The organism is Microbacterium sp. Yaish 1 (genome assembly GCF_002245215.1).
Lineage (GTDB): Bacteria > Actinomycetota > Actinomycetes > Actinomycetales > Microbacteriaceae > Microbacterium.
On the sequence record NZ_NPMR01000001.1, the window covers coordinates 55174 to 168315 of the forward strand.

Genomic DNA, 113142 nt, shown 5'->3' on the forward strand with positions numbered 1-113142 from the left:
GTGGATCCGGGCGGCCCAGGAGCTGCGCGAAGAGGGAGTGGAGGACATCCCCGTGCCGTCGAACTTCCCGCTTTCGAACGAGGCGCGCGAGCACGCCTACAAGTACATCAACTTCTCGGACGGAGCCGCAGCCGCCGAGGGTTCGTGGGCCTCGGGACCCACCCCCGACGGCAAGGGCGAGTTCACGTACCTCGACGGACCCGACACCTCGGTTCCCATGCCGCCGCCCACGCAGCCGGACCCCCGGTTCTACGGCACCGACGCGAAGCCGAACATCATCGACAAGGCCGAGGGCGTCATCCGCGACAAGCTCTGACCCGCGGGCCACGGTCGCGCGCGCCGCGGCCGTGCCCCGATGCGAGGGATCTCACCCGACACCCCGACCGGATGCCGTTCCGGGCGGGGTGTCGGTGTTGATCCCTTGCATCGGCGCGCAAGCACCGGCGGGCGCGCGCCTCAGTCGGCGGTGAAGCCGGCGAGCTTGTGGGTGCCGTCGCAGAACGGTTTGATCGCGCTCACCCCACAGCGGCAGAGCGCCACCGTGCGGCGGTTGCGCGGGATGGGGTTGCCCGCGTCGTCGAGCAGCTCGACGTCGCCCCGCACGAGCAGCGGCCCGTCGGGGCACGCGGTGATGGTCACGGATGCACCGTGGTGCTCGCTCATCGTCTCTCCTTCTTCCGTAGCGTTCTCATGCTGTTCGCCGCTTTCCGCAGTCGCGAGCCCCGGTAGGGCACCCCGCCGCGCAGCCGGAGCGACAGCGCCACCCAGCTCGCCAGCCCCCGCTCGATGACCCAGGGGACCGCCCACAGGGCATCCGTCCGTCCGAACACCCCGCCTCCGCCGTCGCGGCGACGCCCGGCCTCGCCGGCGAGGATGACCGCTGCCCCGGCGAGCCCCAGCGCAGCCGGCCGGTGGCGCAGCGCGAGGATGAGGGGAACGACCGCCAGCTCGAGTGCGAGCCGAGCGGGCTGCGCGAGGCTGTCGTACGCCTGGCGCACGCGCTGCTCTCCGAAGCGGCCGGCAGTCGCGGGCCGGCGGGCGACGAAGATGTCGCGCGCGATGCGACGGCGGCCGCCTCGGGCGATGATCGTGCGCTCGAGCTCGAGATTCTCGAAGAGGACGTCGGTGTCGTAGCCGGGGCGGGCGCGGTCGGTCCGCACCGCGACGGTTCCCGAGAAGTCGCCGCCGAATGCCCGGTTGATCAGGGTGCGGCCGGTGTCCCAGCGGGCGTGCCAGGGCCGGGGGCGCAGCCAGACGTTCTGCGGCCGCACGATGTCGGCATCCGCCAGTGCCGCCACGACCCGCTGCAGGGCGCCGTCGTCGTACCGGACGTCGTCGTCGGCGATGACGGTGAGCGGATGCCGGGCGAGCAGGAGCCCCGTCATCGCTCCGCGCGCCTTCCCGTTTCGGCCGGGGACCGACGGCGGCACGACCCGTGCGGTGGTCCACTCCCGGCGGTGGACGGCGAACAGGTGCGCGGGCGAGCCGTCGACGACGGTGACGTCGACGCGGCAGGCGAGCCAGGCGAGGTACTCCCCCAGCTCGGCCGCGTCGGACCGTTGGGTCTCGTCATCCCAGCGCAGCGGCAGGACGTACTCGACGTCCTCGCGCATCACGCCGTGAGGTCGGGAAGAACGCCGCCGCGAAGCGCGCTGCGGCCCGCTTCCCAGCTCCCGAGGACCTCGTCGCCGACCAGGTCGTCGAGGACGAGGCAGGCGCGAGCTCCGAAGAGGATGTCGGGCAGGAGTTCCGGCTCGTCCTCGGCGAGCGATCCGGCGAGGTCACGACCCGCGATCTGCTCGTGCACGGCGTCGGCCTCGACGTGTTCGTCGAAGTACCACGTGACGTCGGAGCCGAACCCGAGCCGCCGGAAGCCGTCGCCGTACGAGCGGTTGGGGATCGACGAGGTCATCTCGAACGCCGCGAGGTGCCCCACGATCGCCCCGAGGAGGCGCCGATGCAGTCCGAACAGCGACATCGCGTTGTGGCTGGCCAGGACGACGGCGGGCACGGCGTCGACGTAGGCGCCATAGGTGTCGTCGAGGCCGGCGCCGCGGACGGTCTGGGCGAAGATCGTCGCGTGCACGCGGGCCGGGTCACCGCCGCCGTACTCGTCCGACTGGATCTCGACGAGAGCGGCCTTCGACCGGCCCCGCAGCCGCGGGATCGCCCACGAGTGCGGGTCCGCCTCGCGCAACGTGTAGACGGTACGGAGGATGAGGAACTCACGCAGCTGCTCGAGAGAGGCCTTCTTCGCGACGAAACGCGCCATACCCGGTCCCGCGGTCGGGGCGGTCAGGTCGAACAGCCAGCGCGCGACGGCATCTCGTTCCGCCTCGGGCGGATCGGCGATCTCGGCCGCGACGCGCAGAGCCCCCTCGAAAGCGCGCTCGATGCGGCCCCGCGCGGCGATGAGCGACGGCTCCCACTCCCACGAGGCGTCGAGCCCCGGCAGCGAGCCGTAGTGGACGGCGTACATGAGGAACAGGGCGAGCTGCAGGTCGTCGTCGCGCAGGATGTCGGGCGTCTCGGCGAGCGCGCGTCCCACCAGCTCGGGCGCGTCGACCGGAAGACCGCTGGTCACCGGGGCGACGAGCACCCGCTGGAGCATCGCGCTCACGGGCCCCCGGGGACCGAACGGCAGAGGGTCGGCGACGCCGAGGTCGATGGGAACGGTCTCGATGGTGGTGCTCATGGGGCTCCTCGGGGGTGACAGCCGTGACGCTACGGGCCGGCCGCGGCATCCTTCGAGCGGGTTGACCGGCGTCATCCGCGTGTGCAAGCCGTCCCCCACCGTCTCCGCGCGACGCGCGCGGACGATAGCGCGCGAGTGTCAGCTCGTCCAGCCCGTGGGAGTCGGCGCGGAGGGATCGCAGGGTGGGGCACGAAAACCGGCAGAGAGGCGATCGATGAAGGCCATGACCTACCGCGGGCCGTACAAGGTCCGCGTGGAAGAGAAGCCCGATCCGCGGATCGAGCACCCGCACGACGCGATCGTGCGCGTGACGCTCGCGGCCATCTGCGGGTCGGACCTGCACCTCTACCACGGCATGATGCCCGACACCCGGATCGGGCACACCTTCGGACACGAGTTCATCGGGGTGGTCGAGCAGCTCGGCGGTGCCGTGACGAACCTCGCCGTCGGCGACCGGGTGATGGTGCCGTTCAACATCTTCTGCGGCTCGTGCTACTTCTGCGCGCGCGCACTGTACTCGAACTGCCACAACGTCAACGCGAATGCGACGGCGGTCGGCGGCATCTACGGCTACTCGCACACGGCGGGCGGCTACGACGGCGGTCAGGCCGAGCGCGTGCGCGTTCCTTTCGCGGATGTCGGACCCACCGTCATCCCGGATTGGATGTCGGACGAGGACGCGCTCATGCTCACGGACGCCTACTCGACGGGCTACTTCGGGGCTCAGCTGGGAAGCATCGTCGAGGGCGACACCGTCATGGTGCTCGGCGCCGGGCCGGTCGGCCTCGCCGCGGCGCAGTCGGCCTGGCTGATGGGAGCTGGACGGGTCATCTCGTTCGACCATCTCGACTACCGGCTGGCGAAGGCTCGTGAGTTCGCGCACGCCGAGACGGTGAACATCTCCGAGCACCGCGACGTCGTCGTCGAGATGAAGCGGATGACCGACTATCTGGGCGCCGACGTCGTGATCGACGCCGTGGGGGCCGAGGCGGACGGCAACGTCACCCAGCACGTCACCTCAGCCAAGCTCAAGCTGCAGGGCGGCTCGCCGGTCGCGCTCAACTGGGCGATCGACGGAGCGCGAAAGGGCGGGCGGGTGTCGGTGATCGGCGCCTATGGTCCGCTGTTCAGTGCCGTGAAGTTCGGCGACGCCCTCAACAAGGGACTCACGCTGCGGATGAACCAGGCACCGGTCAAACGACAGTGGCCGCGGTTGTTCGAGCACATCCGCGCGGGATACATCTCACCGAGCGACATGATCACCCACCGCATCCCTCTCGATCACATCGCCGAGGGGTACCACATGTTCTCGTCCAAGCTCGACGACTGTGTGAAGACCGTCGTCGTCCCCTCGGAAGGCTGACCCATGAGCGCGAACTCCTCGGACATCCCCACCCCGTACACCCCGAGCGTGCCCCGGCCGGCACCCGATCGCGCGGCGCTGCGCGCCCGCATCCCCGGTTGGGGCGTCGACCTCGACCCGGCACACCGTCCGTCCGGCACCGTCGAGACGATCGACGAGGCTGCGGCCGGCCGCGGGATGCCGCCGCGACAGGCCGATGACCCGGGCCGCGAACGCTCGATCGAGCACGCGTTCCTCACGCCCGTCTACGGCACGGCGCAACCGCTGCACGGTCTGTCGGGACGGATCCGTCGGCTGGCCTACGCGCGCTTCAGCGAGGGCCGGGCCGCCCACTGGCTGCTGCTCATCGCCGGCGATCGCGTCGAGGCCGTCGGCGCACATGTGCGCTCGTTGGCGACGGCGCGGCCCGACAACCCCATCACCGAGACCGGGATTCTGAGCGAAGCCCGGCGGCATCCGATCCGGTCGCGGTTCGGCCGAGGACGGGTCGACCAGCGTCATACCTGGCTCGATCCCCTCCTCGTCGCCGGGCCCTGGGTCCTCGCCGGATGGGTCGTCATCCGTATCGTCGGACGCGCACTCGGGCGTCGCTAGGCCGACCTAGTCGCACGCGGGGTCTCGGCAGCGGTCGCGGGGTCGTCGAGGCTGTCGAGGACCGCTCCCGAGCTCGGCGCCGTCTCGGCCCCGCGCCGGAGACAGGCCTGCACGAGATCGGCGGCGAGCCGGGTCGTCAGGCCCGGAGCGATGCGGTGGCCGAGAAGAGCGGCGCGCGCCTTCCATCCGACGGCGACCCGCTCGCGACGGGAGACCGCCGCTCGCAGGATCGCGTCGGCCACGACCTCGGGGTCGTCCATCAGCGGCAGTCGCAGCGCACGGCCCGCGTGATTGCCCGCGTGGCGCCAGAACGGCGTGCGAACGGCCCACGGCAGCACCGCCGTCACCGCCACCCCCGTCGCACCGGCGAGCCGCAGCTCCTGGCGGAGGGCGCGGGTGAGCGAGAGCACGCCGGCCTTCGTCGCCGCGTACGACGCCTGGTAGGCCAGCGGGACGACGCTCTCGACCGACGCGGTGTTCACGATGACGCCGCTCCCCCGCGGCACGAATCGGCGGAGAGCGACGTGCGCCCCGCGCATGGCACCGGCGAGGTTGGTGTCGACGACGCGCAGGTGCTCGTCGAGGGGAGCCTCCCAGAACGGGGCGATCGTGGCGACGCCCGCGTTGGCGACCCAGACATCGATCGGTCCGAACATCCGCTCCGCTTCGGCGGCGAGCCGTTCGAGGTCCTCGGTGCTGCCGGCGTCGCCCGGCACGACGTGAGCCTGACCGCCGCGATCACGGATGCGTCGAGCGAGCTCGTCCAGCGCCTCACCGCGCCGCGAGAACACGACGACCCGCGCGCCGGCCTGGCCCGCGCGTAAGGCGGCCGCGCGACCGATGCCGCTGGACGCGCCCACGACCACGATCGTCCGGCCGGTGAGATGGGGATGCGGAGTGGTCGCGCTCATCGACGCAGGATCATCCCGGCGGCGCGGATGCCGAACCCCGTTGCGTTCGCCGCGCGCACACGCTATTCCGCGTCGCGTCCTCCGGAGCCGTCGCGGAAACGACGACGTCGGCGGTGCTCATGCTCCTCAGTGTTCCAGGAGCAGAGCACCGCCGACGCGGATGGCGACCGCAGCCGTCAGCGGTCGGTTCGGGCGTCCTCGGCAGCCTCTTCGGCTTCGGCGCCCTCTTCGGGGGACTCGGAACCGGCCGATGCCGCGTCGTCTCCGTCGTGCTGATGCTCGTCGTCTCGTCCGTGGTGGTCGGGGCTCATGTCACTTCTCCGATCGGCTCGCGTGGCGTCCCGCGATCGCAGGACACCTCCACTGTGCACGCCGAGCGGATACCGCGAACCGGGCTTGCCCCGGAAGCGGATGCGTGCGAGTCGGTCTCCGCTCCCGGGTGAGGCCGGACTGTCAGTCGCTCGGCTCCGAGCGGTGGCGGGGCTTGCGCGCAGGACGGTCGTCGCGGTCGCGCGGACGGTCGTCGCGGTCGTACCGGCCCCGCGAGCTGCGGCTCGGCCCGCCGGTGTCGACGCGGATCTCGATCGCCTTGCCCGAGATGCGGGTGTCGGCCAGGCGGTCGAGCGTCGACTGCGGCATGTCGGACGGCAGCTCGACGAGCGAGAAGTCGGGCCGGATCTGGATGGCACCGAAGTCGCCGCGGCTGAGACCGCCCTCGTTCGCGAGCGCGCCGACGATCTGACGAGGCTCGACGCGGTGACGCTTGCCCACCGCGATGCGGTAGGTGGTCATGTTCGGGTTGCTCGCGCGCGGGCGGCGTTCCGGACGCCCGTCGCGGTCGTCGCGGTCGAACGAGCGCGGGGCGCGGTCCTCGCGCGGCGCGCGTGCGCGCGGCTCGGGGTCGGGCTCGAGCAGAAGCGGGGTCTCGCCCTGCGCGACCACGGCGAGCGCGGCGGCGACGTCCACTTCGGGCACATCGTGGTGACGGACGTAGTGGGCGACGATGTCGCGGAACCGCTCGATGCGGTCGGTGTCTTCCAGCGCCGCGGTGATGCGGTCGTCGAAGCGCGACAGGCGCGTCACGTTGACCTCGTCGACGCTCGGCAGCTGCATCTGCGTCAGCGGCTGGCGCGTCGCGCGCTCGATCGCGTTCACGAGCCCGCGCTCGCGCGGCGTGACGAAGCTGATCGCGTCACCCGTGCGGCCGGCACGCCCGGTGCGGCCGATGCGGTGCACGTACGACTCGGTGTCGGTCGAGATGTCGAAGTTCACCACGTGGGAGATGCGCTCGACGTCGAGGCCGCGGGCAGCGACATCCGTGGCGACCAGGATGTCGAGCTTGCCCGACTTCAGCTGGTTGACGGTGCGCTCGCGCTGCACCTGGGCGACGTCGCCGTTGATGGCGGCGGCGGAGTAACCGCGGGCGCGCAGCTTCTCGGCGACCTCCTCGGTCGCGCTCTTCGTGCGGGCGAACACGATCATCGCCTCGAAGTTCTCGACCTCGAGGATGCGGGTGAGGGCGTCGATCTTCTGCTGGTACGACACGATCAGGTACCGCTGGGTGATCGTCGAGGAGGTCGTCGTCTTCGACGCGACGGTGATCTCTTCGGGGTCGTTGAGGTACTGCTTCGACATCCGACGGATGGCCGCGGGCATCGTCGCCGAGAACAGCGCGACCTGCTTGGTGTCGGGGGTGTCGGCGAGGATCGTCTCGACGTCCTCGGCGAAGCCCATCTTCAGCATCTCGTCGGCCTCGTCGAGCACGAGGTACTTCAGCTCGGACAGGTCGAGCGTGCCCTTGTCGAGGTGGTCCATGATGCGGCCGGGCGTACCGACGATCACGTGGACCCCGCGGCGCAGTGCGGAGAGCTGCACGCCGTATCCCTGGCCGCCGTAGACCGGCAGCACGTGAACGCCGCGGGTGCGCGACGCGTACTTCTCGAACGCTTCGCAGACCTGCAGCGCGAGCTCGCGCGTCGGGGCCAGCACGAGGGCCTGCGGCGTCTTCTGCGTCAGGTCGAGCCGGTCGAGGATCGGCAGGGCGAAGGCCGCGGTCTTGCCGGTACCGGTCTGCGCGAGCCCGACGACGTCGCGTCCCTCGAGGAGTGTCGGGATGGTCGCTGCCTGGATCGCCGACGGCGTCTCGTAGCCCACGTCGGAGAGCGCCTTGAGCACCTGCTCCCCCAGCCCGAGGTCGCGGAAAGTGATGACGGGCGGTTCGTCGACGGACTCGGGTACAGGCTGTTCAGCAGAAGTGGACACGCTTCAGGGTAGTCCGACGTGCCTGAGAACGCGCGATCGGCCCGGCGCGCTTCGGCCCGGTGCCCTAGCCTCGAAGCAGGTCGACGGACTCGAGGGGGTACCGATGCCGGAGTGGCTGCTCTTCACCATCGCGGCGGTGGTCTTCTCGATCGCGGCCACCTGGCTCGCCAAGCGGGCGCTCGAGGCGCGGGTCGGCTGGGTGCGCGGGCCGCTCGTCTCGCTCATCGTCTTCGTCGTGTTCGGACCGCTCGGCATCTGGGTGCTGCGCGGAGCGGGTGTGCTTCAGGAGGAGGGCGGGCTGCTCACCGACCAGCCCGTCGCCTTCGGCTTCGTGCTGCTCGTGCTCGCGTGGCTGTTCGCCATCGTCCTGATCGCCCTCATCACGCTCGAGCTCATGTGGCCGGCGCGGCCGCCGATGGGCCCCGTCACCTACGTTCGCGAGGCGCTGCACCGGCGCCGCCGAGCGGTGCGGTACGCGCGCATCGTCGCGATCGCCTCGCGGCATGGCCTCGGTGGCATGCGCAGCGAATCGGCGCGGGCCGAACTGCCCCGGGCGCTCGCGGCCACCCTCGACGACGCGGGCGTCACCTTCGTCAAGCTCGGCCAGATCCTCTCCACCCGCAACGACCTCCTCCCCGCCGAGATCACGAGTGCGCTCGCCTCCCTGCAGATGGACACGACGCCCATCCCGTGGCACGAGGCGAAGGCTGCGATCGAGAAGCAGCTGGGCCGACCGCTCGAACTGGTCTTCGCCAGCATCGACGAGACCCCGCTGGCAGCGGCATCCGTCGGCCAGGTTCACAGCGCACGGCTGAAGGACGGTCGTGCGGTCGTGGTGAAGATTCAGCGGCCGAAGGCGCGTGCGCAGGTGGCCACCGACCTCGACATCATCGAGCGGGCGGCCGCAGACCTCGAGCGGCGCACGACGTGGGCGAAGGATGTCGGCGCCTCGGCCCTCGCCGCGCAGTTCGCCGTCGCACTGCGCGAAGAGCTCGACTACCGCGTCGAGGTCTCGAACATGGAGATGCTGCGCGACTCGATGACCGCCGCCGACGCTCGCGCGGTGCGGATCCCCGATGTCTACCCCGAGCTCTGCACGGAACAGCTCATCGTCATGGAGCACGTGCAGGGCATCCCGTTCAGCCGTCTGCCCGAGCCCGGCAGCGAGGCGCCGGGCGCGGTCGCTCCCGAAGAGGCGACGCGCATCGCCGACGCCGTGCTCGACGTCATCGTCGGGCAGATCGCGTTGCGCGGCGTGTTCCACGCCGATCTGCATCCCGGCAACCTCATCCTGCAACCCGACGGCATCGTCGCCCTCATCGACTTCGGGTCGGTCGGAATCATCGAGCGCAGCATGCGGCGCCTGCTGCTGCCGATGCTCGTCGCGCTCCACAACGAGGACGACTCGGGGGCGACGGATGCCGTGCTGATGCTCGTGAAGCCGCGCGGCGACGCCGAGCTCGACGTCGGAGCACTTCAGCACGACATCGGCGTCATCCTCACACGACTGCACAACTCCACCTCCGACCAGCACCTCTTCACCGCACTGATCGAGGTGCTCCGGCGCCACCGACTCGCACTCCCGCCCGGTCTGCTGCTGGGATTCCGGACGCTCGGCGCGATCGAGGGGACGCTGCGGCGACTCGATCCCGACTACGACATGATCAAGCGCGCACTGTCGCGGGCCCCGCAGTACGCCCTGCACATGAACGACCCGCGCTCGGTGGCGATGACCGCTCAGGTGCAGCTGCAGCTCGGGATCGAGCGGGCGCGTGAGCTGCCCCGCCGCGTGGACGGCATCCTCGGCGATCTCGAGGCGGGCCGTCTCACCCTCCGTCTCCGCGCGCTGGAGTCCCCCGACGACCGCTCCTGGGTCGAGTCGCTCACCGGACGTCTCACCACGACCCTCGTCGGGGCCACCCTGGTCATCGTCGGCGTCATGATGGGGGTCGTGCAGCACGGACCGCTGCTGACCGACTCGGTGTCGGTGTTCCCGTTCCTGGGTAGTGTGGTCGGGCTCGGCGGCTTGTTGCTGCTGCTGCGTTCGCTGCGAACGGCGCTCGTCCGTCGCGTCAACTCGAACAGCTGAAACCCCGCGGTTGCGGGCTCACCGGCGCAGCACCTCCTGACGCAGACGTGCGAGGCGCCACGACGCGACCGGCTGGAACGCTCGCCTCATGATGGCGAGGACGGCCCCGGTGTGAGCGAACTCGTGGGCGACGATCGTCCCGCGCCCGGGGGCCGGAATCGGGCGAAGAGCACGCTCGCCGGCCGAGATGCCCGTCGTCACGCCGCGTGCTGGCGTGCCGTCGATCGACACGGTGAACGCGGTGCCCATGTGGTCCTCGTTGTGCGGAACCATGGGAGGAAGCTCGAGCTCCGCGGCGCGCGAGGCCGGGAGCGCGAGGCACACCAGCCCTCGTCCGTGCGTGATCATGAAGTTGATGACGCCCGCGTCGGCGTGGTCGGCGGCCGCGACGAGATCGCCCTCGTTCTCGCGGTCCTCGTCGTCGACGATCACCACGATCTCGCCCCGCGCGATGGCGTCGATGGCTTCCGAAGCGGGATCGAGAACGGTCTCAGCGGCAGTGTGATCGAGCTGAATGGTCATGATGTTCCCCCTGGTGTGCGGCCGCCCTCCGGGCGGCTTTTATTAGATGACAACGCATATATTGCCCCAGCATGCGTGTTGTGCAGATTGACGTTATCGACGCCTGGCCCGAGCGCGCAAGCGCCTCGCATCTCGGATCAACAATGTTCACCTGGCGCAACATGCTGTATACATGACACAACACGCATGCTGTGCCACTTAGATCGGAGACACCATGAAAGCCATGACCACCCTCGCGATCCGACGACCACGAACCGTCCTCATCGCCTGGGCACTGCTGTTCGTGGTGGGCGCACTGTTCGCTCTCCGCCTGGACGGCGTACTGAGCGGCGGCGGGTTCACCAACCCGCGGGCCGAGGCACTGCTGGCCCAAGAGACGGTCGAGGAAACGTTCGACGAGGCCCCGAATCAGCTGGTCATCGTTCTCGATGCCGCTGCCCCGCTCACGCGAAGCGACGTGAAACATGCGGCCGATCTGGCGACTGAGGCGGGCGCGAAGACCATCACCACCGCGTTCGATCAGCCCGACCTCGGGTCGGAGGACGGTCGCACCATGGCGGTCATCGCGGGCTTCACCCAGGACAGTACGGCGGTGCAGAACATCGCGCCGCGGTTGCAGGCCGCGCTCGACGACGCCAGCATCGCCGGCGAGGCCTTCGTCACGGGGCAGCCGGCACTCGATTATCAGCTGAACGCGCATTCCAAGGCGGACGCGCTGCGCGCGGAGATCATCGTGTTCCCCGTGCTGATCGTGGTCCTCCTGTTCGTCTTCGGATCGATCGTGGCGACCCTTCTGCCGCTCTTGGTCGCCGGCTCGGCGCTGATGATCTCGCTCGGTTTCGGCACCCTCGCCACGGGCGTCACGGAGATCTCGAACCTCTACTCCAACATCGTGTCGATGATCGGCCTCGCCGTCGCCGTCGACTACTCGCTGTTCATCATCAAACGCTTCCGCGAGGAACTCGCGGCGGGGCGCAGCACGCCCGAGGCGATCACCGTGACCATGTCCACCGCGGGCCATTCCGTGCTCTTCAGCGGTATCGCCGTCGCCCTGGCCCTATCAGCCCTCTTCGTGCCGCGCGTGATGGCTCTGACGAGCATCGCCCTCGGCGGCGTCGTGGTCTCTCTCGTCGCCCTCGGGGTCACGATGCTGGTGCTGCCAGCTGGGCTCGCGCTGCTCGGCGCACGCATCGACGCCGGCCGCATCCCGGTTCGCCTGCGCCGGCGAACAGACGACGCAGGTCGGGGCAGCGTGCGCTCGCGCATCCGCCGCCCCGGTCTCGTCGGCGCCGCCGGCGTCGCTGCGCTCGCTCTCGCGGCGATTCCGGTTCTCGGGCTGTCGCTGCAATCTCCCGTCGCGAGCGCGACGGTGCTGCCGGCTGACGACCCCGCCCGGCAGGGCCTCGAACTCCTCGAGCGGAACGTCGGGCAGGAGGGGCTGTTCCCCGTCGACGTCATCGTGACCTTCCCCGCGGGCACCCAGCCGGTCGATGCGCTCGATGCGACGGCCACCGCGAGCGCGTGGATCGCCGGTCGCTCCGGTGCCGGCACCGTTCTCGACGCTGCCTCGTTCGCGCCGGTCGGCGGTTCGGCGGCGATCGCGCTCGAAGCGGGCGAGACTCCCCCGCAGCTGCAGCGCTTGTGGCACGCCGAAGATGCGAAGATCACGGTGCGACTGCTGGCGACGACAGCCGAGGGACCCGACTCCGTCAGTGCGCACGCCCTCGTCAGCGACATCCGTGCCGGCCTCGCCGATCAGCTTCCCGACGGCACCCACGTCGCGGTCACCGGCGCGACCGCGCAGGGACTCGACTTCGACGAGACGATCATCCAGAGCATCCCGCTGATCACCGCGATCGTCCTCACGTTGACGTTCCTGATGCTCGCCTTCGCGTGGCGATCGGCGATCCTGCCGGCGCTCGCCCTCGTCTTCAACCTCCTCGTCGTCGGCGCGAGCCTGGGTGTGTTGACCCTGCTGCAGGGGTGGATGAGCGACGATCCGCTCAACTCGGTGACGCCGGTCCTGCTTTTCGCCGTGATGTTCGGCCTGAGCATGGACTACATGGTCATCATCATGTCGCGCATGCGCGAGCTCTACCGGGCGGGCATGCCGTTCGAGCAGTCGGTGCTGCAGGGCGCTGCTCGAACGCGCACGATGATCAACAGCGCCGCACTGATCATGATCGCGGTGTTCCTGTCGTTCACGACGGCTCAGATCAGCATCGTCCGCGAGATCGGCATCGGCCTGGCGATCGCGGTCGCACTGGATGCCGTGGTCATCCGGATGCTGGTGATGCCGAGCATCCTGCGAGCCCTGGGGCCGCGTTCGTTCGGCCGCCGCACCGAGGAGACCGCACCGCCGACGGCCGCCGACACCGGAACCCCGGCGCCGCTCCCCGCGCTCACCTGACCCGGGGCACTTCCTGACACAATGGGGCGGGGCCCTCCACCCCACCGCCCACGAACGGCTGGAACCCGCAATGACCGATATGGCCACCTCGCCGACGATCCACCCGCGCGAATCGGGACTGGCGCCGTTCGAGCTGCGCTACCTCGTGCTGGCGGCGCAGCGCGAGGGCAACCGAGCTCTCAGCCGGCAGCTCGCACCCCTCGGCCTGACGTCGTCGCAATTCGAGATCGTGCTCGTGCTCGACTCCTACGGGCCGATCTCACTCAAGGAGCTGGGCGGCCTCATCGTCTGCGAGACGGGCAGTCCCAGTCGCATCGTCGACACACTGGTGCGTCGTGGGTTCGTCGAACGTGCAACGCATCCGGCCGACCGCCGAGCGGTGGCGCTGCAGTTGACCGCGGCGGGAAAGGCGCTGGTCCCTCAGCTTCGTGAGATCGACCGCGCCGTCGACGAGGGAGCCCACGCCCAGCTCGCTCCGGAAGACCTCGCGGGCCTCGCCCGTGCGCTCCGTCACTACCTGGCGGGCAGCGAGTACGGCGAGGTGCTCGAGCGCCGCTTCGGCGATGATCGCCGCCCCCTGGCCGACGGTGACTCATGAAGATCCGCGATCTCGTCCACTTCGTCGCCGCGGCCGACACGCTGCACTTTCCGCGTGCCGCCGAGAAGCTCGGGGTGTCGCTCCCGGTGCTCTACTCGTCGATCGATCGCCTGGAAGAAGAAGTCGGACATCCGCTGTTCACGAAGGACGGCGGCAAGCCGCGCCTGACCCCGGCGGGCACCCTGCTGCTCGCCGACGCCCGAGCCGAGGTCGCCGCGGCTCCCGCGCCGGCCGTCGCGCCGAAGCAGAAGGCGTCGGGCGGCGGAAAGGCCAAGGCGTCGAAGGGCTCGGGCCGTGCCCCCATCGTCAAGGGACAGCCCAAGCCGTACAAGAAGCGTCAGGGACGCTGACCCCTCAGGCGCGGGAGGCGACCGTCTCGCGGTCTCGCTCCTCCGCATTCCCCCGGGGGTACCAGCGGAACCGGTCGATCAAGCGTGCCAGCACGGGAACGCGCGCGAGCAGGAGCAGCAGACCGTAGCCCAGCGCACCGCCCGCGACGTTCGAGAGGAAGTCGTTGATATCGGCGATGTGTCCGCCGGCGAAGTACGCCTGCGCCGCGAGCTGCAGTGACTCCACGGTCAGGCTCGTGACCGCCGCGGCGCCGATGACCTTCAGCCAGGTCGGCCGGGCGAGCATGAGCGGGATCAGGATGCCGAGCGGCACGAAGACGAGCATGTTCATCAGCGCGTCGTCGAGCTCGTAGTCGGCGAAGGGGATGAGCGCCAGCCCCGGAGTCCACGGCACCCCCGAGTCGGGCTTGTCGAGGAAGATCGGGAAGATCGTGTTGCCCACGATGCCCGCGGCGTAGACGGCGACCGCCGCGGCCACGGCCGCGCGGGCCGGCGAGAAGACGCGTCGAGCCCACAGCACGGCCAGCAGCACGGCGAAGACGACGATGCCGAAGGGGATGACGACGGGAAGGACCGGTACTTCGGCGAAGGGGTTGCTCATCACTGTCGACGCTATCGGTAGGTGAGCCGCAGGCCTCGCGCGCTCGAACGCCGCTTAAGCGACTCTCATACGGTGGGAGGAACGAAGGGAGCAGGGATGCCGGAGGAAGTCGTGTCGGACGAAGCGCGGGTCAGCATCGGCGGCGGTGAACTGCGAGGCTCGCGCCTGAACGGGGTCGACCGCTACCTCGGCATCCCGTACGCGAAACCGCCCGTCGGCGAGCGCCGCTTCCGGGTAGCCGAGCCGGTCGACCCCTGGGACGGCGAGCGCGACGCGACACGGTTCGGCCCCACGGCCCCGCAGACCCCGTATCCGGGCGACCTCGGCGAGCTGCTCACGGTGCCGACGATCGAGGGCGACGACATCCTCACCGTCAACGTGTGGGCACCGGTCGGCGCGGCGGACGCCCCCGTCGTGCTGTGGCTGCACGGCGGTGCACTCGAACGCGGCGCCGCCGCGCAGACGATCTATGACGGCACCACGTTCGCCCGAGACGGCATCGTCTTCGTCTCGGCGAACTATCGGCTCGGCGTGGAGGGCTTCAGCGTGCTCGACGGCGTTCCCCTCAACCTCGGGCTGCGGGATGCCGCGGCGGCCTTGCGCTGGGTCAGCGACGAGATCCGCGCCTTCGGCGGCGACCCGGCGCGCATCACACTCATGGGCGAGTCGGCCGGTGGCGCCCTCGTCGCCGCGCTGGTGAGCGAACCGCGGTCGCGCGCCCTCGTTGCGGGGGCGATCATCCAGTCGGGTCCGCTCGAAGCTGCGGAGCCCGACAAGGCGCGCCGGGCGTCGGACGCGATCGCCCGCGAGCTCGGCATCGCGACCACCCGTGAGGCCTTCGCTGCAACGCCCACCTCCGACCTCCTGAGCGCGCGGTCACGGGCCTCGGCCGGGTCGAGTCCGCTGCGCGGCGCGCCCGGATTCGTCCTCGCCCTCGACGACGAGTCGCTGCCCGAGGTGCCCGAAGTCGCGCTGACGTCGGCGGAGCTGCCGATCATGATCGGCACCAACACCGACGAGTACCGCCTGTGGCTGACTCCCGACGCGATCGCCCGGATCGGGCGGCTGGAGGCATGGGTGGCGCGGCGCGCGATGGGGGTGTCCGAGCGGGCGGCCCGGGCCGCCGCACGCTCATTCCCCGGCGCATCGCCCGGTGAGGTTCTGGGGCAGCTCCTCACCGACCGGATGCTGCGCGCCCCCGCGACCCGCGTCGCCCGCGCGCGCACCGCACCGACGTTCGTCTACGAGTTCGCCTGGCGCAGCCCGGTTCGGGGTCTCGATGCCGCACACGCGCTCGAGATCGGCTTCGCCTTCGACCGGCTCGGCGACCCCGAGGCGCTGCTGCTGGCGGGCCCGGACGCCCCCGCCGACCTGGCGCGCGACATGCACGCGGCCTGGGTCGCCTTCATCCGCGCGGGCGACCCCGGCTGGCCGCAGTTCTCACCGTCGCACACGACCCGCATCTGGGATGCCGCGAGCCGCGACCTGCCCCAGCGACGGGTCGAGGTCATCGACGCCCTGAGCTGATCGGGCATACGCGAAATCCCCCGCGTCGGCTAGGGCCTCTCTCCAATTCGTCGTCGGTGCGAGAGTTTTCCTCCGGACCTCTCGCACCGACGAACGGAGCCGTCATGACGGACGCCAACACCACACCTGCCACGGGCGACGACGCCGCCATCGACGATGCCGACGCGCAGACGTCTGCCCCCGAGGCATCCGAGCGCACATCGGGCGTCACGCGCGCCGCGTCGCGGGTCGTGCACGGGGTCGCTGATGCCGGCAAGGGCGCCATCCACAAGGTGCAGGACGCCGCGAAGGATGCACTGCCCGACGCCGTTCCGGACGTCGCTGACAAGATCGTCGACGCGGCTGCCGGTTTCGCCACCGCCCGAATCGATCAGAACGTCAGAATCGTCGACGGCGCGCTGACGCTCACCCGCCGCACCGGCAAGGCTGCGCGCATCGCCGCGGTCATCGGTGTCGTCGCCGTCATCGCGTTGCTCATCGCCCGCCGGTCGTAACGGGATCGAACCGCGCTCCCCCGCGCTCACCGCGGATCGAGAGCATGATCGCCAGGGCGATCCAGCCGATCAGCGGCAGGACGATCAGAAAGAACCACACGCCGCTGCGGTTCGTGTCATGCAAGCGACGCCAGGTGACGGCGAGCATCGGCAGCAGGGTCACCAGCGAGAAGACGAGCACGATGACGTCGGGGACATCTTGAACCACGCGAGTGTCGATGGGACGCCAGTCGCCTGTGGTGAAACCGTTGACGATCTGCACCATGACCGGGAACAGGACGATCACAAGCATCGGCCACCAGAACTCCGACCGGCTCGCGCGTCCGCGGAAGGTCGCATAGTTCTGCATCCACCGCCGCAGTGCCGCGAGCGGAGGTGCGCCGACGTAGGGCCGGTTCAGCGGCGGCTCGGTGAGACGGTTCGGCTGGGGTGTCGCGTCGCTCGTCATCTCCCGAGCCTACGGGGCGCCCTCACGCGGAGGCGCGTGCCACCGGCCTCGGGTTCCGGCTCGATCCGCATCGGGCGCTTGTTCGACCTCGGCGAGGCCGGCCAGGTCGTGATCCACTGGCGCACTGTACTCTCAGGCCTCGGTGACGCGGCCGCCCTCGACGTGCCAGCGACGGTTGGTGCTCACGGCATCCAGCATCCGCCGGTCGTGGGTGACGAGCAGCAGCGTGCCGTCGTGCGACTCGATCGCCTGTTCGAGCTGCTCGATCGCGGGCAGGTCGAGGTGGTTGGTCGGCTCGTCGAGCACCAGGACGTTCACGCCGCGCGCCTGCAGCAGCGCGAGACCGGCGCGGGTGCGCTCCCCCGGCGACAGCTCGTCGACCGGGCGCAGCACGTGATCGGCCTTGAGACCGAACTTCGCGAGCAGCGTCCGGACCTCCCCCGACGCCATCTCGGGCACGAGAGCTTCGAACGCGTCGGCCAGTGGACGTGAGCCCACGAGCAGCGAGCGCGCCTGGTCGATCTCGCCGATGCTGACGCTCGACCCGAGTCCGGCCGATCCCTCGTCGGGAGCCTGCCGACCGAGGATCGTGCGCAGCAGCGTCGACTTGCCGGCGCCATTCGGCCCGGTGATGCCGATGCGGTCGCCGGCGTTGACCTGCAGCGAGACCGGTCCGAGCGTGAACGCCCCCTGCCGGACGACCGCGCCGTTGAGCGTCGAGACGACGGAGCTCGACCGCGGCGCAGCACCGATCGTGAATTCGAGCTGCCACTCCTTGCGGGGCTCGTCGACCTCTTCGAGCCGGGCGATGCGGCTCTCCATCTGGCGCACCTTCTGCGCCTGCTTCTCGCTCGACTCCGTCGCGGCCTTGCGCCGGATCGTGTCGTTGTCGGGATTCTTCTTCATCGCGTTGCGGACGCCCTGACTCGACCATTCGCGCTGCACCCGAGCACGAGCGACGAGATCGGCCTTCTTGCCCGCGAACTCGTCGTACTTCTCGCGCGCGTGACGGCGCACGGTCGCCCGCTCTTCGAGGTAGGCGTCGTAGCCGCCGCCGTAGATGCGGTGCGAGTTCTGCGCGAGGTCGAGCTCGAGCACGCGGGTGACGCTGCGCGCGAGGAACTCACGGTCGTGGCTGACCAGCACGACTCCCCCGCGCAGGCCGCGCACGAACGCTTCGAGTCGCTCGAGCCCGTCGAGGTCGAGGTCGTTCGTCGGCTCGTCGAGCAGCACGATGTCGAAGCGCGACAGCAGCAGGGCCGCGAGCCCGACGCGCGCCGCCTGACCGCCCGAGAGGGATGTCATGAGGATGCCGTCGGCGTCGAGCTCGAGCCCGAGGTCGGCGAGCACGATCGGCAGGCGCTCGTCGAGGTCGGCCGCACCGCTCGTGAGCCAGCGCTCGAGGGCCGTGGCGTACCGGTCGTCCGCGCCGGGGATCGAGGGATCGCCGAGGTCGGATGCCGCGGCATCCATCTCCGCCGTCGCTTCCGCACACCCGGTGCGACGGGCGATGTACGCGGCGACGGTCTCGCCCTCGACGCGCTCGTGCTCCTGCGGGAGCCAGCCGACGAACGCGTCGGCGGGAGCAAGACTCACGGTACCCGCCTGAGGTGCGTCACGCCCGGCGAGGATGCGCAGCAGCGTGGACTTGCCGGCGCCGTTGGCCCCGACGACCCCGACGACGTCACCCGGACTGACGGTGAGATCGACGCCGTCGAAGAGTGTGCGGTGGCCGTATCCGCCGGCGAGGCCCTGAGCGACGAGAGTTGCGGTCACCGGACGATTCTTCCATCTGGTGGGGTGGGCTATCGCCTCACACTTCGCTAGCGAGGTCGAGCGGAAGCGTCTCGACTACGGCTCGCCTGCGGCTAACGGGACTTGAACCCGTTAACCGGCTAGCGGCCGGGATGGACGCTCGCTGCTGCAGTTGATCTCACGGCCGACGTTGACGACGCACTGGACGATGGTTCCCTTCACACTACGAGGACCTACGGTCGTGCTAACGGCTGGGGCTGGCGTCGCCCCGATGCACCCGCTCACTCAAGCACAGCAGTGACGGCATCTGCGGCGACGTTAACTGAAGTTTCGGGACCGACCATCGTGCCTTGAACGATCGCCCACGCGCCGCCAGCGAATGCGTACCCGAGGTGCGTTCCTATCCCTTCTGGGACGTCTTTGGAGAACATCTCGACCTCGCCGCGCGTAGTGTGCGCGTACTCGTCAGAAACGGCGAGCGCAGCCACCACCTCCGACGCCGCCGGTGACTCGACGGCGACCACGATGACGTAGAAGCCCCCATCGGTCTGGGGAATGCCGTAGGTGCAACCCACCAGCTCTGTTGCGGACCGGAAGAGCTCTTGTGCTGCAGGTCCCAAAACGTTGGGCGCCTCAATGACATCAAGAGGATCCGGCCCTTGAACGCGGTCGTCGTTCACAGCAACGCGCACCTGCTCGATACTCATGAGGCCGGAACAGTCGGGAATCACGATCCGTTCCGAAGATGAGGGTGGGCTCGGCGTCGGCGTCGGGCTCGTGATCCTGGTGGATGGAGTTTCTTGGGAGCCCGCCTGTGACTGCGACGGGCCATCGTCACTGCCATGACTAGAACAGCCGCCTACGGTCACCATCACGACCGCAAGAACAGCAACGCAGAGAAGGCGCGACGACATGTATCGACCTTATCGATCAACGGCTGAGCGGCGACGGGGGTGGCGCCGTCCCCTCGAGCAGTAGCGGCAGAGTATGCGGGGCAGTTCAGGTGACTCGCCGCAGAAGACGTTCAGCAGAAGCCGCGTTACGGGCGAGGGGCGGGAGAGCGTCAACGCCCGACCATGCGGGGTGTTGAGCGTATCGTCCCAGAAAGCCCGCAATACCCAGGCTTTCATCATCTGTGATGAGGACGTCGGGGCTAACCCTCATCGATGCATCGAGTCACACCCGCCCGGGTTGGTAGAGCATGGCAGGCCTGATGGGACGGGAGCGTGCAGGAATATGAGCGCGTTTCTTTTTGCGCGTATTTCGGGGAGGATGTGCTCATGACGCTGGCAGACGCAATCCGCACGATGGGCACCACAGTACGAGTCGAGGGCCAAAGCGGGCCGGAATTGGCAGCCGAAGTAGCGACTCTGCAAGGTGACCTTGTCCTGGCCAAACCAGGGCTTCCGTACAAGGGATCAGTCATCGCGGCTCAAGGGCTGGACCGTGACCTTTTCTTGAGACCGATCGCGGCGATGTTGGAACTCGCCCGTGGAACGGCTCTGAACGACGATCCTGAGATATCGGCGGTGACGCGACGCTGGTCGGTGTTGCGGCACCTCGGAGTTTTCGCGATCAAACCGACCACAAGAGCGTTGCTACTCGATGGGGCGGCACTCCAGTTCATCGGCCCGAACCAGCGGCGCGTGCTCTCCGAGGAGCTTGGTATCGGGTTCGGCATCGTGGCCGCGAAGGAATGGTGCCGATCACGGAACCCTGCAGTTGGACCCATCACCGCCATAGACGTCGATCGAGCCCTCTACCGCGGTCAGGTCCCGAACCTTCAGCGCAACGGCGAGCGTCAACCGGACTACCTCTTATCCTATCCGAATCCGACAAACCCCAGCGCGAAAGTCTTTGAGCTCCTGGAGACGAAGGGGACCGTTAACCACTCGAACGCCAAAGCGCAACTTGCTCGAGCAGTCACACAGCTGGCGGGTCTGACTGTGAATGGCCGCGCGCTAACGGGGCTGGCGGTTTCGACGGTATCGAACTCGTCTGGCATCACAGTCTTGGCCGTGGACCCGGAAGAAGATCCGATGACCTGGGAGCCCTCTGCGGAAGAACTGACCTACTGGCGCGGCCGCGAGGGACGTAAAAGGGAGGACGTCCTGAAGGTTGACGTCGACCCCAACGAACTCTTTGCGAGCGCCACCAACGTGGACCGAGCCGCGCAGGCTGAGTTCAGTGGGCAGTATGACGCGTCGTCGAGATGGCTTCCGAAGCATGAACGACGGGGGTCAGATCGACAGCCAGCAATCGCACAGCGCGTAACCGACTTGGGCAAATTCGTCGGTATAGAGGTGGTGATTGAGGCGACCGGCAGCGATCAGCGCTTGCGACTCTTCCAGGGCGTTGAGATACATGTCGCCGAGGAGCTGAGGGGCTTCGACGAGGTTGGGGTGACCCAAGCTCAGGAGTCGTTCGCGCGGACCAAGCTCGAGCCCTCTCAGCGCGCCACGGTGGCCGCAGGCGTCGACGACGCGGCCCAGGCCGTCGCCTACTCCTCAGACGGGTCGATCCTCGAACTATCTGTCGACTAGCGGGACTGGGGTCTCTGTGTCAGCCACTGAGCTTTCGCGCATCTGAAAGCCGACTCACGAGCAGCCGTCCACAAAGCCCACTACGACTCAGCTGTGGCGAGTCGGCGCTGTTGAATCAGTAATGTTCGCAACGCGTCAACGACGACCCCAGGCGCCCCCGAGCGCCGCGTCGCGCGCGGCACGCCAGGTGACGAGGTACGGATAGGCGGTGTTCACATCGTGGGCGCGGCGAGCGGCGCCGACTGCGGGGGCGAGGAGGGCCGCGTCGCTGCACTCGTACGAGTGGCCGAAGGGCAGGGGGAACCGCGACCGGAAGTGGTCCATCCACAGCAGCACGAGGTCGCCGTCGTGGGCGAGGACTCCGTTCGAGAACGATCCGCGCTCGTGGCGGACGATGTCCCAGCCGCCGCCCGCGCGCGGAACGGCGGAGAAGTCCGGGTCACCCATCCACCGCCACGCATCGCGGTGGCGGTTGGGCGCGCCGATGCGACCGGCGAGGGCTGCGGCGAGGGCGTCAGGGGTCCAGGGCGCGGGGAAGAACGACGAGAGGCTCGCGATCAGCGCGAGGGGGCTGAGAGGCCCGGCATCCGCGCTCTGACGCTCGGCGGCGAGAGCTTCGTTCAGGATGACCGTGTTCGTAGCGGGCGCGCCGGGATCGAGCATGGCGAGGTAGAGCTGCAACATGTCGAGGTACCGCCGGTGGTCGGCGGCCGTCGCGAACGGCGGAAGCGGGATGTCGGCGACGGGCCCGCGCCCTGCGGGCACGTCAGCGTCGAGGAACTGTTCCATGCCGACAGTTCGGCGCAGCTCAGGGCGGGTGCTGGCGAGGTGGGATGCGGGTGGCTTTTCATCTGTTAGCAAGGGAGTGAATGGCTAGCATCGACATCAATCGCCTCCCGTCGCGGCTCGCCCGCCGAGGCGCGTGAGAAAGGCCGCCACCGAATCTGATGTCCGTACGCCGTAGGTCCGTCAGCCCTGGCTTCGTCGTCGGAGCCGTCGTGTACGTTGCGATCGTCGTGACGTTCGTGATCCTCGGGGCCACCAATTTCGGTCGGGGGAACGACGATGCACCGCCTGTCCTGCCGTCGGACTTCCCGCGCCCGACCGTTACCGGGACCGTAGGCCCCTGAGAAGGGCGGCGCTGGCCCCTCGCGAGGGAATCTCGGTGCTACGGACGAACCCGAGCCCCGCGTCCGTCGAAGACGACGACGTCGTCGTGCTGCAGCTGGCGTCCGCGGCGGCGGTCGACCTCGCCATTGACCGTGACGAAGCCGTCGATGATGGCTTCCTTCACGTCACCGCCCGAGTCGAGCAGGCCCGCGAACTTCATAAACTGGCCGAGGCGGATGCCGTCGCTCCCGATCGAGACGTCGATGATCCGGGGAGTTTCAGCCATGCCAAAATGCTAGCCGAGCGCTACGGGCGGAGGATCAGGATGTCGCCGGGCTGGATCTCCACCGGGGGCATGAACTTGCCGTTATACGACATCACAGTGACGTAGTCGATGCACAGGCGATCGCTGATGCCCCACGCCGTGTCGCCGGACGCCACCGTGTAAGTCGAGATCTCGCCCTCATCGTTCAGCCCGACCTCGCCAGATGCGTAGGGGGCCGGGCCGAGGTCTGTGATGGTTCCACCGAGCCTCGCCGCGGGATTGCCCGCATCGTAGGGATGGATCGCGGCCCACGTCGGGCAGTCGCCTGGCCCTATGGTCGGGATGGCGATTCCACCACCGATGTCCTGATACCCGGGGAGCTCGTCGTCGGTGCCGACAGGAGACGTCGTCTCGATGGCAGCATCTGTCGGCGGGCTAGCCGGCCCCTGATCCGTTGCCGTGTGCTCAACAGACGCCCCGGAGTCGGAGGCGGTGGAGCTCGAGAAAGATGCGAAAGCCGGCACGGCCATCGCGACGAGGCCGGCGACCGCCAGAGCGGAGACACCGAGCAACACACCTTCGCCCTTGTTCATTGCTGGGGAGGCTATCCGACACTCGTGTCGGCGCGCCAGAGCGTCCGAGCATCCAATCCGGCGAGACGGTTACGGTCGAGGGTTACGGTCGAGACCGTCACGCCCGTAGCGTTGTCGGCACGATGGCGAGCCAGCGCCGCAGACATCGACACGGCGTCAGTCGGGTCGCATTCATCCGTTGCCATCGATCTGCCTATCCCCACAACAGCGCCGTCATACCTCAAAACAACACGTTCGCCATCGTCGCCTACTTCACCAATCACCCCGCAAATCAGTCCACGTCCCACACATACGCACGAGCTCCGGCGCGATTCCCGGCGGCGATCTGATCGACGTTTTCCCCCGTCATCAGAAACACCGACACCATCTTCGACGAGTTCCAGTGGAAGCGAGTTTCTTCCGGCAGCTGCGAGACGTTCAAGCTGAACCGCGCGTTCACAACCGACCGCGCCGGGGAACTCTTCCGGGTCGTTGCACGAATCAACCGGGTCAACGAGGTCGTCGCCGGATACCTGCGTCAAGCAGGTCCTCGCGGTCAGCACCGGAACAGATCATCGTCACGGTGCTGACCGCTTCGCCGGCAAAGAGCACGGGACGGTCCTTCCCCGGCGAAGCGCGCTGACCGTCAGCACGAGCCCGATAACCCCCTGCACTCCCCCGATCGCGAGCCACGAGCTGACGGCATCCACTTCCGGCATCGCCGCCACGGCGATGTAGTTGCCGACGTGGAAGCCTCCGTGCACGCCGACGGCGGCCCACAGCGACCCGGTCCACAGCAGCAGCCCGACGGCGAGCAGGGAGAACCCGAGCGGAAGCGCGAGGTACAGCACGTGCTCCGAGACCGATTGCTGTCCGCCCTGCGACACCAGGTGGATGGCGGTGAAGACGAGCGTGGTGACTGTGATCGCCAAGACGGGGCGGTCGCGCAGTCGCCAGAGCAGCCATCCGCGGAACAGCAGTTCCTCGGGCAGTGACTGCTGCACGAAGGCGAGCCCGAGGTAGTAGATGATCAGCAGCGCGCTGACGAGCACGACATCCTGTTCTCCGCCGGGAAGTTCGTCGTCTCGGACGGGGCCGATCGCCGGAAGCGCTGCATAGACGATGACCACGGTGAGCGCGGAGACTCCGATGCCGAGCGCAAGCCACAGACCCGAGCTGCGTCGCCAGCTCCACCCTGCGGCTCGCAGGGGTGCGCGCTCGACTGTGGTCATCCAGATGCGCAGCACGAGTAGGACGAATCCGAGCACCGACAGTTGCACGACTGCGGCCAGCGCGACCCCCCACGGCGACGAACCGCCGAAGACCTCCGCCGCCCCCGGAATCAGAACCACAACGGCGGGAATCACCCCCGCCACGAGGTTCGCCGCCATCAGAATCGCGACCGCGACGACCGCTCTCACGACGATGCCGACCGGACCAACACCGAGTCGGGGCTGGCCCGGTGGATGAATGAAATCGCCCGAAGGTGCGGCGCTGGATGCCGGTGAGGAGGTCATGTCGCAAAGCTAGAAGCCGGCCTTTGGCTGAGTATCGTCCTCGGGTCAGTCCCGCTCGTTCCGGCAGTTACTCCTCGCCGGGCGAAAGTCGTGACTCGGGTCACCGCCACGACCCGCGTCGCCTGCATACGCTGAAGCCATGGCGCGCATTCCGACTCTTCGTACCGGTCTGCTCGACATCGCTGTGAGCCTGGGGCTGGCCGGTCCGGTTCTGATGGTGCTCTACTCCTACGACATCCGCCCGCTCTGGCTCACCGCGACGGTTACGGTTCTGACGGCTGTCGCCATTGCCGTCTGGGTGCTGTGGCGCAGGTCGGGCCAGCGTTCGCGTGTTGCGGCCGCCCTGTTCGCCGTCATCGCCGTCGTCGTGATGTCGTTCGGCAACGGCGCCCTCTATTACGGCATCATCTGGGCGGCTTTGCTGATGCTCGGCGTCACGTTCTCCGCGACGAGAGTGCTGTGGGGCTATGCGACCACGCTCGTCGTCATCGTTCTGTCCCTGCATCTCGCCAGCGGAAGCCCGGCAGAGTTCATGCTCGCGGAGGCCATCGGCACGGCAGTTCTCGCGGGGATCGCTGCGGCGGTCGCGGTCGTGCTGCGAGACAGTCTGCGTGTGAACGACGATCTGCAGGATGCTCTCGCGCGGCTCGACGCGGCGCACGCCGAGCTGCAGCGACGGTACGCCGCCGATCGCGATCTGGTCCTCGCGCAGGAACGGGAGCGTACGGCTCGCGAACTGCACGATGACCTCGGCCATCGCCTCACGGCGGTCGGGCTCTCGCTGGACTACGCGAGCCGCGTCGCCGATCCGGCTGCAGCGCGCGACGAGGTCGTCCACGCCCGAGCGGTCGTCGGCGAGAGCCTGGAAGCGATGCGGCGACTCGTCCGTGCGATGCATCCGATCGAGCTCGGCGAGCTCGGCGACCTCGACGCGTTCCGGACGCTGGCAGAGAGCTTCCGTGGCACGGGGCTCACCGTCATGGTCGAGATCGTGGACGAGCGCTCTCTGCCACGCGAGCACGCACTGCTCCTCCTCCGCTTCGTTCAGGAAGGTTTGACGAACGTCATCCGACACGCGGATGCTGCAACCGCCGGCCTGCGCATCGAGGTCGGCGCCACGTCGATTCAGGCGACACTCGACGACGATGGCGTCGGGTCCCAGGGTGGGACACCGCAGGCGGCGGGTTTCGGCCTGCGCTCGCTGCGTGCACGGGCCGAGGAGCTCGGCGGCTCGCTGGCGGTTGAGGGAGGAGCGTCGGGTTTCCGACTCTCGATGCTGCTGCCCGTCCGGGCTGGCGGCGAGACTGCGGATACCCCGGAAGCCGTGAACGTGCCGGCGGGAGTCGTGTGAGCGTCATCCGGGTGCTCGTCGTCGACGATCAGGAGCTTCTTCGTCGCGGCCTGCGAATGATCCTCGAGACCGACAGCGGCGTCGAGGTGGTCGGCGAAGCGGAGGACGGTTCGCGGGCGCTCGCGCTCATCCCGACCGTCCGCCCCGACATCGTGCTCGCGGATGCGCGCATGCCCGTCCTCGATGGGCTCGGGCTCGTCCGAGAGTGCGCGGTGCATCATCCGGGTCTGCCCGTTCTCGCCCTCACGACGTTCGACGATGCGGAACTCGTTCGATCGCTGCTCGAAGCGGGCGCCGCGGGGTTTCTTCTGAAGGATGTCTCAGCCGAACGCCTGCTCGACTCGATCAGGCAGGTCGTAAATGGCGGCTTGGTCATCGACCCGCGCGTCGCTCGCGTCGCGCTCAGCCGTGACAGCGCTGCCGCTCCCCCGCTCTCCCCCGACCTGACGCAGACGGAGCAGGCCGTCGCCAACCTGCTCGCGCTCGGGCTACCGAACGCGGAGATCGCGGCGCGCCTGCACCTGGCTCACGGCACCGTTAAGAACGCGGTCTCGGCGCTGCTCAGGAAGCTGGGACACAGTGACAGGACGTCGCTGGCGTTGGAGTTGGCGCGCGGGAGGTGACGCGGCCCGAGTGGGTCCGCGGCGAAGTTCTGCAGGCTCGAAAACCACTCGCGCGCGCTCGCACCGGGGCGCCCGACGTCCGCGGTGTGGCCTAAGTTCACAGTAGAGCCGCGGCGCCGCGGCCGATGGTGCGCTCGGCGACGAGCCCGGTGCGAGAAAGCGCGCGGATCGCGCCCGCGCGGAGGTCGACCGCGCTGAAGCGTCCGCCGGTCGAAGTGGACCGCTCATCCGCGTCGATGACCGCTTGCGCCGCGAGCAGCTCGAGGTCGACGGCCTGCAGATCTGCGGCCTCGACAGGGCCGGCCGCGCGCGGGAGGACCAGGCGCGGATGGATCGTTGCGATCTCGTCGCGGACCGTCGTCTCCCACGAGGTCTCGTCGAGATCGGTCGGCTTGTTCGGACGCGTCACCGGCCAGGCGCGTCTATCGATCTGGTTCAGAGTGTCGATGATCGGTGCCGAACCGCTGTACGCCGCCGACCACTCCGCGATCAGCCGCGTACGATCTGCGCTGACCGCCGAGAGAGAGGCCGAACCGCGCCGGCGAGTTGGGCGATCTCTCCCGCGTCGTCGAGTGTGTATCCGTGGCGCGCGAGCGCTCCGATCCACGCCGGGTCGGTGCTGGCGACGAGCTCGTCCTGCGCGTTGATGACGGTGTGCAGCTGTTGGCACCCGTGCGCATCGATCAAGGCGACCGCAATGCGCTAGACATATCTAGTGAGCGAATCATTCTCCGCCGCGCCATCCGGAGGCGCGCTAGCCCCATCGAAGCTCGAAGAGGGCGCCTCTGCTGCAGTACCGAATGTGGACGACGTTGAGTCAAGCCGACCATCCGCTGACATACCCGTGGTGTCCGAAGGGCAAAACATCGATGATGACGAGACCGCTAACGATGCTCCTCTCGCCCCGCTCGAGGAGATCCGGCAGCTTCTCTACGAAGACCAGTCACGACTTGGCGACGTGTACCGCCTGTACATCGATGGGGGACTCAGCCCGCAAGAAGTCGCTGACCGACTGAACATTGAGACGCCCAACTTCGTTTACAGCTACCGCGCTTACATCGAAGCAATCCTCAACGGAAAAGTCTCGACTGGGGTGCAGCTCCGACGCCAGACCGCCAGCGCCCTCAGATCGTTGATCAAACGGAACAAGACCGCACTCAGCGTTGAAGCTCTGAACATACTAAACACGCATCTTGCGCTGGCCGAGCAAGCAGTAACGTCCGATGACGCCGCAGATGAATCGCTATCCGAAGCGGAACAGGACGAGGAAAATCGTGCGGTAACTGGCGCGCTCGTAGGAAAGATTGGCATCTACGCCTTCTCATACGGCTGGTATCTCGAGAACCCGGTCGACGCGAAAGCGAACACGCTCATAAAGATCGGAAAGTCCGAGAACGTCGGTGTGCGCATCCGCCAGCATCGTCTCGGCGCACGAGCGCACATTCCTGAGCCTCTGGTTGTCGTACGGGTGTATGGCGTCGGAGACCGCGACCTCGACCAGACGGAGCGGGACTTCCATCGACTCCTGAGCACGGCGGGTCACGACAATCCTCGGAGAGTGGTGGCGCAACGGAGTGAGGTAGGCAAAGAATGGTTCCTCACCAACGAGGCTTTCCTCGATGCCATCGCCAGTGCGCTCGGCCTGCGGACCGAGTACATCGGGCGCTCCGAGTTCGTTGAATGACTGCACAACTGAGATCGGCCACGGACCGCGTCCAAGCACTACTTCAACGGGCTGGCCGACCACAGCTTGATACCGCTGAAACTATGCCCCCACGAGTTGCAGCAGCTGGTCGTAGCTCGTCACGCCGTGATACTTGATGCCCGGAGTCCCAGCGACCTGATCTAGCTTCTCGAAGAGCTTGTTCGCACAGTCGATCTTCGCCTTCTCGGCGCCGCGCAGCTCCAACGACGACAGCGAGTGCTTAGTTTCGGCGACGAAGTAGACGTGCTTGACAGACCCTTCCTGAAAGGCGATCGCCCAGTCGGGGTTGTAATAGTCGATAGGTGTGGGGATCTTGAAGCCTCGTGGAAGCTTGGTGAAGACCGCCACTTCTTCACTGATATCGAGCGCGGCGCCGAATTCGCGCTCGACCTGGGAATCGTCAAGGACATACTCGTAGACGTTCCGATTCGGCGTGTGGATCGCTTTCGAAAGGTCCTGAGCTGTCTGATTCTCCGTGAAGATGGACGCGTCATAGCGGTCTTCAAGGATGTCGTACTCGATGTGTTCGACCATCGTCGCTGCGGCTTGTTCACGGATGAGCCGCGCCGCTTCCGTGATGAACTGCTCTGGGTTCTGCTTGAACTTCGCGAACGTGTCAGGTCGGATGCCTCGGAGGATGGTCGCAACGGTGAGGCGGGTCAGGTTGGTCTTCTCCGCTATCTCGCCGACCAGGTCGTATGGGACTGTCGAGCTGGCGCTCAGAGTCGACTCCGACGACTTAGTTCGGGTTGTCTTGAAGCTCTCCCCAGACTCCAGGTCCTCTGCCTGGATGATGTCTCGCTGGATACCCTCGGTCACCACATACTGGAGCCGAGCAACTTCAAGCGACGTGTCGAGAACTCGGGTGCAGTTGTCGATGAGCTCCTGCGAGTCGAACTCAACCTGGTAGACGACCCGGCGATTGATGCGCGCCCAGAGCTCTTGAAACTCCTTCTTGTGGAAGTTCGCCTTGTTCATCGGCACGACCTTCGCCTTGCGCCCGTCGTCGACCTTCGGCGCCTGGACGTGGAGCGAGTCGATCAGCTCGGCGACCTGGTAGAAGTAGGGCTGCAGCTCAGGTGGCATGGACGGAATCTCGGGGAGGTCGCCGCGTCCGAGCCACTTGTCAGTGAGTTGCTGGTCGTAATCGATGAAGTCGTGCTTGATGAGCCAGTGCTGGAGCTGCTTCGCCTCGTCGAGCGTGAGCTTGTGCTCAGCTCCAGCGATCACGTCACGCAGGACAGCCCCGACGAAGAACTCGGGCGTAGCCTTCCGCGGCCGCGCGGTGAGCAGGCCAAGCGTCTCCGTCTGGAACCCTCGAACGAAGTCAGCATAGGACTCCTCAGTGACGACAGTGAGCACGTTGATGTCGTGGACCGTTACGGGGTTGTCCGCCCGGTCGCCGTTATGGTCGACGGCGAGGCGAAGACCGCGACCGACCTCCTGGCGACGAGAATCGCCTGCGGTCGCCTTCTTGAGGAACCCGAGCGTGAACACATTCGGGTTGTCCCAGCCCTCTCGCAGTGCCGAGTGGCTGAAGATGAACCGCAGTGGGTAGTCGCTGTCGAGGAGCTTCTCCTTGTCACGCAGGATTGCGTCGTACGCCTCGGCGTCCTTGGAAAGGCCCTTGCCCTTTTCGTCGGACGCGTCGGACGCATCGCTATTGATCCAGTGCCCGGTCTTCTTGTCGACGGAGAAATAGCCGTTGTGGATATCACGAACCGCGTCGCGCTCGAGGAATGCCCGATACGCCTCACCTGATTCGTCGAGGTCGAGTTCGCTGAGCCGCTCGATCTTGAGCGCCTCGTACTCCTGCTCGAAGACGCGGGCGTACTCGCCGAGCCGATCGGGCTGGTCGTAATCGCGGTACTTCAGCACCTCGTCGATGAAGAAGAGCGATAGCACCTTGATGCCGTGCCCGAAGAGCTGCCGCTCCTTGTCGAGGTGCGCCCGGATGACTTCCCGAATCTGGAGACGTCGTTTCTGCTCGTCGGTCACATCTTTCGTGACCTGTCCACCGTGGAGCACTTGCCCATCCATGAGCGTGACGGTGTTCGCGATCGCGTCGATGTCGTCGATGACGAGACCGTTGTACGCTTCAATGCCGCCTGAGAGGTCATGGAGCCGATCGCGCTTCTTGACTTTGATGGTCTTTAGGGTGATGCTCCCGTTCTTCGGCTGGTGTTGGATCTCGATGCGTGCTTTGGGAAAGTCAGGTCCCTTCCCGAGTTCGATACCGTCGACGTAGAGGTATGCACTGCTGCCGGCGAGGCCCTTCACGCTGATGCCGCGTGCGGCGATCTTCTTGACGAGTTTCTTGTTGTACGCATCGAGCGCATCCAGTCGGTGGACCTTGTTGTGTGGAATGGCATGCGTCGCCGAGTAGCGCAAGGCGAAGAGGGCGTTGAACCGCCCGAGCGCCTTCAGCGTCTCGCTGGGCTTCGATGGGTTGCTACCGAGGCGCTGCGGCTCGTCGATGATGAGGATCGGGCGGTTCGCGGCGATCACGTCGATGGGGCGACGGGACTTGAAACCGTCGAGCTCCTTGAACATCTTCAGGCCCGACGCCTTACCAGTCTTGGCTGCATCTTGGTCGGCCTTCTTGGCGTCACGATTGAAGTTCTGTGCATTGATGATCATCACCTGGATGCCGGTGTCAGACGAGAATGTCTCAACGTCTTCGAGATGCTCCGAGTCATAGACGAACGCTCTGGCCTGAGTCTCGTACTCCGCGAGGAAGTGGTCGGCCGTGATCTCGAAGGACTTCTTCACGCCCTCGCGGATCGCAATGCTGGGAACGACGACGACGAACTTTGACCAGCCGAATTGCCGGTGGAGTTCCATGATCGTCTTGATGTAGACGTAGGTCTTTCCAGTGCCGGTCTCCATCTCGACGTCCAGGTTCAGCGCCGCCGCTGGGCTGGAAATCAGCTCCCCCGACAGCGGAAGTCCGCTCGTGCGTCGCTGGACGGCCTGGACATTGTCGAGGAGCTGGCTTGGGTTCAGCAGAACGGCGCTGTTGCCATAACCCGTCTGTGCGGCGGCCTCATCGACGCCGTGCGCCAACTCGGGCTGGCCACGTCGACCAGCCGTCCGACCGGGGTCGATCTTGTAGGTGATGTTGTCGGCGAACGGCTGCCTATGCACAGCACGGAAGCAGTCCACCACCGCGTCGACGGCGGCGGTTTGATAGTCCTGGACCTTGAAGTGCAGCTTCATCAGATCACCTTCACCGTGGTGTCGGGAGAGAGCTGCTCGAAGACCTGGTGTGCGTTGATCGCGGCCGCGTCCGAGGCGAAGCCCGCGTCTTTGAACACGACCTTCTGCGTGGTGTTGGCGGCAGCGCGCAGTGCGAGCTCATGGATCAACGCCTCGTCGAGCTGATCGTCAAAACAGGCAAGAAGTGCCCCGTCTTCGACGTCGTACACCTGATGCCCCGCGACCGTCTCGAGACTGATCGGGGCCGCGAGGTCGAGCCCCCATGCGAGGAGCACCTCAAACAAGACATCCAGGCCGCCGCGGTCGCCCTTGACGCTCTCGACGAGGTCGAGCAATGTGTCTTGATTGACGGTATCCGGAGTCGTGGTGATATCGGCGAAATTGCTCGTGTCGACGGTGAACGTGCGGAAGCCGACGTCGCCGTTCCAACCGGACGAGTTGTGGCTAGCAAGAATCTGCTCACCGGCCTTCTGGATGCGGATCTTGGTCAGCTCGGCGATGGTCAGGGGCTTCTCGAGCTGGTTGAGGAGCTTGATCGCGTTCTGGATGGTCGTCTTCGCCGAGCCGGTCGCCGACTTTAGGTTGTCCTCGAGCAACTCGGGCAGTTGCACCAGGATCACCGGGCAGTTGAGCCCCGAGCGGGCGCAGAGATCGAACACAGCCTCGGCAGTCGTGCCGGACCCCGCGAAGAAGTCCATGACGATGCCATCCTTGCCGCCCAGGACGTACTCGAACAGTCGTGACAAGACCTCGTGGTCCTTGGGGTTGTTGAACACTTTCGCGCCCATGAGGTCACGCAGGTGGCGAACAGACACCTGCGATTGCTTGTAGAAGTAGGAGCCACGTACCTGGGTCGCAAGTTCCGCGTCCTGTGCTCTCGTGTCGGCCTCGTCATCGCCATCAGCGACCGCCTCATAGTCGAGCGGCTTCAGGTGAGCCTTACGGAACGGCGGCTCGGACTCGTCATCTCGGAATACAACGACACCAAGATCGATCATCTGTTGCATCTTCTCTGGGTCGCTATAGATCCAGCCGCGTTCCGGAATCCTGCACGCCTTCTTCGTGACCGGATGAAGAATCTCGTACCTTGGCCCGTTTCCACCAGGCCACGAGATGTCCTGATCACGCCACGGACCGTTAGCATCGACGCGCTTATATCGTGCCCACTTCTTCGATGGATCGGAAGTCGGAAGGGCACGGAACCACGCCGAAAGATCAGTCTCGATCGCGGCATCGTTGTTGCCGTGCTTTTCACGCAAGCGCAAGTACTCATCCCAGATCTCACGTGCTCCGGGCTTCTCCTCGCGCCAAGCGGTCTTGCGCTCACGAAGCGTCGACTGGGACTTCGCATAAGCCATGACGTACTCATGCCCGACTGAGAAGAATTTCGCATCGTTCTTGCGTCCCTTCTCCCAGACGAGCTGCGCGATGAAATTCTGCTCTCCGAAGACTTCGTCCATGAGACGGCGAAGGGATGCCTGCTCGGCGTCGTCGATGCTCACGAGGATCACCCCGTCTTGGGCGAGGAAGCGCTTGGCGAGTCGAAGCCGGGGGTAGATCATGCTCAGCCAGTCGGAATGGAACCGCCCGTTCGCCTCGGTGTTCGACACGAGTTTCTCGCCGGCCTCGTTCACCTGGTGCGACTTCCAGAGGAACTCTTGTGTCGAGGACGAAAAATCATCCCGGTAGACGAGGTCGCCGCCCGTGTTGTAAGGCGGGTCGATGTAGATCAGACGGACCTTGCCAAGGTAGGACTCCTGGAGCAGCTTCATCGCTTCGAGATTGTCGCCTTCGATGAAGAGGTTCTTCGTGGTGTCGAAGTCAATGGAGTCGCCTATGTTGGGTCGCAGCGTCTTGGTGATGGGGGCATTGGAAGCGAACTCAGCGGCGAGCTTGCCCGGCCAGTCGATCTGATAGACCTCCTTGCCCTCGATGACGTAATCGCTGAGTTCCTGCCGGAGCGCCTCAAAGTCGACCTGATGAATGAGCTTGCCGTCGTCATCAAGCCCCTCAGTGACGACTTGCGGGAATAGCGCGGCCAGTGCCTCGACGTTCCTGCGCGTCACGTCGACTGATTGCAGCTCCAGCTTGTCCAGCTTTGTCATCTCTCCCTCTCACACCAGCGCCGCAAGTGCGGCCTGGCGATCCTTCAGTTCTCGGCGCAACTCGACCTTGCGGTTGAGTTGCGGTTCGTTGCGGAGCTTGCGCTCCAAAGTGGATATCTCGCGTTCGAGCTTGCGCACTGCGGCCAGTCTCTCAGCGGTCACCGACACGTCTTCTCCGGCGTACGCGGAGATCGGGGTGAGCGGCGCGATGAGGGCGGAATACAGCGTCGGGAGCGAGATGGCGGTGGGCATTGCTTCGCGAGCTGTGGCCGCTGACATCCACCCCGTTGAGTAGTACGTCGACGGTCGGGGCGCGCCCGCGCGAACGATCTTGTGCGCGGCCGCCAGCCGCACCAACGGGCTTCGGGTGTCGTCGCGGTGGATCTCAAAGAGGGTGGGGTTCGGGATCGCTTGATCGATTGCCGCCAGGACAGACTCGCTGACATCACTCGTCTTCGCGTGCAACCACAACACCTCGATTTCTGGGACTTCGGTGGATGCGGGGAGGTTGATGGTGTCGGGTGCGAGCTTGTACATCCAGGTGATGCGTTGCACGTCGGAGACGAACTTCTCTCGAAGCGCGGAGCTGCCCGCGGTCCGTTCGTAGAACCGCTCTTTCGGGATTCGTGCGCCGAACTGGGCAGCTACAGGCCACTCGTACAGGATGTCGGTCACGGCGTGCTTGCCCGATCCACGACGGCGATGAAGGCGATCAGTTCAAAGTCGTCGAGCCCCGCGATCTGTTGCGTGAGGGCCGTGGTGGGCCCGCCGCTGAACAGGCTGTCGATGTCGCGTTCTTCAGTGGCGTCGATCATCGAGTGAATGGCATCCGTCAGAAGGGTGGAGTACTTGCTCATGTCGGCGCCCTCGCGGGTGGCTTCATTGAAGACACGGGTGACGTCGGCTACGGGTTCGTCATGAGGCCGCGAGCCAGCGCGAACGAGATCGAGGAGCCGCTTCACTTCGGTGTGGTCAGCGATGACTCCCCCGTTGTCATCGACGTAGACGAGGTAGTGGGGGTGAAGCCGGTTGCCCCGATCGACGGAGGGGTCAGCGTTGACGTTCTTCAGGGCAAAGATCACGCCGGGAAGGAGGCCGATGGCGGGGTCTGCGGGGATGACCGCATGCAAGCCGCGCGGGGCACCAGCGATGTCGCCGTACTCGTTCATGTAGGCGAGCAGGTCCATCCGGAAGTCGTTGAGACCGAGATCCGTGATCGATACACCTGCGCGAACATCCTCGAGTTCGATGTTCTCGTTCTGCAGCTTGCGCAGCTGCTCCTTGCGGAACGCGGCATCCGAATCCTCCGGGTTCAGCACGTTATCGTCCGCTGATCCAGCGAGGTCGGCGATCACCATCCTGTTCTCGACGCGCTCCTTGAGGTTGATGTACTCGTCGAGTGAGATGTCGGGCCAGAAGTTGACGAGCTGGATGACCTCGTTCGTCGACCCGATGCGGTCGATACGACCGAACCTCTGGATGATCCGGACCGGGTTCCAGTGGATGTCGTAGTTGATGAGGTAGTCGCAGTCCTGCAGGTTCTGACCCTCGCTGATGACGTCGGTGCCAATCAGAACATCGATGTCGCGGGTCTCCTTCGGCATCGTCAGGTGCCGCTGCTTGGATCGCGGCGAAAACATCGACATGATCTGCTGGAAGTCGAAGCCCGTGCCGATGGTCGACTTCGCGCCGTGGCTACCGCCCGTGATCACCGCGCTTTCCAATCCGGACTGTTGAAGAGCCGGTGCGAGCTCACGGTAGAGGTAGTTCGCCGTGTCGGCGAAGGCAGAGAAGATCAGCACCTTGCGGTTCTCAGGGTTGAGCGGGTGCTCCGCCTTCTGCTGGACCAGGCGCCGCAGCTTGCACAGCTTGAGGTCGTGTGCCGGGGTTACCTTGCGCATCTCGTCCAAGAGCTCGCGCAGCGTCTCGCGGTCGTGCCAGAGGTCTCGTTGCCACGATTCGACGTCGATGTCGTCGATGTCGATGCGGATCTTCTCGCCAAAAGACAGCGCTTCGGCGTTGGAGTCGTCCTCATAGTCGAGGTCGAAGTCGAGATCGTCCATGCCGCGGATCTCTGGGAGGGAGCCGAAGTGGTTGCTTAGCCGCGTGAGCGTGCTGTCAACGGCGGACTCGATCTTCGCCAGCGTCAAGCGAAAGGCCTCGACCGAACTCTCGAGGCGCTTTAGCAGGTTGACGGTCATGAGCTTCCTGAGGCCCTCTTCACGTCCTTGCTGACCGAGGTTCGAGCGCGCGCTGCCGGTCGTGACGTTGTAGAGGTCTTGGTACTTGCTGATGCGGCTCGGGAACACGTAGGCAAGTGGTGTGTAGACGCCCAGCGTCAGCACCTGCAGCTGCTCGAAAATGTCATTGAAGGAGGGAACGTCGGCGAGGTCGGTGAGCGGTTCGCGGATGGAGGCGGGAGGCAGGCGCCGCGGGAAGGCACCGATCTCTCTCGTGTCGTAGAACGCCTGGATGTGCTTGCGGGATCGTGCGATGGTGACAGCGTCCAGCAGCTCGAAGAAGTCGAAGTCGAGCATCTGCAGGATGCGGTCGGCGGTGCGCTCCTCAGCGGGGAGCTTCGACCACTCGTTGAATACCGTCTGTGCGTCCGTGAATACCCGCTCCACCGATGTAGAGAGCGTGAGCTTCGCGGCGAGGGTGTCACTGTCGCCCTCGTACGCCAACTGCAGCTGGTTCTTGAGGTCGTTGAAGCGGTTGTTGACCGGTGTCGCCGAGAGCATCAGCACCTTGGTCTTCACGCCTTCGCGGATGACCTGCCGCATGAGACGCTGGTAGCGCGATTCCTTCTCTTCGGCGTAGTCAGCGTTGCGGAAGTTGTGGGACTCGTCGATGACGACGAGATCGTAGTTACCCCAGTTGATGCGGTCAAGTCGGAGGCCGAGGGACTCGCCCCGCGTTCGGGAGAGGTCGGTGTGGGCGAGGACGTCGTAGTTGAAACGGTCGCTTGCGAAGATGTTGGTGATGAGGTTTGCGTTGTAGTTCGTCCAGTTCTCGGCGAGCTTCTTCGGCGCGAGTACCAGGACGGACTTGTTGCGGAGCTCGTAGTACTTGATGACAGCCAGGGCGGTGAACGTCTTTCCGAGACCGACGCTGTCCGCGAGGATGCAGCCGTTGTACGTCTCGAGCTTGTTGATGATGCCGGTCGCAGCATCCCGCTGGAAGTCGTACAGGCTCTGCCAGACCTTGGTGTCCTGATAGCCGGTGCGGTCGTTCGGGAGCACGTCCTCACTGATGTCATCGAGGAACTCGGCGAAGAGGTTGTAGAGGATGAGGAAATAGATGCGAGCCGGGGAGTTCTCGGCGTACACACTTGCGATGTGGTCGTACACCGCTTCTGTGACGTCGTTCAGCTGAGCGGGGTTGGCCCAAATCTGGTCGAACACGGTGAGGAATGCCCGAGTCTCCGTCGCCCCTTCGAGCTTGGTGATCAGGTTGGATACGGAGTTGCCTCGCTCGTAGCCGAGGTCGGCAGTCGTCAGCCCCTGGAGCTGCAGGTATGCCGCGCGATCATCTACGACGGCGAATTGCTGCATCTGGCCGCCACTGGCGTTCGCTCTGAAGGTCACCTTCTCACGGACCCACGCGGCGCACTCCCGAGCGATCGCACGCTGCGTGAGCTTATTGCGGAGCCGGATCTCGAACTCAGACCCGTAGAGCGATGATTCGGCGGGTGGAATGAAGAACTCGCGACGGCCCTTACGAAGCTTATCCGTATCCTGACCGTTGCTGAACGACGGCGATGTGAAGATGAACTCGAGTTCCTCAACGTGTTCAAGCTCCTCGCGCAAGGCTTCGAACGCGAAGATCGAGAAGGTCGACGCGGCGATGCGCACCTTAGAGCCCCGACCAATCTCGGACTTGAGGTCGTCACCGAGCAGGTCGGACACATTGTCGATGATCCGCATGTTCTACTCCACACCCCAGACACTCGTACCCCCAGTGCAAACTGGAGCACCGAACTGGGTCAACTGCCAAGTGCAAAGACGCTCGCCCCGACCCGCCGCCATTCCCATGCCAAAGCCGGAGACGGCGTGCGTACTCGTTGTCACGGCCACGCCGGCAGCAGAGAGCCACGACCCAATCATCACGCCCCCAACGGGTCGAACACGGATGTTGCACAAGTTGGGATGAGTCTAATCGGCGCTTCTCATGTCGCAGAACTTCGGCAACCCGGCGCCCAGCTCAATCGCGGTCGAGGCCGTGAGCCTCCGATCTCGCAGGTCTGAGCGAAGAGAAGCAGGCCGGCTCCGTGAACGGCCTTCTGTCTCCGGCAGTGCGCCACAACAGGCACGTTTCGAACGGTCCGATAGAGAGTCGGATAGAGGTGCCCCTGGAGGGATTCGAACCCCCGACCCGCTCCTTAGGACGGAGTGGCTCTTCCACTGAGCTACAGAGGCAAGGCACCCCAAGTCTAGACGGCCGCGGGCCGCGGTATCCCGCCTCTCCTCAACCCCAGCGCGCCCCCGCCCTAAGCTGACCATCGTGACCCGAGATGCCCCAGCCGCCGCGCCAGCGCGCAGGCCGCTGCGGACGGCACTCGGGATCCTGGCCACGTTCGTCCTCTTCTTCGCCACCATGGCGACCTGGATCGGCGGACTCATTGCGTTCAACGCGCTAGGCATCCCGATGCAGGGCGACGAGTGGCTCGGCTGGGTGCTCGCGGGACTCATCGCGGTCGCGGTGTGGCCACTCGCGGGACGGCGAGCGCACCGCGAGTTCTGGGCTCACCAGCACGATGGTGCCACGCCCCCGGAAGCCTCCGTGACGGCACCGGATCGCGCTCTGCGCATCCTCGTCATGGTCGTCGGCGCGGCGGGGCTCGTCGCGCTGTGCGGGCCGCGCAACATCACCCTTGCGCTGGCCGAGGCATGGCAGATCATCGCTCCGGGCGGACGGTCATCTAGTGCGCTCCTGCAGCTGATCGGTCTGCTGCTGTGCTTCGTGCTGATGGTTCCGCCGATGCTCATCACACAGCGGAGCCTCCGCCGCGCCCCGCGCGATCACCCGGATCGGCTGGGCCTCGAGCTCCGCCAGAACTGGTATGTGTCGGCGGCGACCGCGTGGGTCTGTTGCCTGCTGCTCGGGCTGATCGTGAGCTTCGTTCTCGCCAAAACCCTCTGACGCGGTAATCGCCCGCCGACCTTCAGAATTCCCTGGGAGTCGGCGCTTACGTTTGCGTTCGACTCGGATTCTCGGAATCGTGGCGGGCTCCGCAGCAATCCACGGAAGGAGAGCTTCATGCTCACGCTCACCGAGAACGCCGCCACCGCGGTGAAGAACCTCACCGCCCAGATCCCCGCCGAGACCGGCGGTATCCGTATCAGCGACTCCGGCTCGCCCGAGACGGGCTTCGCCCTCTCCCTCGCCGAGGCCCCGCACAGCGAGGATGCCGTCGTTGAAGCCGACGGTGCCCGCATCTTCGTCGACCCGGCCGCAGCCGTTGCGCTGGATGACCGCGTGCTCGACGCACAGGTCGACGGCGAGGGCGCGATCAGCTTCGCGCTCGGCGTCCGGGGCTGACACCCCGACAGACTTCGAGAGCCCCGGCATCCGCATCCTCAGTGCGGACGCCGGGGCTCTCGTCTGTCCGGGCCCGGCACCCTGAAGTGCCCCATCGATAGGGTCGAAGGGATGGAAGCCGAGATCATCCCCCGCATCGTCCTGTTCGTCACGATGGCCGGCTCGGGTGCTCTGCTGATCTGGATGGCGCGGGCCGCGGCATCCGGAAAGCTGAGGCGGAACTCCCTCGCCGGCATCCGCACACCCAGCACCATGGCCAGCGACGAAGCCTGGCTCGCCGCTCACGAGCGTTCGAAAGGTGCGACTCTGCTCACCGGCTACCTGGCGGTCGCGATCGGCGTGGTGTCTCTCGTGCCGATGCCGCCGGCAGCGCTCGGGATCATGGTGCTCGCGGGCGCGATACTCATGGTCATCGTGATGATGTGGGGAACCCGCGTCGGCACCAAAGCGGCGCTGGCGGCAACCGAGGCAGCGCGATGACACCAACGCCCGTCGAGATCAACCTGCACGACGACGTCGTCTTGCGGTCGCTCCGCCCAGAGGATGCGGCGGCCCTCGCCGAGGCGTACCGCGTGAATAGCGAACATCTCGCACCTTTCGAGCCCCTCCGCCCGGCGAACTTCACCACCGAATCCGGGCAACGGACGGAGATCGCCGCGCTTCTCGCGAGCTGCGCGGCCGGTACGGCACTCCCCCTCGTGCTTGCCCACGGATCGCGGATCATCGGGCGGATCACTCTCTCGGGCATCACACGCGGAGCCTTTCAGAGCGGCAACCTCGGCTACTGGATCGACCGGAGCTACGCAGGTCGCGGCCTCATGACCGCGGCGGTCAACGAGATCTCACGCCTCGCAGCGGACGAGCTTCAACTGCACCGCATCCAGGCCGGCACGCTCGTCGACAACGTCGGCTCGCAAACCGTGCTCAGAAAGTGCGGCTTCATCGAATTCGGCCTCGCGCCTCAATACCTGCTCATCGCCGGGCGCTGGCAGGACCACCGGCTGTTCCAGAAGATCCTCGCGAGATAACCCGCGGGCGAGCGCGCGGATACGGGAGGATAGGCCCGCACCATTCTCGTGAGTCGAACCACCCACTGGAGGATCCTGTGACCTACGCCGCCGCGCCCCAAGCTCCCGCTTCCGGGCCCACTCCCCTGTCGCAGCCTCTTTACGGCGCCTCGTTCGGCCAGGCGTTCGCCCGCTTCTGGCGAAAGTACGTGACCTTCTCGGGTCGCGCGAGCCGCAGCGAGTTCTGGTTCTGGTACCTCGCGCACTTTCTCGTCGTGACGGCCATCACCGTGTTCATGATCATCGGCGCGTTCGCCGGGATGACGACCGACCCGCTCACCGGCCGGAACGAACCCGGACCGCTCCTCGGCGTGGGCGCACTTCTCTTCGTGCTGTGGCAGCTCGCAACCCTCATCCCGATGATCGCGCTGTCGTGGCGCCGATTGCACGATACGAACCTGGCCGGCCCGTTCTGGTTCCTCGGCCTCGTGTTCCCGATCGGCGGCGTCGCAGTTCTCATCCTCTGCGCACTGCCGAGCAACCCCGCCGGAGCACGCTTCGACAGGTGACCGCGCTCGCCCCGTAACCCGAGGCCCTGACAACACTGCCCGCTGTCACTCCCCGCGATCGGCCAGCCAGTACAGCGCCCCGTCGGCCGTGCGCTCGAGCACCCCGGTGTCGACGGCGTGGCGGCGGAAGAACGCGGCATCCGTCACGAACATGCTCAGCCGCTCGTTGAGCGCAGGCTCGCTCACCCGTTCGCCCGCGCCGACGACCCGGCGCGCTACCGCCGCCACGGCGGGGTCGAGCTCGTCGGGCGCGAGGTCGCCGGCTGAGATCCGCGACCCCTGCAGAACGGCGAGACCGCCGAGCTGAGCGTCGAGCGCGGCGAGCGCATCATCCAGAAAGCTCTCGCTCAGGCGCACGCCGTCATCCGTCCGCTCGGCGATGCCGCTCCGGACGAACGCCTCCGACTCTCCATCGACGGATGCCGAGGGCGCCGGCCCGATCAGGTCGGCGAAGGCGACCCGCAGCCGCGGGCTCCGAAGCATCATGACGAGGGAACGAACCGGACGCAGCGACGAGTCGGACATCCCTCGATCCTCACCGAGCCACGCGCGCGCAGCAAGACGAGGCCGACGCTCACACCCATGTAGACCCAGGTACTGGTACGCGGGCTAAGTCCGAACCGCAGTCCGATGTGGCATTTTGTGCCCCTTCGTAGCGTCGATGGGGACGAAAGGTGACACATGATTCGCGTTGAATCGCTATCGAAACGGTACGGACAGAAAGTCGCGGTCGACGGCCTCGACTTCGCCGTCGAGCCCGGCCGGGTGACGGGATTCCTCGGCCCGAACGGCGCCGGCAAATCGACCACCATGCGCATGATCGTGGGGCTCGACAAGCCGACATCCGGCACGGCCGAGGTCAACGGTCGCGCGTACCGCGACCTGCCCGCGCCGCTGCGCGAGGTCGGGGTGCTGCTCGACGCGAGCGCCGCGCACAAGCGCCGCACCGCGTACAAGCACCTCCTCGCGGTCGCGGCGACCCACCGGATTCGCGCCCCACGCGTGCGCGAGGTCATGGAGCGCACCGGCATCGACTCCGTGGCGAACAAGCGCGTCGGCGGCTTCTCGCTCGGCATGGGCCAGCGGCTCGGCATCGCCGCAGCGCTCCTCGGCGACCCGCAGACGGTCATCCTCGACGAGCCCATCAACGGACTCGACCCCGACGGCATCCTGTGGATCCGCCGCCTGCTGCGCGAGCTCGCCGCCGAGGGCCGCACGGTGCTGCTCTCCTCGCACGTCATGAGCGAGATGGCCCAGACCGCCGACCACCTGATCGTCATCGGTCGCGGCGCGATCATCGCCGACGGACCGATGCGCGATGTCATCGCGGGAGCGACGCAGCCGGTCGTCCGGGTGCGCACGCACGACACCGAGCGGCTCGTGGCGGCGGTCGCACGCCCCGGAGTGACGGTCATCACGCGCGAAGACGGCGCACTCGACATCACCGGCCTCACCGCCGAAGAGGTCGCGCGCATCGCCGGGGCCGCGGGAGTCGTGCTCTACGAGGTGACGTCGGTGTCGGGCTCGCTCGAAGACGCCTACCTCGCCCTCACCGCGCAGGCCACCGAATACCCGTCGGCACCGAGCCAGAACGAGAAGGACGACTGATGGCCCTCACCACCAATCCCCACCGCCTCGACGCCCGCACGCAGCGCCCGCCCTTCGCCGCCGTGGTGCACTCCGAATGGATCAAGGCCCTGAGCCTGCCGTCATCCGTTCTCGCGCTCGTCAGCATCCTGTCGGTCGGAGTCGGCGGCAGCCTGTTCCTGGGTCTGACCCTCGAATCATCCGGCGTGCCCTCGGTTCCATCCATCGAGCGCACGATGGCCGACGTCACGGTGCCGACGGTCGTGCTCGGGCAGATCATCGCCGGTATCTTCGGCGTCATGACGATCGGCGCCGAATACTCCTCCGGCGCCATGCAGACGACGCTCGTGGCCGTGCCCCATCGGATGCGAATGCTGGCGGCCAAGACGCTCGTCACCTTCACGACCGTCACCGCCGTGGCCCTCGCCGCGGTGTTCGGCGCGTGGGCGGTCACGAACCCGATCTACGACGGCTTCGGTCTCGGTGCGCCGCTTACCTCACCGGGCGTGATGCTCGCGCTCGTGGGCTCGGCCGTCTACCTGGGGCTCTGCGCGGTGTTCGGACTCGGCGCGACGGCCCTCGTCCGCTCGACCACGGCGGGATCGATCATCGTCTTCGCCGCGACCCTGCTGCTGCCCGTGCTGAGCTCGGTGCTGCCGTTCGGACTCCTCTCCCGCGTCATCCGTCTGGGCCTGCTCGGAAACGCCGGCGACGCCATGGGCCGGGTGGGAATCGAGGGCGGGCCGTTCCTCGACCTCTGGAGCGGACACACGAGCGTCGGAGCCGGCTGGCTGATCGCCGCGATCTGGGCCGCGGCGGCGCTCGCGATCGGCGCGGTCGCACTGCGGACGAGGGACGCGTGAGCCCGTCCCAGCGACGACGGAACGTGGCGGATGCCGTCATCCTCGTCTCGTATCTGATCGTCGCGCTGTTCCTCGGGTACCTCTCCCTCGAGTCGACGATCGCCACTCCCCTGTGGCCGATGCTGCTGCTGGCGCTTGCCGGTGTAGCGGATGTCGTGGCCTCACGGCGGCATCCGGCGATCGGCTTCGGCGCCGCCGTCGCCCTGATGCTCGTCTCTTTCGCGGTCGGCACGGGGGCCGAGGCCCTCCTCGTCGTGGTCGCGCTCTACCGCGCCGCACTCGACGAGGCACGCCGCGCGTGGCTCTGGTTCGGGTGGGCGACCGCCGGAGCGCTCGTGGCGTCGCTCGCGCTCGCCGTGCGGGTGCGCGTCGGTCCGCCACTGCTCGGCCTGTCACCACGAGAGGATGCCGCCGCCTGGGCCACCGACTGGGCGAGCATCGCCGTCGTGGTGATCGCAGCGAGCCTCATCGCGACCCTGCTCGGCATCAACGCGGGGCACGGCCGGCGACAGGCCGCAGCGCTCGCCGAGCGGGCGGAGCACCTGCGGCGCGAGCGCGATCAGGAGGCGAGCATCGCCGCCGCGGCCGAGCGCGAACGCATCGCCCGCGAGATGCACGACGTCATCGCGCACAGCCTCGCGGTGATGGTCGCGCTCGCCGACGGCGCGCAGGCCTCGGTCGACCAGCGGCCCGACGAGGCGCACCGCGCCATCGGTCGGGTGAGCGAGACCGGGCGGCGGACGCTCGGTGAGGTGCGGCGGCTGCTGACCGCGGTGCGCGACGAGCGCGATGCGCCGCTGGCGACGGAGGTGCCCCGGGTGGAACGGATCCCGGCGCTCGTCGATGAGTTCCGGGCTGCCGGAATCCCGGTGCGGCTGGAACAGACCGGAACCGTGACCGAGGGCGCGGCGGTGAGCCTGACGATCTACCGCATCGTGCAGGAGGCGCTGACGAACGTCCTGCGGCATGGGCGTGACGTGCTCGACGTGCTCGTGCGGCTGGTGTTCGAGCGCTCCGAGGTGACGATCCTGGTGAAGGACGTGTCGGCGCCGGCTGCCACGCCCGCATCTCCGGGGCGCGGGCTCGTCGGCATCCGGGAACGGGCCGCCTTCTACGATGGCTCGGTGGAGGCGGGACCGGTCGCCGGCGGCGGCTGGCGGGTTCTCGTCCGCCTCTCGACGGAGGAACGATGACCCAGCCCGGCGCATCCGAGGCCCGTACGGCGGTGCTGCTCGTCGACGATCAGGAGCTCATCCGCTACGGCTTGCGGCTCGTGCTCGAGGCTCAGCCCGACCTGGTCGTGGTGGGTGAGGCATCCGATGGCGCCGAAGCCGTGCAGGCAGCGCAGCGACTGCGCCCCGACGTCGTGCTGATGGACGTCCGGATGCCGGGACTCGACGGCATCGAGGCCACCCGCCGGCTGACCGCGGCTCTGCCCGAGACGCGGATCATCGTGCTCACGACGTACGACCTCGACGAGTTCGCATTCGGCGCGCTGCGGGCGGGCGCGGCCGGCTTCCTGCTGAAGAACACCCGCCCCGACGAGCTCGTCGCCGCGGTGCGAGCCGTGACGGCAGGTGATGCCGTTGTATCGCCCCGGATCACGGCGAAGCTCATCGACGCGGCGATGCCGCATCTCTCGCGCACGGGCCGACCGGTATCCCCCGATGCGCTCTCGGCGCTGTCGCCGCGCGAGCGCGACGTGTTCCGCCTCGTCGGGCAGGGCTTGACCAACGCCGAGATCGCGGCGGCGCTGCACCTGAGCGAATCGACCGTGAAGGCCCACTTCGGCCGCATCCTGGTGAAGCTCGATCTCGCGAACCGTGTACAGGCTGTGATCCTCGCCTACGAGCTCGGAGTGGTCAGCGTCGACCGCTGAGCCTGTTTGCGGCACGGCGCCGCGGTGTGGCTCGCCCGGGCGGGAGCTTCACCTGGCGCCTCGCGCCCCCTCGCGAGGTAGGTAGCGGCAACAGGTGACAGGTGAACCGCGTGGGACGGGGCCGCACGCGTGCCAACCTCGCGCAGCTCGAGTCGCCCCACGGCGGTCGACGTTTCGCTTGGCACCTCGCACCCCCTCGCGGCGCCAACACCGGCCCAAAGTGACAGGTAAAGCGCCCAGGTCAGGAGCGAACCGACAGGTGAAGCCCCAGGTCAGGCGGTGAGCTGATCCAGCAGTGACGTCAGGTGCCCGCGGGTCAGCGCCGCCGCGCGCTCGCCATCGCGGTCGGCGATCGCGTCGGCGATGCGCTCGTGCACCTCGTGGTCCGCGTCGCCACCACGAAAGTCACCCACACCAGCACCCCCGCGCCCGCCCCGCGCTCGCAGCATCGCGACCATGGCCTCGCGACTGCGCGGGGTGAAACCGTCGAACATCTCGAGCAGCAGCGGATTGTGCGACGCGGCGACGATGATGCGGTGGAACGCGGCATCCGTGTCGACATGTTCCTCGACGTCCGACCGGTGCGCCGCACGCCGGTCGAGGGCAGCACGGAGCGCCCGCAGCTCGGCGGGGGTCCGGCGCACGGCGGCGAGCGCTGACGCTTCGACCTCGATCGCGAGACGGGCTTCGAGCACGGCGCGGATGTCGGCCCGTCCGACGACGCGCGACCAGTCCTCGGGGGCGTCGAGCGCGGCGACGAACACACCCGCTCCCTGGCGTGAGGTCAGCACCCCGCGTCCGGCGAGCTGCCGGATCGCCTCGCGAACGGTCGAGCGACCGACGCCGAGCTGCGGCGCGAGGGTCGTCTCCCCCGGCAGCTTCGCACCCAGCGCCCACTCCCCCGCACGTATCCGCGAGAGCAGCAGCTCGGCGGCCTGGTCGGCGAGGGGTTCCCGTCGGACGGTGGTCATACCCACATCCTCTCACCGATCAGGCAACACCTCAGCTTGTCTGAGGGGTTGTGCTAGCGTCTGGGTCATGCTCGATCGTCGCGACCTCCTTCTTCGCCGCCACGGCGGGGCCTAGCCAGACCGGCTCCCCACCGTGGAGCCTCCCCGCGCCGGTCTCCCCTCTGAGCAATGCGAGAAGACCCATGACGATCCACGCCTCCGCCCGCCTCTCCACGCCCGCGGGCCCCGTCCCCGCCGATGCGCCCTCCTGGAACCGGCAGCGCCGGTCGCAGATGCCGTCGCACCGGTACCGCGACGCGTTCGCGCGCGTCGACATCCCGGCGGCGGATCAGACAACCCAGCGCAGCTGGCCCGCCAACCGCCTCACGTCCGCACCGCTGTGGGTGCCCGTCGACCTCCGCGACGGCAACCAGGCCCTCGCCGAACCCATGGATCCCGAGCGCAAGCGTCGCTTCTTCGAGCTGCTCGTCACGATGGGATACAAGGAGATCGAGGTCGGCTACCCCTCCGCCTCCCAGACCGACTACGACTTCGTGCGGCTGATCGCCGAGACCGATCTCGCCCCCGACGACGTCACGATCGTCGTGTTCACGCCCGCACGGCGCGACCTGATCGAGCGGACGGTCGCGTCGATCCGCGGCATCCGCAACGAGGTCGTCATCCACATGTACACCGCGACCGCGCCGGTGTGGCGGGATGTCGTGCTGGGGCGCGACCGTACCGAGCTGGCAGAGCTCATCCTCGCGGGCGGCGAGGACGTGCTGCGCCTCGCGGGCGACGCGGCGAACGTCCGCTTCGAGTTCTCGCCCGAGGTCTTCAACCTCACCGAGCCCGACTACGTGCTCGAGGTCTGCGACGCGATGACGACCCTGTGGGATGCCACGCCCGCGCGCCCCGTCATCCTGAACCTCCCCGCCACCGTCGAGATCGCGACACCGAACGTGTACGCCGATCAGATCGAGTACATGCATCGACACCTCGCCCGTCGCGACTCGGTGATCCTGTCGGTCCACCCGCACAACGACCGCGGCACCGGCATCGCCTGCGCCGAGCTGGCCGTGCTCGCCGGGGCCCAGCGCGTCGAGGGGTGCGTCTTCGGCAACGGCGAGCGCACCGGCAACGTCGACATCGCCACGCTCGCGCTCAACCTGCATGCGCAGGGCGTCGACCCGATGATCGACTTCTCCGACATCGATGAGATCCGGCGCACCGTCGAGTACTGCAACCGCATCGAGATCCACCCCCGGCATCCGTACGTCGGAGACCTCGTGCACACGGCCTTCAGCGGCACGCACCAGGACGCGATCAAGAAGGGCTTCGCCGAGCACCGCGAACGTGCCGCCGCGCTCGGGTGCGACGAGGGCGACATCGACTGGCGTGTGCCCTACCTGCCGATCGATCCCGCCGACCTGGGGCGCAGCTACGACGCCGTCATCCGAGTGAACTCGCAGTCGGGCAAGGGCGGCGTCGCGTACCTGCTCGAGACGGCGTACGGCATCGAGCTGCCGCGGCGGTTCCAGATCGAGTTCGCCCGGCACGTGCAGCGGCACACGGATGCCGGCGGCGGCGAGGCTACGGCGAGCGAGCTGTGGGAGCTGTTCCGGACGACCTATCTCGACGACATCACGACCGGCCCGCGGCTGACGCGCTACGACTCGACGGATGCCGGCACCGAGATCACCCTCACCGTCGATGGGGCTACGCACACCAGCGAGCACCCCGGAGTCGGACCCGTCGAGGCGCTGACCGCCGCCCTCGCCGAGCACGGGATCGCCATCGAGGTGCTGAGCCTGCACCAGAGCAGCATCGGCAGCGGCGCCGATACCGACGCCCTGACCCTCGTCGAGTACCGTGACGGCTCCGGCGTGGTCGCCTGGGTCGCCGGCTCGGACCGGTCCGTGCTCGCCGCCACTCTCGACGCGATCATCCGCGCCGCGGAGAGGTCGGCCGAAGCGTCATACTGACCTCGTGAGGATCGCGATCGCCGGCAGCACCGGCACCGTCGGCAAGCTCGTCCACAGCATCGCCACCGAACGCGGACATGACGTCGTCGCGCTCGCGCGCAGCAACGGTCATGACCTCGAGCATGCCTCGCTCCCACCGTCGGTGCTGGACGGTGTCGACACGATCGTCGACGTCAGCGGCATCCAGACGCTCTCGCGGCATCGCTCGCGGCGGTTCTTCGAGAGCGTGTCAGCCAACCTGCAGCAGGCGGGAACGGCCGCCGGGGTCGGGCACCTCGTCGCGCTGTCGATCGTCGGCATCGACGGGGTGGATGCCGCGTACTACGGCGGGAAGCTGGCACACGAGCGGGCCGTGCAGCGCGGGGCGCTCCCCCGCACGCTGCTCCGCGCTGCGCAGTTCCATGAGTTCGCCGAGCAGACGCTCGTCCGCGGGAAGATGGGCCCGATCACGGTCGTGCCGGCCGCTCGGGTACGCCCGATCGCGGCGCGCGAGGTCGCCGAGCACCTCGTCACGCTCGCGGAGGGCGAGCCGGCCGGCCGGGCGCGCGACCTGACCGGACCTCGCGACGAGCTGCTCATCGACATGGTGCGAGCGCTGCTCGATGCCCGCGGCATCCGTCGGACCACGATCGAGATGCGCCTGCCGGGCTCGTTCGGTCGCGCGATGTCGTCGGGGCGCCTGCGCGGACACGCGAACGCCGAACGCGGCACCGTCACGTTCGCGCAGTGGCTCGCCGCGCAGCACTGACCCACGGGCAGCGGCGCCGGCTCACCGCGCGGCACCGTCACGCCGCGGGGTCAGCGTTGGCGGGGTCAGCGTTCGCCGGGTCGAGCGAGCGCAGGTAGGCGGCGTTGCCGCGCAGCGCGGGCTTGTAGCGGTCGAGCTCATCCGAGTCGACGGCGTCGGCGAGGAGGTCGAGCAATCCGGCGAGCGCTTGATCGGCCCGGCCGGCTGCGTGGAGCGTGAGAGCCTCGAACGCACCGAGAGACACCGACTGCGGGTACTCCCGCCGCGCCCGGGCGAACACCGCGAGCGACTCCTCGAGGCGGCCGAGGTTGCGCAGCGTGCTGCCGTACTGCAGCAGGCAGCGGCGCCGGACGTCTGCGCTGAGACCCGCGTCGAGCGCACGCTCGTACAGCACGCAGGCAGCCGCCTCGTCGCCGGCGGTGTCGTAGGCGCCGGCGAGTTCGTACACGACACGCGGGTCATCGGGATGCCGCTCGTACAGCGGCAAGAGAGCGGCGATGGTCGGGGCCATGTCGTCGCGATCGCGTGCGGCGAAGATCCGATCGAGTTCGGCGTAGAGGTCGTCCACATCCGCCATCCTCGCAGGGCGCCGCCCCTCTACGTCGTCGGGCGCCCGGCGGCAAGGACCTGCGACCCGAAACCGGTTCGTGTTGACTGCGGTGATGAGCAACTGGGCCGAGACCGTCATGTTGTGGCACGTGTACCCGCTGGGGTTCACGGGAGCACCGATCCGGCCGGACGGCGCCGACGACGACGGCCAGTCGGATGCCGGCGGCACAGACCAGCCCGTCGAGCACCGATTGAACCGCATCGAGGCCTGGCTCGACCACGTCGTCGAGCTCGGCCTCAACGGGCTGCTCCTCGGCCCGGTCTTCCCCTCGAGCACGCACGGCTACGACGCCGTCGACTACTTCCGCATCGATGCTCGGCTCGGTGATGACGGCGACATCGACCGTCTGATCGCGGCCGCCCACGACCGCGGCATCCGGGTGCTGTTCGACGGTGTCTTCAACCACGTGGGACGCGAGCACCCCGCGTTCGCGGCTCTCGAAGAGCAGGGCCCGGAGGCTGACACGGCCGACCTCTTCCGCGTGCGGTGGGACGGCTGGCAGCCCGGTGGGCCGGTGGACGCCGACGTCTTCGAGGGGCACGACGCCCTCGTGACGCTCAACCACGACTCTCCCGCCGTCGCGGATCTCGTCGTGGAGGTGATGACCCACTGGCTGGGTCGCGGCATCGACGGATGGCGACTGGATGCCGCCTACGCCGTGCCTCCTGCGTTCTGGGCTCGGGTGCTGCCGCGGGTTCGCGCCGAGTATCCCGAGGCGTGGTTCCTCGGCGAGGTCATCCACGGCGACGCCGCTCGCATCGTCGAGGAGTCGACGATCGACTCGCTGACGCAGTACGAGCTGTGGCAGGGCATCTGGCACGGCATCGCCGACCGGAACCTGTTCGAGCTGAAGCACGCGATCGAGCGGAACAACGAGCTGCTGTCGGTCTTCGCTCCGCAGACCTTCGTCGGCAACCACGACGTCACGCGGATCGCCTCGGCGGTCGGCCCCGACCTGGTGCCGCACGCGCTGGCGGTGCTCTTCACGGTGGCGGGCGTGCCGTCGGTGTACGCCGGCGACGAGTACGGCTACGAGGCGGTGAAGGAGGAACGACTCGGCGGCGACGACGCGGTGCGCCCCGAGTTCCCCGACACGCCGCCCGCACCCGAGTCGCTGCCCGAGAGCGCGCAGCACATCCTCCGCACCCATCAGCAGCTGATCGCCGTGCGCCGACAGCATCCCTGGCTGCACCGCGCTCACACCGACGTGATCCATATCGGCAACACCGCGATGGTGCTGCGGACCGCGACGGGAACGGATGCCGTCATCACGGCTCTCAACCTCGCCGATGAGCCCGTCACCGTGCCCGTCGCCGACGCAAGCCGGCTTCTCGCCGGCACCGCCGACCTGCGGGGCACCGACGCCGTCGTGCCGGCACGGGGATACGCGGTGTTCTCCGGTACACCGGCGTAACGGCCCCGGGATCGCGAACGCCCGCAGCGCGTCACCGGAAGTCTCGTGACTGGTGCCTCACCCCCACCCGCAGGTCTTCGAACGCGTCTGCGAGGATGTTCACGACCCCCTCGTTCGAGCGTTCCAGGATGCCGCGGACGATGAGCGCCGGGCTGTCGCGCACGACCCGCCGGTAGCGGTGCCACATGCCCGTCGAGCAGATGACGTTCATCAGTCCGTGCTCGTCCTCGAGGTTGAGGAACGTGATGCCGGACGCTGTCGCCGGCCGCTGCCGATGGGTGACGAGCCCGGCGATCTCGACGCGGCGCCCCGATTCGTGCTGTCGCAGGTCGTTCGCGGTGAGCACTCCGCGCGCGTCGAGCTGCGAACGGTAGTGGGTCATCGGATGGTCGTCGGGTGAGATGCCCGTGGCCCACAGGTCGGAGGCCAGCACGTCATAGCTCGACTGATCGGTGAACAGCGGCGGCTGCACGGCGATGAGCGAATCGGGCAGGTACTCGATGCGGTCCTGCGCGGCCGATCCCGCCAGCCAGATCGCCTCGCGACGGGTGTGTCCGAAGCATTCCAGCGCTCCCGCGGTCGCGAGTGCTTCGAGCTGCGTCGTATCGGCACCGGTGCGGCGCACCAGGTCGCGCATGTCGCGGTAGGGACCGGATGCCTCGCGCTCGGCGACGATGCGCTCGGCGAACCTCTTGCCGATGCCGGTGACGGCGGCGAGCCCCAACCGCACGGCGAAGCCGCCGTCGCGGCGGTGCGCCGCCGACTCGTCGGGGGCGTTGATGTCGAAGACCGGCACGGGAGGCTGCTCGCCGAGGCAGCTGTCTCGGCCCGTCGGACCCGGCCGCCCCGCCTCGCCCGACACCGATTCGAGCACGGCCTCGGCTCCCGAGAGCTGCAGATCGGGGCGCCGCACCTCGACCCCGTGACGGCGGGCGTCGGCCGCCAGCGTCGCGGGCGAGTAGAAGCCCATCGGCTGAGCGCGCAGGAGTCCGGCGAGAAACGCCGCCGGATAGTGCAGCTTGATCCACGAACTCGCGTAGACGAGCAGGCCGAACGACAACGAGTGGCTCTCGGCGAAGCCGAAGTTCGCGAACGCCTGGATCTTCGCGTAGATATCGTCGGCAGCATCCCCCACCAGGCCGTTCTCGGCCATGCCCTCGTAGAGCTTCTGCTTGAGCGAGTCGATGCGCTCGATGCCGCGCTTGGAACCCATCGCACGACGCAGCAGGTCGGCGTCCTCGCCCGAGAGCCCGCCGATGACCATGCCCATCTGCATGAGCTGCTCCTGGAAGACCGGCACCCCGAGCGTGCGTTCGAGCACGGGCTTGAGCTTCTCGTGCGGATACGTCGTCTTCTCGTACCCGAGCTTGCGGCGCACGTACGGGTGCACGGCGCCGCCCTGGATGGGCCCCGGCCGGATGAGCGCGATCTCGATCACGAGGTCGTAGAACCGACGCGGCTGCAGGCGCGGCAGCAGGCCCATCTGCGCTCGGGACTCGACCTGGAACACCCCGATCGAGTCGGCCCGGCAGAGCATGTCGTAGACGGCCGCCTCTTCCTTCGGCAGCGTCGAGAGCTCGAACTTCTCCCCCGTTGCCCCCTCGATCAGGTCGAAGCAGTACTGCAGCGCGGCGAGCATCCCGAGGCCCAGCAGATCGAACTTCACCAGGCCCATCCAGGCGGCATCGTCTTTGTCCCACTGGATGACGGTCCGGTCCTGCATCCGGGCGTGCTCGATCGGCACGACCTCACCGACGGGACGATCGGTCAGCACCATGCCGCCCGAATGGATGCCCAGGTGCCGGGGAGCCTTCAGCAGCTCGGCGGCGTAGCTGAGCACCCGCTCGGGGATGTCGTGGTCGGGGCCGGTATCGAGGGTCGCACCCCAGCGTTCGACCTGCTTCGACCAGGCATCCTGCTGTCCCGGGGAATGCCCGAGGGCCTTCGCCATGTCGCGCACGGCGTTCTTGGGCCGGTACTGGATGACGTTCGCCACCTGCGCCGCCCGCTCGCGCCCGTAGGTGGCGTAGACCCACTGGATGATCTCCTCGCGCCGGTCGGAGTCGAAGTCGACGTCGATGTCGGGCTCCTCCTCGCGGAGGGCCGAGAGGAAGCGCTCGAACGGCAGTCGGTAGTAGATCGAGTCGATCGCGGTGATGTCGAGCAGGTAGCAGACGGCGCTGTTGGCTGCCGAACCGCGCCCCTGGCAGAGGATGCCGCGCCGCCGCGCTTCCTGCACGATGCCGTGGACGATGAGGAAGTAGCCCGGGAAGTCCTTCTGCTCGATGACGGCGAGCTCTCGCTCGATGCGGTCGCGGTCTTCGGCCGGCAGGTTCGGGTACTTGCGGGGCACGGCCTCCCACACGAGGTGCCGCAGCCACGTCATCGGCGTGTGCCCCTCGGGAACGGGAAGCTTCGGCAGGGCGGGCTTGGCCCGGCGCAGCGGGAAGGCGAGCTCGTCGGCGAGCTCGACGGTGCGCGCGACGGCGCCGGGGAACCGGCGGAAGCGCCGCGTCATCTCGGCGCCCGACCGCAGGTGCGCGCCCGCATGCGAGGGCAGCCATCCGTCGAGCTCGTCGAGCCCGCGGTTGGCCCGCACCGCCGCGATCGCCGCGGCGAGGTGGGCGCGCTCGGGTACGGCATAGTGCACGTTGTTCGTCGCGAGGATCGGCAGACCCCGCTCACGGGCGAGACCGGCGAGGATGTCGTTGTGCCGCGAGTCCAGCGGCTCGCCGTGATCCATCAGCTCGACCTCGACGGCATCGCGCCCGAACCGGTCGACCAGGACGTCGAGCTCGGCGGCGGCGGCATCCGGTCCGCTCTCGATGAGCGCCCGGCGCACAGCGCCCTTGCGGCATCCGGTGAGGATGCTCCATTCGCCTCCGGCGATGTCGGCCAGATCGTCGAGCCGGTAGCGGGGCTTGCCCTTCTCCGCTCCCGCGAGCTGCCCCTGGGTGAGCGCTCGCGCCAGCCGGTGGTATCCCTCTTCGCCGCGGGCGAGGACGAGCAGATGCTCGCCCGGCGGGTCGGCCTCGTTGCGCGCGGCGCCGACGCGCTGCGGCAGATCGAGCGACAGCTCCGCCCCGAACACGGTCTTCACCGCCAACTGCTCGGCGGCCTCGGCGAAGCGGACGATGCCGTAGAAGCCATCGTGGTCGGTGACGGCGAGAGCGTGCAGCCCCAGCCGTTCGGCCTCTTCGGCCAGCTCTTCGGGCGATGAGGCCCCGTCGAGGAACGAGTACGACGTGTGCGCGTGCAGCTCGGCATACGGCACCGCGTTCTCAGGACGCTCGATCCTCGGCGCGGAGTACTTGCCGCGCTTGCGCGACCACGCGGGACTGTCGCCGCCGTCGGCACCCGGCGGCGCGCTGGGCGCGCGGTTGCCGCTGAGCAGCCGTTCCATCTCGGACCACGGCACAGAAGGGTTGTTGAAGCCCATCAGTCGTACCGCCCCTCGACCGACCATTCGCCGCCGTCGCACACCAGCAGCCACGCGGTCTGGGTGGCATCGACCATCTGGAAGCGGTGAGCACGCCGCGCTCGCGCGGCATCCCACTCCCGTTCGATCACCGGCCAGGGCCCTGCCCACGAGCGGATGCCGCGCGACCCGGTCGATGACACGAGCGCCGCCGGGATCGCCGTCAGCTCGCCCCGCCCGTCGACCGCCACCATGTCGCCCTCCCGATCGACGACCGCCAGCGGCAGCGCCCGCTCGAAGACCGTCGCGGGCAGCGGATCGGGCAGGCTGCCCGGCCAGGGCCGCTCGCGCGAGCTCGTCACGGGACGGTCGCCCCACGGCACGAGAACCTGCCGCTCGGCGAGCCAGCGACCACCGCCCACGACCGGGGTCACGACGCCCGTGTGTCCGAGCATCGCCTGCACCCGCGACAGGGCATGGTGCACCCGCTGCTCGGGACCGGAGCCGAACAGCGAGACAGCGTGGTGGGATGCCGCATCCACCGCTTCGGGCTCGATCTTGACCCGGGCCACACCGCTGGTGAACTTGCCGCTCTCGGCCAGCTGCCAGCGCACCCGGTCGACGACGGCGGCGGCGTCGAAGGTGCCGGGGTGAAGCCACACGCGGTTGCTCGTCTCGCCCCGGTCGCCGGTGAGGATGACGCGCAGCTCGGTGCACACGAGATCGACCGCGCCGAGTCCGGAGACGAACTCCTCGGCCGCGACCCTCATGCCGAACGCGACCTGATCGGCGAGCTCGAGAGGAGGTTCGAACGAGACCTCGCGGTGAAGCTCGGGCGGCGGGGTGCGCGGGGTCACCGGGCGTGAATCGGCGCCGGAGGCGAGGCCGTGCAAGCGCGCGCCGCGGGGGCCGAAGCGTTCGACCAGTCGTTCGGGTTCGATCGCGGCGAGGTCGCCGAGGGTCTGCACGCCGAGCCGGACGAAGAGGTCGACGGATTCATCGTCGAGCACGGCGATCGTCAACGGCGCGAGGAACTCCGCCGAGCGCCCGGCCTCGACCACCCGGATCGGGCGTTCGGGGCGGGTGCTCATCCGGGCCGCCTGCTGCGCGGTGAAGGGGCCGTCGGCGACACCGGCCCGCACGTCGAGGTCGCCCTCGGCCACCGCGGCCAGCAGGGCACCGGCGGCCTCGGTCTCGCCGCCGTAGAAACGTGCGGGGCCGCGCACGCGCAGCGCGCAGAGTCCCGCCTCGAGCACCTGCACTCCCGGTGCCATCTCTTCGAGGCGCGCGACGATCGGGGCGAACTCCCGGTGATCGCGCACCGCGTCCGCGTCGGCCACCTGCAACGCGGGACATCGCGCCTGCGCGTCACGGCGACGCTGGCCACGGGCGACGCCGTCGGCACGGGCTGACGCCGAGCACGCGACCACCATCCCCTTCTCGAACACCGCGATCGGCGCGTTCGGGTCGCCGCCGGTCTCGCGCACGAACGCCACGACCGGCCAGTCGGGCACCCACACCACGAGGCTGCGTACCGGTGCCGTCGCCTCCTGCTCCCGCAGCTCCCCCATCTCAGACCGCCCGTCGCATCGGGATCGGCTCGACGACCGGACCGCCGGCAGCCCGCTCGTGAGAAGCGGCCGAGATCGCACCGTCGGGTGCCGGCAGCAGCATCCGCGCCGATCGGGGAACCGGGAACCGCCGGCTCGACACGGTGACCGTCAGCTCGCGGTCGCTGAGGTAGCCGTCACCGTCGCCCAAACCCGACCATCGCGGATCGGTGACGTCGAGCATCGCCTCGGTCTGCGGCCACGGCCCCTGCACGAGCAGCACCGTTCCGCGGTCGCGCAGACGGCCGGCGAGCTTGGCGATGTCGGAGTCCTTCGCCCGTTCGGGCGGACGCACCGCGACGACGGGCAGCACGTCGGCGATCGTCGCGGTGACGGCGAGCCACCGGGCTCCCGGATCGGGGATCAGCACGACGCGGGACAGATCGACCCCGGCATGCTCCGCCGCCTCGGCCCCGAATCCGGGCATCCCGACCACACCGCACCACGACCCGGTCTGCGACGGCTGCGCGAGCAGGGCGAACAGCAGCGAGGACGACGAGCCGAGCGAATAGGCGGCGCCGGGACGCAGCCCCCGCCCGGGCAGCAGTCCGGCCAGGGCAGGATGGGTCGGCAGCACGGGAGCATCGAGGCGGCGCCCCTGCATCCGCTCCATCTGCGCGCGCAGTCGCTGCACGTCCTCGGCGGCAGCGGGATTGCGCATGATCGACCTCACTCAGCAAGGGTAGAACATATGTTCTAGACCATCAATGTCGAGATCGAAGATACGACCGACTTCCGACATCCACTCCGGATCGACGCAGGGCTCCGCTGCCGCTGCTACCCGTATCCCCCTGGGCCCGCGAGGCGTATGGTCACAAGCATGTGGACAGTACTTGTGATCTTGATCATCGTGTGGGTGGTGCTGTCGATCGTGGGGTTCGCGTTCGAGGGCTTGCTCTGGCTAGGAATCATCGGCGTCGTGTTGACCATCGGGACCCTCGTGTTCGGGATCATCCGGCAGCGCGCGGGACGCCGCCCCTGACACCGGAGCAGTTTCAGGGTCCGGTTTGCGCACACGGATCAGGAGCGCGCCAGGACGGACGGTGATGCGCGCAGCACTCACGTGACCGAAGCTGTCACCGTCGAGTTGCACCACACGCGGAACCTCGAACGTGGCCTCGAACACCCGACCGCGCGCATAGGCGAGAGAGTGGAGCTCCGGCGCCCAAGCGAGGATGCGGCGGGTGAAGCGCGATCGCCGCGCGGCTCCTTGCAGCGTCAGACGGGAACCGATCCCGGCCCATCCGAGCCGGCCACGCGGTCGCATCATCACCACATCCAGGAACCCGTCATCGATGCTCGCCCGCGGAATGAGCAGCATGTTTCCGGCGAGCGTTCCGCAGTTGCCGACGATAACGGTGTGCGCGCGGGCGCTACGTGCCCGGCTCCCGTCGATCCGGTACTCGATGCGGAACAACCGGTTGGCGAGAACCGATCGCGCGATCGGCGCGACGTATGCGAGCCACCCGAGATGCTTCTTCGCGAGAGCGTTCGTGTTGGCGGCCATGTCCGCATCGAGCCCGATCCCGGCCATCACCACGAAGGTATGCGAGCTCCACTCGCCGCCGACGCTTCTGAGATCCGCGACGGCGACATCGAGGCGCCGCTCGTAACCGGAGAAGGCCACCGCCACCGCCGCATCGGGATCGCCGAGCGCGATCCCGAGCTCGCGGGCAAGGAGGTTCCCCGTCCCGGCGGGAATGAGGGCGACGGGTATGCCGGTGCCCTGCAAGACCTCAGCTGCGGCACAGACCGTCCCGTCGCCGCCCGCGACCAGCACCACCGCTGGCGCGTCGCGGCGGGCATTCTGAGCGGCCTCACGGCCGGAATCCGCCGACCGAGTCGAGTACCAGCGGGCCGGCGCCCACCTCGCCGCGAGCTCGTGAGCGCTGACGAGCCGGCGAAGTCGATCGACATCCGCTTTGCCGGGATGGAAGACCACCGCCGCATGGGGTGTACTCCTCGCCGCGTCATGACTCACCGAGAGATGCCACCCCCTGCTGCTGCGGACCACCCCTCGATCTGTACGCGGTACGCCTCGGCACGCTGACGAGCCGCGGCTCCTTCGACGGGCTGGGCAGTGAACGTCACCGTCGCAGCCAGAGCCGCCACCGCGGCGGCCCGCTCGAGCTCACGTGCCGCGAAGGTGCGCGCGCTGTCGGCCGACGCTTCCTTCTCGCTTCGAACCTGCTCGCTGATCTCTGCCAATCGCAACGCGATCAACTGCGCCAGTCCGTCCCGGAGTTCTTCCAGGGTCGTGTTGTGGATCTCCAGACGCCGGTCGGAGACGGTCAGCACGACATCGGGATAGCCGGAATGCGCAAGGAGCTCACGCGTAGACTCGCCGAGGACGTCTCGGACCTCCTCTTTACCCGGACGCCGGGTGAACACCGCTTCCACCGTGTATCGGGCGGGCGGGTCCTCGGTCATCAATCCGGCGGGAAGAGATCCCGCCAGCACGGAGTCGAGCCCGAGATTGCTTCCGGAAAAAGCTTCGTCATGCGTATTTGCGCTCATGACCGGACGTTACGCCTCCCAGATGTGAGGCTCACAGGTTCACGCTGCGGGGCTGGGGGACGCCACGCCCGTAGCCGCGGTCAGGCGGCGAGCGACAGGTAAGGCTCCCAGCGCGGGTCGGATCGCTCCGTGCCCCGCACCGTCCACTGCGGTCCACGCGGAGGCTTCGGCAGCCACCGCAGCTCCCACCCCATCTCCTGGGGAGTGTGGTCGCTCTTGAGGTTGTTGCACCGCAGGCAGCAGGCGACGAGGTTCTCCCACGAGTTGCTGCCTCCGCGCGAGCGAGGCATGACGTGGTCGATCGTCGACGCCGCCTTTCCGCAGTACGCACATCGGTGCGCATCACGGCGGAGCACCCCGCGCCGCGTCACCGGCACTCGGCGCGCATTCGGGATACGGACGTACCGGGTCAGGACGATCACCGCCGGGCGTTCGTACGTTCCATCGATCCCGAGAACGGGGTCGTGGACGACGTGCTCGACGATCGTCGCCTTGTCGTTCAACACCAGGAGGAGGGCCCGACGGAACGACACCACGGCGAGTGGCTCATACCCGGCGTTCAGTACCAGAGTGCGCATTTCCTGTCCTCACGAACTGCCCTGACGGCTTCAGCGGATGTTCGATGACCGACGTAACGCGCGCCGTGCGGGCAGGTCCCGCGAGGGTGCGAGCACGAAAAAAGGCGCCGTCATGAAGACAGCGCCTTGATTCACGGCCGAGGCCGCAGTGGTGCACACGATGCCGCAGGACATAGCGACCGATCGCATTCACGGTTCGAATGCCCGGTACTGGTCCCATCGGCTCCCCCTCGGCGTGCGCGAGCGTCGCGTTCAGGGTAATACACCCTCGACCCCGGAAAGGTCGACGGAAGATGAACGGATGATGCGTGTCGTCAGCCCGCGTTCGCGACGAGCCACGACTCGGCGTTCACGTACGCGCCGTCGACGACGATCTCGAGGTGCAGGTGCGTTCCGAACGCACGGCCCGTGTCGCCGACCTGGCCGAGCAGCTGGCCCGCCGAGACGGTGTCGCCGACCTGCACCGCGCGGGTACCCCAGTCCATGTGGGCGTACAGGCTCGTGACGTTGGTGCCGTTGATGTTGTGCGCGACCTTGACGTACACGCCCCAGCCCGGACCGCTCTCGCTCGACGCGACGACCGTGCCGTCGGCGACCGAGTAGATCGGCGTGCCGCGGTCGGCCATGTAGTCGGTGCCGCGGTGACCGGCGTACGGGGTGCCGAAGTTGTTGAACGACATCAGCGGACGACGCACGAGACCGGAACCCGGCGCGACGAGCGGGATCGACTGGTTGTACGACGTCGAGGACGCGGTCGAGCTGCTCGCGGAGATCCGGTTGGCGAGAGCCTCGGCGGCTGCCTTCGCGGCGGCCTCCTCGTCCTTCTTCTTCTGGATCTCTTCGGGCGTGGTCGCCGTGAACCCGCTGCGGTCGAGGGAGGCGGGGCCCACCTCGGACGCGACGACGATCGACTGCGCGTTGTCGGCGGCCACCTGCTGCAGCGTCATCGCATCGGCCGACGTACCGCGCACGGCGGCGAAGGCCGGGATGGCGACGGTCGCGACGAGACCCACCACAGCAGCGACCGTGAAGGTGCTGCGAACGGGGTGGACCCGACGGCGGCTACGGCGTGCGGCGCGGTTCTCGATGGTCGCGACATCCCGTGATTGCTTCTTCGCCATCGGGAAGCGGCGGCCACGCAGGGCGCGACCAGAGCGGTCGGGATTCGTCGCGTCGACCTCGGGTACGTCTACCGACGAATCGTTGTTTTCAGCCAAATCAGTCCTCCGGCGCCTCTGCGCGATGGTCTGCGCTGGCTCGTCGATACTGCGCGTGTAGGCCCACGCGACGTTCGGGTGTCACCGCGTGGACGACGAGCCGAAGAGGCAATCCATGCAGCGGTCTCGGGCGGGCTTCTCGCCTGAAGACCTCTCGAGGCTACCGGAAGGTAACGAATAAGTCACGCTGTCGCCGCCATCCCCACCCGACGCTCAGGGTCGGCGCGACGCGGCAGACCCTCAGTCGCGGCGCGTGAGGAAGATGTGCGACGCCACCTCGACGGGGAGCTCGAGCCCCTCGTCGACGCCGTCCATCTGCACGAGGACGTAGCCCTCGGAGAACTGGAAGGTGCCGTCGCGACCGGGGACGACGCCGGCCGCCCGCAGCTGCTGCAGCAGTTCGGGATCGACCTGGGCCGGCTCGGCGAGGCGACGCACGGTGCCCTCGATCGGGCCACCGGTCTCGTTGAGCAGTCGGACGAGGCCGACCACGCCGTCGTCGAACGTGCGAGCGGGCACATCGCCGAGCTGGTCGAGGCCGGGGATCGGGTTGCCGTACGGCGACTCGGTGGGGTGACCGAGCAGCTCGATGAGGCGACGCTCGACGAGCTCGCTCATCACGTGCTCCCAGCGGCACGCCTCTTCGTGGACGTAGGCCCAGTCGAGTCCGATCACGTCGCTGAGCAGGCGCTCGGCGAGCCGGTGCTTGCGCATGACGTCGACGGCTTTCTGGCGGCCGCTGTCGGTCAGCTCGAGCGAGCGGTCTTCCGAGACGACGACCAGACCGTCGCGCTCCATGCGGCCGACCGTCTGCGAGACGGTGGGGCCGGAATGTCCGAGCCGCTCGGAGATGCGCGCACGCAGGGGGACGATCGCCTCTTCCTCGAGCTCGAGGATGGTACGCAGATACATCTCTGTCGTGTCGATGAGATCGGTCATCACAGCCCTTGTCGTGCGCGTGGTCGGAAGGATCCCAGCCTATCCGCTGGCGAGGACATGCGAGGCTGCCCTTACCTCCTGCTCATGGCACGGCGGGTCCGGGCGCCGCCCCTAGAATCGGCTCATGGCGCACGTCACCCTGCCCCGAGACATCCTTCCCCGCGACGGCCGCTTCGGCTGCGGTCCCGCCAAGATCCGCCCCGAGCAGGTCGCCGCCCTGTCGGGTCCAGGCTCGATCCTGCTCGGCACGTCGCACCGCCAGTCGCCGGTGAAGAGCCTCGTCGGTCAGGTCCGCTCCGGCCTGTCCGACCTGCTGCGGCTGCCCAACGGATACGAGATCATCCTCGGCAACGGCGGATCGACCGCGTTCTGGGATGCCGCGGCGTTCGGCCTGATCGAGAACCGCAGCCAGAACCTCGTCTTCGGCGAGTTCGGCGGCAAGTTCGGCGCGGCCGCGGCCGCGCCCTGGCTGCAGGCGCCCGACATCCGAAAGGCCGAGCCCGGTTCGAGCATCACGGCGGAGCCCGTCGAGGGCGTCGACGTCTACGCCTGGCCTCACAACGAGACCTCGACGGGTGTCGCCGCTCCCGTACGCCGCGTCGCCGGCGACGAGGGGGCGCTGACGGTCATCGACGCCACGAGCGCGGCCGGCGGCATCGACTTCTCGGTCTCGCAGTGCGACGTCTACTACTTCGCGCCGCAGAAGAACCTCGGCTCCGACGGCGGAATCTGGTTCGCCGCGGTCTCGCCCGCGGCGATCGAGCGGATCGAGCGGGTCGCCGCCTCGGGTCGCTACATCCCCGAGTTCCTGAGCCTGAAGAACGCGCTCGACAACTCGCGGCTCAACCAGACGCTGAACACGCCCGCCGTCGCGACGCTGTACCTGCTCGACAAGCAGCTCGAGTGGATCCACAGCAACGGCGGCCTGCAGTGGGCGGCCGACCGCACCGCGGAATCCTCGTCCGCACTGTACGACTGGGCCGAGGCCTCGGAGCACGCGACGCCATTCGTCGCCGATCCCGCCGACCGCTCCCCCGTCGTGGTCACGATCGACTTCGACGAGACCGTCGACGCCGCCGCCGTCGCCAAGAGCCTGCGCGGCAACGGCATCGTCGACACCGAGCCCTACCGCAAGCTCGGTCGCAACCAGCTGCGCATCGCGACGTTCGTCTCGATCGAGCCCGACGACGTGCGCCAGCTCATCAAGTGCATCGACTACACGATCGACCGTCTCTGACAGCGGCGCACCGCTGAGACGACGAAGGGATGCCGCATCGCGCGGCATCCCTTCTGTCGTTCTGGACGAGAGCGGTCAGCGCTCCCAGGGCGATTCGTCGTGGTCCGACTCGTCGTCGTCCTCGTCGGACTCGTCATCCTCGTCAGAGTCGTCCTCGGAGTCCTCGTCCGAATCGTCGTCGTCTGTCGCGCCGGCGTCGAGGGCGTCGATGTCGACCCCGTCGACGTCGCCCGCGTGGGTGACGGCCGTGCTGCCGTCGGCGAAGTCGTCGTCATCCGCATCGTCGTCATCGTCGATGTCGTCGGCGATGTCGTCGGCGTCGTCGAGGTCGACCGCGTCGTCATCATCGAGATCGTCGTCGGACTCGTCCTCGTCCGCAGCGGCCTGGGCGGCCTGGTACTCGGCGAGCCGCACCGCCCACGGCACCCACTCGGGGGCCAGCAGCGCACCGGCGGCCGGCAGCAATTCGACTTCGAGCACCGTCGGCTCCGCGTCCTCGACCACCGCGACGCTGACCGTCCAGAGCCATCCGGGGTACCCGGCGAGACGGTTGGCGAAGCGCAGCGAGACCACGCCGTCGGCCTCGATCACGTAGTCGACCGGGTCGCCGACCGTCGACGCCGGAGTGATCTCGGCGAGCGCCGCCAGGGCCAGCTCGTGCGCCGCGAGCAGACGGTCGTCGACGGTCGCCGGCTCGTTCGTCACAGCGTCGTCGGCTGTCGGGGCGTCCTCGGAGACGGCGGTCTCTTCGGCGACGGGCTCGGCGGATGCGGGCTCGTGCGACGTCGAGCCGTCGGGAGATTCAGGCGTCGAGGTCATCGGCGACCTTGCGCAGCACCGCGGCGATCTTCTTGCCGTGACCCGAGCTGGGGTACCGGCCGCGACGGAGGTCGGCGCCGATGCCGTCGAGGAGCTTGACGAGGTCCTCGACGATGATCGCCATGTCGTCCGCGGGCTTGCGGTTGCGCTTGCTCAGGCTGACGGGAGCCTCGAGCACGCGAACGGCCAGGGCCTGCAGGCCGCGCTTGCCGTCGGCGACGCCGAACTCCAGGCGCGTGCCGGGCTTGAGCGACTCGGTGCCCGCCGGGAGTGCCGTGGCGTGCAGGAAGACGTCCTGGCCGTCATCGGAGGAGATGAAGCCGAACCCCTTCTCGTCGTCGTAGAACCTGACCTTGCCGGTGGGCATGTGCGTACCTCGCTGTCACGGACCGCGTTTCGCGGGCAGAACGGAATGCCGGGACCGTTTGAGCCCCGACAACCAGCCTACGGCACCGCCGCGAAGCGCTACGCTGATGCGGATGAGCACGCGCAGCACGAGCGACGACCTTCCGGTCCGCCGTATAGACCGCATCCTCGCGTTCATGTCGCTGGGACTGCTGATCCTGGCGATCGTCTGCTTCTTCGCGATCATCATCGGCACCGCGACCGGCATGGAGCAGGCGGACTTCGGCTCGGGGGCGTGGCCGACGGTCAGCGCGATCGTGTGGATCGCCCCGCCGATCGCGTTCGCCCTGCTGCTGACGGTGCTCATCATGACCTTCATCCGACGGAGCCGGGCCAACAAGGGCCGGTGACGTGTCTCCTGTCGACGCCCGTGCCCTCGCGAGCTGGCTCGCCACGGTCGACGACGACGTCCTGACGGCGCTGCTGCGTCGACGCCGCGTCTCGACCGACGCCGCCTGGGCCGACTTCTTCGACGCCGCCGAAGCGCTGCTCGAGCCCGCGGCGGTGGCGAAGGCCGCCCCGCTGCTGTCGCGGCCGCTCGTCGACGCCATGGATGAGGCCGTCGCGTCGGACGAGGCGGTGCCCCCGGGCTCGGCACGCGACGAGCTGCTGCACCTCGGGCTCGTCTCCCCCGAGGGCCTGCCCTACGCCGGCGCCGCGGCGGCGTGGCGCGACCTGTCGCGGCCCGAGACCCCGGCTCCGGTCACCGCGGGAGCTGGTGCGGAGGATGACGCGCAGCTGGCCGAACAAGCCTTCACCGCGCTGTCCTCGCTCGCCGATGTCCTGTCGCTGACACAGCCGTCGCCCCTCGGACGCACCGGTGCCGGAACTCTAGGCGCCGGCGATCGCCGGCGGCTGGTCGATGCGGGAGCGGTGGCGGATGCCGCGACGGTCGACCTCGTGATCGGCATCGGTCTCGATGCCGGGCTGCTGGGAGCGGTGGACCGGGAGTGGCGGGTCACGCCGGAGGGCAGCGCGTGGCTCCTGCGCGGATCGGTCGATCGCTGGGTCGAGACCGCGTCGCGCCTCCGCGACGCCCTCCCCGCCGCGCTGCGTACGGAGAACGGCGGTTGGCGACCGCCGGCCGAATGGCACCTCGCCTACCCGCTCGACCCCCAGTGGCCGGCACGGGCCGGGCGCCTCGCCGCGCAGTGGCGGCTCTGGGCGATCATCGACGCCTCGGGCCGACCGGCGGCATGGGCGGAGGCGATGGCGGACGGCGGCGACATCGACCGGACGACCCTGCAGGCGCACCTGCCCGGCGAGGTCGACCGCATCTTCCTCCAGAACGATCTCACCGCCATCGCGCCCGGTCCCCTCGAACCGGCCATCGACGCGCGGCTGCGCCGGGCGGCGCGTCGCGAGTCGCGCGCGCAGGCGTCGACCTACCGGTTCTCGGCGGAATCGATCGGGGCGGCGCTGGCCGCGGGCGAAGACGCGGCGTCGCTCGCCGAGTTCCTCACCGCGATCTCGCTGACGGGTCTGCCCCAGCCGCTGGCCTACGAGCTCGAGCGCGCGGCGCAGCGCCACGGCCGCCTGCGCGTGGGGACCGATGCGACCGGCCGCACCCAGGTCACGGCATCCGAGCCGACCGCTCTCGACACCCTCGCGGTCGACCAGGCACTGCGGCCGCTCGGTCTGGTTCGCGACGGCGACCGGCTCATCAGCCGCAGCTCGGTGGACGCCGTCTTCTGGATGCTGAGCGACGCCCGCTACCCCGTCGCCGCGGTCGACGCGGACGGACAGGTGCGCATCCTCGACCGCGCCCGCCTGACCGATTCGTCCGCGGGAACGGCCGCGCGGGCCGAGGACGCGTCATACGCGCCGCTCATCGAGCGCATGCGCCGTGCCCACTCCTCCGACGACGCGGATGCCGCGTGGCTGGGGCGCGAGCTGGAGCAGGCCGTCAAGGCACGGGCGGTGATCGAGGTGAGCGTGCGCCTGCCGGACGGCACGACCCGCGACTTCGTGCTCGAGGCGACCGGCCTGGGAGGCGGTCGCCTCCGCGGCCGCGACCGCGCATCGGATGTCGAGCGCACCCTGCCGGTGTCGAGCATCGTCTCGGCGCGCCTGACCTGAGCCCGGTCGACGCTCGTCGCGCAGGCCGATGCCCACTCAGCACCGGTACGATTGCTCGTTATGGCTGATGGTCCCCTGATCGTCCAGAGCGACCGCACCGTGCTGCTGGAGGTCGCCCACCCGAGCGCGGAGGACGCGCGGCACGAGCTCGCGATCTTCGCCGAACTCGAGCGCGCGCCCGAGCACATCCACACCTACCGCATCACGCGGCTGGGCCTGTGGAACGCCCGCGCCGCGGGCCACGATGCCGACGACATGCTCGCGACGCTCGATCGGTGGTCGCGCTTCCCGGTGCCGCCGTCGGTGTCGACCGACATCCGCGAGACGGTCACCCGGTACGGACGCCTCGTCATCGAACGCGACGACGAGGGCACGCTCGTGCTGCGCTCGAACGACGCGGCCGTGCTGGCCGAGGTCACCCGCAACAAGCGCATCCAGCCCCTGCTGCTGGGACACCCCACGCCCGAGACGTACGTCATCGACGCCTGGGCCCGCGGCCAGATCAAGCAGGAGCTGCTGAAGATCGGCTGGCCCGCGGAGGACCTCGCCGGCTTCACCCCCGGCACACCCCATGAGATCGAGCTGCACGAGGACGGCTGGAGCCTGCGCCCCTACCAGCGCAAGGCCGTCGACATCTTCACCGAGGGCGGCTCGGGTGTGGTGGTGCTCCCCTGCGGCGCGGGCAAGACGCTCGTCGGAGCCGCGGCGATGGCCGACACGAAGACGACCACGCTCATCCTCGTCACCAACACCGTCAGCGCGCGGCAGTGGCGCAACGAGCTGCTCAAGCGCACGAGCCTGACCCCGGAAGAGATCGGCGAGTACTCCGGTCAGTCGAAGGAGGTCAAGCCGGTCACGATCGCGACGTACCAGATCCTAACCGCGAAGCGGAAGGGCGAGTACGCCCACCTCGCGCTCCTCGACGCGCTCGACTGGGGCCTCGTCGTGTACGACGAGGTGCACCTCCTGCCTGCGCCGGTGTTCAAGCTGACCGCCGATCTGCAGGCGCGACGCCGCCTCGGTCTGACCGCCACCCTCGTCCGCGAGGACGGCCGCGAGGGCGACGTGTTCAGCCTCATCGGTCCCAAGCGCTTCGACGCCCCGTGGAAGGAGATCGAGGCCCAGGGCTTCATCTCCCCCGCGGTCTGCTACGAAGTGCGCGTCGACCTCCCGGCATCCGATCGACTCGAGTACGCCGCGTCAGCCGACGACGAGCGCTACCGTCTGGCGGCCACCGCGCACGCGAAGATCGGCGTCGTCCGCGACCTCGTCGCGAAGCACGCGGGCGAGCAGATCCTCGTCATCGGGCAGTACCTCGATCAGATCGACGTGCTCTCCGACGCGCTCGGGGCACCGAAGATCACGGGGTCGACCCCCGTCGACGAGCGCGAGGAGCTGTACGAGGCGTTCCGGACGGGAGAGGTGCCCGTACTCATCGTCTCGAAGGTCGCGAACTTCTCCATCGACCTGCCCGACGCCTCCGTCGCGATCCAGGTCTCGGGGTCGTTCGGGTCGCGTCAGGAGGAGGCGCAGCGGCTCGGCCGCCTGCTGCGGCCGAAGTCCAACGGTCACACCGCGAGCTTCTACACGCTCATCGCCCGCGACACCGTCGATCAGGACTTCGCGCAGAACCGGCAGCGCTTCCTCGCCGAGCAGGGGTACAGCTACACGATCCTCGACGCCGAGAAGCTCGAAGCGGCCTGAGCCCGTCGCCGACGACGGTCGCGTCAGGGCTTCGTGAGCTCGGGCGTCGGCTCGCCGGGCAGCGGCACGGTCGCCGTCGGCGTCGGCATGGGGATCGGCGCCGGCAGCGGCGTGCGCGGAAGGGCGTAGGTCCGCACGATCGGGCGACGCCGCAGCACGTACTCGACGGCGAGGCAGTAGCCCCCGAGCAGCAACGTCGAGGTGGCGAAGCTCACCCATCCGACATCCGCCGCCGACGGATCGGAGCCCGATGCGATCCCGGTCACGAAGGCCAGCAGGTTGTTGACGATGTGCACCGCGATCGCGGCCTCGAGCCCGCCGGTCCGCCACGTGAGCCAGCCCGCGGCGATCGCGAAGAGCGCGACGGCTGCCTGACCGACCGGGTCGTAGAGGTGCCCGATGACGAACAGGGGCGCGGGAAGCAGGATGGCGAACAGCGGATGCCGCAACCACCGCCCGATCGCCTGCATCAGGTAGCCGCGAAAGACGTACTCCTCTGCCGCTGCCTGCACCGGCACGACGAGGACGACCACGAGCAGGCTCAGCCACAGGGTCGCGCCCGCCGGGGGCGTCAGCGTGGCTGCGCCCTGCTCGGCCGGGAGCAGCGCCGTGACGATCGTGACGACGACCGCCATGACCACGGCGAGCCCGACGCAGACGAGCAGCCAGCGCCAGCGCAGCCGCCCGAAGACGGCGGAGGCGAACCCGAGGCGACGGCCGTTGACGATGAGCGACGCGAGCAGGTAAGCGGGCAGCAGCAGCGCGATCGCACCCAGGCCGAGCAGCAGCGACAGCGGGTCACCGACATCCAATGCTCCGCCATCTCGCACGACGTCGTTGAGCGCGCGTGCCGCATCGTGGCTCGACAGGGCGACGAGCAGGGCGGCGAGCGCGACGACGAGCAGCATGGCGAGGTAGAGGACGATGCCGAGGGCGCCCACCGCGAGCGGGGTCCACCATCCCGAACGACGACGTGCGAAGACGAGCCGGTGGAATGCGAGACGGTCGAAATCGATCGGACGCGGCATGCCTCCATCATCTCGCGGCCCCTACCAGGTCGACCCGCTGCGGCGCGATATCCAGCAAACCGATGGGATCCGGTGCCAGTATGGGCCTATGACAGCACCGCGCATTCTCGTCGTGGACGACGAACCCAACATCCGTGACCTGCTGATCACCGGGCTGAAGTTCGCCGGATACCAGGTCCGCGCCGTGGGCAACGGAGCGCAGACGATCTCGGCGGTGCTCGAGGAGGAGCCCGACCTGATCGTGCTCGACGTGATGCTGCCCGACATGAACGGCTTCAGCGTCACCAAGCGCCTACGGGGGGCGGGCTACACCGCGCCGATCCTCTTCCTCACCGCGAAGGACGAGACCGAGGACAAGATCGAGGGGCTCAACGCCGGCGGCGACGACTACGTGACGAAGCCGTTCAGCCTCGACGAGATCGTGGCCCGCATCCAGGCCATCCTCCGCCGCACGATGCAGGCCGACGAGGAGTCGATCATCCGCGCCGGCGAGCTGACGATGGACCAGGACACGCACGACGTGCAGGTCGGCGACGTCTCGATCGACCTGTCGCCCACCGAGTTCAAGCTGCTGCGCTACCTGATGCTCAACCCCAACCGGGTGCTGAGCAAGGCGCAGATCCTCGACCACGTGTGGGAGTACGACTTCAACGGCGACGCCGGCATCGTCGAGAGCTACATCTCGTACCTCCGCCGCAAGATCGACCCGCACTCCTCGGAGCCGCTGATCCAGACCAAGCGCGGTTTCGGATACATGCTCAAGGCCGACAAGTCGGCGTGACCCGCGGGAGCGCAGACGCCTGAGCGATTCCGCGAACGACGGCGTCACCCGGTGGTGGCGCGGCATCAGCCTGCGCACGAAGGTGACGGGCGTCATCGTCACCCTGCTCGCGATGGGTCTGATCGCTGCGGGCGTGGGAACGATGATCTTCCTCCGCAACGCCCAGGTCGCAGCTCTCGACGGCAGCCTGCGGTCGTTGGCCCCGACCGACCTGGCGAGCACGGTGATGGACGTCACCGTCGAAGACGGAATCGCCCTCTTCGAGGCGAAGGAGTCACCGGCGCCGACCACCTTCGTCGTCGCGATCTACAGCGCTGAGGGCGAGCTGCTGTCGGTCGCCGGCGGGCCCGAGTCGGTCCGCCCCGATCTGCCCGCCTCGTTCCCCCTCGACCGAACGCTCGTCAAGGGCACGGAGCCCTTCGAGCTCCCCGCCCGCCAGGGGAACGGCACCTTCCACGCGAGCGTCGACATCCTCCAGCCCGAGGGATCGCGGGAGAGCTACACGCAGCTCGTCGCGCTGCCGCTGACCTCGGTGACGCAGACCGTCGCGAACTTCATCAGCATCTACACCGTCATCGCAGCCCTCATCCTCGTAGCCGGCGCTCTCGGCACCCGCTGGCTCGTGACGCTCACCTTCCGCAGCCTCAGCCAGGTCGAGGAGACCGCGATGACGATCGCGGCGGGCGACCTGAGCCAGCGCATGGGCGACATCTCCCCCGGCACCGAGGTAGGCCGGCTGAAGATCGCCATCAACGCGATGCTCGACCGCATCGACACCGCCCTGGCCCAGCGCGACGCCACAGTCCAGCAGATGCGTCGGTTCATCGGCGACGCCAGTCACGAGCTGCGCACGCCGCTCGTGACGGTGCGCGGATATGCGGAGCTCTACCGCATGGGCGCGATCACCGACGCCGAGCACACGGCGCAGTCGATGGAGCGCATCGAGAAGGAGGCCGTTCGGATGAGCGGCCTCGTCGAGGACCTCCTGGCCCTCGCGCGCCTGGACGAACGTCGCGACCTGGTCATCACCCCCGTCGACCTGCGTCCCATTGCCCGTGATGCCGCGCTCGACACGCGTGCGGCGGCGCCCGAACGCCAGGTGTCGGTGATCGAGTACTCCGATGAGACGTTGACGGTGGATATGCCGGCGGACACGGGCACCGGTGCGACGGCCAAGCGTTCCGGCGGCGCCCGCAATCGCACGGGCCAGACGCTCGCCCGCCTGCGGCGACGCCCGAAGGACGAGCGCACCGCCCGATCGGGAACAGAGGCCGGCTCGACGTCCCGGAAGGGGGATGCCGCGTCGGCGAGCAGCTCGCCCGCCGCGGCCGCCGACACGAAGCCTCTGCTGCAGCCGGCCGAACCGCCGCTCGTCCCCGTCGTCCTCGGCGACGAGAACCGCATCCGCCAGGTCGTGGCGAACCTCATCGGCAACGCGCGGCGCTACAGCCCCGAAGGCACCCCGATCGAGATCGCCGTGGGGCTGGACCGCGACGCCCGCATGGGATGGATCTCGGTGATCGATCACGGTGAAGGCATCCCGGAACCGCTGCGCGAGAAGATCTTCCAGCGGTTCTGGCGCGCCGACACGTCGCGGACGCGCGAGACCGGAGGCTCCGGCCTCGGCCTGTCGATCGTGGCCTCGATCGTGGAGGCGCTGCACGGCTCGATCGACGTCCAGGCCACGCCCGGCGGCGGCGCCACGTTCCGCGTCGCATTCCCCCTGGCCGACCGCCGCGAGGCCGCCGAGCACCTCTGGATCGAGACCCAGCCGCTGCCGCGTCTGCGCGACGAGCGCTGAGCGGGGGCCGCGGCGCGGTTCCTCCCCCGCCAGCGCCCAGCGTCTGTCTCTCCCCGATCCGCTCGAGCTGCGACCACAGCGGCCGGGCAGCGGCCTACCGTGTCGGCATCCCATCGCACGACGCAAGGAGCGACATGGCCATCTTCTCCATCGACAGCGACGCCGTGGCGAGTGCCACCGCCGCCATCCGAGCCACCTCGGGACGCATCGAGAGCGACACCGGCGCCATGATGGCGCAGCTGACTCAGCTGCAGGGATCGTGGACCGGAAGCGCGGCGCTCGCCTTCCAGGCTGTCGTCGAGCGCTGGCGCGCCGCCCAGCGCGAAGTCGAGGCGGCCCTCGGCGACATCGGATCGGCGTTGGATGCCGCGGGCCAGCAGTACCTGCATGCCGAGACTGCGGCCGCCGGTCTCTTCCGCTGAACCCGCCCGGAAACGCGGAACGGCCCCTCCCGAAGGAGGGGCCGTTCTGTCTGCGATGGATCAGAAGTCCATGCCACCCGTGGGGTCGCCCGCGGGAGCCGGGGTCTTCTCCGGCTTGTCCGCCACGACCGCCTCGGTCGTGAGGAACAGGCCGGCGATCGACGCGGCGTTCTGCAGCGCGGAGCGGGTCACCTTGGCGGGGTCGATGATGCCCTGCTCGAAGAGGTTGCCGTACTCGCCGGTCGCGGCGTTGAGGCCGTGACCGATCTCGAGCTCGGCGACCTTGTTGGCGACGACGCCCGGCTCGAGGCCGGCGTTCAGAGCGATCTGCTTCAGCGGAGCCTCGATCGCGACCTTGACGATGTTCGCGCCGGTCGCCTCGTCGCCCGAGAGCTCGAGACCGTTGAACGCGTTCTTGCCGGCCTGGATGAGCGCGACACCACCACCGGCGACGACACCCTCTTCCACAGCTGCCTTGGCGTTGCGGACAGCGTCCTCGATGCGGTGCTTGCGCTCCTTGAGCTCGACCTCGGTCGCAGCTCCGGCCTTGATGACGGCGACGCCACCGGCGAGCTTCGCGAGGCGCTCCTGGAGCTTCTCGCGGTCGTAGTCGCTGTCGGTGTTGTCGATCTCGCGGCGGATCTGGGTCACGCGGCCCTCGAGCTGAGCCGAGTCACCGGCACCCTCGACGATCGTGGTCTCGTCCTTGGTGATGATGACCTTGCGCGCACGGCCGAGCAGGTCGACGGTCGCGTTCTCGAGCTTGAGGCCGACCTCTTCGGTGATGACCTGGCCGCCCGTGAGGATCGCGATGTCCTGCAGCTGAGCCTTGCGGCGGTCGCCGAAGCCGGGGGCCTTGACGGCAGCCGACTTGAAGATGCCGCGGATCTTGTTGAGCACCAGCGTCGCGAGAGCCTCGCCCTCGACGTCCTCGGCGATGATGAGGAGCTCCTTGCCCTCCTGGATCACCTTGTCGACGATGGGCAGAAGGTCCTTGATGTTCGAGATCTTCTGGTTCGCGATGAGGATGTACGGGTCCTCGAAGACAGCCTCCTGGCGCTCCGGGTCCGTGACGAAGTAGGGGTTGATGTAGCCCTTGTCGAAGCGCATGCCCTCGGTGAGCTCGAGCTCGGTGCCGAAGGTGTTCGACTCCTCGACGGTGACGACACCTTCCTTGCCGACCTTGTCGATCGCCTCGGCGATCAGCTCGCCGATCGAGGCGTCAGCGGCCGAGATCGAAGCGGTGGCAGCGATCTGCTCCTTCGACTCGACCTCCTTGGCGTCGGCGAGAAGCTGGTCGGTGATGGCCTTGACGGCCTTCTCGATGCCCTTCTTGAGCGAGATGGGGTCGGCGCCGGCTGCGACGTTGCGCAGGCCTTCGCGGACGAGCGCCTGAGCGAGGACCGTCGCGGTGGTCGTTCCGTCACCGGCGACGTCGTCGGTCTTCTTGGCGACCTCCTTGACGAGCTCCGCACCGATCTTCTCGTACGGGTCGTCGAGCTCGATCTCCTTGGCGATCGAGACGCCATCGTTCGTGATGGTGGGGGCGCCCCACTTCTTTTCGAGCACGACGTTGCGACCGCGCGGGCCGAGCGTCACCTTGACGGCGTCGGCCAGCGTGTTCAGGCCGCGCTCGAGGCCACGGCGGGCCTCCTCGTCGAAAGCGATGATCTTTGCCATGTGTGTGTCGTCCCTCCCGGACGGTGGAGAACAGTCTTTAGCACTCGATGAACGTGAGTGCTAAAGCCATTCTGGCACTCGCCCATGGGGAGTGCAAGCCGCCCCGCCCGCGACCGGAACGGGAAACGACAGAGCGCGCCGCGATGGCGGCGCGCTCTGTGCGAGTGGTGCGATTCAGGCGACGACACGCACCGATTCCGCTTGCGGACCCTTCTGCCCCGTCCCCACGGTGAACTCGACCGCTTGCCCTTCCTCGAGCACGCGGAAGCCGCTCATCTCGATGTTGGAGTAGTGGACGAAGACGTCCTGCCCCTCGTTCACGGTGATGAAGCCGAAACCCTTCTCGGCGTTGAACCACTTGACGGTGCCCTGTGTCATGCGAATCTCCTGATGCTGTGCGACAGCGTCATCGTATGCAGGGCGTTCCGCCGGATCCGGCGCTTCCGGTCACTGTTGACACGGCCGCATCGAGAATTTCACGAGCGTGAAACACGCCCCCTCATTCGCCGCCGGAAGAGCCGCCCGCCCGGTCCTCGCCGACCACCACGGTCAGCTGCTTGCTCGGGGTTCCGTCGGCCGCGTCAGGGCCCGCGTAGGCCTCGCTCATCTCCACGTCCGCACCGCCGATGACCTGCGCGAGACCTCGCGCGGCGCCCTCGTCCTCCGCGTTGACATAGAAGATCGTGGTCGTCGCGAAGTCGTGGGTGCTGGCGTCGCCCGCGTCCACGACATCCGAGTTCCATCCAGCACCGACGACGGTGTCGCGGAGGGCGGTCGCAAGTCCGCGCTCGGAGGTGGCGTTGAGGATCAGCACCGGATACGACGTGTCGACCACCGGATCGGCTTCCACCGGGGCTTCGACCACGGCCGTCGCGGTCGGCTCCGCCGGGAAGAGCGCGATGCGCCCCGTGACGATCATCGTGCCGACGATGCCCGCCGCGACCAGGACGAGAACCGCGCCCGCTGCCCAGGCCAGGACGACGCCGGCACGGAGCCGGGGGTTCTCCGCCCGGTGGGCGCCGACCCGGGTGGTGTCGGCGGGGAGCTCGTCGAAACGGTCTTTCGGGTATGTCGTTGTCGGCACGGAGGAATGCTATCTGGCGAAGCTCCGCGTCACATGGCCGCGCGTTCGGCTCGCGAGCGCTCCGCAGCCGCGCGCATGCGCCGCAGCCGGTGCACGAGCATCGGGTCGTGCGAGACCGCGTCAGCCGAGTCGATGATGCGCCCGAGCAACTGGTAGTACCGAGCGGGGCTCATCGAGAGCTCGGCGCGTACCGCCTCTTCCTTCGCGCCGCTGTGGGCACCCCAGCGCGCCTCGAAGTCGAGGATCGAACGGTCGCGATCGGAAAGTGCCACCCCTCCACGCTACGACCGTGGACGCTCGGATCCGGGACGCCACTCCCACCACCGTCCGAGCGGGTCGGCCGCCGCGTCGATCTCGCCGTCGAGCGCGACGGCGAAGCCTCCTCGCCAGCCGCTCGGCGTTCCCCCCGACCACGCGTCGTGGGTCGCCGGGTCGTCGATCGTGAGCCACCGCCCGAGACTCCGGGCGCGCTCGATCACGCGCGAACGACGCTCGCGTGGGATGTGGACGAGGACGCCGGGGGTGGTGATCACCAGCGTCGCCCCCGCCGGCGCGAGAGCCGCGACCTCCGGCAGCAGGTCGAGAGCGTCTCCGGCGAAGAGGAGCGGCGGGTCGGATGCCGCGATCGCCGCAGCCGCGCGGATCCGCTCGGCCCGCCCGTCCTCGCCGGGCCAGACCAGCCGAGCCAGCCAGTCGACGTCGCGAGGGTCGCGCACGTCGAGCGGGGCCAGATCGATGCCGGCACGCCAGACGATCTCGGGATGCCGCACCTGCGGCATCCGCTCCCCCGCCACCGCACTGACGAGCTCGACCTCCGAGGCGCCGGCCACCGGGTCGAGCCGCACGTGGCCCCCGCCTGCGCCGGCATACCGGTACGAGTAGCGGTCGGGATACAGGCACAGCCCCGCGCTCGCCCCGACCTCCAGCAGCGCAATCGGGCCGGCCACCCGCGAGAGAGTCGGGAGGAGCGCCGCACAGCGCAGGGGCTCGTTCGTCTGCACAGAGCGCGCGAGGCTCTCCGACACCACGGCCTCGTCATGCGCCAGCACCCATGCGGCCCATTGCTCCGCGTCGACGTCGCCCGACCCGAGCAGCCGGCACACCGCGAACACGAGCGGCGGCTGACGCCGGTTCGCCGGAAGCCGCGAGAGCACGTCTTGCAGAGCCGGATCCTCGACGACGCGCCACGCCCAATCGGCGTACAGGTCGGAGCGGCCGGGAGCCTCGTCTGCGGCGAAACGCCGGTAGCGCTCGATCACGGCGGCGTACTCGTCGGACATGAGGACATTCTCCGGGAACATCGACCCGCAACGTCGAGTTGAATAGGACGAGGCGAAGGAGCAGACATGACCTATTCCGTGAACAAGACCGACGAGCAGTGGCGCGAAGAGCTCACCCCCGAGCAGTACGCAGTGCTGCGGCAGGCCGGCACCGAACGCGCGTGGACCGGGGAGCTGCTCGACGAGAGCCGCGCGGGCCTGTACACCTGCGCCGCCTGCGGCGCCGAGCTGTTCCAGAGCGGCACGAAGTTCGACTCGCACTGCGGCTGGCCGAGCTTCTACGAGTCGGTGCGTCCCGAAGCGGTCGAGCTCATCGAGGACCGTTCGCACGGGATGGTGCGCACGGAGGTGCGCTGCGCGAACTGCGGTTCGCACCTGGGCCACGTCTTCCCCGACGGTTTCGGCACCCCCACCGGTGACCGCTACTGCATGAACTCGCTGTCGCTGTCGTTCACGCCCGAGCAGGAGAAGTGACCGGAGCCTTCGAGGCCGCCGGCGCACGCCGGTCGTGGTCGAAGGTCACCGACGAGGCCCCCTCGCACGACGAGCTCGTGCGACTGATCTCGGCCGCGGGCCGCGTCGCCGACCATTCCTCGTTGCGTCCGTGGCGGCTCATCGAGATCCGAGGCGACGGACGCACCCGACTGGGCCGCGCGCTGAACAAGGCCGAGGGCAAACGCGGTGTCTCGACGAAGCCGATGCGCGCACCGCTGCTGATCGCGGTCGTCGCGAGCTACAGCAAGAAGAGCAAGGTCCCGCGGTGGGAACAGGAGGCCGTCGCATCCGGGGTGGCGCACATGCTGAGCCTGTTGCTCGACGAGGCGGGCTGGGGCGTGTTCTGGCGCACCGGCAGCGCCACGCGCTCCAAGGCCGTCGCGAAGGCGCACAAGCTCGGCAAGCGCGAGGAACTGCTCGGGTGGCTCTACGTGGGCGGTAAGCCGTCGGACCGGGACTCGGGCCGACGCAAGACGATCGACGGCGAGGACTTCCTCAGCCCCATGCCCTGAACGCGTCAGGTGGGCGGCTGCCCGCCGGATCGCACCCGCCGCGTCGTGAGGCGACTGTCATCGAGCAGGTCGGACATGTCGACGTCGAGGGCTGCTGAGATGCGTGCCAGCTCCTCGATCGACATCGCCGAGGGGCGTCGGACGTGCAGGCGGCGGGCGAGGGTTCGCATCGGGATGCCGCTCGCCTCGGCGAGCCATTCCTGCGTCAACCGCTCATCCGCGAGGACCGCACGGATGGACCGAGCCACTCGAGCGCTTAGCAAGCCGTCTGCCATATGGCAACAGTATTGACGCTCTTGCCACATGGCAATAGTTCCGCCAAACTTGGCACGTGCCCACAGGAAGAACGCCGGAACCCGGCCCGCTCAGCCACCATGTCGCGCATCTGCTCGCCACCGAGATCGCTCGCCGCGGACTGCGGCAGACAGACGTCGCCGCACAAGCGGGCATGTCGGCCTCGCAGCTTTCGCGCGTCCTCGCCGTGAAGAAGGTCTTCACACTCGACCAGCTCGACGCGGTGTGCCGCGCCGTCGGCATCCCCATCGCGCAGGTCGTCGTGATGCCCGGCGGACGCGCGCGGCGCGCCCGCCGAACCGGTGGCATCGCGCCCATCGATATCGGACCGGCGCGCCGCACCGTGCGGGCGGTGGCCAAAGCACCGCAGGACGACCTCGGCGGGGACGACGGTCGCGGATGACGAGATGCTCGGAACGGGGCGACACGATCGCGACAACTCCGCCAGACTTGGCACGTGCCCTCAGGAAAGACCCCGCAACCCGGCCCGCTCAGTCGTCATGTCGCGAATCTGCTCGCTGCCGAGATCGCACGCCGCGGATTGCGTCAGACGGACGTCGCAGCGCGGGCGGGCATGTCGGCCTCGCAGCTGTCGCGCGTGCTCGCCGCCAAGAAGGTCTTCACGCTCGATCAACTCGACGCGGTGTGCCGCGCGGTCGGCACCCCCATCGCGCAGGTCGTCGACATGCCGGGACAGCAGCCCCACCGGGCCCGCACCGGGTCCCCCGTCCCCCGCATCGATGTCGGACCCTCACGCGATACTGAGCGTGCGGTGGCCAAAGCGCCACACGACGACCGCGGAGGGGACGACGGTGACGGATGACGAACTTCTCGACACACTCGATCTTCTCGGCGTACGCCTGACCATCACCGACCTGCCTCCCGACCGCGACGGCGAGTACGAGCACGGGCTCCGCATCGTCCGGCTCCGGCCGGGAATGGCCCGTCGCCTCCACCGGTCGGTGCTGGCTCACGAGTGCGCCCACGCCGTCTACGGCGACGTGCCGCTTCGCGACCCGCATCACGCCGAACGGCAAGAGGTGCGGGCCGATGAATGGGCGGCGCGGATGCTGGTGTCGGTCGACGACTACGCACGCGCCGAGAGCATCCACGACGGTCACGTGGACGGGATGGCCCTCGAGCTCGACGTCACCGTCGACCTGATCCGAGCCTTCCAGCGCACGCTCCGGCATCCGCGCGCCCTTCGCATGCCGGGCATCCCGACGGGCGCGTCGCGGTAGCACAGCGTTCCGCATGCAGCCGACCGCATGAGTCGAGACGTAAAATCGACGGATGCCCGGATGCGCCTCGAGCGCGGGTCGGAGGCAGAAGCCGCTGGCCACCGGAGACACCGCGGGAGTCGCATTGCACGGAAACGCCACCACTCGTTACGACGACGTCGCCCTCCTCTCGGTCGCGAGTGTCCTCCCCTCACGCGTCACCTCCTCCGACGCGATCGAGGACCGATTGTCGGACGTGTTGCGGCAGCTCAAGCTCAAGCCCGGCCTGCTGCGCCGTGTCGCAGGTGTGAACGAGCGTCGCAACTGGGCGGTGGGCGAGTCCTCCGACGACGCGACGATCCAGGCGGGGCGCCGGGCCCTCGACGAGGCGGGGGTGCGTCCCGACCAGATCGGCCTGCTCATCAACACCTCGGTGTCGCGGAAGCATCTCGAACCCTCCGTCGCGGTGCGTCTTCATCACGGGCTCGGGCTGCCCACCTCGGCCATCAACTTCGACGTCGCCAACGCCTGCCTCGGCTTCATCAACGGCATGATCCTCGCGTCGGGCATGATCCAGTCGGGCCAGATCGACTACGCGATCATCGTCAACGGCGAGGACGCCGACGAGATCCAGGTCAACACGGTCGAGCGCCTCAATCGCGGCGGCCTCGACCGCAACGGGTTCATGAGCGAGTTCGCCTCGCTGACCCTCGGCTCGGGCGCCGCTGCCGCCGTGCTGGGACGTGCGAGCGAGAACCCCGGCGGACATCGCATCGTCGGCGGGGTGACCCGCGCGGCCACGCAGTTCCACGAGTTGTGCGTCGGGAGCGTCGACGGGATGTTCACCGATGCCAAGGCTCTCCTCAAGGGGGGTCTGGCGCTCGTCGTCGACGCCTGGAAGGAAGCGCAGTCGACCTTCTCGTGGTCGAACATCGACCGCTACATCACGCACCAGGTCTCGTCGGTGCACACCAACGCGATCGTCAAGGCCGTCGGCCTCGATCGCCGCCGTGTGCCGGTCACCTATCCCCATCTGGGCAACGTGGGACCGGCATCCATCCCCATCACCCTCGACGCGGAGAAGGCGACGCTCCAGCGCGGCGACCGGGTGCTGCTCATGGGTGTCGGCTCAGGGCTGAACACCAGCATGCTGGAGCTCGCCTGGTGACCCCCGTGGTGCCGCGGGAGCTCCCCGGGATCGAGAACGGCGTCTCGACGACCCGCGTCGTGGCCGGTGCCGGAGCCGACGCCGGCTCGCAGCGACGCTGGCACCTGCTCGACACCGCCCCGCTGCTCGAGAGAGAGGGCATCACCCCGGTCGGGACGATCGTCGCGGTGCACGGCAACCCGACCTGGTCGTACCTCTGGCGCGGCCTCGTCGCGGCGTCGCTCGAGCGCGCGCGAGCCGGCGGACCGGCATGGCGCATCGTCGCCGTCGATCAGCTCGAGATGGGCTACTCCGAGCGCACGACACTGACGCGGGGCCTGCCGCAGCGCATCGACGACCTCGGTGCGCTCATCGACGACCTCGACATCACCGGCACGCTCGTCACCCTCGGCCACGACTGGGGAGGCCCGATCTCGCTGGGATGGGCCGTGCGCCATCGCGACCGCGTCGACGCCGTCGCCGTGCTCAACACCGCGGTGCATCACCCCGCCGGGATGCCGCTGCCCACGGCCCTGCGCGTCGCGGGAGCCCGGTCGCTGCTGGCCACGACGACGGTCAAGACGACCGCGTTCCTCGACACGACCCTCGCGCTGGCCGATCCTCCGCTCGCGCCCGAGGTGCGTGCCGCTTACCGGGCGCCGTACGCGTCGAGCGAGCTGCGGCGCGGCATCGGCGCATTCGTCGCCGACATCCCCGCCACGCCCGAGCACCCGAGCACTCCCGCCCTCGATGAGCTGGCGGGCGGCCTCGTCGACCTGACCGTGCCCGCCCTGCTGCTGCGCGGGCCGCGCGATCCGGTGTTCGGCGAGCACCACCTCGACGATCTCGCGCACCGCCTTCCTCGCGCCGACGTGCACCGCTTCGAAGGCGCCGGACACATGCTCGCGGAGGAGCGCCCGTACGCGGACCTCGTGCTCGACTGGCTCGACGACAAGGGCCTGTCCTCTGGTGACGCCGATGGCGCCGCTGACGCCCGTGACACCGGCGAGCGCCGCATCCCCACCCAGCAGCGGGATGAGGACGACGACGCTCGCCCGTTCGTCCCGATCTGGCAGCGGCTCTCCGACCGGCGAGACGACGACGACACCGCCGTGGTGGATCTCACCCGAGACGTCGGCGGCGAGCCGCTGGACGTCAGCTGGCGCGAGCTCGCGCAGCGCGTCGATCACCTCGCCGCGGGGTTCGCGGCGTTCGGCATCCGACGCGGTGACCGGGTCTCGCTGCTCGTGCAGCCCGGTCCGACGCTGACCGCCGTGCTCTACGCGTGCCTGCGCATCGGCGCCGTCGTGGTGGTCGCCGACCGCGGGCTGGGGGTCCGCGGACTCTCCCGCGCCGTCCGCGGCACGGAGCCCGCTTTCGTCATCGGCGAGCGGGCCGGCCTCGCGGCCGCGCGCGCACTCGGGTGGCCGGGCCGGCGCATCTCGGCCCCGAACCTGCCCGCGCCGGCGGCGCGTGCACTCGGCGTCGAGGCGTCGCTGGCCGAGATCGCCGCCTCGGGCTCTCGGGGCGGCGTGCCGGCGCCGCCGTCCGCCGACGATGAAGCGGCGATTCTCTTCACCTCGGGCTCGACCGGGCCCGCGAAGGGAGTCGTGTACACGCACGCCCAGCTCGCCGCGCTCCGCGACACCCTGGGGTCGCACTTCGACGTCACCCCCGATGTCGGGCTGGTGACGGGCTTCGCCCCCTTCGCCCTGCTCGGGCCGGCGCTCGGCACCCGATCGGCGACGCCGCGCATGGATGTCTCAGCGCCGCGCACGCTCACGGCGACCGCGGTCGCCGAAGCGGTCCGCGCCTCCCGCGCGCGCATCGTCTTCCTCTCTCCCGCGGCCGTCGCGAACGTCTGCGCGACGGCCGCTGCGCTCACACCTGACGACCGCGCAGCGCTCGCGCAGGTGCGCACCTTCCTCTCGACAGGTGCGCCGGTGAGCATCGACCTTCTGCGCCAGGCGCACGAGCTCATGCCCGAGGCCGAGGCTCATACGCCGTACGGCATGACCGAGTGCCTGCTCGTCACCGACATCACCCTCGACGAGCTCGAGCGAACGCAGTCGGCACCCGACGCCGGCGTCTGCGTGGGCACGCCGATCGGCGCGGGCACGGTGCGCATCTCCGCCCTCGACGCCGTTGGTCGCGCAACCGGCGACCTCTCGGACGCACCTCGCATCACGGGCGAGATCGTGGTCTCGGCGCCCCACCTCAAGCGCGGCTACCACCGCCTGTGGGCGACCGATCGCGAGGCGGTGCGCGGCACGGCCTCCCACCCCGGCCGCTGGCATCGCACCGGCGATGTGGGTCACCTCGACGCCGACGGCCGGCTCTGGGTCGAGGGGCGGCTCCCCCATGTCGTCGTCACGAGCGACGGCCCCGTGACCCCGGTCGGTCCCGAGCAGCAGATCGAGAGGGTCGAGGGCGTCCGCCGCGCGGCCGTCGTCGGTGTCGGGCCCCGAGGCCGCCAGGTGTGCGTCGCCGTCGTCGAGACGACGCCGGGGGCGCGTCGGCCTGACCTCGCCCCGTCGGCACTGGCCGAGCGCATCCGCGCGGCATCCGACACCGCCATCGCCGCCGCACTCGTCGTGCCGGCCCTGCCCACCGACATCCGGCACAACTCCAAGATCGACCGGTCGCGCCTGGCGGCCTGGGCCGAGCGCGTGCTGGCCGGCGAGAAGCCGAGCGCGCCGTGATCGTCCTGGCCACCGGAGCATCCGGATTCCTCGGTCGCGCCGTCGTCGCCGACCTGCTCTCGGCCGGACACGAGGTGCGCACCCTGCAGCGCCGTCCCTCCGGCGTCACCGGGGCGCTCGACATCCGCGGATCGGTCACCGATGCGACCACCGTGGCGGATGCCGTGACGGGCGCGGATGCCGTCGTCCACCTCGCCGCGAAGGTGTCGCTCGCCGGCGACCGGCGCGAGTTCCGCGACGTCAACGTCGGCGGCACGACGACCCTCCTCGACGCCGCCGCGGCCGCGGGAGTGTCACGCTTCGTGCAGGTCTCGTCGCCCTCGGTCGCCCACGCCGGTTCCGCGCTCGCGGGCGCGGGGGCCGATCCTGCCGACCCTGTCCGCGCGCGCGGCGAGTACGCGCGCACGAAGGCCGAGGCCGAGCTGATCGCGCTCGGACGTGACTCCGAGGCGATGCGCGTCGTCGCCGTGCGGCCGCATCTCGTGTGGGGCCCGGGCGACCCGCAGCTCATCGAGCGCATCGTGGCCCGCGCGCGGCGCCGCACGCTGCCCCTCTTGAACGGCGGCACGGCCCTCATCGACACCACGTACGTCGACAACGCCGCGTCGGGCATCGTGGCCGCGCTGCACCGGGCGGATGCCGTCGGCGGTCGCGCCTACGTGCTCACGAACGGCGAACCGCGGCCCGTGGGCGACCTGATGGCGGGCATCTGCCGCGCGGCGGGAGCCCCCGAGCCGAAGCTGCGCCTGCCGGCTGCCGTCGCCCGCGCGGCGGGCGCCGCCGTGGAGAAGGTCTGGGACGTGCGGCCCGGCGCCGATGAGCCGCCGATGACGCGGTTCCTCGCCGAGCAGCTGTCGACCGCACACTGGTTCGATCAGACGGAGATCCGGCGCGATCTGCAGTGGTCGCCGACCGTTTCGATCGACGAAGGACTGTCGCGACTCGCGGAGCACTACGCCGCGCTTCGCTGACCCTTTCAGCGGACGCGGCGCCGCCAGGGAACGACGGCGATGACGACGCCGATGAACGCGACCGCGGCGGCTGTCGTCGCGGCCAGCAGCGATGGTCCGGACGGAGGCGGCGCGATCGCGTCGAGGACGATCGAGGCGGCGAGGAGCCCGACGACCGATCCGAGGCCGAGGAGCAGCACCCCGGTGCGCTTGACGAGCGCGGCCGAGATCACGATGTAGACGACGCCCATCGCGCCGCCGAGGTACATCCAGGGCTCGGCCGGCAGCGCCGCCGGCATCCCGTTGACCGTCACGCTCACCACCGCGGCGATGCCGAGGGCGATCGATCCTCCCGTGAAGTTCACCACCGTCGTCGACAGCGGGCTGCCGAGCTCCTGCCGCAGCCGGCCGTTGGTGCCCTGCTGCCAGGCGATGCCGGCTCCCGCGATGAGGGGCAGCGCCAGCATCCACCAGGCGACGGGCTCGCCGCGCTGGCCGAGTGCGCACAGCACGACACCGACGATCGCCATCAGCCCGCCCACCAGCCGGGGAACGGTCACGGCGACGACGCCGGCGGGCCCGTAGCCGGCGCGGTCGAGCACCAGGCCACCCGCCGTCTGCCCGGCGACGAGGCCGACGGTGAACAGCGCCACCCCGATCGTGGCGACGGTGAGTCCCTGGGTGGCGACCGTGACGGCGCCCGCGAGCCCGCCCAGCAGCATCCAGATCGGGATGCTGCGCCCCGCCCCCGCCACGAGCAGGCGGAGTCCTCGCCGGCCGGTGGGGGCGAGCAGGGTGATCACGAGGATCAGCACGAGACCGCTTCCGAACGAGATGGACGCCGCCACGAATCCGTCGCCGATGGCCGCGCCGAGCGCGCCGTTGATACGGGCTTGAACGGCGGTGAGGACGCCGATGAACACGGTTGCGGCGATCGCCACACCAAGCGGCAGCGCCGGGGGTCGAGTCTGATCGGTCACTCGGTCAATAGTGCATCAGGAGGGGCAGCCGGCACGAACCGTACGCGTTGCATGCACCCCCTCTTGACGCTGATGCGACGAACCGAGACCGTGGATGAGGAGAACGGGGAACGATTCGCGGGCGCGGTCCACACGCCGCATATCCCCCCTCAGTGCGGCGGCCGACTCGCGAATCGTTCCTCTCCGGGGACCATCATGGGGCGATTCATCTATGGCAACGGCAACACCAAAGTCGAGATCGAGGACCGTGCGCTCGCGCACCTGCAACAGGTCATCGGGTCCAAGCTGCGTCGCAACGAGTGCTTCTTCTTCACGTGGCGCGACGACGTGAGCATCGGCGACGGCCGCCGATCCGTCTGGATCCATCAGAACGCCGACCTGGTGTTCAAGTACCACGGACATCGCTCGCCGCAGCTGAACCGGGACTGGCTCGAGGCCCTCACCGCGGTCGCCAACTCCGGCAGCGGCCTGTACCTCACCCCGGAGCCCCCGCCGCGCAGCCGTGGCGTCCACGACGCGACGCTGCACGATCGAGCCGACGCGATCGGCCTCGGCTGACGCGCGGCCTAGGCTGGTTCCCATGTACGTGGGCACCATTCGTCGCGTCGAGAACACCACCGTCGAACTCGCGGGTCACTCGCTCGAGGAGATCCGGAATCAGGCGCAGGCTGCCGCCCCGGAGGGCTTCGACCTCGTGTCGGCACCGGTGCAGATGATCAAGGGCAGCACCGAGCTCAAGGCGACCGCGACCTATCAGCGCCGCGACGGCCTGCGCGACATCGAGGCCGACGACCGCGAGGCGTTGTTCGCCAAGGTGCCCGAGGGCTGGCAGCTCGTCAACATCCGCAAGCACTGACGGCCCGGGCTGGCGGGCTCCGCGTGATCGCGTCGCGGAGAGCCGGATCACGTCGGGATGTCGTCGGGCCATGTCAGTCTCTGGCCGGGAGAGGAGACCCGGCCCGTGGGGACGAACAAGCGCTACGCCGATGCGATCGATCGGCGGGTCGACGAGCGCACCGAACGCGTCCTCATGCGCATCCCGCCCTGCACGATCCCGATGCAGGCCTACGGGCCACACCCGCTCGAGTGGCCGGCGGATCGGCCGGCGGTGTGGGCGTGGGTGTCGTGGCCGCACAAGCCCGCCGAACGGGTCGCGGCCATCGCGCACGGGTGGAACGATCGCGTCGTGGTCGTGTACTGGATGAGCCCGGCCGGCGAACTCAACACGGTCGTCTGGCGCAACGCCGTGACGCGTCGCGTCGAGCGCGCGCACGGATAGCCCGCCGCTGTCGAGTTGGCAACCCCGTCCCGCACCATCGCTCGCCGTGGCATGGTGCGTCACGATGCGTTACGTCAAGTACGGGGGCGAGACCTTCATCACCAGCGATGCCGTCGCTCGCGCGCTGCTGGCACTGACGGCGAGCGTCGCCGCCACATCGGGAAGTGAAGTCGTCACGATCCTCGCGATCGAGCCGGGGTCGGAGGAGCCCGCGCAGGTCGACCTCGTCATCGGGACGGGCATCCATATCCTGTCCCGGCCAGCGGCCATCGACATCCCGGAGCCGGATTTCGAGGATGCCGTCGGCTGGCTGCAGCTGCATCCCGACTACCCCCGCCTCGCGCCTGAGCCCGGCCCGACAGCCGAGACAGACGACCTCACGTCGTGGAACGACGATTTCGGCGGTGCGATCGACATCATCTGAAACCTCGCGGCGTGAGCCGTTACGCGCCGCGCCCTTGACGACCGCTCGTGCGACGAGGACCGTTATGAGCAAGCAAGCGTGAAAAACGCGACGGCCTCCTCGCTCCCTCCCCTCATCGGAGCGGCCGTCGCCCTGTGCGCGTGTGGAGGCCAGCATGGGCCGCTTCATCTACGGAAACGGAAACACCAAGGTCGAGATCGAGGATCGCACGCTCGCTCACCTGCAGCAGGTCGTCGGCGCGAAGCTCCGACGGAGCGAATCGTTCTTCTTCACCTGGAAGGACGACCCGAGCGTGGGTGGCGGGCGGCACGCCGTGTGGATCCACCCCGGCGCCGACATCGAGTTCAAGTTCCACGGTGGCCGCGAGCCCCAGCTGAGCCGGGAATGGCTTGCCGCGCTCGCGACCGTCGCGAGCTCCCCGACGGGACTGTACGTGGCGCCCGAGCCCGCGCCGCGGGCGGCATCCGCACGCAGCGGCGGTGCTGAGCTGTATGGGGAGCGCATCGGCGCGTGACAGGCCGTTGCGCGCGGCACGACATCCCGTTTCGGTAGCCGCGAGCACCGGTACGACTCCTGGAGTCTTCGCCGTCCGAAACGGTCGCCAGCCCAGGTGATAATGAGCGCTGGCAACACGACAAGGTGTCTTGCCGGGTGTCATTGGAGGAACGCATGCCGTTTCGCACGAAGGAAACGTTGGAGGCCTGGCTGGCCGAGTTCGCCGAGCTCGGATACCCGATCAGCGAGCGGCTGCGGGTCATGCCGCAGGACGGTACCGGCGGCCATGACACCGGCCTCATCGGCCTCGACCTGGTCAATGCCGGCACCGTGACCTACCTGCAGCCCGAGCCCGTCGGGTCGACGCACTGGGCGATCACGTTCGAAGCCCGCGAGCAGGACGTGAAGCTCGACGCCGGCCGTGCCTTCGAGCTGTCGGCAGAGCTGGCAATGGTGTCCGCTCTGTGCTCGTTCCTGCAGTCCAAGTCCGCCGCCTTCATCGCGAGCCGCGCAACCTGACGGGTCAGTCGCCGGTTGGCTCCGGAACCAGTCGCAGCCCGGCCGCGCTGTTCGCCGCTTCGTTGAGGACCACGAGCCACCGTCGGTTGAGGGTCCCCGTCGGCGCTTCGGCGAAGCTGAAGTACAGCGAGGAGGCGCGGGAGATCCAGACGCTCCCGTACTGACCCTCCTGCCCCTCGGCCGCGTCGTCGCCGTGCGTGTCGGGCTCGCTGCCCCACGTGAAGACGAAGCTCTCGTCGCGACGGAGCTTGGTGACGATCACCGCTCGCAGGTGCTGCAGCGCCCAGTCATCGATGTTGATGGCCGGTGCGACACCGTAGATCAGATGTCCCATGGTTCTCCCTCTCGAGCGACGGTCCGACCCCACCCCGGACCGGGGGCCTCGGGCGCCAGAGCGTCGCGAGCGGCTGCCCACAATGTACCTCCACCGTCGCGTGCCGGGAGACTGCGCCGAGGGTGCAAAGGATGCGCCGCGCTCCCCCGACCGCGCAAGCCGGCTTGCGCACTTCCCTCGCACGGGGACAATTGGCGGGTGCGTCGAATCCACTATGGAACGGGCGTCGTCCTCACGACGGACGACGTCGCCGACGCGTTGCTCCGGCTCAACGTCGCCCTTGCGAACCTGTCGCACACCGAGCGGGTGACGATCCCGGTCGCGAGTGGCGAGTCTACGGACGGCAGCGTCGACCTCATCCTCGGCCCCGGCATCGCGGTGATGTCCGAGCCCGCCCCCTGGCACGGCGACGAACCGGACTTCTCGACCGGTGCCACCCTGCTCCGGATGCATCCGCACTACCCCTATCGGCGTCCAAACGGGCACGCGCAGCCGATGATGCCGATCGAAATGGACAACTGGGACCCCGATCTCGAGGGCTACTGAGCCGAGGCGTTGCGATAGCGTGCCAGCCATGGAGTCACGCCCCCGCCTGCGCCGCCTCAGCCTGCTCTCACTAGCCCTCCTTCTCGCAGCGACAGGGTGCACGGCGAATACTCCCGACGAGGAGACGAGGCTCACGACGACGCCTCCTCCATCGCAAGCTCCGCAGCAGACGGCTGAACCAGCGCCGTCGACGCCAACAGCGGCGCCGACGCCCAGGGTCGTTTCCGTACCGTCGTGCGGTGAGATGCTGACCACCGAGCAGGTGCGTGCAGCGGCTAACGATGACGCCCGAATCGGCCCTCTCTCCACCATCGCGTGGAGCGCCGAAACTCTGCCGGGCCCGCTGGCTCGCGCCGCGTACGAGGGCGCCCGCGAAACGACGAGCTGCGGCTGGGGTATTCCGATGTCGGACGGAGTCGTGAACGTGGAAGTCGCCCTGCTGGAGCCTCAGGTGGAGCAGGAGCTGCGGACCGCGCTCACGGCCTCGAACGAGTACGCCTACGAGAGATTCTCGCGTGTCGACGTCTTCCACCGCGATGTCGAAGACGGCATCGGGAGCGTTCTCGCGTACGCATTGAGCGACGGAGTATGGGTGATCGTCGACGGCACACTCGTCGACAAGACGACCGCCGCGGAACTCGCACGCGACGTGATGGGGCGGATCCTCGCGAGCTGAGCTGACCTCACTGAGCCGACTACGGGACTCGAACCCGTAACCCCCGTATTACAAGTACGGTGCGCTACCAATTGCGCCAAGTCGGCAGGGCGTCCAGTCTATCGATGGACGCGGGCCGCGCAGAAACGCCGGCCGCCTCAGCGGCGCCCCGTCAGGACGCGGGCACCTCGGTGGGCGTCGGCGTCGGGGTGGGCGCGGACTTGTAGTACGCGTCGCTCGCGGTCGTCAGCACGAACTGCGAGAACTCGGCCGGGTCGCTCAGGTCGCCGATGTACTGCTTCCCGTTGACGAGCACCATCGGGGTGCCGGTGAGCGACAGGCCGTTGGTGTCGGGGATGCCGGCGACGGCGCGCTCGGTCGCCGACTTAGCCCAGGCGGCGTACGAGCCCGACTCGATGCAGTCGCGGACGACGCGGGTCGAGTCGACGCCGGAGGCCTGCGCCATGTTGGCGAGCTCGGTGTCGGAGTAGCCGTCGGTGTCGACCTCGGGCTGACGCGTGAGCAGCTCGTTGTTGAACGCGAAGAAGGCGTCGGGTGCGTTCGTCGCGACGCACGCTGCTGCACTGGCCGCGCGGAGCGAGTACTTCGTTCCGTTCGACTTCGCCGTCAGCATCGCCACCGGGTAGTAGCTGAGGGTGACGGCGCCGTCGTCGACCCAGGAGGTGAGCTGCTGGGCGTTGGCGACCTGCCACTCACGAGCGCCGGCGGAGAGGTAGTCGACGTAGACGCGGATCTCGACGGGCGGGGCCGTCGAGGCCGTCGGAGCAGGAAGGCCCTCGGCCGGCGTCGCGGCGGCGGCATCCGGAGCCGGCTCGGTGGAGGCATCCGTCTCGGCGGCGATGTCGGTCGAGACCGAGGTGTTGACGACATCGGCGACGACGAATCCGTCGCCCGAGGCGGTCGCGGGCTCGAGCTGCGGCTGGCTGCCGGCGCTCGAGACGGTCATGGTGACGGCCACGGCCGCGGCGGCCACGACTCCGACAGCGAGCACCCCGAGACCCGAGCGGCGTGCGATGCGCGCACGCGACTGCCGGGTGTGAACCTGGAGCGCCTTCTCACGCACCGCCTCGCGACGGTCGGTGACTGCCGGCGTTTCAGGTGCGTCAGGAGTGTCGTCAGAAGACATGGAACCTCGGGGAACAGAAGAAGGATGAGGGCCGAGCGGTGGCACTCGCGACGGGCTTCACGAGTCACTCGATGGTAATCAGCCAGCCTGGGAAAGCCCAGAGCAACGGCCCGATCTCGATGTCTCTCGCACGCTCGCGCACGTGCCATACTGAGAGCGCGCCCGATGAGGGGCGTACGGGGGCGACCCCGTTCCATTCACAACGGATCGTCCGGCACGTACCTGCCGGTGAAGGAGAAGAAACGATGGCGACTGTCACTTTCGACAACGCAACCCGTCTGTACCCCGGTGGCACGCGCCCCGCGGTCGACAAGCTCAACCTCGAAGTGGGCGACGGCGAGTTCCTCGTCCTGGTCGGCCCCTCGGGTTGCGGAAAGTCCACCTCGCTGCGCATGCTCGCCGGCCTCGAAGAGGTCAACTCGGGCAGCATCCGCATCGGTGAGCGCGACGTCACCGACGTTCCCCCGAAGGACCGCGACATCGCGATGGTCTTCCAGAACTACGCGCTCTACCCGCACATGACGGTCGCCGAGAACATGGGCTTCGCGCTCAAGATCGCCGGCGTCGGCAAGGAGGAGCGCGCCCAGCGCGTGCTCGAGGCTGCCAAGCTCCTCGACCTCGAGGAGTACCTGACCCGCAAGCCGAAGGCTCTCTCGGGTGGTCAGCGTCAGCGTGTCGCGATGGGCCGCGCCATCGTCCGCAAGCCCCAGGTGTTCCTCATGGACGAGCCGCTGTCGAACCTCGACGCCAAGCTCCGTGTCCAGACCCGCACCCAGATCGCTTCGCTGCAGCGCAGCCTCGGCGTCACCACGGTGTACGTCACCCACGACCAGACCGAGGCCCTCACCATGGGTGACCGCATCGCGGTCCTCAAGGACGGCATCCTGCAGCAGGTCGGCACCCCGCGCGACCTGTACGAGAAGCCGAACAACGTCTTCGTCGCCGGCTTCATCGGCTCGCCCGCCATGAACCTGTTCACCGCCTCGCTCGCCGAGGGCGGCGTGCAGTTCGGCACCAAGGTCGCTCCGGTCGAGGCCGACACGCTCGGCAAGGCGCACGGCTCGACCGTCACCATCGGCATCCGCCCCGAGGACATCATCGTCAACCCCGAGGACGGCCAGGGCCTGACCGTCGACGTCGACCTGGTCGAGGAGCTCGGTGCTGACGGTTACCTCTACGGCCACACCGACATCAACGGCAAGCGCACCGACATCGTCGCGCGCGTCGACGGCCGTCGTCACCCGAACGCGGGCGACAAGGTCGTCCTGGCTCCCGTCCCCGGACACGTCCACGTGTTCGACGGCGAGACCGGCGAGCGCCTGACCGACAAGGCCATCGCCTCGGCCTGATCCGGTATCTTCGTACGCTGCGGCGCGGGTGGCCTCTGGTCGCCCGCGCCGCAGTCTTTGCGCCTCACATCCGATCGGAGAATCCGTGACCGCCTCGCTCTCGATCACCGCCAGCAGCGTCGACCCGGGCCTGCTCGCCCTCCCCTGGTCGACGACCCTCGCCGACTGGTCGACGCCCGACATCGTCTACCTGCCCAAGGGCATCTCGCGCCACCTCGTGCGCTTCGCGAACCTGTCCGGACGGGTCGTGGCGATCAAGGAGACGACGGCAGCGATGGCTCGACGCGAGTACGAGATGCTCGGCTCGCTGCAGCGTCTCGATGTACCTTGCGTCGAGCGGGTGGCGGTCATCGACGGGCGTCGAGACGCGAACGGCGAGGAACTGCCCGCGGCCCTCGTGACGGCGCACCTGAAGTTCTCCCTCCCCTACCGCGCCCTGTTCACGCAGGTGCTGCGCCCCGACACGGCGACCCGTCTCGTGGACGCCCTCGCGGTGCTGCTCGTGCGCCTGCACAACGTCGGCTTCTTCTGGGGCGACGTCTCGCTGTCGAACACGCTCTTCCGCCGCGACGCCGGCGCCTTCGCCGCGTACCTCGTCGACGCCGAGACCGGCGAGCTGCATGAGCGCGGCCTCACGCGCGGTCAACGGATGCACGACCTCGACATCGCACGCACGAACATCGCCGGCGAGATCATGGATCTCGAGGCCGGTGGCCGCCTCGAGGGCGGCGTGGACGCCATCGCGATCGCCGACGGCATCATGTCGTCGTACCACTCGCTGTGGGCGGCCCTCACCGACCAGGAGACGTTCTCGGCGAACGAGTCCTGGCGCATCACCGAGCGCGTCCAGAAGCTCAACTCGCTCGGGTTCGACATCGGCGAGATGTCGATCGACGCGGCCGCCGATGGCACGCGCGTATCCATCCAGCCGAAGGTCGTCGACGCCGGCCACCACCAGCGTCGCCTCCTCCGCCTGACGGGACTGGACGTCGAGGAGAACCAGGCCCGTCGTCTGCTCAACGACCTCGACGAGTTCAGCGCACGAGTCTCACGCCTCGGGTCGAACGAGGAGATGGTCGCGCACGAGTGGCTCACCCGCGTGTTCGAGCCTGTCGTGCTCTCGGTGCCGTGGGACCTGCGGGCGAAGCTCGAGCCGGCCGAGCTGTTCCACCAGGTGCTCGAGCACCGCTGGTACCTCTCGCAGACCGAGGGGCGGTCGGTGCCCCTGGCCGAGGTGCTGTCGTCGTACGTCGAGAACGTCCTCCGTCACCGGCGCGACGAGGCGACCGTGATGGGCCCGCCGACCGAGACGATGTCGGTTCCGATCGTCACCGACTCCGTCCCGATCGACGACGACGAGGCAGAGGTCGACTGGCGCGACCTCGTCTGACGAACGAGGCCGCGCCGCGGGTCAGTAGCCGACGGTGAAGCGCTCGCGGACGTGCTTCGGGTTCTCGATCTCGTCCACGACCGCGATGGCGAAGTCGGCACCGGAGATGAACGAGTCGCCGTTCTCGTCGGTGACGAGCACATCGCCGCCGTCGCGGTAGCGTCCGGTGCGCTCGCCCGGGTTGAACGAGCCGAAGCCGCCCGCGGGGTGGATGAAGAACCAGTCGCGACCGCTCTCGTCGGCCTGCAGATCTTGGAGGATGCCGATGGCCTCGAGCGCCTCGTCCTTGAACTCCTCGGGGAAGCCGCTGTCGATCAGGCGCGGACCGCCCGGGGCGACGAGGCTGCCGCCCGCGCCGCCGACGACGCCGACGCGCACGTTCTCGGGAAGGCTTTCGACCAGCAACGCGGTGTTCGGGCGGACCTGCCCCTGCATGTCGCCGCGCGGGGCGACCGCCGAGACGACGACGTCCACGCCGTCCAGCTGCCCGACGAGGGCAGGCACGTCCAGCAGGGTGCCCTCCAGGTACGTCGCGCCCTCGATGCGCTCGGCGGGAACCTTGCGGGCGACGGAGACGACGGTGTGGCCGCGCGAGACGGCCTCCTCGACGATGTGGCTGCCGGCGTAGCCGGTTCCTCCGATGACGGCGATGCGTGCCATGACTTCTTCCTCCGTTGGGTGTCGTGCGCAGACCAGGGCCTGCGGGTGTGGCCGATCAGCGAGCGGGCTGGGTGTGCCAGATGCGGTCGATGTAGTCGCGGATCGAGCGATCCGACGAGAAGAAGCCCGTTCGAGCGACGTTCAGGATGGCCGAACGGGTCCAGGCGTCGCGGTCGGCGTAGGCGGCATCCACCCGCTCCTGGGCCGCGATGTACGACGTGTAGTCGGCCAGCACCATGAAGCGGTCGTCATACAGCAGGTTCGACACGACGGGCTCGAAGGTCGAGCGGTCGCCGTCCGAGAACGCGCCGGATCCGATGAGATCGAGCGCCCGGCGCAGTTCATCGTCGGCCTGGGCGAACTCGCCCGGGCGGTAACCCGCTGCCCAGAGCGCTTCGACCTCGGGCTCGCTCATGCCGAACAGGAAGAAGTTGTCGTCGCCCACGAGCTCACGGATCTCGACGTTCGCGCCGTCGTCGGTGCCGATGGTGAGGGCTCCGTTGAGCGCGAACTTCATGTTGCCCGTGCCGGACGCTTCCTTGCCGGCGAGCGAGATCTGCTCCGACAGGTCGGCGGCGGGGATGACCCGCTCGGCGAGCGTGACGTTGTAGTTCGGCGGGAAGACGACCTTGAGGCGCCCCTCGAGGCGCGGGTCGTTGTTGACGACGGATCCGACGGCGTTGATGAGGTGGATGACCCGCTTGGCCATCGCGTAGCCGGGTGCCGCCTTGGCACCGAAGATGAAGGTGCGCGGCTGCAGGTCGGATGCCGCCACCCGACCCGACACGACCCGCTCGTAGAGCGTGACGATGTGGAGCAGCTTGAGGGTCTGACGCTTGTACTCGTGCAGCCGCTTGACCATGACGTCGAGCAGATGGTCGTCGGCGATCTCGAAGCCGTCGCGCTTCATCAGCACGTCGTTCAGGCGCCGCTTGTTGGCGGCCTTGACGCTGGCGAAGGCCGCGCGGAAGTCGGGATCCTCGGCGTACGACTCGAGTTCGCGCAGCCGCTCGAGGTCGGTGAGCCAGCCGGTGCCGAGCGCGGCGGTGATGAGCTCGGACAGGTCGGGGTTCGCCAGACGCATGAACCGTCGCGGGGTCACGCCGTTCGTGACGTTCGTGAACTTCTCGGGCATCATCTCGTCGAACTGGTGCAGGACCTTCTCGCGCAGCAGCTGCGAGTGGAGCTCTGCGACACCGTTGACCTTCGCGCCGGCGACGGTGGCGAGGTAGGCCATGCGCACGGCCCGGTGCTCGGAGACGATCGACATGTCGCGCAGACGCTGCTCGTCGTCGCCGAACCGCTCGCGCACGCGCAGCAGGAACTCGTCGTTGATGCGGTAGATGATCTCGAGATGCCGCGGCAGCAGGCGACCGAGCAGATCGACCGACCAGACCTCGAGCGCCTCGGGCAGCAGGGTGTGGCAGGTGTAGGCGAAGCACTTCTGGGTGATCGCCCACGCGGCATCCCAGTCGAGCTTCCGCTCGTCGACCAGCACGCGCATCATCTCGGGGACGGCGATGACGGGGTGGGTGTCGTTGAGCTGGAAGATGACGCGGTCGGGCAGATCCTCGAGAGCGAAGTCCTCCGGCAGCACCTTCGTCATGTAGTCGGCGATGGATGCCGCGACGAAGAAGTACTGCTGCTGGAGGCGCAGCTCCTTGCCCTGCGGCGTGGAGTCCTCGGGGTACAGCACCTTCGAGATGTTCTCCGCGAACGTCTGCGCGCGGACCGCCTCGACGTAGTCGCCGCTGTTGAAGGTGCGCAGGTCGAAGGCCTTCGTCGCCTCGGCGCTCCACAGGCGGAGGGTGTTCACCCGACCGTTCTGGTAGCCGGGCACCATGTAGTTGTAGGGCACGGCACGGACGCTCCAGGCCGGCACCCACCGGCTGCGGATGACGCCGTCGTCGTCGTAGGTCTCGGTGTGGCCGGCGAACGAGACCGTCTGAGCCGACTCGGGGTGACGGAACTCCCACGGCGAACCGAGAGCGAGCCAGGCATCCGGCTTCTCGATCTGTTCGCCGTTTCGGAAGACCTGGCGGAAGATGCCGTACTCGTATCGGATGCCGTACCCGATGCTCGGCACGCTGAGGGTGGCCAGCGAGTCGACGAAGCACGCGGCGAGGCGCCCGAGGCCCCCGTTGCCGAGGCCCGGCTCGACCTCGTGCGCGCGCATCGTATCGATGTCGATGCCGCATGCCGCCAGCGCCTCGGTGGCGATCTCGGTCAGCCCCGATGCGAGCAGGTTGTTGTCGAGCTGCCGCCCGAGGAGGTACTCCGCCGACAGGTAGCAGACGGCCTTGCGCTGGTCCTCGCGCTGACGACGCTGGTCCTCGAGCCAACGCGCGACGAGGTAGTCGCGCACGGTGGCGGCGAGCGCCATGTACTTGTCGGTCTCGGTCGCCGACGAGAGCGCGACACCGCGTTCCATGTTGAGGTTCAGCAGGAACTCGCGCACGAAACCGTCGACCGTCGCCGGGGGCGACGCCACCGGCGCAAGCGCCAGCGGGTGGGTCGCAGCGATCGTGCGGGAGCCGGAGGTCTTGTCGTTCTCGCTCACGGTTCGAAACTACCCGCTCGACCGGGATCGCGTCGGGCCGTCGGGCGTGGACCGCGTGGAATTTACAGGAAGGTCATCGCCCGGTCACAGCCCGACGACGCCCGACGTCATTCCTGCGCGGCGCGGATCGTGGCGACCTGGTAGAGCGCGACGGATGCCGCGATGCCGGCGTTCAGCGACTCGGTCGCCGACGAGATCGGGATGGAGACGACCTGGTCGCACGTCTCGGTCACCAGGCGCGAGAGCCCCTTGCCCTCCGACCCGACGACGATCACGACCGGGCGGTCGGCGAGCTGCAGCGACGGCAGCTCGATGTCACCGCCGCCATCGAGGCCGAGCACGAAGACGCCCTGCTTCTTGAACTCCTTGAGCGTGGTCGTCAGGTTCGGTGCGATCACGACCGGGATGCGCGCGGCCGCGCCGGCGCTGGTCTTCCACGCGGCGGAGTTGACGCCCGCCGAGCGGCGCTGGGGAACGATGACGCCCTGGCTGCCGAAGGCGGCGGCCGAGCGCATGATCGCGCCGAGATTTCGCGGGTCGGTGACGCCGTCGAGGGCCACGAAGAGCGGGGTCTCCCCCGATTCGATGACGTTCTCGAGCAGGTCCTGCGGGTGGCCGTACTCGTAGGGCGGCACCTTGATCGCGACGCCCTGGTGCACGCCGTCGAAGCCGGCCATGCGGTCGAGCTCCTGACGCGTGACCTCGAGAACGGGGATGCCGCGGTTCGTGGCGATCGACAGCATCTCCTTGACGCGGTCGTCCATCTCGACGCGCTGCGCGATGTAGAAGGCCGTCGCGGGGATCTTGGCGCGCAGCGCCTCGAGCACGCTGTTGCGGCCGGTGACCGTCTCGGTGTCATCGCCCGACTTCGACTTCGGCGCCCGGTTCGTGCTGCCCTGGCGCTGCTGCGGCTTGCCGCCGGCGGCGATGTAGCGCTCCTGGGCGGCCTTCCGCTTGCCCGCGGGGTGCCAGGCGCGGTCTTCGGCCTTCGGGGTCGGGCCGCGCCCCTCGAGCGAGCGGCGGTTCTTGCCACCGGTGCCCTTGGTGGGGCCCTTCTTCTTGCCGCGTCCGGCGGACGGGTTTCCTGGCTTAGCCACGGTTCACACTCCAATGGGTCCCCTCGGGACCGTCTTCGAGGACGATGCCGGCCGCCGCGATCGCGTCGCGGATACGGTCGGCCGTCGTCCAGTCCTTCGTCGCGCGCGCTTCGGCGCGCTGGTCGATCATGGTGCGCACGAGCGCATCGAGGGCGATGGTCTCGGCGTCGTCGCCGCGCGGCTCATCGGCGGCATCCAGCCCCAGGACGGCGAGCATCGCCGACACGGCGCCCACCGCGGCGGCGACCGCGTCGTGATCGCCCGCGTCGAGAGCAGTGTTGCCCGACCGGACGGTCTCGTGGAGGACGGCGAGCGCCTGCGGGACGGCCAGGTCGTCGTCCATCGCGGACGCGAAGGCGACGGGCAGGTCGGCAGCGCGACCGGCCGATCCGTCGGGCAGCACGCGAGCGGCGCGCTGCAGGAACGACCGGATGCGGCCGAGCGCGGCCTCGGCCTCGTCGAAGCTCGCCGGCGTCAGGTCGAGGCTCGACCGGTAGTGGGCGGCGCCGAGCGCGTACCGCACGACCCGAGGGTCGCGCTCGCGCAGCACGTCGTCGGCGAGCAGGAAATTGCCGAGCGACTTCGACATCTTCTGGTCGCCGACCGTGACGAGGCCGTTGTGCACCCAGTAGCGCGCGAAGGCGTCACCCGCCGCCGTCGACTGGGCGAGCTCGTTCTCGTGGTGCGGGAAGCGCAGGTCGAGTCCGCCTCCGTGGATGTCGAACTCCCCACCGAGGTAGCGGCGGCTCATCGCCGAGCACTCGATGTGCCACCCGGGACGGCCGAGCCCCCAGGGGGAGCTCCAGGCGGCATCCGACGGCTCCTCCGGCTTGGCGCCCTTCCACAGGGCGAAATCGCGCGGATCGCGCTTGCCCCGGGGGTCGGCGTCGGCCGCGGCTTCCATCGCGTCGAGCGACTGGCGTGTCAACGAGCCGTACTCGGGCCACGACCGCACGTCGAAGTACACGTCTCCCGAGCCGTCGGGAGCCGCATAGGCGTGGCCCCGCTCGATGAGGGTCTCGATGAGCTCGATCATCTGCGGAACGGATGCCGTGGCGCGCGGCTCGTAGGTCGGCGCCAGCACGCCCACGGCCGCATAGGCGCGGGTGAACTCGAGCTCGATCCGGTACGCGAGCGCCCACCACGGCTCGGCATCGGTCGCGTTGGCGAGGATCTTGTCGTCGATGTCGGTGACGTTGCGGACGAACGTCACTCGTCCGTGGCGGTACTCGAGCCAGCGGCGGAGGATGTCGAAGCCGACCGCTGCTCGGACATGACCGATGTGCGGGCCGGACTGCACCGTCGGACCGCAGACGTAGACCGTGACGTTCGACGGATCGCGGGGCGCGAAATCGCGCAGCGCCTGCGCGCGGGTGTCGTAGAGGCGAACGGTCACTGCACCAGCCTACCGGCGGGGCGCCGCGCCGCCGTGGCATGAGCGTGCCCCGAGACGCGGTAGAACTGGAGGGTGCTGCCCGTGATCGCCGTCCTCGTCGCGGCGGTGCTGTTCGGCACGACCGGCACCGCTCAGGCCCTCGGCCCCGACGACACGACGCCGCTGGGTGTCGGAGCGGCCCGCCTCATCGTCGGGGGCACGGCGCTCGCGGCCGTCGGCCTGTCGATCGGGGCCCGCCGACAGCGTGCTCGCGTCGCGCGCGGCGGCATCCGCCCGGTCGGAGGTCCGCGCGCGTTCGCCCTCATGGCGCTGACCGGACTGTGCCTCGCCCTCTATCAGCCGCTGTTCTTCCTCGGCACGGCGCGCAACGGCGTCGCCGTGGGAACGGTCATCGCGCTCGGTTCCGCCCCGGTGCTCGCGGGACTGCTGGAGTGGGCCCTCACGCGACGGCGGCCGACGACGTCGTGGATGACCGCGACCGCGCTGGCCACGGCCGGAGTCGCCCTGCTCGCCGTCGCGGGAGGCGGCTCGGCAGGGGCGGACGGCCTCGGCGTGCTGGGGTCGCTGGGGGCGGGCGCCTCGTTCGCGGTGATCGCCAACGCGCAGCGGCGGCTGATCTCCGGCGGCTGGGACGCCTTCGCCGTCTCGGGGGCGATGGGCGCTGGTGCGGCCGTGTGCGGCGCCGCGATGCTGCCCTTCACCGACATGCGGTGGCTCGCCGACCCGCGCGGCTGGGTCATGGCGCTCTGGCTGGGCATTGCGACGGTCGCGCTGGCATACGCGCTGTTCACCTGGGGGCTCGGCGGCTTGAGCGCGGCGACCGCGGCCACCCTCACCCTCGCCGAGCCGCTGACGGCGAGCCTGCTCGGCGTCATCCTGCTGGGCGAGCGTCTCGCCCCGCTGGCGCTCGTGGGGCTCGCGGTGCTCGCCGCCGGCCTCGTGCTGCTGGCCGTCACGTCGCGCTCTCGCCGCAACCCCGCCCCGACACCCGTGGAGGCCTGACATGGCGGCATCCGTCACGATCGTCCGAGACGACCTCACCGGCGCCGCGACCCGCGGCCTGCTCGCCGCGCACCTCGCGGGCATGCTCGCGAACACGCCCGTCGAGAGCGTGCACGCCCTCGACCTGACCGCGCTGCAGCATCCGTCGGTCCGGGTGTACTCGGCCTGGCTCGGCAACGAGATCGCCGCCGTCGGCGCGTTCAAGACCTTCGACGCCGACCGCGCGGAGGTCAAGTCCATGCGCGTCGCCGACGGGTTCCTCGGGCGCGGGTTGGGGCGCGCGATGCTGCAGCATCTCGAGCGGGAGGCCCGGGATGCCGGCATCCGCTCGCTCTGGCTCGAGACCGGCTCCGGCCCCGACTTCGTCGCCGCGCGGAGTCTGTACGAGAGCGCCGGCTTCTCGTACTGCCCGCCGTTCGGCGGCTACTCGCCCGACCCGCTGTCGGTGTTCATGACGCGCGACCTCGAGGCAGCGCCCCGCTGAGCCTCAGCGGATGCGATAGACGAGGGCGACGGCGGTGGCGCTGACGCCTTCTCCGGCGCCGGTGAACCCGAGCCCGTCCGTCGTGGTGGCGGCGACCGACACCGCGGCGCCGAGGGCTTCCGTCAGTACCGCCTCCGCTTCGGCGCGGCGCGGCGCGAACCGCGGCCGGTTGGCCTGCACCTGGACCGACACGTTTCCGATCGTGAACCCGGCCTCCGCCACGAGCTCGCTCACCCGTCGCAGGAAGACGACCCCCGAGGCACCCGCGTACTCGGGACGGTCGACCCCGAAGTGGGTGCCGATGTCGCCCAGGCCCGCGGCCGCGAGCACCGCGTCGACGATCGCGTGAGCGACCGCGTCGCCGTCCGAGTGGCCGCGCAGCCCGGGTTCGCCGGGCCAGTCGAGACCCGCGAGGCGCAGGCCACCGTCTCCCCCGAAGGCGTGGACGTCGGTACCGATGCCGACGAGCGGGACCACGGAGGCCGCCGCCGCGGCGGGTCGCACCAGATGACGCGCCCGGTCGAGATCGGCAGGCGTGGTGATCTTGAACGACAGGTCATCGCCCGCGACGGTGCGGACGAGGTGACCGGCAGCCGCGAACAGAGCGGTGTCGTCGGTGTACTCCTCGGCCGCCGTGGCGTACGCGGATTCGAGGGCCGCCCGAGGAAAGCCCTGGGGCGTCTGCGCCGCGGCCAGCGGAGCGCGATCGACGGCTTCGTCGACCACAGCGCCGGTCACGCGTTTGAGCGTGTCGACGACGGGACGGACGGGGACGACTGCGGTGCCGGTGCGCTCCACCTCGGCGATCACCCGTTCGAAGACGTCCGGCGGGGTCAGCGCACGAGCGGCGTCGTGGACGAGGACGGTCTCGACGTCGGCCCACAGCGCAGCGAGTCCCGCGGCGACCGACTGCTGCCGCGTCCGGCCTCCGACGACGATCGAGACGAGGTCGGAGCGGTCGCCGAACGCCGCCTCAGCCTCGGTGCGGGCGTCGCCCTCGCGTCCTGCGGGCGCCACGATCACGACCTGAGCGGTCGGTGCCGCGGCGACGCCATCGAGGGCGTGCCTCAGGATCGAATGGTCGTCGATGCCGACGAACGCTTTCGGAGCTCCGGCCGACAGCCGTGTTCCGGAACCGGCCGCGACGACGATGACCGCGACGCGCGGAACGGGGATGATGCCCACGGCAGCGGATGCCGAGACGGACTCAGGAAGCGAGGACCTCGTCGAGGACGCCCGAAGCGTGGTCCTCGTCGGCCTTCAGCGCCAGCGCGATCTCGGACACGAGGATCTGACGCGCCTTCGCGAGCATGCGCTTCTCACCCGCGGACAGGCCACGGTCCTGATCGCGACGCCACAGATCGCGCACGACCTCGCTCACCTTGATGACGTCGCCCGAGGCGAGCTTCTCGAGGTTGGCCTTGTACCGACGCGACCAGTTGGTCGGCTCTTCGGTGAAAGGAGCACGCAGGACATCGAACACGCGCTCGAGCCCGTCCTTGCCGATGACGTCGCGGACGCCGACCAGGTCGACGTTGTCAGCCGGGACCTCGATGATGAGGTCTCCCTGGGTGACGTTGAGCTTCAGGTATTTCTTCGTCTCGCCCTTGATGATCCGGTCCTTGACCTCGATGATCGTGGCTGCCCCGTGGTGGGGGTAGACGACGGTTTCGCCAACCTCAAAAAGCATGGAGTTATATCCCTTCGGCAACATCCAGGATAACACAGGGGGCATACAGTAAGGTTTGCCGCCGCTTCTGCCCGGCGGCATCCGCGGGGTGTCGGCATGTCGGCCCCGTCACCCTTAGACTTCTGAAGACGCCCGTCTGCCTGCCTGGAGGATCCGTGAAACTGCGAATCGTCGCTTCGATTGCCGTGGGCGCCGCCCTGACCCTGGGGGCCACCGGCTGCAGCATGATCTCGCCGCAGGCGACGACAATCGACTTCTCCGCCTCGGACGGTGTGAACATCCCGCCCTCCGGGCCGCTCGACGTCCGCAACGCGATGGTCATCGCTGACGAATCCGGCACGGCGGGCAACTTCCTCGCCGCCATCGTCAACCCCACCGACGAGGACCACACGCTCATCTTCGGGTTCGGCGGGGTCACCACCGAGCTCGAGGTCCCCGCGCGCGACAGCATCAGCCTGGGCGTCGACGGCAACAAGCCGATCCTCCTCGAGGACATCGACACCAGGCCCGGTGCGACGCTGCCGATGTCGTTCCAGTCGGGCGACGCCGAGGGCGTGCGCATCGACGTGCCGGTCCTCGACGGCACCCTCCCCTACTACACGGAGTACGTGCCGCTCGAGGCGGCCACCCCGTCGGCCACCCCCACGCCGTCGGCGACGCCCACCCCGTGACGGCCCGACGCATCTGATGCGGCCGAGGGGCCCGGCGATGATCGCCGGGCCCCTCGTCACGTCTCTGCGGCTTCCTCGTCGCGCGGGCGAGCTCAGCCCTCGAAGCGATAGCCGAGTCCGCGCACGGTGAGCAGCATCGACGGCCGGCCCGGGTCGGCCTCGATGCGGGAGCGGATGCGCTTGATGTGCACGTCGAGGGTCTTCGTGTCGCCGAAGTAGTCGCTCCCCCACACGCGGTCGATGAGCTGACCGCGGGTCATCACACGGCCCGCGTTCCGCATCAGGACCTCGAGCAGCTCGAACTCTTTCAGCGGCATGTTGATCTCGCCGCCGTCGACGGCGACCGTGTGGCGGTCGAGATCGATCGTCACACGGCCACCGGCGAGCACCCGCTCGTCGACGTCGACCTCGGCCGTCGCGGCGCGCCGCAGCACGGCCCTCATGCGAGCGAGCAGCTCCCGCGACGAGTACGGCTTGGTGACGTAGTCGTCGGCACCGAGCTCGAGCCCGACCACGATGTCGACTTCGGAGTCCTTGGCGGTCAGCATGATGATGGGCGTCTTCGACGTCGTCCGGATGATGCGGCACACCTCGGTCCCCGGCATCCCGGGCAGCATGAGGTCGAGCAGCACGATGTCGGCACCGCGCGACTCGAACGCCTCGAGGGCGGCGGGTCCGTCCTCGGCGATCTCGACCTCGAAACCCTCCCGTCGCAGCAGATACGCCAGCGGGTCGGCGAGGTCGGGCTCATCCTCCACGAGCAGGACACGGGTCATGATGGGTCTCCCTTGGGCCGGGCGGGCATCGCCCGGACGATCTTCTTCCTGGTCTTCCTCGGCGCCGCAGCCGCGCCCTCGGGCGCGGCGATCGCGGGCAGGCGGATCGTGAAGGTCGAGCCGCGTCCCGGGCGGGACCACAGCTGGACCTCGCCGCCGTGACGTTGCACGGCGTGCTTGACGATCGACAGCCCGAGGCCGGTGCCGCCCGTGCGGCGCGAGCGGGCGTAATCGGCGCGATAGAACCGCTCGAATACGCGCTGCTGCTCGCTCTCCGGGATGCCGATGCCGCGATCGGTCACGGCGATCTCGACGGTGTCACCCGTGCCGCGGATGCCGACGCCGACCTGGCTGGCGGGCGGCGAGTAGACGATGGCGTTCGCGATGAGGTTCCCCACCGCCTCGCTCAGCACCTGCACGTCGCCGCGCACGTACAGCCCGCGATCTCCGCCGCGCACGAGCGCGACGCCGGCCGACTCGGCGGCGATCGCGTGCGTCTCGATCGCCGATGTCACGACCTCGTCGATCGCGACGTCGCGCAGCTCCGTCAGCTCGTCGGAGGACTGCAGGCGCGACAGGCTCATGATGCGCGAGGTCAGGTTTCCGAGCCGCATCGCCTCGGCGCTCAGCCGGCTGGCGAACGAGCGCACCTGTTCGGGGTCGTCGGCGGCGGACTCGATCGCCTCGGCGAGCAGGGTGACCGCCCCGACCGGGGTCTTCAGCTCGTGACTCGTGTTCGCCACGAAGTCGCGTCGCATCTCGGCGAGCCGTTCGCGCTCGGTGATGTCGCGCACGAGCACGAGGGTGAACCGCGGGGTGATGCTGCTGGCGCGCGCGACGATCAGTCGCGGCTCCGCCGGCGCCACCCCGCGACGCAGCCGCAGCGTGCCCGTCTCGGAATGCGCCACACCCCGCGAGGAACGCAGCAGCTCGCGCAGTTCGTCACCCGGAACCGTCTCGCCCTCGAACAGGCCGAACAGCTCGGCGGACGGCGACGTCGCGACGATGGTGAACGACGCGTCGACGATGAGCGCGGCCTCATCGAGGGCGGCCAGCACGTCGCGCGCGCCGGCCGGGAGGTCGCCGGCGGCCTGCTCCTGCGCCTGAGCGCGGGCACGCCAGGCCAGGAAGGCCACAGCGCTGATGAGAAGGCCGACGAACACGCCCCCGAGAAGGGCGACCAGCGCGAGCTGCGTCGGATTCATTCCTCCAGATTAGGACGCGGTGCGGGGCCCGCCCATCGCGTCTCGGCCGTTCCTTCTCGGACTCGGGTCGATGTTCATCGGCTCGGCACCGTTCGTTAACCTTGTCGAGCGACAATCGCGTCGCCGTGAGTACGGCGTCGTGCTGTCTCCGCAAGAAGGAAAGGTGCTCCGATGCGCGAAGTCTTCCACCAGTCCCTCGAGGACGTCCAGGCCCGCCTGGTCGAGATCTCCGAGCTGGTGACCGTCGCGATCGAGAAGGCCACGCGTGCATTCGGCACGAGCGACATCACCCTCGCCGAAGAGGTCATCGATGCGGATGCCGTCATCGACGACAAGGCCATCGCGATCGACGAACTGGCCATCGAGATCCTCGCCCGTCAGCAGCCGGTCGCACGCGACCTGCGCATCGTCGTCTCGGCACTGCGCACCAGCGCGTCGCTCGAGCGTATGGGTGACATCGCCGAGCACATCGCGCAGCTCACCCGCATGCGCTTCCCCGAGCGCGCCATCCCGAAGGGCCTGAAGGGCACGTTCACCAAGATGGGCGAGATCGACGTCGAGGTCGCGCGCACGCTCACCGAGCTGCTGCGCTCGGAAGACCTCGCGCTGGTCGAGACGCTGCGCGCTCTCGACGACCGCCTCGACGACCTCCACCTGAGCGTCTTCGAGAAGGTCCTCAGCGAGAACTGGCAGGGCGAGGCCGCCGCCACCGTCGATGCGACGCTGGCCAGCCGGTACCACGAGCGCTTCGCCGATCACGCCGTCACGGTCGGCAAGCGCGTGGCATACCTCGCGACGGGTGAATGGCGCCCCGACACCGAGACGATCAACGTCATCGTGAACGACAGCGGTCTCTGACCGGCATCCGCTCGACGCACGAAGGGGCGGTGCCGATCGGCACCGCCCCTTCGTCGTGTCTCGTGCTTACGCCTTGCCCTGGTTGGCCACGGCGGCGGCGCCGGCTGCAGCCGCCTCGGGGTCGAGGTATTCGCCGGGGCCGAGCGGCTTCAGGTTCTCGTCGAGCTTGTAGACCAGCGGGATGCCCGTGGGGATGTTCAGCTCCGCGATGTCGTCGTCGCTGATGCCCTCGAGCTGCTTGACGAGAGCACGCAGCGAGTTGCCGTGAGCGGTCACGAGCACGGTCTTGCCCGCGCGCAGGTCATCGGCGATGTCGGACTCCCAGTACGGCAGCAGACGGTCGATGACGAGCTTGAGCGACTCGGTGCGGGGCACCTCGCCGTCGATGTCCGCGTAGCGCGGGTCGTTCACCTGGCTGTACTGGTCGTCGTCGGCGAGCGGCGGCGGCGGCACGTCGAACGAACGACGCCACAGCATGAACTGCTCGTTTCCGAACTCCGCGAGGGTCTGCGCCTTGTCCTTGCCCTGCAGCGCACCGTAGTGACGCTCGTTCAGACGCCACGAGCGCTTGACCGGGATCCACAGGCGATCGGCCGCGTCGAGAGCGATCTGAGCGGTCTGGATGGCACGGCTGAGGACCGACGTGTAGAGGACGTCGGGCAGCAGTCCCGCCTCGGCGAGCAGCTCACCGCCGCGCTGGGCCTCGGCCTTGCCCTGGTCGGTCAGTCGGACGTCGACCCAGCCGGTGAACTGGTTGGACTTGTTCCACTCGCTCTGCCCGTGGCGGAGGAGGATCAGCGTGTACGGCGCACTCATGCTTCGAGTCTACCGAGCCGGGGCCTGCGATCATGGGGGGATGGCCCCGGGACATATCGGGCAGGCCACCCGTGGCACCACCAACACGAACCGCCTGCGTCGCGTCGATCGCTGGATCGCGCGGCATCCCGTGCTGCGCCGGTGCGCCGATCCCCTCGTCATCGATCTCGGCTACGGTGCGAGCGGCGTCACGGCGCTCGAGCTGGAGGCCCGGCTGCGGCCCGCGCGACCCGACGTCGAGGTGCTCGGGCTCGAGATCGACCCCGAACGCGTCGCTCGTGCGCGCGGTCAGCTCGACGACGTCCGCGCCGGACGCACGCCCTTCGCGCCGGATGCCCGCGTGGGGTTCGCTCGGGGTGGGTTCGAAGTGCCCGTGCCGGGTGGACGCCGGCCCGCGGTCATCCGCGCGTTCAACGTGCTGCGCCAGTACGACGAGGCGGATGTCGCCGACGCGTGGTCCCGGATGACGTCGCGCCTCGCGCCCGACGGGATGCTCGTCGAGGGGACGTGCGACGAGATCGGCCGCGTGAGCACCTGGATCGAGGTGGGGCCGGATGCTGCGCCCCGCAGCCTCACGATCTCGCTCCGACTCGCGGAGCTCGACTCCCCCGCGATCGCGGCCGAACGCCTGCCGAAGGCTCTCATCCACCGCAATGTCGCCGGCGAGCGGGTGCACTCGCTGCTGTCGTCGCTCGAGGACGAGTGGCAGCGGGCCGCGCCGGCATCCGCTTTCGGTCCGGTTCAGCGCTGGCGAGCCGCTCTCGGCGCGATGGCCGAGCGCGGACTCCACCTCGGCGACCGCACGCGCTGGCGGCTGGGCGAGTTCACGGTGCCGTGGAGCGCCGTCGCACCCCGCTGACGCCCGCGGCGCCGGTGATGTCCGGGCCCGGGCTCGGGGTCACACGTCGTCGTTCCAGTCGGCGGCATCCCGACGCGCTGCGGCACGGCGCGCGACCGCGACGGCCGCCTCGTAGCCGTCGTCGGGGTTCGAGACGAGGTGGTCCGTCGCGAGCGCGTGCAGCCGGACGTTCCATTCCGCCGACGCCGCCGCGGCGTCGATCGCGTCGCGTCCCGAATCGCCGAGGGTCACGAACGCCCGGCTGAGGCTCTGCTGCAGGTCGTCGGGGCCCAGGCCGAAGTGGGCGGCCAGCTCGGACGCGAGGGCGGCGCGCTCGGCCTCGGGCGCGAGTCCCGCTGCCGTGCGCCAGGCGGTGCGGGCGACGTCGCTGTTCGCGTCATGCAGGAGCTCCCGCGTGATCGCCGGCCAGGCCCGCGGGTCGCGGATCTTCGAGAGCGTGTGCAGAGCCTGGGCCCGCGCCCTCGGCAGCGGCGATCCGAGCTCGGGGATCACCCGGTCGAGCGTCACCTCGCGGTCCTGCCGGGTGAGCGCCCAGGTCAGCGTCTCGCGAACAGTGAAGTCGGGTTCGTGCGCGCACTGCTCGACGAGCACCGGCACGTACTCGGGACGCGGGTAGGTTCCCGCCGCCATCGCGCTGCGGACCCGCTCGGATCCGTTCGGCGACCCGAGCGCACGCCGCAGCAGGTCGGCGGCCGTCGGGGTGTCGTCGCTGGTCATGTGGCGTCCCTCCTCCTCCACCGAACACCCTCGCCGGCTCGCTTGTTCCGTCAACAGGCTGGGCATGCCTGCAACGTCGCTCCCGAAGCCGCAGGACAGACTCAGCCTGTTGGCGGGCCGGGCTGGCCGCAAGACCCGCTCGGCGGCGGTGTCAGCCACCGATGTCGAGGGCGACCTTGATCCAGCCGGGCTCGCGGCGGTCGAAGGCTTCGTACGCGTCGATGACCCCGGCGAGGGTCTCGTGGGCGGTGATGAGCGCGGTGGGGTCGAAGACCCCGGCGGCGACCATGTCGATCAGCGGAGGCGTAACGCTGTGGTGGTCGCAGTTGCCCATCCGGATGGTGAGGTTCTTGTTCATGGCCTGCCCGATCGGATAGACCTCGGCCAGCGGCGAGTACACCCCGATGATCCCGATGCGCCCGTACTTCGCGACCATCTCGACCGCCCACCGCGACGCCTGCGACGGCGCGTCGCCCGGTCGCCAGAGATCGCCCTGGGGCGCGATGTCGGGCGCGACCTGAGCGACCTCCTCATCGAATCCCGCCGCGGTGTCGTCATCCGGAGCTGCCGGACCGCGAGCCGGACGCTCGGCGTCCACCCCCACGGCGTCGATGACGCAGTCGGCGCCGATGTCGTTCGTCAGCTCCATGACAGCGGCCACCGGGTCGACGTCGTTGAAGTCGACGACTTCCGCTCCGAGGGTGCGCGCCTGCTCGAGGCGATCCGCGACGCCGTCGACGACGATCACGCGTCCCGCGCCCTGCTTGAAGGCCGAGACGACCGAGAACTGCCCGACGATTCCCGCTCCGAGCACGACGACGATGTCGCCGCGGGAGACCCCCGCGAGCTGCGCGCCGAACCACGCTGTGGGGAAGATGTCCGAGAGCAGGATCGCCTGATCGTCCGAGACCGCGTCCGGCAGCTTCGTCATCGTGTTCTGAGCCCAGGGGATGCGGGCGTACTCGGCCTGCAGGCCGTCGACCGGTCCCGTCGTCTCGGGCCCGCCGAAGAACGAGGTGCCGGCGTGCGGCCCGTTCGGGTTGGCGACGTCGCACTGGGCCGTGTGCCCGTCGCGGCAGTATCGGCACGCACCGCACGACATCGTCGAGTTGATCACGACACGGTCGCCGGGCTGGAAGCCGCGAACGTGTTCGCCGACCTCGGTCACGACGCCGACCGCCTCGTGTCCGAGGATGGTGCCCTCCTTCATTCCCGACATCGTGCCGCGAATGAAGTGGAGGTCCGTGCCGCAGATCGCGCTGCGGGTGATACGGACGATCGCATCGTGCCCGTCCTCGATGCGAGGCTCCTCGACCTCGTCGAGTCGGATGTCGCCGATGCCGTGCCAGACCACTGCCTTCATGCTCGCTCCTCACTCCAGGGGAACGACCACGCTAGAGAACGGAAGGGATGCCGCACGAGGCGGTTGCGTGACATCCCGAACTGCCGTAGATCACGGTTCTCTGCCAGAGTGTTATCGTCCGATAACCAGGAGAGGGAGGCGGCATGGCCCAGCGACGTCTCCCCGCGCGCAATGAGCAGCTGCTCGCGGCATCCATGCGCGCCTTCGCCGCCCACGGCTACTTCGGAACGACGACCGCGCAGGTCGCCGAACAGATGGGCGTCTCGCAGCCCTACGTCATCCGGACCTTCGGTTCCAAGCTCGAGCTCTTCATCCGCACGCACGCCTTCGCGGGCGAGCTCATGCTGCGCGCGTTCCGCAGCATCGATTCCGACCAGCTCACGCCCGAGCGGCTCGGTAAGGCCTACCGAGACCTCGTCATCCGCGAGACGGCGGCGGTGCTCGTGCACGCCCATGCCTTCTCGGCTTCCGTCGGCGAACCGGCGATCGGAGTCGAAGCCCGGCGCCTGTTCGACGAGGTCTACCGCACGCTCGCCGCGGCGGGCCTCGATCACACCGAGATGTGGATGTTCATGGGCCGCGGCATGCTCATCAACAATCTGCTGCTCATGGAGGCTCCGCGCTACGCCGACGGCTACGACTTCGCCCCGCTGGTCGCCGTCGTCCTCGGCACCCCGCCACCGCCACACGTTCACCCCGACGATCCCGATGCCCATCCCGAGGAGCAGGAAAGATGACCACCCACGTTCCGTTCACCGACAACTTCACGGACCTGTCCAACACCGAAGGCTTCCAGTTCGAGTTCCGCTGCGAGCGATGCGGCAACGGCTACCGCTCCGCGTTCCGCCGGGATCCCCGGGCCGCGGGCCAGAAGCTCGCGCGTGGGCTGGGAAACCTGTTCGGCGGCGCTCTGGCCGAGTTCACCTCGGCCGCCGATCGTCTTCTCGACCGCGGGACCAACTCTCCCGCGAAGGACGACGCCTTGCGGGCGGCGACCGCTGAGATCGGCCCTCTGTTCCACCAGTGCCGCGGATGCAGCGATTGGGTGTGCGGCGACGTGTGCTGGAACGACGGGGTCGGACAGTGCGCCCGCTGCTCCCCGATCCCGACGGAGGAGCTCGCGCAGCTGCAGGCCGAGGCGCGCCGCCGGCAGCTCCAGGAGCGCCTCGAGACGACGGATCTGACCGCGGGGATCGCCGTCGACCAGCAGGCCCGGCCGCGCTGCGCGTCGTGCGGCGCCCAGTCGTCCGGCGGCAAGTTCTGCGGGGAGTGCGGCGCGTCCTTGAACCCGGTCCGCCGTTGCCCGGGATGCGCGTACGAGAACCCGCCGACCTCGCGGTTCTGCGCCGAGTGCGGCACGGGACTCGTCGCATGAGCCTGCGGCTGACACGTCTTGGGGCACACGCGCGCACCGCGCTGGTCGTATGCGCCGTCGGCGTGGTTCTCACCGGATGCAGCGCGGGTCAGGATGCCGCCGCGTCCCCCGCCCCCTCCGATTCGCCTTCGGCCACGGCCACACCGTCGCCGGCCGCCGCGACCCCGTCGACTCCGGCATCCGGCGCCGGCGCGGGCGGCACGGCGGACTACACCGAACTGTGCGACGCGAACCGCGAGGCGGCCGCGGCGAAAACCGGCACGGTCGGACAGGACCTCGCGGCGGCACACCGGCAGGCCGACGCGATCGCCGCGCTGCTGCCGATGACCGGCGTCAGCCCCGAGGTCGCGGCCGGGGCGACGGTCTTCGCCGATTCGACCGCGGAGCTGATCGGCATCCTCGAGCAGTATCCGGCCGACACGGCGGTCGTCGACATCGCGCTCGACGACGCGTTGCTGCAGTCGCAGGCCCTCGACAATGTCGCCACGAACATCGACTACCAGGCGTTCATCGCCTGGACGATCGAGACCTGTTACGGCACCGTCCTCGGCGAGTGACCCCGGCTCTCACCGAGTCGATGCGGAGCCCGGCGCTCAGATGCGCGGCATCGTCGCCCGGGCTTCGGCCTGCGGCATCCCCGCCGCGGTGAGCAGATCGACCACGAGGGGACGCAGCGCGGTGATGACGTTCTGGTCTCCGAGCGAGGAGCCGGGCGCCAGACGGGTCGGATCGAGGCGGGTCGCGACGGCGAGCAGTGACTCGCGGGCGGCCGGTTCCAGCGCGATGTCGTCGATCGACTGACCCAACAGGTCGGCCGCACGGGCGATCTGGGCGAGGAGGTCGGCGGCGATCGGGCGGGGCTGCCGGTCTTCGAGGGCGTACACGACACGGCGGGCGATGACCCGGAGGTTGCGCGTGGCGAGGTCGAGCGACGCTCGCATCCGGTCCTGGCGTTGCAGCTCCTCGCGCTGGCGGCGGAGGAACGGCGAGATGCGGGCGACGGCGAGCCCGGAGTCCAACGAGGTCGTCCAGTCGTCGACGAGCGGCTGCAACGCCCGCGCCTTCTCGAGGCCGCGGTCTGCTCGCACCCGGTCACCGCGGCGCAGCGCCTGGATCACCGTCGCGGCAGCGCCGTCGAAAGCGGCGAAGAGGGCGCGCCCCGCGCGTGAGACCTCTCGCAGCGGCCGGCGCGGCAGCAGGGCCGTCGCAAGCAGCGCGGCGACCGCGCCCACCGATCCGTCGACCAGGCGGAGGAACGGCATGCTTCCGGGGATCGCGATCACGATCACCGACTGGATCGCCGCCGAGATCGCGAAGCTCGGCTGCGCCGAGAGCACCCGAGCGGTGAGCAGCGTGGCGGCCAGAGCCAGCGCGAGCTGCCAGGTCCCGGAGCCGACGGCGAGGACGATGAGCTCCGAGACGAGCACGCCCACCAGCATCCCGATCACGGTCTCGAGCACGCGGCGCGGACGCGCGTCACGGACGAGACCGAGACTGGAGATGGTCACGGTCGCCGCGAGCAGGGGCGACGGATGCCCGAGCACGAGGTGCGCGAACGCGTAGGCAGCGGATGCCGCGACGACGATCTGAACGATCGCGGGAGCCGAATCGCGCGCGCGCTCGAAGCCCCGGCGCGGACGCACGCGAGCCCGCCAGCCGGTCGCGATGGGCGCGGTGACGGCGGGCGGCTCGTCGGCACGCTCGGGTGTCACGTCAGGTGCGGCGGCTCAGGCGGGGCAGCCGCGGGGGCGCGGCGGTGCGCCCGGCATCGGGAGGCACGACGACCTCCTGCACGGCGGCGACCGTGTCATCACCGGCATCGACGACGAGGTCGGCATCGATCGGCACCGATCGCTTGACGAGGGCGAGGGCGATGGGCCCCTGCTCGAAGTGTCGGGCGACCGAGGTGACGCGCCCCACCTCGTCGCCGTCCCGGCGCACGATCGCACCGGGTTCGGGAAGCACCGCGTCGCTGCCGTCGAGCTGCAGCGCCACCAGCCGCCGGGGCGGATGCCCGAGGTTGTGCACCTTCGCCACCGTCTCCTGTCCGCGGTAGCAGCCCTTCGACAGGTGGACGGCGGTGCGGAGCCAGTCGACTTCGTGCGGCAGCGTCATGCCGTCCGCCTCGGTGGCCGCTCGCGGGCGCCATGCGGCGATGCGCAGGGCATCCGCGGCCCACCGTCCGGCGACACGGCGACGTCCCGCGACGGCGTCGTCGGCGAGCCGGCGGAGCTCCTCGCGGTCGACGATCGCCTCGGCCCAGTCGCGTCCGGCACCGGGATGCCCCTCGCCTGCCGCGTAGCCCCACCCGCCGATCGAGACCTCGGGCCACGGATCGCGCCACACGGCGGATGATGCGAGGTCGGCGACCGCGGATGCCGTCCCGCCGACGACTGCGGTGTCTTCGGACCGATCGACGACCTCGACCCGCAGCCGGAACCGCATGCGCGTGAGCCAGGTCACGAGCGCCTCGAGTCGCCCGGCGTCGGTGATGAGCCACGTCGTCTCGCCGTCGTCGACGACGGATGCCGCATGCTCCACGTGGCCCTGCGGATCGAGCACCAGCAGTTCGGTGCTCTCCCCGGGAAGCAGGCGCGTCAACGCCTGCGAGGTGAGCGAGTCGAGCCAGCTGAGCCGGTCCGGGCCGGTGACGGTGACGACCGCGCGGTCACCGAGCGGTGCGACGGCGGCGCCACTGTCGAGCAGCTGCTGCTCGCGCATCGGGTTGCCGATGTGCACGAGGCCGAGGTCGTCGCGCACCGCCCCGTCGACGCCGGCGAAGGTCGCGCCGTCGCCCGACATCAGTCGGCCTTGGCCAGGCGTGCCGAGGCGTGGGAGGCGAGCTCGCCGCCGAGCGCGGCGATGTCCCAGGCCCACAACAGGTGCCCGTCGACGAGGCCGTACATGCGCGTGGCGGCCGTGTACTCCTTCGCCCCCGCGGTGCGGACGACGGCGTCGGTGGCGAGGTCGATGCGGGGACCGCGAACCTGTCCGAGATACAGCTCGCTCACGCCGTCCGAGTGCACGAGCGCGACCTCGAGGTCGAAACCGCCCTCGGCGTTGCGGAGCGCCTCGACGTCGTCGACGGTGCGCTCGCGCGCGGGAGCGGATGCCGGGAGCAGTCCCGGCCCGGCATCCTCGGCTCCGGCCTCTCGCGCGACGCGCCAATAGCCGGTCTCGGCCACCAGCGGACGGATGCGCGCGCCGCTGTCATCGATCAGCCAGGCGTTGGCGGAGTAGTTGAGGTAGTCGCCGCCGTCATGACTGAAGCTCACCTGATGCGCGAACTCGCCGGTGAGATGACCGTCGGCCGTCTCGTAGTCGATGACGCCCGAGCCTTCCCAGACGCCGAGCAGCCATGACAGCGGAACGAGGTCCGCCGGCAGATCGGTGGGCAGCTCGAGCACGATGTCAGCGCTGGCCGCGGTAGAGGTTCTTCACGACGACGCCCGACACGAAGACGATGGCGAGCGACGCCAGTCCGAGCAGGCCCACGTAGAAGATTTCGAGCGCGAGGAGATCCATGTCTCTACTCTATGCCCGCCCGCGCCGTTCGCGCCTGTGGCGAGCGGGAGCGCCGGCGGTCAGGCTCCGACGAGCGACGAGAGCCCGAACCCGATGCCGATGAACCCCATGACGAAAAGCGCGCCCAGCACACTCACGGCGACGCGCTCGATGAACCCGCGCACCCGGCCCAACGCCAGCTGGACGACGAACGCGAGGATGAGGCAGCCGCCGAGGGCGACCGGCATCCATACCGCCCGCTCGGCGACCGGGGCGAGGATGCCCACCAG

At 69.0% G+C, this 113142-nt stretch carries 116 protein-coding genes, 2 tRNA genes and 1 pseudogene (2 of these 119 cut by a window edge); 58 read left to right on the forward strand and 61 right to left on the reverse strand.

Features of this window, described 5'->3' with window-relative positions:
* On the forward strand, positions 1–316 hold the final stretch of the coding sequence (locus tag CI089_RS00275; RefSeq protein ID WP_023954662.1) for a manganese catalase family protein. It extends 557 nt beyond the left edge of the window; only the last 316 of its 873 coding nucleotides appear in the window; the start codon falls outside the window, past its left edge; it ends in the stop codon at positions 314–316.
* Between the two features lie 140 nt (positions 317–456).
* On the opposite strand, the gene CI089_RS00280 is transcribed toward CI089_RS00275, so the two are convergent.
* The 3 genes from CI089_RS00280 to CI089_RS00290 are packed head-to-tail and all read right to left on the reverse strand — an operon-like array spanning position 457 to position 2695.
* Positions 457–663: a CDGSH iron-sulfur domain-containing protein gene (locus CI089_RS00280; protein WP_094259757.1), complete on the reverse strand. Its 207-nt coding sequence runs from the start codon at positions 661–663 to the stop codon at positions 457–459.
* The gene (locus CI089_RS00285; RefSeq protein ID WP_094259758.1) at positions 660–1613 is read right to left on the reverse strand and encodes a glycosyltransferase; all 954 of its coding nucleotides are present in this window, start codon (positions 1611–1613) and stop codon (positions 660–662) included. The genes CI089_RS00280 and CI089_RS00285 overlap by 4 nt, the downstream gene beginning before the upstream one ends.
* The gene (locus tag CI089_RS00290) at positions 1613–2695 is read right to left on the reverse strand and encodes an iron-containing redox enzyme family protein (RefSeq protein ID WP_256977318.1); all 1083 of its coding nucleotides are present in this window, start codon (positions 2693–2695) and stop codon (positions 1613–1615) included. The genes CI089_RS00285 and CI089_RS00290 overlap by 1 nt, the downstream gene beginning before the upstream one ends.
* Positions 2696–2909: 214 nt before the next feature.
* Between CI089_RS00290 and CI089_RS00295 the strand changes: the two genes are divergently transcribed.
* Both CI089_RS00295 and CI089_RS00300 read left to right on the forward strand, forming a co-directional pair.
* A complete protein-coding gene (locus CI089_RS00295) occupies positions 2910–4058 on the forward strand; it encodes a zinc-dependent alcohol dehydrogenase (RefSeq protein WP_094259759.1) in 1149 nt (382 codons plus the stop codon).
* Positions 4059–4061: 3 nt separating this feature from the next.
* Positions 4062–4652, forward strand: a complete 591-nt coding sequence (locus CI089_RS00300; RefSeq protein ID WP_256977319.1) for a hypothetical protein — start codon at positions 4062–4064, stop codon at positions 4650–4652.
* Here CI089_RS00300 and CI089_RS00305 read toward each other — a convergent pair.
* From CI089_RS00305 to CI089_RS00310, 3 genes are all read right to left on the reverse strand, one after another.
* Entirely contained in the window at positions 4649–5563 is a 915-nt protein-coding gene (locus tag CI089_RS00305) for an SDR family NAD(P)-dependent oxidoreductase (RefSeq protein ID WP_094259760.1), read from the reverse strand. The genes CI089_RS00300 and CI089_RS00305 overlap by 4 nt on opposite strands.
* Positions 5564–5739: 176 nt before the next feature.
* Positions 5740–5874 carry a hypothetical protein gene (locus tag CI089_RS16515; protein ID WP_256977320.1) on the reverse strand — a complete coding sequence of 45 codons (135 nt, stop codon included), beginning with the start codon at positions 5872–5874 and terminating at the stop codon, positions 5740–5742.
* Between the two features lie 142 nt (positions 5875–6016).
* A complete protein-coding gene (locus CI089_RS00310) occupies positions 6017–7825 on the reverse strand; it encodes a DEAD/DEAH box helicase (RefSeq protein WP_094259761.1) in 1809 nt (602 codons plus the stop codon).
* A gap of 103 nt (positions 7826–7928) precedes the next feature.
* Between CI089_RS00310 and CI089_RS00315 the strand changes: the two genes are divergently transcribed.
* A complete protein-coding gene (locus CI089_RS00315) occupies positions 7929–9914 on the forward strand; it encodes an ABC1 kinase family protein (RefSeq protein ID WP_179223178.1) in 1986 nt (661 codons plus the stop codon).
* An 18-nt stretch (positions 9915–9932) separates the two neighbouring features.
* Here CI089_RS00315 and CI089_RS00320 read toward each other — a convergent pair whose 3' ends face one another.
* The gene (locus CI089_RS00320) at positions 9933–10436 is read right to left on the reverse strand and encodes a 3,4-dihydroxy-2-butanone-4-phosphate synthase (RefSeq protein WP_094259762.1); all 504 of its coding nucleotides are present in this window, start codon (positions 10434–10436) and stop codon (positions 9933–9935) included.
* A 223-nt stretch (positions 10437–10659) separates the two neighbouring features.
* Here CI089_RS00320 and CI089_RS00325 point away from each other — a divergent pair, with 223 nt between their 5' ends.
* The 3 genes from CI089_RS00325 to CI089_RS00335 all read left to right on the forward strand — a co-directional run bounded on the left by CI089_RS00325 (position 10660) and on the right by CI089_RS00335 (position 13794).
* Positions 10660–12846: an MMPL family transporter gene (locus CI089_RS00325; RefSeq protein ID WP_179223179.1), complete on the forward strand. Its 2187-nt coding sequence runs from the start codon at positions 10660–10662 to the stop codon at positions 12844–12846.
* Between the two features lie 70 nt (positions 12847–12916).
* The gene (locus tag CI089_RS00330; RefSeq protein ID WP_094259764.1) at positions 12917–13444 is read left to right on the forward strand and encodes a MarR family winged helix-turn-helix transcriptional regulator; all 528 of its coding nucleotides are present in this window, start codon (positions 12917–12919) and stop codon (positions 13442–13444) included.
* A complete protein-coding gene (locus CI089_RS00335) occupies positions 13441–13794 on the forward strand; it encodes a helix-turn-helix domain-containing protein (protein WP_064954952.1) in 354 nt (117 codons plus the stop codon). Before CI089_RS00330 ends, CI089_RS00335 begins: the two co-directional genes overlap by 4 nt.
* A gap of 4 nt (positions 13795–13798) precedes the next feature.
* Here CI089_RS00335 and CI089_RS00340 read toward each other — a convergent pair whose 3' ends face one another.
* On the reverse strand, positions 13799–14395 hold the full coding sequence (locus CI089_RS00340) for a VanZ family protein (protein WP_094259765.1): 597 nt from the start codon (positions 14393–14395) through the stop codon (positions 13799–13801).
* A gap of 96 nt (positions 14396–14491) precedes the next feature.
* On the opposite strand from CI089_RS00340, the gene CI089_RS00345 reads away from it, so the two are divergent.
* A complete protein-coding gene (locus CI089_RS00345; RefSeq protein WP_094259766.1) occupies positions 14492–15922 on the forward strand; it encodes a carboxylesterase/lipase family protein in 1431 nt (476 codons plus the stop codon).
* Between the two features lie 104 nt (positions 15923–16026).
* Positions 16027–16416 carry a hypothetical protein gene (locus tag CI089_RS00350; protein ID WP_094259767.1) on the forward strand — a complete coding sequence of 130 codons (390 nt, stop codon included), beginning with the start codon at positions 16027–16029 and terminating at the stop codon, positions 16414–16416.
* On the opposite strand, the gene CI089_RS00355 is transcribed toward CI089_RS00350, so the two are convergent.
* The 3 genes from CI089_RS00355 to CI089_RS00365 all read right to left on the reverse strand — a co-directional run bounded on the left by CI089_RS00355 (position 16397) and on the right by CI089_RS00365 (position 19533).
* Positions 16397–16864, reverse strand: a complete 468-nt coding sequence (locus CI089_RS00355; RefSeq protein ID WP_094259768.1) for a DUF805 domain-containing protein — start codon at positions 16862–16864, stop codon at positions 16397–16399. The two genes, CI089_RS00350 and CI089_RS00355, sit on opposite strands and share 20 nt — an antisense overlap.
* 132 nt (positions 16865–16996) lie before the next feature.
* On the reverse strand, positions 16997–18640 hold the full coding sequence (locus CI089_RS00360; protein ID WP_094259769.1) for an ABC-F family ATP-binding cassette domain-containing protein: 1644 nt from the start codon (positions 18638–18640) through the stop codon (positions 16997–16999).
* Positions 18641–18900: 260 nt separating this feature from the next.
* A complete protein-coding gene (locus CI089_RS00365) occupies positions 18901–19533 on the reverse strand; it encodes a hypothetical protein (RefSeq protein WP_143738826.1) in 633 nt (210 codons plus the stop codon).
* Between the two features lie 366 nt (positions 19534–19899).
* Between CI089_RS00365 and CI089_RS16145 the strand changes: the two genes are divergently transcribed.
* Entirely contained in the window at positions 19900–21162 is a 1263-nt protein-coding gene (locus CI089_RS16145; protein WP_143738827.1) for a hypothetical protein, read from the forward strand.
* A 135-nt stretch (positions 21163–21297) separates the two neighbouring features.
* Here the strand turns inward: CI089_RS16145 and CI089_RS00375 are convergent, their stop codons facing one another.
* From CI089_RS00375 to CI089_RS00390, 4 genes are all read right to left on the reverse strand, one after another.
* Positions 21298–21951, reverse strand: coding sequence for a hypothetical protein (locus CI089_RS00375; RefSeq protein ID WP_094259772.1), 654 nt, complete (start codon positions 21949–21951; stop codon positions 21298–21300).
* A gap of 379 nt (positions 21952–22330) precedes the next feature.
* Positions 22331–22558, reverse strand: coding sequence for an RNA-binding S4 domain-containing protein (locus CI089_RS00380; protein ID WP_023954721.1), 228 nt, complete (start codon positions 22556–22558; stop codon positions 22331–22333).
* A gap of 20 nt (positions 22559–22578) precedes the next feature.
* A complete protein-coding gene (locus CI089_RS00385; protein ID WP_094259773.1) occupies positions 22579–23130 on the reverse strand; it encodes a LysM peptidoglycan-binding domain-containing protein in 552 nt (183 codons plus the stop codon).
* 557 nt (positions 23131–23687) lie between these two features.
* A complete protein-coding gene (locus CI089_RS00390; RefSeq protein WP_094259774.1) occupies positions 23688–24626 on the reverse strand; it encodes a CPBP family intramembrane glutamic endopeptidase in 939 nt (312 codons plus the stop codon).
* A gap of 139 nt (positions 24627–24765) precedes the next feature.
* Here CI089_RS00390 and CI089_RS00395 point away from each other — a divergent pair, with 139 nt between their 5' ends.
* Entirely contained in the window at positions 24766–25977 is a 1212-nt protein-coding gene (locus CI089_RS00395; protein ID WP_094259775.1) for a sensor histidine kinase, read from the forward strand.
* A complete protein-coding gene (locus CI089_RS00400) occupies positions 25974–26600 on the forward strand; it encodes a response regulator transcription factor (RefSeq protein WP_094259776.1) in 627 nt (208 codons plus the stop codon). The genes CI089_RS00395 and CI089_RS00400 overlap by 4 nt, the downstream gene beginning before the upstream one ends.
* Positions 26601–26697: 97 nt before the next feature.
* Here CI089_RS00400 and CI089_RS16520 read toward each other — a convergent pair whose 3' ends face one another.
* Both CI089_RS16520 and CI089_RS16525 read right to left on the reverse strand, forming a co-directional pair.
* Positions 26698–27009 (reverse strand): hypothetical protein, encoded by a 312-nt coding sequence (locus CI089_RS16520; RefSeq protein ID WP_256977326.1) that lies wholly within the window; start codon positions 27007–27009, stop codon positions 26698–26700.
* A gap of 80 nt (positions 27010–27089) precedes the next feature.
* Positions 27090–27287 (reverse strand): hypothetical protein, encoded by a 198-nt coding sequence (locus CI089_RS16525; protein ID WP_256977327.1) that lies wholly within the window; start codon positions 27285–27287, stop codon positions 27090–27092.
* 28 nt (positions 27288–27315) lie between these two features.
* Here CI089_RS16525 and CI089_RS00410 point away from each other — a divergent pair, with 28 nt between their 5' ends.
* Entirely contained in the window at positions 27316–28284 is a 969-nt protein-coding gene (locus CI089_RS00410) for a GIY-YIG nuclease family protein (protein WP_094259777.1), read from the forward strand.
* Positions 28285–28365: 81 nt separating this feature from the next.
* Here the strand turns inward: CI089_RS00410 and CI089_RS00415 are convergent, their stop codons facing one another.
* The 5 genes from CI089_RS00415 to CI089_RS00435 form a co-directional block, all read right to left on the reverse strand.
* Positions 28366–31524 (reverse strand): restriction endonuclease, encoded by a 3159-nt coding sequence (locus CI089_RS00415; RefSeq protein WP_094259778.1) that lies wholly within the window; start codon positions 31522–31524, stop codon positions 28366–28368.
* Positions 31524–33629: a site-specific DNA-methyltransferase gene (locus tag CI089_RS00420; RefSeq protein ID WP_218823002.1), complete on the reverse strand. Its 2106-nt coding sequence runs from the start codon at positions 33627–33629 to the stop codon at positions 31524–31526. The genes CI089_RS00415 and CI089_RS00420 overlap by 1 nt, the downstream gene beginning before the upstream one ends.
* 9 nt (positions 33630–33638) lie before the next feature.
* Positions 33639–34304: a DUF4391 domain-containing protein gene (locus tag CI089_RS00425; RefSeq protein ID WP_094259779.1), complete on the reverse strand. Its 666-nt coding sequence runs from the start codon at positions 34302–34304 to the stop codon at positions 33639–33641.
* A complete protein-coding gene (locus CI089_RS00430; protein ID WP_094259780.1) occupies positions 34301–37555 on the reverse strand; it encodes a helicase-related protein in 3255 nt (1084 codons plus the stop codon). Before CI089_RS00430 ends, CI089_RS00425 begins: the two co-directional genes overlap by 4 nt.
* Before the next feature lie 420 nt (positions 37556–37975).
* Positions 37976–38047: transfer RNA gene (locus tag CI089_RS00435), tRNA-Arg, on the reverse strand.
* A gap of 85 nt (positions 38048–38132) precedes the next feature.
* On the opposite strand from CI089_RS00435, the gene CI089_RS00440 reads away from it, so the two are divergent.
* The 5 genes from CI089_RS00440 (at position 38133) to CI089_RS00460 (ending at position 40746) form a co-directional block, all read left to right on the forward strand.
* Positions 38133–38771 (forward strand): hypothetical protein, encoded by a 639-nt coding sequence (locus CI089_RS00440; RefSeq protein ID WP_143738828.1) that lies wholly within the window; start codon positions 38133–38135, stop codon positions 38769–38771.
* Positions 38772–38888: 117 nt separating this feature from the next.
* Positions 38889–39170, forward strand: a complete 282-nt coding sequence (locus CI089_RS00445) for a HesB/IscA family protein (RefSeq protein WP_094259782.1) — start codon at positions 38889–38891, stop codon at positions 39168–39170.
* A 111-nt stretch (positions 39171–39281) separates the two neighbouring features.
* Positions 39282–39650: an SdpI family protein gene (locus tag CI089_RS00450; protein ID WP_094259783.1), complete on the forward strand. Its 369-nt coding sequence runs from the start codon at positions 39282–39284 to the stop codon at positions 39648–39650.
* Complete coding sequence (locus CI089_RS00455) at positions 39593–40198, forward strand: GNAT family N-acetyltransferase (protein WP_306426954.1); 606 nt, start codon at positions 39593–39595, stop codon at positions 40196–40198. Before CI089_RS00450 ends, CI089_RS00455 begins: the two co-directional genes overlap by 58 nt.
* A 77-nt stretch (positions 40199–40275) precedes the next feature.
* The gene (locus CI089_RS00460) at positions 40276–40746 is read left to right on the forward strand and encodes a DUF805 domain-containing protein (RefSeq protein ID WP_094259785.1); all 471 of its coding nucleotides are present in this window, start codon (positions 40276–40278) and stop codon (positions 40744–40746) included.
* 45 nt (positions 40747–40791) lie between these two features.
* Here the strand turns inward: CI089_RS00460 and CI089_RS00465 are convergent, their stop codons facing one another.
* The gene (locus CI089_RS00465) at positions 40792–41271 is read right to left on the reverse strand and encodes a DUF2087 domain-containing protein (protein WP_094259786.1); all 480 of its coding nucleotides are present in this window, start codon (positions 41269–41271) and stop codon (positions 40792–40794) included.
* Between the two features lie 156 nt (positions 41272–41427).
* On the opposite strand from CI089_RS00465, the gene CI089_RS00470 reads away from it, so the two are divergent.
* The 4 genes from CI089_RS00470 to CI089_RS00480 are packed head-to-tail and all read left to right on the forward strand — an operon-like array spanning position 41428 to position 45075.
* The gene (locus CI089_RS00470) at positions 41428–42354 is read left to right on the forward strand and encodes an ABC transporter ATP-binding protein (RefSeq protein WP_094259787.1); all 927 of its coding nucleotides are present in this window, start codon (positions 41428–41430) and stop codon (positions 42352–42354) included.
* Positions 42354–43196, forward strand: a complete 843-nt coding sequence (locus CI089_RS16305; RefSeq protein WP_179223180.1) for an ABC transporter permease — start codon at positions 42354–42356, stop codon at positions 43194–43196. The genes CI089_RS00470 and CI089_RS16305 overlap by 1 nt, the downstream gene beginning before the upstream one ends.
* The gene (locus CI089_RS16310; RefSeq protein WP_179223181.1) at positions 43193–44389 is read left to right on the forward strand and encodes a sensor histidine kinase; all 1197 of its coding nucleotides are present in this window, start codon (positions 43193–43195) and stop codon (positions 44387–44389) included. Before CI089_RS16305 ends, CI089_RS16310 begins: the two co-directional genes overlap by 4 nt.
* Positions 44386–45075 carry a response regulator gene (locus tag CI089_RS00480; RefSeq protein ID WP_094259789.1) on the forward strand — a complete coding sequence of 230 codons (690 nt, stop codon included), beginning with the start codon at positions 44386–44388 and terminating at the stop codon, positions 45073–45075. Before CI089_RS16310 ends, CI089_RS00480 begins: the two co-directional genes overlap by 4 nt.
* 272 nt (positions 45076–45347) lie before the next feature.
* On the opposite strand, the gene CI089_RS00485 is transcribed toward CI089_RS00480, so the two are convergent.
* Entirely contained in the window at positions 45348–46046 is a 699-nt protein-coding gene (locus CI089_RS00485) for a FadR/GntR family transcriptional regulator (protein WP_094259790.1), read from the reverse strand.
* 182 nt (positions 46047–46228) lie between these two features.
* On the opposite strand from CI089_RS00485, the gene CI089_RS00490 reads away from it, so the two are divergent.
* Together CI089_RS00490 and CI089_RS00495 are read left to right on the forward strand one after the other, a co-directional pair.
* The gene (locus tag CI089_RS00490) at positions 46229–48010 is read left to right on the forward strand and encodes a 2-isopropylmalate synthase (protein ID WP_094259791.1); all 1782 of its coding nucleotides are present in this window, start codon (positions 46229–46231) and stop codon (positions 48008–48010) included.
* A 4-nt stretch (positions 48011–48014) separates the two neighbouring features.
* Complete coding sequence (locus tag CI089_RS00495) at positions 48015–48758, forward strand: SDR family oxidoreductase (RefSeq protein ID WP_094259792.1); 744 nt, start codon at positions 48015–48017, stop codon at positions 48756–48758.
* Positions 48759–48795: 37 nt separating this feature from the next.
* Here the strand turns inward: CI089_RS00495 and CI089_RS00500 are convergent, their stop codons facing one another.
* Complete coding sequence (locus CI089_RS00500; protein ID WP_256977711.1) at positions 48796–49269, reverse strand: tetratricopeptide repeat protein; 474 nt, start codon at positions 49267–49269, stop codon at positions 48796–48798.
* A 151-nt stretch (positions 49270–49420) separates the two neighbouring features.
* On the opposite strand from CI089_RS00500, the gene CI089_RS00505 reads away from it, so the two are divergent.
* Positions 49421–50782, forward strand: a complete 1362-nt coding sequence (locus CI089_RS00505) for an alpha-amylase family glycosyl hydrolase (RefSeq protein ID WP_094259794.1) — start codon at positions 49421–49423, stop codon at positions 50780–50782.
* Positions 50783–50813: 31 nt separating this feature from the next.
* On the opposite strand, the gene CI089_RS00510 is transcribed toward CI089_RS00505, so the two are convergent.
* From CI089_RS00510 to CI089_RS00545, 8 genes and pseudogenes are all read right to left on the reverse strand, one after another.
* A complete protein-coding gene (locus CI089_RS00510; RefSeq protein ID WP_094259795.1) occupies positions 50814–54221 on the reverse strand; it encodes an error-prone DNA polymerase in 3408 nt (1135 codons plus the stop codon).
* On the reverse strand, positions 54221–55771 hold the full coding sequence (locus CI089_RS00515) for a DNA polymerase Y family protein (RefSeq protein ID WP_094259796.1): 1551 nt from the start codon (positions 55769–55771) through the stop codon (positions 54221–54223). Before CI089_RS00515 ends, CI089_RS00510 begins: the two co-directional genes overlap by 1 nt.
* 1 nt (position 55772) lies before the next feature.
* Positions 55773–56471, reverse strand: coding sequence for a hypothetical protein (locus CI089_RS00520; RefSeq protein WP_256977712.1), 699 nt, complete (start codon positions 56469–56471; stop codon positions 55773–55775).
* A gap of 597 nt (positions 56472–57068) precedes the next feature.
* Positions 57069–57824 (reverse strand): annotated as a pseudogene (locus CI089_RS00525) (diacylglycerol/lipid kinase family protein); the annotation flags it as partial.
* The gene (locus CI089_RS00530) at positions 57788–58327 is read right to left on the reverse strand and encodes a hypothetical protein (protein ID WP_179223182.1); all 540 of its coding nucleotides are present in this window, start codon (positions 58325–58327) and stop codon (positions 57788–57790) included. The pseudogene CI089_RS00525 and the gene CI089_RS00530, both read right to left, overlap by 37 nt.
* Before the next feature lie 80 nt (positions 58328–58407).
* Positions 58408–58905, reverse strand: coding sequence for an HNH endonuclease (locus CI089_RS00535; RefSeq protein WP_023954771.1), 498 nt, complete (start codon positions 58903–58905; stop codon positions 58408–58410).
* Between the two features lie 314 nt (positions 58906–59219).
* Positions 59220–60122 (reverse strand): M23 family metallopeptidase, encoded by a 903-nt coding sequence (locus CI089_RS00540; RefSeq protein WP_094259798.1) that lies wholly within the window; start codon positions 60120–60122, stop codon positions 59220–59222.
* A gap of 240 nt (positions 60123–60362) precedes the next feature.
* Positions 60363–61061, reverse strand: a complete 699-nt coding sequence (locus tag CI089_RS00545; RefSeq protein WP_094259799.1) for a metal-dependent transcriptional regulator — start codon at positions 61059–61061, stop codon at positions 60363–60365.
* A gap of 124 nt (positions 61062–61185) precedes the next feature.
* Here CI089_RS00545 and serC point away from each other — a divergent pair, with 124 nt between their 5' ends.
* Positions 61186–62298 (forward strand): phosphoserine transaminase, encoded by a 1113-nt coding sequence (serC, locus tag CI089_RS00550; RefSeq protein ID WP_094259800.1) that lies wholly within the window; start codon positions 61186–61188, stop codon positions 62296–62298.
* 75 nt (positions 62299–62373) lie between these two features.
* Here serC and CI089_RS00555 read toward each other — a convergent pair whose 3' ends face one another.
* Together CI089_RS00555 and CI089_RS00560 are read right to left on the reverse strand one after the other, a co-directional pair.
* Entirely contained in the window at positions 62374–63117 is a 744-nt protein-coding gene (locus CI089_RS00555) for a DUF3027 domain-containing protein (RefSeq protein WP_094259801.1), read from the reverse strand.
* Entirely contained in the window at positions 63101–63484 is a 384-nt protein-coding gene (locus CI089_RS00560; protein WP_023954781.1) for a cold-shock protein, read from the reverse strand. The genes CI089_RS00555 and CI089_RS00560 overlap by 17 nt, the downstream gene beginning before the upstream one ends.
* A gap of 112 nt (positions 63485–63596) precedes the next feature.
* Between CI089_RS00560 and CI089_RS00565 the strand changes: the two genes are divergently transcribed.
* Genes CI089_RS00565 through CI089_RS00575 form a run of 3 tightly spaced genes read left to right on the forward strand, consistent with a single transcriptional unit; the run spans position 63597 to position 67305 of the window.
* The gene (locus CI089_RS00565; protein WP_094261169.1) at positions 63597–63872 is read left to right on the forward strand and encodes a multidrug ABC transporter ATPase; all 276 of its coding nucleotides are present in this window, start codon (positions 63597–63599) and stop codon (positions 63870–63872) included.
* 1 nt (position 63873) lies between these two features.
* Positions 63874–65601: a helicase-associated domain-containing protein gene (locus CI089_RS00570; protein ID WP_094259802.1), complete on the forward strand. Its 1728-nt coding sequence runs from the start codon at positions 63874–63876 to the stop codon at positions 65599–65601.
* Between the two features lie 60 nt (positions 65602–65661).
* Entirely contained in the window at positions 65662–67305 is a 1644-nt protein-coding gene (locus tag CI089_RS00575) for a DNA repair helicase XPB (RefSeq protein WP_094259803.1), read from the forward strand.
* A gap of 23 nt (positions 67306–67328) precedes the next feature.
* Here CI089_RS00575 and CI089_RS00580 read toward each other — a convergent pair whose 3' ends face one another.
* Positions 67329–68333, reverse strand: a complete 1005-nt coding sequence (locus tag CI089_RS00580; RefSeq protein WP_094259804.1) for a CPBP family intramembrane glutamic endopeptidase — start codon at positions 68331–68333, stop codon at positions 67329–67331.
* 88 nt (positions 68334–68421) lie between these two features.
* On the opposite strand from CI089_RS00580, the gene CI089_RS00585 reads away from it, so the two are divergent.
* The 3 genes from CI089_RS00585 (at position 68422) to CI089_RS00595 (ending at position 71337) form a co-directional block, all read left to right on the forward strand.
* Positions 68422–69114, forward strand: a complete 693-nt coding sequence (locus tag CI089_RS00585) for a response regulator transcription factor (protein ID WP_023954791.1) — start codon at positions 68422–68424, stop codon at positions 69112–69114.
* Positions 69115–69256: 142 nt separating this feature from the next.
* The gene (locus CI089_RS00590; protein ID WP_373441585.1) at positions 69257–70915 is read left to right on the forward strand and encodes a sensor histidine kinase; all 1659 of its coding nucleotides are present in this window, start codon (positions 69257–69259) and stop codon (positions 70913–70915) included.
* A gap of 134 nt (positions 70916–71049) precedes the next feature.
* Complete coding sequence (locus CI089_RS00595; protein ID WP_094259805.1) at positions 71050–71337, forward strand: WXG100 family type VII secretion target; 288 nt, start codon at positions 71050–71052, stop codon at positions 71335–71337.
* A gap of 60 nt (positions 71338–71397) precedes the next feature.
* Here the strand turns inward: CI089_RS00595 and groL are convergent, their stop codons facing one another.
* The 5 genes from groL to CI089_RS00620 form a co-directional block, all read right to left on the reverse strand.
* Positions 71398–73017 carry a chaperonin GroEL gene (gene groL / locus CI089_RS00600; protein WP_094259806.1) on the reverse strand — a complete coding sequence of 540 codons (1620 nt, stop codon included), beginning with the start codon at positions 73015–73017 and terminating at the stop codon, positions 71398–71400.
* 174 nt (positions 73018–73191) lie between these two features.
* Positions 73192–73395 carry a cold-shock protein gene (locus CI089_RS00605; RefSeq protein ID WP_023954799.1) on the reverse strand — a complete coding sequence of 68 codons (204 nt, stop codon included), beginning with the start codon at positions 73393–73395 and terminating at the stop codon, positions 73192–73194.
* 121 nt (positions 73396–73516) lie between these two features.
* On the reverse strand, positions 73517–74101 hold the full coding sequence (locus tag CI089_RS00610) for a LytR C-terminal domain-containing protein (protein ID WP_094259807.1): 585 nt from the start codon (positions 74099–74101) through the stop codon (positions 73517–73519).
* A gap of 29 nt (positions 74102–74130) precedes the next feature.
* Positions 74131–74373: a DUF3263 domain-containing protein gene (locus CI089_RS00615; RefSeq protein ID WP_094259808.1), complete on the reverse strand. Its 243-nt coding sequence runs from the start codon at positions 74371–74373 to the stop codon at positions 74131–74133.
* Between the two features lie 9 nt (positions 74374–74382).
* Complete coding sequence (locus tag CI089_RS00620) at positions 74383–75381, reverse strand: DUF2332 domain-containing protein (protein ID WP_094261171.1); 999 nt, start codon at positions 75379–75381, stop codon at positions 74383–74385.
* A gap of 66 nt (positions 75382–75447) precedes the next feature.
* Here CI089_RS00620 and msrB point away from each other — a divergent pair, with 66 nt between their 5' ends.
* Together msrB and CI089_RS00630 are read left to right on the forward strand one after the other, a co-directional pair.
* The gene (gene msrB / locus CI089_RS00625; protein ID WP_023954808.1) at positions 75448–75855 is read left to right on the forward strand and encodes a peptide-methionine (R)-S-oxide reductase MsrB; all 408 of its coding nucleotides are present in this window, start codon (positions 75448–75450) and stop codon (positions 75853–75855) included.
* Positions 75852–76388 (forward strand): nitroreductase family protein, encoded by a 537-nt coding sequence (locus CI089_RS00630; protein ID WP_094259809.1) that lies wholly within the window; start codon positions 75852–75854, stop codon positions 76386–76388. Before msrB ends, CI089_RS00630 begins: the two co-directional genes overlap by 4 nt.
* 5 nt (positions 76389–76393) lie before the next feature.
* On the opposite strand, the gene CI089_RS00635 is transcribed toward CI089_RS00630, so the two are convergent.
* Positions 76394–76636 (reverse strand): helix-turn-helix domain-containing protein, encoded by a 243-nt coding sequence (locus CI089_RS00635; protein WP_179223183.1) that lies wholly within the window; start codon positions 76634–76636, stop codon positions 76394–76396.
* Between the two features lie 83 nt (positions 76637–76719).
* Between CI089_RS00635 and CI089_RS00640 the strand changes: the two genes are divergently transcribed.
* The 6 genes from CI089_RS00640 to CI089_RS00665 all read left to right on the forward strand — a co-directional run bounded on the left by CI089_RS00640 (position 76720) and on the right by CI089_RS00665 (position 82722).
* Positions 76720–77085 carry a helix-turn-helix domain-containing protein gene (locus tag CI089_RS00640; protein WP_094259811.1) on the forward strand — a complete coding sequence of 122 codons (366 nt, stop codon included), beginning with the start codon at positions 76720–76722 and terminating at the stop codon, positions 77083–77085.
* A 54-nt stretch (positions 77086–77139) separates the two neighbouring features.
* Positions 77140–77505, forward strand: coding sequence for a helix-turn-helix domain-containing protein (locus CI089_RS00645; RefSeq protein WP_094259812.1), 366 nt, complete (start codon positions 77140–77142; stop codon positions 77503–77505).
* Positions 77495–77923: an ImmA/IrrE family metallo-endopeptidase gene (locus CI089_RS00650; RefSeq protein WP_094259813.1), complete on the forward strand. Its 429-nt coding sequence runs from the start codon at positions 77495–77497 to the stop codon at positions 77921–77923. Before CI089_RS00645 ends, CI089_RS00650 begins: the two co-directional genes overlap by 11 nt.
* 124 nt (positions 77924–78047) lie before the next feature.
* Positions 78048–79070, forward strand: coding sequence for a 3-oxoacyl-ACP synthase III (locus CI089_RS00655; protein WP_256977714.1), 1023 nt, complete (start codon positions 78048–78050; stop codon positions 79068–79070).
* A complete protein-coding gene (locus CI089_RS00660) occupies positions 79067–81751 on the forward strand; it encodes an alpha/beta fold hydrolase (protein ID WP_306426955.1) in 2685 nt (894 codons plus the stop codon). Before CI089_RS00655 ends, CI089_RS00660 begins: the two co-directional genes overlap by 4 nt.
* Entirely contained in the window at positions 81748–82722 is a 975-nt protein-coding gene (locus tag CI089_RS00665; protein ID WP_094259815.1) for an NAD-dependent epimerase/dehydratase family protein, read from the forward strand. The genes CI089_RS00660 and CI089_RS00665 overlap by 4 nt, the downstream gene beginning before the upstream one ends.
* A gap of 5 nt (positions 82723–82727) precedes the next feature.
* On the opposite strand, the gene CI089_RS00670 is transcribed toward CI089_RS00665, so the two are convergent.
* Positions 82728–83681, reverse strand: a complete 954-nt coding sequence (locus tag CI089_RS00670; RefSeq protein WP_256977334.1) for a DMT family transporter — start codon at positions 83679–83681, stop codon at positions 82728–82730.
* Between the two features lie 195 nt (positions 83682–83876).
* Between CI089_RS00670 and CI089_RS00675 the strand changes: the two genes are divergently transcribed.
* From CI089_RS00675 to CI089_RS00700, 6 genes are all read left to right on the forward strand, one after another.
* On the forward strand, positions 83877–84239 hold the full coding sequence (locus CI089_RS00675) for a DUF7882 family protein (protein ID WP_094261173.1): 363 nt from the start codon (positions 83877–83879) through the stop codon (positions 84237–84239).
* A 22-nt stretch (positions 84240–84261) separates the two neighbouring features.
* Positions 84262–84537 carry a hypothetical protein gene (locus CI089_RS00680; protein WP_179223184.1) on the forward strand — a complete coding sequence of 92 codons (276 nt, stop codon included), beginning with the start codon at positions 84262–84264 and terminating at the stop codon, positions 84535–84537.
* 105 nt (positions 84538–84642) lie between these two features.
* On the forward strand, positions 84643–84960 hold the full coding sequence (locus CI089_RS00685) for a hypothetical protein (protein WP_094259817.1): 318 nt from the start codon (positions 84643–84645) through the stop codon (positions 84958–84960).
* Between the two features lie 46 nt (positions 84961–85006).
* Positions 85007–85384, forward strand: a complete 378-nt coding sequence (locus CI089_RS00690; protein WP_094259818.1) for a hypothetical protein — start codon at positions 85007–85009, stop codon at positions 85382–85384.
* A 154-nt stretch (positions 85385–85538) separates the two neighbouring features.
* A complete protein-coding gene (locus CI089_RS00695; RefSeq protein ID WP_094259819.1) occupies positions 85539–85898 on the forward strand; it encodes a DUF7882 family protein in 360 nt (119 codons plus the stop codon).
* A 155-nt stretch (positions 85899–86053) separates the two neighbouring features.
* Positions 86054–86398 (forward strand): hypothetical protein, encoded by a 345-nt coding sequence (locus CI089_RS00700; RefSeq protein WP_094259820.1) that lies wholly within the window; start codon positions 86054–86056, stop codon positions 86396–86398.
* A 4-nt stretch (positions 86399–86402) separates the two neighbouring features.
* On the opposite strand, the gene CI089_RS00705 is transcribed toward CI089_RS00700, so the two are convergent.
* Entirely contained in the window at positions 86403–86732 is a 330-nt protein-coding gene (locus tag CI089_RS00705; RefSeq protein WP_094259821.1) for a DUF7882 family protein, read from the reverse strand.
* A gap of 198 nt (positions 86733–86930) precedes the next feature.
* Here CI089_RS00705 and CI089_RS00710 point away from each other — a divergent pair, with 198 nt between their 5' ends.
* Entirely contained in the window at positions 86931–87278 is a 348-nt protein-coding gene (locus tag CI089_RS00710) for a hypothetical protein (protein WP_094259822.1), read from the forward strand.
* Between the two features lie 418 nt (positions 87279–87696).
* On the forward strand, positions 87697–87954 hold the full coding sequence (locus tag CI089_RS00715) for a hypothetical protein (protein ID WP_179223185.1): 258 nt from the start codon (positions 87697–87699) through the stop codon (positions 87952–87954).
* 13 nt (positions 87955–87967) lie between these two features.
* On the opposite strand, the gene CI089_RS00720 is transcribed toward CI089_RS00715, so the two are convergent.
* A tRNA-Thr gene (locus CI089_RS00720) sits at positions 87968–88040 on the reverse strand.
* Positions 88041–88105: 65 nt separating this feature from the next.
* Entirely contained in the window at positions 88106–89080 is a 975-nt protein-coding gene (locus CI089_RS00725; RefSeq protein WP_094259824.1) for a DsbA family protein, read from the reverse strand.
* Positions 89081–89325: 245 nt separating this feature from the next.
* Here CI089_RS00725 and CI089_RS00730 point away from each other — a divergent pair, with 245 nt between their 5' ends.
* Positions 89326–90429, forward strand: coding sequence for an ABC transporter ATP-binding protein (locus CI089_RS00730; RefSeq protein WP_023954846.1), 1104 nt, complete (start codon positions 89326–89328; stop codon positions 90427–90429).
* Between the two features lie 85 nt (positions 90430–90514).
* Positions 90515–91819 carry a DUF4032 domain-containing protein gene (locus tag CI089_RS00735; RefSeq protein WP_094259825.1) on the forward strand — a complete coding sequence of 435 codons (1305 nt, stop codon included), beginning with the start codon at positions 90515–90517 and terminating at the stop codon, positions 91817–91819.
* A gap of 21 nt (positions 91820–91840) precedes the next feature.
* On the opposite strand, the gene CI089_RS00740 is transcribed toward CI089_RS00735, so the two are convergent.
* The 4 genes from CI089_RS00740 to cysS form a co-directional block, all read right to left on the reverse strand.
* Positions 91841–92479 carry an NAD(P)-dependent oxidoreductase gene (locus tag CI089_RS00740; protein WP_094259826.1) on the reverse strand — a complete coding sequence of 213 codons (639 nt, stop codon included), beginning with the start codon at positions 92477–92479 and terminating at the stop codon, positions 91841–91843.
* Between the two features lie 55 nt (positions 92480–92534).
* Positions 92535–94985 (reverse strand): glycogen/starch/alpha-glucan phosphorylase, encoded by a 2451-nt coding sequence (locus CI089_RS00745; protein WP_373441586.1) that lies wholly within the window; start codon positions 94983–94985, stop codon positions 92535–92537.
* A 161-nt stretch (positions 94986–95146) separates the two neighbouring features.
* On the reverse strand, positions 95147–96136 hold the full coding sequence (gene rlmB, locus CI089_RS00750) for a 23S rRNA (guanosine(2251)-2'-O)-methyltransferase RlmB (RefSeq protein ID WP_094259827.1): 990 nt from the start codon (positions 96134–96136) through the stop codon (positions 95147–95149).
* Positions 96129–97532 carry a cysteine--tRNA ligase gene (gene cysS / locus CI089_RS00755; RefSeq protein WP_094259828.1) on the reverse strand — a complete coding sequence of 468 codons (1404 nt, stop codon included), beginning with the start codon at positions 97530–97532 and terminating at the stop codon, positions 96129–96131. Before cysS ends, rlmB begins: the two co-directional genes overlap by 8 nt.
* Before the next feature lie 72 nt (positions 97533–97604).
* On the opposite strand from cysS, the gene CI089_RS00760 reads away from it, so the two are divergent.
* On the forward strand, positions 97605–98534 hold the full coding sequence (locus tag CI089_RS00760; RefSeq protein WP_094259829.1) for a DMT family transporter: 930 nt from the start codon (positions 97605–97607) through the stop codon (positions 98532–98534).
* Position 98535: 1 nt separating this feature from the next.
* Positions 98536–99018, forward strand: a complete 483-nt coding sequence (locus tag CI089_RS00765) for a GNAT family N-acetyltransferase (protein ID WP_094259830.1) — start codon at positions 98536–98538, stop codon at positions 99016–99018.
* 3 nt (positions 99019–99021) lie between these two features.
* On the opposite strand, the gene ispD is transcribed toward CI089_RS00765, so the two are convergent.
* Positions 99022–100203: a 2-C-methyl-D-erythritol 4-phosphate cytidylyltransferase gene (ispD, locus tag CI089_RS00770; protein WP_094259831.1), complete on the reverse strand. Its 1182-nt coding sequence runs from the start codon at positions 100201–100203 to the stop codon at positions 99022–99024.
* Between the two features lie 22 nt (positions 100204–100225).
* Complete coding sequence (locus CI089_RS00775; RefSeq protein WP_023954865.1) at positions 100226–100708, reverse strand: CarD family transcriptional regulator; 483 nt, start codon at positions 100706–100708, stop codon at positions 100226–100228.
* A gap of 155 nt (positions 100709–100863) precedes the next feature.
* On the opposite strand from CI089_RS00775, the gene CI089_RS00780 reads away from it, so the two are divergent.
* On the forward strand, positions 100864–101379 hold the full coding sequence (locus CI089_RS00780; protein ID WP_094259832.1) for a DNA modification methylase: 516 nt from the start codon (positions 100864–100866) through the stop codon (positions 101377–101379).
* 92 nt (positions 101380–101471) lie between these two features.
* Here CI089_RS00780 and CI089_RS00785 read toward each other — a convergent pair whose 3' ends face one another.
* Positions 101472–102155, reverse strand: a complete 684-nt coding sequence (locus CI089_RS00785) for a response regulator transcription factor (protein ID WP_023954869.1) — start codon at positions 102153–102155, stop codon at positions 101472–101474.
* Positions 102152–103360 carry a sensor histidine kinase gene (locus CI089_RS00790; protein WP_094259833.1) on the reverse strand — a complete coding sequence of 403 codons (1209 nt, stop codon included), beginning with the start codon at positions 103358–103360 and terminating at the stop codon, positions 102152–102154. The genes CI089_RS00785 and CI089_RS00790 overlap by 4 nt, the downstream gene beginning before the upstream one ends.
* A gap of 171 nt (positions 103361–103531) precedes the next feature.
* Here CI089_RS00790 and phoU point away from each other — a divergent pair, with 171 nt between their 5' ends.
* Complete coding sequence (gene phoU, locus CI089_RS00795; RefSeq protein WP_094259834.1) at positions 103532–104218, forward strand: phosphate signaling complex protein PhoU; 687 nt, start codon at positions 103532–103534, stop codon at positions 104216–104218.
* Positions 104219–104284: 66 nt separating this feature from the next.
* Here the strand turns inward: phoU and CI089_RS00800 are convergent, their stop codons facing one another.
* Entirely contained in the window at positions 104285–105034 is a 750-nt protein-coding gene (locus tag CI089_RS00800; RefSeq protein WP_094259835.1) for a phosphoglyceromutase, read from the reverse strand.
* Positions 105035–105074: 40 nt separating this feature from the next.
* On the opposite strand from CI089_RS00800, the gene CI089_RS00805 reads away from it, so the two are divergent.
* Positions 105075–105893: a class I SAM-dependent methyltransferase gene (locus CI089_RS00805; RefSeq protein WP_094259836.1), complete on the forward strand. Its 819-nt coding sequence runs from the start codon at positions 105075–105077 to the stop codon at positions 105891–105893.
* Between the two features lie 39 nt (positions 105894–105932).
* Here CI089_RS00805 and CI089_RS00810 read toward each other — a convergent pair whose 3' ends face one another.
* Entirely contained in the window at positions 105933–106610 is a 678-nt protein-coding gene (locus CI089_RS00810) for a HEAT repeat domain-containing protein (protein ID WP_094259837.1), read from the reverse strand.
* Positions 106611–106761: 151 nt separating this feature from the next.
* Positions 106762–107973, reverse strand: coding sequence for an alcohol dehydrogenase catalytic domain-containing protein (locus CI089_RS00815; RefSeq protein WP_094259838.1), 1212 nt, complete (start codon positions 107971–107973; stop codon positions 106762–106764).
* 143 nt (positions 107974–108116) lie between these two features.
* Here CI089_RS00815 and CI089_RS00820 point away from each other — a divergent pair, with 143 nt between their 5' ends.
* The 3 genes from CI089_RS00820 to CI089_RS00830 are packed head-to-tail and all read left to right on the forward strand — an operon-like array spanning position 108117 to position 109905.
* Positions 108117–108710: a TetR/AcrR family transcriptional regulator gene (locus CI089_RS00820; RefSeq protein ID WP_094259839.1), complete on the forward strand. Its 594-nt coding sequence runs from the start codon at positions 108117–108119 to the stop codon at positions 108708–108710.
* On the forward strand, positions 108707–109348 hold the full coding sequence (locus tag CI089_RS00825) for a zinc ribbon domain-containing protein (protein WP_094259840.1): 642 nt from the start codon (positions 108707–108709) through the stop codon (positions 109346–109348). The genes CI089_RS00820 and CI089_RS00825 overlap by 4 nt, the downstream gene beginning before the upstream one ends.
* Positions 109345–109905, forward strand: coding sequence for a hypothetical protein (locus tag CI089_RS00830; protein WP_143738829.1), 561 nt, complete (start codon positions 109345–109347; stop codon positions 109903–109905). Before CI089_RS00825 ends, CI089_RS00830 begins: the two co-directional genes overlap by 4 nt.
* A 36-nt stretch (positions 109906–109941) precedes the next feature.
* On the opposite strand, the gene CI089_RS00835 is transcribed toward CI089_RS00830, so the two are convergent.
* The 4 genes from CI089_RS00835 to CI089_RS00850 all read right to left on the reverse strand — a co-directional run.
* Positions 109942–111060 carry an FUSC family protein gene (locus tag CI089_RS00835; RefSeq protein ID WP_179223186.1) on the reverse strand — a complete coding sequence of 373 codons (1119 nt, stop codon included), beginning with the start codon at positions 111058–111060 and terminating at the stop codon, positions 109942–109944.
* Between the two features lies 1 nt (position 111061).
* Complete coding sequence (ygfZ, locus tag CI089_RS00840; RefSeq protein WP_094259842.1) at positions 111062–112150, reverse strand: CAF17-like 4Fe-4S cluster assembly/insertion protein YgfZ; 1089 nt, start codon at positions 112148–112150, stop codon at positions 111062–111064.
* Positions 112150–112755, reverse strand: a complete 606-nt coding sequence (locus CI089_RS00845; protein WP_094259843.1) for an FABP family protein — start codon at positions 112753–112755, stop codon at positions 112150–112152. Before CI089_RS00845 ends, ygfZ begins: the two co-directional genes overlap by 1 nt.
* 177 nt (positions 112756–112932) lie before the next feature.
* Positions 112933–113142 carry the 3' portion of a hypothetical protein gene (locus tag CI089_RS00850; RefSeq protein WP_094261177.1) on the reverse strand. Its footprint extends 81 nt past the window's final position, so only the last 210 of its 291 coding nucleotides appear in the window; its start codon lies off the right edge, out of view; its stop codon occupies positions 112933–112935.

Coding starts and splice junctions, on each gene's coding strand:
- CI089_RS00280 (WP_094259757.1), bottom strand. CDS start 663: ATGAGCGAGCACCACGGTGCATCCGTGACCATCACCGCGTGCCCCGAC.
- CI089_RS00285 (WP_094259758.1), bottom strand. CDS start 1,613: ATGCGCGAGGACGTCGAGTACGTCCTGCCGCTGCGCTGGGATGACGAG.
- CI089_RS00290 (WP_256977318.1), bottom strand. CDS start 2,695: ATGAGCACCACCATCGAGACCGTTCCCATCGACCTCGGCGTCGCCGAC.
- CI089_RS00295 (WP_094259759.1), top strand. CDS start 2,910: ATGAAGGCCATGACCTACCGCGGGCCGTACAAGGTCCGCGTGGAAGAG.
- CI089_RS00300 (WP_256977319.1), top strand. CDS start 4,062: ATGAGCGCGAACTCCTCGGACATCCCCACCCCGTACACCCCGAGCGTG.
- CI089_RS00305 (WP_094259760.1), bottom strand. CDS start 5,563: ATGAGCGCGACCACTCCGCATCCCCATCTCACCGGCCGGACGATCGTG.
- CI089_RS16515 (WP_256977320.1), bottom strand. CDS start 5,874: ATGAGCCCCGACCACCACGGACGAGACGACGAGCATCAGCACGACGGA.
- CI089_RS00315 (WP_179223178.1), top strand. CDS start 7,929: ATGCCGGAGTGGCTGCTCTTCACCATCGCGGCGGTGGTCTTCTCGATC.
- CI089_RS00320 (WP_094259762.1), bottom strand. CDS start 10,436: ATGACCATTCAGCTCGATCACACTGCCGCTGAGACCGTTCTCGATCCC.
- CI089_RS00325 (WP_179223179.1), top strand. CDS start 10,660: ATGACCACCCTCGCGATCCGACGACCACGAACCGTCCTCATCGCCTGG.
- CI089_RS00330 (WP_094259764.1), top strand. CDS start 12,917: ATGACCGATATGGCCACCTCGCCGACGATCCACCCGCGCGAATCGGGA.
- CI089_RS00335 (WP_064954952.1), top strand. CDS start 13,441: ATGAAGATCCGCGATCTCGTCCACTTCGTCGCCGCGGCCGACACGCTG.
- CI089_RS00340 (WP_094259765.1), bottom strand. CDS start 14,395: ATGAGCAACCCCTTCGCCGAAGTACCGGTCCTTCCCGTCGTCATCCCC.
- CI089_RS00345 (WP_094259766.1), top strand. CDS start 14,492: ATGCCGGAGGAAGTCGTGTCGGACGAAGCGCGGGTCAGCATCGGCGGC.
- CI089_RS00350 (WP_094259767.1), top strand. CDS start 16,027: ATGACGGACGCCAACACCACACCTGCCACGGGCGACGACGCCGCCATC.
- CI089_RS00355 (WP_094259768.1), bottom strand. CDS start 16,864: ATGACGAGCGACGCGACACCCCAGCCGAACCGTCTCACCGAGCCGCCG.
- CI089_RS00365 (WP_143738826.1), bottom strand. CDS start 19,533: ATGTCGTCGCGCCTTCTCTGCGTTGCTGTTCTTGCGGTCGTGATGGTG.
- CI089_RS16145 (WP_143738827.1), top strand. CDS start 19,900: ATGACGCTGGCAGACGCAATCCGCACGATGGGCACCACAGTACGAGTC.
- CI089_RS00375 (WP_094259772.1), bottom strand. CDS start 21,951: ATGGAACAGTTCCTCGACGCTGACGTGCCCGCAGGGCGCGGGCCCGTC.
- CI089_RS00380 (WP_023954721.1), bottom strand. CDS start 22,558: ATGGCTGAAACTCCCCGGATCATCGACGTCTCGATCGGGAGCGACGGC.
- CI089_RS00385 (WP_094259773.1), bottom strand. CDS start 23,130: ATGAACAAGGGCGAAGGTGTGTTGCTCGGTGTCTCCGCTCTGGCGGTC.
- CI089_RS00390 (WP_094259774.1), bottom strand. CDS start 24,626: ATGACCTCCTCACCGGCATCCAGCGCCGCACCTTCGGGCGATTTCATT.
- CI089_RS00395 (WP_094259775.1), top strand. CDS start 24,766: ATGGCGCGCATTCCGACTCTTCGTACCGGTCTGCTCGACATCGCTGTG.
- CI089_RS00415 (WP_094259778.1), bottom strand. CDS start 31,524: ATGAAGCTGCACTTCAAGGTCCAGGACTATCAAACCGCCGCCGTCGAC.
- CI089_RS00420 (WP_218823002.1), bottom strand. CDS start 33,629: ATGACAAAGCTGGACAAGCTGGAGCTGCAATCAGTCGACGTGACGCGC.
- CI089_RS00430 (WP_094259780.1), bottom strand. CDS start 37,555: ATGCGGATCATCGACAATGTGTCCGACCTGCTCGGTGACGACCTCAAG.
- CI089_RS00445 (WP_094259782.1), top strand. CDS start 38,889: ATGCTCACGCTCACCGAGAACGCCGCCACCGCGGTGAAGAACCTCACC.
- CI089_RS00450 (WP_094259783.1), top strand. CDS start 39,282: ATGGAAGCCGAGATCATCCCCCGCATCGTCCTGTTCGTCACGATGGCC.
- CI089_RS00465 (WP_094259786.1), bottom strand. CDS start 41,271: ATGTCCGACTCGTCGCTGCGTCCGGTTCGTTCCCTCGTCATGATGCTT.
- CI089_RS00470 (WP_094259787.1), top strand. CDS start 41,428: ATGATTCGCGTTGAATCGCTATCGAAACGGTACGGACAGAAAGTCGCG.
- CI089_RS16305 (WP_179223180.1), top strand. CDS start 42,354: ATGGCCCTCACCACCAATCCCCACCGCCTCGACGCCCGCACGCAGCGC.
- CI089_RS00480 (WP_094259789.1), top strand. CDS start 44,386: ATGACCCAGCCCGGCGCATCCGAGGCCCGTACGGCGGTGCTGCTCGTC.
- CI089_RS00485 (WP_094259790.1), bottom strand. CDS start 46,046: ATGACCACCGTCCGACGGGAACCCCTCGCCGACCAGGCCGCCGAGCTG.
- CI089_RS00490 (WP_094259791.1), top strand. CDS start 46,229: ATGACGATCCACGCCTCCGCCCGCCTCTCCACGCCCGCGGGCCCCGTC.
- CI089_RS00500 (WP_256977711.1), bottom strand. CDS start 49,269: ATGGCCCCGACCATCGCCGCTCTCTTGCCGCTGTACGAGCGGCATCCC.
- CI089_RS00505 (WP_094259794.1), top strand. CDS start 49,421: ATGAGCAACTGGGCCGAGACCGTCATGTTGTGGCACGTGTACCCGCTG.
- CI089_RS00510 (WP_094259795.1), bottom strand. CDS start 54,221: ATGGGCTTCAACAACCCTTCTGTGCCGTGGTCCGAGATGGAACGGCTG.
- CI089_RS00515 (WP_094259796.1), bottom strand. CDS start 55,771: ATGGGGGAGCTGCGGGAGCAGGAGGCGACGGCACCGGTACGCAGCCTC.
- CI089_RS00520 (WP_256977712.1), bottom strand. CDS start 56,471: ATGCGCAATCCCGCTGCCGCCGAGGACGTGCAGCGACTGCGCGCGCAG.
- CI089_RS00530 (WP_179223182.1), bottom strand. CDS start 58,327: ATGAGCGCAAATACGCATGACGAAGCTTTTTCCGGAAGCAATCTCGGG.
- CI089_RS00535 (WP_023954771.1), bottom strand. CDS start 58,905: ATGCGCACTCTGGTACTGAACGCCGGGTATGAGCCACTCGCCGTGGTG.
- CI089_RS00545 (WP_094259799.1), bottom strand. CDS start 61,061: ATGACCGATCTCATCGACACGACAGAGATGTATCTGCGTACCATCCTC.
- serC (WP_094259800.1), top strand. CDS start 61,186: ATGGCGCACGTCACCCTGCCCCGAGACATCCTTCCCCGCGACGGCCGC.
- CI089_RS00555 (WP_094259801.1), bottom strand. CDS start 63,117: ATGACCTCGACGCCTGAATCTCCCGACGGCTCGACGTCGCACGAGCCC.
- CI089_RS00560 (WP_023954781.1), bottom strand. CDS start 63,484: ATGCCCACCGGCAAGGTCAGGTTCTACGACGACGAGAAGGGGTTCGGC.
- CI089_RS00565 (WP_094261169.1), top strand. CDS start 63,597: ATGAGCACGCGCAGCACGAGCGACGACCTTCCGGTCCGCCGTATAGAC.
- CI089_RS00575 (WP_094259803.1), top strand. CDS start 65,662: ATGGCTGATGGTCCCCTGATCGTCCAGAGCGACCGCACCGTGCTGCTG.
- CI089_RS00580 (WP_094259804.1), bottom strand. CDS start 68,333: ATGCCGCGTCCGATCGATTTCGACCGTCTCGCATTCCACCGGCTCGTC.
- CI089_RS00585 (WP_023954791.1), top strand. CDS start 68,422: ATGACAGCACCGCGCATTCTCGTCGTGGACGACGAACCCAACATCCGT.
- CI089_RS00590 (WP_373441585.1), top strand. CDS start 69,257: ATGATCTTCCTCCGCAACGCCCAGGTCGCAGCTCTCGACGGCAGCCTG.
- CI089_RS00595 (WP_094259805.1), top strand. CDS start 71,050: ATGGCCATCTTCTCCATCGACAGCGACGCCGTGGCGAGTGCCACCGCC.
- groL (WP_094259806.1), bottom strand. CDS start 73,017: ATGGCAAAGATCATCGCTTTCGACGAGGAGGCCCGCCGTGGCCTCGAG.
- CI089_RS00605 (WP_023954799.1), bottom strand. CDS start 73,395: ATGACACAGGGCACCGTCAAGTGGTTCAACGCCGAGAAGGGTTTCGGC.
- CI089_RS00620 (WP_094261171.1), bottom strand. CDS start 75,381: ATGTCCGACGAGTACGCCGCCGTGATCGAGCGCTACCGGCGTTTCGCC.
- msrB (WP_023954808.1), top strand. CDS start 75,448: ATGACCTATTCCGTGAACAAGACCGACGAGCAGTGGCGCGAAGAGCTC.
- CI089_RS00675 (WP_094261173.1), top strand. CDS start 83,877: ATGGGGCGATTCATCTATGGCAACGGCAACACCAAAGTCGAGATCGAG.
- CI089_RS00680 (WP_179223184.1), top strand. CDS start 84,262: ATGTACGTGGGCACCATTCGTCGCGTCGAGAACACCACCGTCGAACTC.
- CI089_RS00695 (WP_094259819.1), top strand. CDS start 85,539: ATGGGCCGCTTCATCTACGGAAACGGAAACACCAAGGTCGAGATCGAG.
- CI089_RS00700 (WP_094259820.1), top strand. CDS start 86,054: ATGCCGTTTCGCACGAAGGAAACGTTGGAGGCCTGGCTGGCCGAGTTC.
- CI089_RS00705 (WP_094259821.1), bottom strand. CDS start 86,732: ATGGGACATCTGATCTACGGTGTCGCACCGGCCATCAACATCGATGAC.
- CI089_RS00725 (WP_094259824.1), bottom strand. CDS start 89,080: ATGTCTTCTGACGACACTCCTGACGCACCTGAAACGCCGGCAGTCACC.
- CI089_RS00730 (WP_023954846.1), top strand. CDS start 89,326: ATGGCGACTGTCACTTTCGACAACGCAACCCGTCTGTACCCCGGTGGC.
- CI089_RS00740 (WP_094259826.1), bottom strand. CDS start 92,479: ATGGCACGCATCGCCGTCATCGGAGGAACCGGCTACGCCGGCAGCCAC.
- CI089_RS00765 (WP_094259830.1), top strand. CDS start 98,536: ATGGCGGCATCCGTCACGATCGTCCGAGACGACCTCACCGGCGCCGCG.
- CI089_RS00775 (WP_023954865.1), bottom strand. CDS start 100,708: ATGCTTTTTGAGGTTGGCGAAACCGTCGTCTACCCCCACCACGGGGCA.
- CI089_RS00785 (WP_023954869.1), bottom strand. CDS start 102,155: ATGACCCGTGTCCTGCTCGTGGAGGATGAGCCCGACCTCGCCGACCCG.
- CI089_RS00790 (WP_094259833.1), bottom strand. CDS start 103,360: ATGAATCCGACGCAGCTCGCGCTGGTCGCCCTTCTCGGGGGCGTGTTC.
- phoU (WP_094259834.1), top strand. CDS start 103,532: ATGCGCGAAGTCTTCCACCAGTCCCTCGAGGACGTCCAGGCCCGCCTG.
- CI089_RS00800 (WP_094259835.1), bottom strand. CDS start 105,034: ATGAGTGCGCCGTACACGCTGATCCTCCTCCGCCACGGGCAGAGCGAG.
- CI089_RS00805 (WP_094259836.1), top strand. CDS start 105,075: ATGGCCCCGGGACATATCGGGCAGGCCACCCGTGGCACCACCAACACG.
- CI089_RS00810 (WP_094259837.1), bottom strand. CDS start 106,610: ATGACCAGCGACGACACCCCGACGGCCGCCGACCTGCTGCGGCGTGCG.
- CI089_RS00815 (WP_094259838.1), bottom strand. CDS start 107,973: ATGAAGGCAGTGGTCTGGCACGGCATCGGCGACATCCGACTCGACGAG.
- CI089_RS00820 (WP_094259839.1), top strand. CDS start 108,117: ATGGCCCAGCGACGTCTCCCCGCGCGCAATGAGCAGCTGCTCGCGGCA.
- CI089_RS00825 (WP_094259840.1), top strand. CDS start 108,707: ATGACCACCCACGTTCCGTTCACCGACAACTTCACGGACCTGTCCAAC.
- CI089_RS00830 (WP_143738829.1), top strand. CDS start 109,345: ATGAGCCTGCGGCTGACACGTCTTGGGGCACACGCGCGCACCGCGCTG.
- ygfZ (WP_094259842.1), bottom strand. CDS start 112,150: ATGTCGGGCGACGGCGCGACCTTCGCCGGCGTCGACGGGGCGGTGCGC.